At 67.4% G+C, this 82,398-nt stretch carries 71 protein-coding genes (1 of these 71 cut by a window edge); 34 read left to right on the forward strand and 37 right to left on the reverse strand.

Features of this window, described 5'->3' with window-relative positions; all coding sequences use genetic code 11:
• The 3 genes from PEM_RS15580 to PEM_RS15590 all read right to left on the reverse strand — a co-directional run.
• Positions 1–378 carry the 5' portion of a MarR family transcriptional regulator gene (locus PEM_RS15580; RefSeq protein ID WP_005419666.1) on the reverse strand. It extends 123 nt beyond the left edge of the window, so only the first 378 of its 501 coding nucleotides appear in the window; its start codon is at positions 376–378; its stop codon lies beyond the left edge, outside the window.
• Positions 379–449: 71 nt separating this feature from the next.
• A complete protein-coding gene (locus PEM_RS15585) occupies positions 450–1,748 on the reverse strand; it encodes an ATP-binding protein (protein WP_032954575.1) in 1,299 nt (432 codons plus the stop codon).
• Positions 1,749–1,780: 32 nt separating this feature from the next.
• Complete coding sequence (locus PEM_RS15590) at positions 1,781–2,488, reverse strand: response regulator transcription factor (protein ID WP_053496943.1); 708 nt, start codon at positions 2,486–2,488, stop codon at positions 1,781–1,783.
• 106 nt (positions 2,489–2,594) lie between these two features.
• Here PEM_RS15590 and PEM_RS15595 point away from each other — a divergent pair, with 106 nt between their 5' ends.
• Together PEM_RS15595 and PEM_RS15600 are read left to right on the forward strand one after the other, a co-directional pair.
• Positions 2,595–3,518, forward strand: coding sequence for an aspartyl protease family protein (locus PEM_RS15595; RefSeq protein ID WP_111128775.1), 924 nt, complete (start codon positions 2,595–2,597; stop codon positions 3,516–3,518).
• A gap of 68 nt (positions 3,519–3,586) precedes the next feature.
• A complete protein-coding gene (locus PEM_RS15600) occupies positions 3,587–4,747 on the forward strand; it encodes a serine hydrolase domain-containing protein (RefSeq protein ID WP_111128777.1) in 1,161 nt (386 codons plus the stop codon).
• A gap of 71 nt (positions 4,748–4,818) precedes the next feature.
• On the opposite strand, the gene PEM_RS15605 is transcribed toward PEM_RS15600, so the two are convergent.
• The 3 genes from PEM_RS15605 to PEM_RS15615 form a co-directional block, all read right to left on the reverse strand.
• Positions 4,819–5,430, reverse strand: a complete 612-nt coding sequence (locus PEM_RS15605) for a DUF6445 family protein (protein WP_005419673.1) — start codon at positions 5,428–5,430, stop codon at positions 4,819–4,821.
• Between the two features lie 137 nt (positions 5,431–5,567).
• Entirely contained in the window at positions 5,568–7,217 is a 1,650-nt protein-coding gene (gene groL, locus PEM_RS15610; protein ID WP_005411226.1) for a chaperonin GroEL, read from the reverse strand.
• A gap of 80 nt (positions 7,218–7,297) precedes the next feature.
• Positions 7,298–7,585: a co-chaperone GroES gene (locus PEM_RS15615; RefSeq protein WP_005411227.1), complete on the reverse strand. Its 288-nt coding sequence runs from the start codon at positions 7,583–7,585 to the stop codon at positions 7,298–7,300.
• A gap of 312 nt (positions 7,586–7,897) precedes the next feature.
• Between PEM_RS15615 and PEM_RS15620 the strand changes: the two genes are divergently transcribed.
• From PEM_RS15620 to PEM_RS15645, 5 genes are all read left to right on the forward strand, one after another.
• Positions 7,898–9,688, forward strand: coding sequence for an endonuclease (locus PEM_RS15620; RefSeq protein ID WP_111128779.1), 1,791 nt, complete (start codon positions 7,898–7,900; stop codon positions 9,686–9,688).
• A gap of 68 nt (positions 9,689–9,756) precedes the next feature.
• Positions 9,757–10,095 carry a divalent-cation tolerance protein CutA gene (gene cutA, locus PEM_RS15625; protein WP_005419675.1) on the forward strand — a complete coding sequence of 113 codons (339 nt, stop codon included), beginning with the start codon at positions 9,757–9,759 and terminating at the stop codon, positions 10,093–10,095.
• Positions 10,092–12,473: a protein-disulfide reductase DsbD gene (locus tag PEM_RS15630; RefSeq protein WP_111128780.1), complete on the forward strand. Its 2,382-nt coding sequence runs from the start codon at positions 10,092–10,094 to the stop codon at positions 12,471–12,473. The genes cutA and PEM_RS15630 overlap by 4 nt, the downstream gene beginning before the upstream one ends.
• The gene (locus PEM_RS15635; protein ID WP_111128782.1) at positions 12,470–13,033 is read left to right on the forward strand and encodes a TlpA disulfide reductase family protein; all 564 of its coding nucleotides are present in this window, start codon (positions 12,470–12,472) and stop codon (positions 13,031–13,033) included. The genes PEM_RS15630 and PEM_RS15635 overlap by 4 nt, the downstream gene beginning before the upstream one ends.
• A 662-nt stretch (positions 13,034–13,695) precedes the next feature.
• Positions 13,696–16,218, forward strand: a complete 2,523-nt coding sequence (locus tag PEM_RS15645) for a sulfite reductase flavoprotein subunit alpha (protein ID WP_111128785.1) — start codon at positions 13,696–13,698, stop codon at positions 16,216–16,218.
• 92 nt (positions 16,219–16,310) lie between these two features.
• Here the strand turns inward: PEM_RS15645 and PEM_RS15650 are convergent, their stop codons facing one another.
• The gene (locus PEM_RS15650) at positions 16,311–18,851 is read right to left on the reverse strand and encodes a methyl-accepting chemotaxis protein (protein ID WP_119706123.1); all 2,541 of its coding nucleotides are present in this window, start codon (positions 18,849–18,851) and stop codon (positions 16,311–16,313) included.
• Between the two features lie 202 nt (positions 18,852–19,053).
• Between PEM_RS15650 and PEM_RS15655 the strand changes: the two genes are divergently transcribed.
• Positions 19,054–19,893, forward strand: coding sequence for an arylamine N-acetyltransferase (locus tag PEM_RS15655; protein WP_005419680.1), 840 nt, complete (start codon positions 19,054–19,056; stop codon positions 19,891–19,893).
• A gap of 270 nt (positions 19,894–20,163) precedes the next feature.
• Positions 20,164–20,880 (forward strand): ABC transporter substrate-binding protein, encoded by a 717-nt coding sequence (locus tag PEM_RS15665; protein WP_111128667.1) that lies wholly within the window; start codon positions 20,164–20,166, stop codon positions 20,878–20,880.
• Here PEM_RS15665 and PEM_RS15670 read toward each other — a convergent pair.
• Positions 20,864–21,775: a LysR substrate-binding domain-containing protein gene (locus tag PEM_RS15670; protein WP_095378189.1), complete on the reverse strand. Its 912-nt coding sequence runs from the start codon at positions 21,773–21,775 to the stop codon at positions 20,864–20,866. The genes PEM_RS15665 and PEM_RS15670 overlap by 17 nt on opposite strands.
• A gap of 98 nt (positions 21,776–21,873) precedes the next feature.
• On the opposite strand from PEM_RS15670, the gene PEM_RS20340 reads away from it, so the two are divergent.
• On the forward strand, positions 21,874–22,017 hold the full coding sequence (locus PEM_RS20340) for a hypothetical protein (RefSeq protein ID WP_162911598.1): 144 nt from the start codon (positions 21,874–21,876) through the stop codon (positions 22,015–22,017).
• 7 nt (positions 22,018–22,024) lie between these two features.
• On the opposite strand, the gene PEM_RS15675 is transcribed toward PEM_RS20340, so the two are convergent.
• Complete coding sequence (locus PEM_RS15675) at positions 22,025–22,591, reverse strand: GIY-YIG nuclease family protein (protein ID WP_005419685.1); 567 nt, start codon at positions 22,589–22,591, stop codon at positions 22,025–22,027.
• Positions 22,592–22,724: 133 nt separating this feature from the next.
• On the opposite strand from PEM_RS15675, the gene PEM_RS15680 reads away from it, so the two are divergent.
• A complete protein-coding gene (locus PEM_RS15680) occupies positions 22,725–23,507 on the forward strand; it encodes a D-alanyl-D-alanine carboxypeptidase family protein (protein WP_065196838.1) in 783 nt (260 codons plus the stop codon).
• A gap of 13 nt (positions 23,508–23,520) precedes the next feature.
• Here PEM_RS15680 and PEM_RS15685 read toward each other — a convergent pair whose 3' ends face one another.
• Complete coding sequence (locus PEM_RS15685; RefSeq protein WP_032954567.1) at positions 23,521–24,114, reverse strand: TetR/AcrR family transcriptional regulator; 594 nt, start codon at positions 24,112–24,114, stop codon at positions 23,521–23,523.
• Between the two features lie 16 nt (positions 24,115–24,130).
• Positions 24,131–24,727, reverse strand: coding sequence for an NAD(P)H-dependent oxidoreductase (locus PEM_RS15690; protein ID WP_111128639.1), 597 nt, complete (start codon positions 24,725–24,727; stop codon positions 24,131–24,133).
• Positions 24,728–24,852: 125 nt separating this feature from the next.
• Between PEM_RS15690 and PEM_RS15695 the strand changes: the two genes are divergently transcribed.
• On the forward strand, positions 24,853–25,386 hold the full coding sequence (locus PEM_RS15695; RefSeq protein WP_095378193.1) for a hypothetical protein: 534 nt from the start codon (positions 24,853–24,855) through the stop codon (positions 25,384–25,386).
• Positions 25,387–25,419: 33 nt separating this feature from the next.
• Here the strand turns inward: PEM_RS15695 and PEM_RS15700 are convergent, their stop codons facing one another.
• Positions 25,420–26,247, reverse strand: coding sequence for an isocitrate lyase/phosphoenolpyruvate mutase family protein (locus PEM_RS15700; RefSeq protein WP_053498264.1), 828 nt, complete (start codon positions 26,245–26,247; stop codon positions 25,420–25,422).
• Between the two features lie 165 nt (positions 26,248–26,412).
• Between PEM_RS15700 and PEM_RS15705 the strand changes: the two genes are divergently transcribed.
• The 4 genes from PEM_RS15705 to accC all read left to right on the forward strand — a co-directional run bounded on the left by PEM_RS15705 (position 26,413) and on the right by accC (position 29,853).
• Positions 26,413–27,141: a DOPA 4,5-dioxygenase family protein gene (locus tag PEM_RS15705; RefSeq protein WP_053498265.1), complete on the forward strand. Its 729-nt coding sequence runs from the start codon at positions 26,413–26,415 to the stop codon at positions 27,139–27,141.
• Between the two features lie 351 nt (positions 27,142–27,492).
• Positions 27,493–27,936, forward strand: coding sequence for a type II 3-dehydroquinate dehydratase (gene aroQ, locus PEM_RS15710; protein ID WP_005419695.1), 444 nt, complete (start codon positions 27,493–27,495; stop codon positions 27,934–27,936).
• Positions 27,937–27,995: 59 nt separating this feature from the next.
• Positions 27,996–28,475 (forward strand): acetyl-CoA carboxylase biotin carboxyl carrier protein, encoded by a 480-nt coding sequence (accB, locus tag PEM_RS15715; protein WP_111128641.1) that lies wholly within the window; start codon positions 27,996–27,998, stop codon positions 28,473–28,475.
• A gap of 10 nt (positions 28,476–28,485) precedes the next feature.
• Positions 28,486–29,853, forward strand: coding sequence for an acetyl-CoA carboxylase biotin carboxylase subunit (gene accC, locus PEM_RS15720; protein WP_005419697.1), 1,368 nt, complete (start codon positions 28,486–28,488; stop codon positions 29,851–29,853).
• 129 nt (positions 29,854–29,982) lie between these two features.
• Here accC and PEM_RS15725 read toward each other — a convergent pair whose 3' ends face one another.
• Positions 29,983–30,357, reverse strand: coding sequence for a hypothetical protein (locus PEM_RS15725; protein ID WP_069139635.1), 375 nt, complete (start codon positions 30,355–30,357; stop codon positions 29,983–29,985).
• On the reverse strand, positions 30,354–31,319 hold the full coding sequence (locus tag PEM_RS15730; protein WP_065178827.1) for a hypothetical protein: 966 nt from the start codon (positions 31,317–31,319) through the stop codon (positions 30,354–30,356). Before PEM_RS15730 ends, PEM_RS15725 begins: the two co-directional genes overlap by 4 nt.
• A 164-nt stretch (positions 31,320–31,483) precedes the next feature.
• Between PEM_RS15730 and prmA the strand changes: the two genes are divergently transcribed.
• The 3 genes from prmA to fis all read left to right on the forward strand — a co-directional run bounded on the left by prmA (position 31,484) and on the right by fis (position 33,605).
• Positions 31,484–32,404, forward strand: a complete 921-nt coding sequence (gene prmA, locus PEM_RS15735; RefSeq protein WP_111128643.1) for a 50S ribosomal protein L11 methyltransferase — start codon at positions 31,484–31,486, stop codon at positions 32,402–32,404.
• Positions 32,405–32,446: 42 nt separating this feature from the next.
• On the forward strand, positions 32,447–33,214 hold the full coding sequence (locus PEM_RS15740; protein ID WP_069139634.1) for a DUF3426 domain-containing protein: 768 nt from the start codon (positions 32,447–32,449) through the stop codon (positions 33,212–33,214).
• 115 nt (positions 33,215–33,329) lie between these two features.
• On the forward strand, positions 33,330–33,605 hold the full coding sequence (fis, locus tag PEM_RS15745; RefSeq protein WP_005419706.1) for a DNA-binding transcriptional regulator Fis: 276 nt from the start codon (positions 33,330–33,332) through the stop codon (positions 33,603–33,605).
• Between the two features lie 153 nt (positions 33,606–33,758).
• Here the strand turns inward: fis and PEM_RS15750 are convergent, their stop codons facing one another.
• The 6 genes from PEM_RS15750 to PEM_RS15775 are packed head-to-tail and all read right to left on the reverse strand — an operon-like array spanning position 33,759 to position 39,559.
• Positions 33,759–34,754 carry a phosphatidate cytidylyltransferase gene (locus tag PEM_RS15750; protein ID WP_005419709.1) on the reverse strand — a complete coding sequence of 332 codons (996 nt, stop codon included), beginning with the start codon at positions 34,752–34,754 and terminating at the stop codon, positions 33,759–33,761.
• Entirely contained in the window at positions 34,751–35,380 is a 630-nt protein-coding gene (locus PEM_RS15755; RefSeq protein ID WP_072167292.1) for a lysophospholipid acyltransferase family protein, read from the reverse strand. The genes PEM_RS15750 and PEM_RS15755 overlap by 4 nt, the downstream gene beginning before the upstream one ends.
• Before the next feature lie 13 nt (positions 35,381–35,393).
• Positions 35,394–35,831, reverse strand: a complete 438-nt coding sequence (locus PEM_RS15760) for a hypothetical protein (RefSeq protein ID WP_111128645.1) — start codon at positions 35,829–35,831, stop codon at positions 35,394–35,396.
• Positions 35,828–37,156 carry a phosphatase PAP2/dual specificity phosphatase family protein gene (locus PEM_RS15765; protein WP_111128647.1) on the reverse strand — a complete coding sequence of 443 codons (1,329 nt, stop codon included), beginning with the start codon at positions 37,154–37,156 and terminating at the stop codon, positions 35,828–35,830. Before PEM_RS15765 ends, PEM_RS15760 begins: the two co-directional genes overlap by 4 nt.
• Positions 37,156–38,907 carry a bifunctional alpha/beta hydrolase/class I SAM-dependent methyltransferase gene (locus PEM_RS15770; protein WP_111128654.1) on the reverse strand — a complete coding sequence of 584 codons (1,752 nt, stop codon included), beginning with the start codon at positions 38,905–38,907 and terminating at the stop codon, positions 37,156–37,158. The genes PEM_RS15765 and PEM_RS15770 overlap by 1 nt, the downstream gene beginning before the upstream one ends.
• A gap of 34 nt (positions 38,908–38,941) precedes the next feature.
• Complete coding sequence (locus PEM_RS15775; protein ID WP_065178833.1) at positions 38,942–39,559, reverse strand: CDP-alcohol phosphatidyltransferase family protein; 618 nt, start codon at positions 39,557–39,559, stop codon at positions 38,942–38,944.
• Between the two features lie 208 nt (positions 39,560–39,767).
• Between PEM_RS15775 and purH the strand changes: the two genes are divergently transcribed.
• Together purH and purD are read left to right on the forward strand one after the other, a co-directional pair.
• Positions 39,768–41,351, forward strand: a complete 1,584-nt coding sequence (gene purH, locus PEM_RS15780; RefSeq protein WP_111128656.1) for a bifunctional phosphoribosylaminoimidazolecarboxamide formyltransferase/IMP cyclohydrolase — start codon at positions 39,768–39,770, stop codon at positions 41,349–41,351.
• 61 nt (positions 41,352–41,412) lie between these two features.
• A complete protein-coding gene (gene purD, locus PEM_RS15785; protein WP_111128658.1) occupies positions 41,413–42,696 on the forward strand; it encodes a phosphoribosylamine--glycine ligase in 1,284 nt (427 codons plus the stop codon).
• Positions 42,697–42,831: 135 nt separating this feature from the next.
• Here the strand turns inward: purD and rpoH are convergent, their stop codons facing one another.
• The 6 genes from rpoH to rhlB form a co-directional block, all read right to left on the reverse strand.
• Positions 42,832–43,707 carry an RNA polymerase sigma factor RpoH gene (gene rpoH, locus PEM_RS15790; protein ID WP_005411269.1) on the reverse strand — a complete coding sequence of 292 codons (876 nt, stop codon included), beginning with the start codon at positions 43,705–43,707 and terminating at the stop codon, positions 42,832–42,834.
• A 278-nt stretch (positions 43,708–43,985) separates the two neighbouring features.
• Entirely contained in the window at positions 43,986–44,699 is a 714-nt protein-coding gene (gene ung, locus PEM_RS15795) for a uracil-DNA glycosylase (RefSeq protein WP_005419723.1), read from the reverse strand.
• Positions 44,696–45,538: a response regulator gene (locus PEM_RS15800; protein ID WP_005411271.1), complete on the reverse strand. Its 843-nt coding sequence runs from the start codon at positions 45,536–45,538 to the stop codon at positions 44,696–44,698. Before PEM_RS15800 ends, ung begins: the two co-directional genes overlap by 4 nt.
• 7 nt (positions 45,539–45,545) lie before the next feature.
• Complete coding sequence (gene ftsX, locus PEM_RS15805; RefSeq protein WP_111128660.1) at positions 45,546–46,493, reverse strand: permease-like cell division protein FtsX; 948 nt, start codon at positions 46,491–46,493, stop codon at positions 45,546–45,548.
• 3 nt (positions 46,494–46,496) lie between these two features.
• On the reverse strand, positions 46,497–47,183 hold the full coding sequence (ftsE, locus tag PEM_RS15810) for a cell division ATP-binding protein FtsE (RefSeq protein ID WP_005419728.1): 687 nt from the start codon (positions 47,181–47,183) through the stop codon (positions 46,497–46,499).
• A 115-nt stretch (positions 47,184–47,298) separates the two neighbouring features.
• The gene (gene rhlB, locus PEM_RS15815; protein ID WP_065178837.1) at positions 47,299–49,023 is read right to left on the reverse strand and encodes an ATP-dependent RNA helicase RhlB; all 1,725 of its coding nucleotides are present in this window, start codon (positions 49,021–49,023) and stop codon (positions 47,299–47,301) included.
• A gap of 509 nt (positions 49,024–49,532) precedes the next feature.
• Here rhlB and trxA point away from each other — a divergent pair.
• The 3 genes from trxA to PEM_RS15835 all read left to right on the forward strand — a co-directional run bounded on the left by trxA (position 49,533) and on the right by PEM_RS15835 (position 53,635).
• A complete protein-coding gene (gene trxA / locus PEM_RS15825; RefSeq protein ID WP_005411275.1) occupies positions 49,533–49,862 on the forward strand; it encodes a thioredoxin in 330 nt (109 codons plus the stop codon).
• Between the two features lie 228 nt (positions 49,863–50,090).
• Positions 50,091–51,851, forward strand: coding sequence for a transcription termination factor Rho (rho, locus tag PEM_RS15830; protein WP_119706124.1), 1,761 nt, complete (start codon positions 50,091–50,093; stop codon positions 51,849–51,851).
• Positions 51,852–52,060: 209 nt separating this feature from the next.
• Positions 52,061–53,635 (forward strand): sensor domain-containing diguanylate cyclase, encoded by a 1,575-nt coding sequence (locus PEM_RS15835; protein ID WP_005419756.1) that lies wholly within the window; start codon positions 52,061–52,063, stop codon positions 53,633–53,635.
• A gap of 39 nt (positions 53,636–53,674) precedes the next feature.
• Here PEM_RS15835 and PEM_RS15840 read toward each other — a convergent pair whose 3' ends face one another.
• The 11 genes from PEM_RS15840 to PEM_RS15890 all read right to left on the reverse strand — a co-directional run bounded on the left by PEM_RS15840 (position 53,675) and on the right by PEM_RS15890 (position 65,369).
• Positions 53,675–54,577, reverse strand: coding sequence for a TonB-dependent receptor (locus PEM_RS15840; RefSeq protein ID WP_065196831.1), 903 nt, complete (start codon positions 54,575–54,577; stop codon positions 53,675–53,677).
• Between the two features lie 80 nt (positions 54,578–54,657).
• Positions 54,658–56,388 carry a bifunctional isocitrate dehydrogenase kinase/phosphatase gene (gene aceK / locus PEM_RS15845; RefSeq protein ID WP_111128663.1) on the reverse strand — a complete coding sequence of 577 codons (1,731 nt, stop codon included), beginning with the start codon at positions 56,386–56,388 and terminating at the stop codon, positions 54,658–54,660.
• A 146-nt stretch (positions 56,389–56,534) separates the two neighbouring features.
• A complete protein-coding gene (locus PEM_RS15850; RefSeq protein WP_005419760.1) occupies positions 56,535–56,894 on the reverse strand; it encodes a hypothetical protein in 360 nt (119 codons plus the stop codon).
• A gap of 53 nt (positions 56,895–56,947) precedes the next feature.
• Positions 56,948–57,364, reverse strand: coding sequence for a roadblock/LC7 domain-containing protein (locus tag PEM_RS15855; RefSeq protein ID WP_005419762.1), 417 nt, complete (start codon positions 57,362–57,364; stop codon positions 56,948–56,950).
• Positions 57,357–57,905: an ATP/GTP-binding protein gene (locus PEM_RS15860; protein WP_111128664.1), complete on the reverse strand. Its 549-nt coding sequence runs from the start codon at positions 57,903–57,905 to the stop codon at positions 57,357–57,359. Before PEM_RS15860 ends, PEM_RS15855 begins: the two co-directional genes overlap by 8 nt.
• Positions 57,898–58,863 carry a hypothetical protein gene (locus tag PEM_RS15865; protein WP_053498307.1) on the reverse strand — a complete coding sequence of 322 codons (966 nt, stop codon included), beginning with the start codon at positions 58,861–58,863 and terminating at the stop codon, positions 57,898–57,900. The genes PEM_RS15860 and PEM_RS15865 overlap by 8 nt, the downstream gene beginning before the upstream one ends.
• A 308-nt stretch (positions 58,864–59,171) precedes the next feature.
• Positions 59,172–61,394, reverse strand: a complete 2,223-nt coding sequence (locus PEM_RS15870) for an NADP-dependent isocitrate dehydrogenase (RefSeq protein ID WP_111128666.1) — start codon at positions 61,392–61,394, stop codon at positions 59,172–59,174.
• A 315-nt stretch (positions 61,395–61,709) separates the two neighbouring features.
• The gene (locus tag PEM_RS15875; RefSeq protein ID WP_072169182.1) at positions 61,710–62,222 is read right to left on the reverse strand and encodes a hypothetical protein; all 513 of its coding nucleotides are present in this window, start codon (positions 62,220–62,222) and stop codon (positions 61,710–61,712) included.
• A 43-nt stretch (positions 62,223–62,265) separates the two neighbouring features.
• Entirely contained in the window at positions 62,266–62,559 is a 294-nt protein-coding gene (locus tag PEM_RS15880; RefSeq protein ID WP_049410686.1) for a LysM peptidoglycan-binding domain-containing protein, read from the reverse strand.
• A gap of 203 nt (positions 62,560–62,762) precedes the next feature.
• Positions 62,763–63,581, reverse strand: coding sequence for an NADPH-dependent 7-cyano-7-deazaguanine reductase QueF (gene queF / locus PEM_RS15885; protein WP_095378207.1), 819 nt, complete (start codon positions 63,579–63,581; stop codon positions 62,763–62,765).
• A 468-nt stretch (positions 63,582–64,049) separates the two neighbouring features.
• The gene (locus tag PEM_RS15890; protein WP_053500212.1) at positions 64,050–65,369 is read right to left on the reverse strand and encodes a M20 family metallopeptidase; all 1,320 of its coding nucleotides are present in this window, start codon (positions 65,367–65,369) and stop codon (positions 64,050–64,052) included.
• A gap of 186 nt (positions 65,370–65,555) precedes the next feature.
• On the opposite strand from PEM_RS15890, the gene PEM_RS15895 reads away from it, so the two are divergent.
• The 10 genes from PEM_RS15895 to PEM_RS15940 all read left to right on the forward strand — a co-directional run bounded on the left by PEM_RS15895 (position 65,556) and on the right by PEM_RS15940 (position 82,107).
• Positions 65,556–66,800, forward strand: coding sequence for an efflux RND transporter periplasmic adaptor subunit (locus tag PEM_RS15895; RefSeq protein ID WP_111128857.1), 1,245 nt, complete (start codon positions 65,556–65,558; stop codon positions 66,798–66,800).
• A gap of 74 nt (positions 66,801–66,874) precedes the next feature.
• On the forward strand, positions 66,875–70,108 hold the full coding sequence (locus PEM_RS15900) for an efflux RND transporter permease subunit (RefSeq protein ID WP_111174614.1): 3,234 nt from the start codon (positions 66,875–66,877) through the stop codon (positions 70,106–70,108).
• Between the two features lie 31 nt (positions 70,109–70,139).
• The gene (locus PEM_RS15905; protein ID WP_065186763.1) at positions 70,140–73,262 is read left to right on the forward strand and encodes an efflux RND transporter permease subunit; all 3,123 of its coding nucleotides are present in this window, start codon (positions 70,140–70,142) and stop codon (positions 73,260–73,262) included.
• Between the two features lie 282 nt (positions 73,263–73,544).
• Positions 73,545–75,614, forward strand: a complete 2,070-nt coding sequence (locus tag PEM_RS15910; RefSeq protein ID WP_111128861.1) for a TonB-dependent receptor — start codon at positions 73,545–73,547, stop codon at positions 75,612–75,614.
• 95 nt (positions 75,615–75,709) lie between these two features.
• Positions 75,710–77,887, forward strand: coding sequence for a YccS family putative transporter (gene yccS / locus PEM_RS15915; RefSeq protein ID WP_053500204.1), 2,178 nt, complete (start codon positions 75,710–75,712; stop codon positions 77,885–77,887).
• A gap of 138 nt (positions 77,888–78,025) precedes the next feature.
• Positions 78,026–78,820: an SDR family oxidoreductase gene (locus tag PEM_RS15920; RefSeq protein WP_111128862.1), complete on the forward strand. Its 795-nt coding sequence runs from the start codon at positions 78,026–78,028 to the stop codon at positions 78,818–78,820.
• A gap of 98 nt (positions 78,821–78,918) precedes the next feature.
• The gene (locus tag PEM_RS15925) at positions 78,919–80,808 is read left to right on the forward strand and encodes an MFS transporter (protein WP_095378402.1); all 1,890 of its coding nucleotides are present in this window, start codon (positions 78,919–78,921) and stop codon (positions 80,806–80,808) included.
• A gap of 229 nt (positions 80,809–81,037) precedes the next feature.
• Positions 81,038–81,325, forward strand: coding sequence for a CD225/dispanin family protein (locus PEM_RS15930; protein ID WP_005419784.1), 288 nt, complete (start codon positions 81,038–81,040; stop codon positions 81,323–81,325).
• Between the two features lie 34 nt (positions 81,326–81,359).
• Positions 81,360–81,638: a CD225/dispanin family protein gene (locus PEM_RS15935; protein ID WP_005419785.1), complete on the forward strand. Its 279-nt coding sequence runs from the start codon at positions 81,360–81,362 to the stop codon at positions 81,636–81,638.
• A 43-nt stretch (positions 81,639–81,681) separates the two neighbouring features.
• Positions 81,682–82,107 (forward strand): DUF2752 domain-containing protein, encoded by a 426-nt coding sequence (locus PEM_RS15940; protein WP_005419786.1) that lies wholly within the window; start codon positions 81,682–81,684, stop codon positions 82,105–82,107.
• Positions 82,108–82,398 lie beyond the last annotated feature (291 nt).

An 82,398-nucleotide genomic window follows, 5' to 3' on the forward strand; every position in this document is an offset into this window, starting at 1 on the left:
CTCGAACAGCGACTCGGCCAAACGCTTGCCCGGTGCGGTCAACACGATCTGCAGACGACGGCCATCCTCGCCATCGCTGCGACGCTGCAGCAGGCCTTCGCGCTGCAGGCCATCGAGCAGGCCGCTGATGGTGGCCCGGGTCACGCCAGCGCGCTCGGCCAGCGCGTGCGGCGCCAGTGCGCCGCCGGCCCCGTGCAGCAGGAACAGCACGATGAAGCGACCCTCGCTGAGCCCGTGCGGTGCCAACCGTGCAGCGCAGTCGCGATCGATCGACGAGGACAACGAGAGCAGCTGGAAGCACAGGCGCAGCTGCGCGATGTTGGCGTGGCCGCGCCGCTGCGCTTCCTCCAGCAACGCCTGATGCTTGGCTTCGATCATCCTTTATTCACTTTATGATTAGGCACCTAATTATATGGAGGAATAGCCAGTGGAAGCAAATCGGAGTTGACTCAGGAAGTGCGTCCCAGCAGCAGCCGCGCGATCAGTCCCCCGCCCTCGCGGTGCAGCAGCTGGAGTTCGCCCGCGTGGCGCTTTGCCACGTTGGCAGCCACGGCCAGTCCAAGTCCGGCACCCCCGGTGGCGCGGCTACGCGAGCCCTCGCTACGCTGGAACGGTTGCAGCAGGCGTGCGCGATCGATCTCGGCGATGCCAGGGCCGCGGTCCATCACGTCCAGCTGAACCCCGTCACCCGCCATGGCGACCCACAGCTCCACGGCACCCGCGTAGCGCTCGGCGTTGTCGATGAGATTGTCGACCGCGCGCCGGAGCAGTAGCGCATCGCCATGCCACGGCAACGTATCCGGGCCCTGAAGGGAAATGTCGACCCCGCGCAGCAGCGCCGCCTGCACGCACTCCTCCAGCAGCGCTGAAAGATCCAGCATGCGCATCTGCAACGGCTGCAGCTCACCGCGTGCGTAGTCGAGCACCTGCTCGATCATCGTATCCATGCGCTCGATGTCTGCCACCATCCTGGCGGCCTGTGGAGCGGGAGCGAACTCCGCGCGCAGGCGCAGGCCGGTCAGGGGCGTGCGCAGGTCATGCGCCACGGCCGCCAGCATATGCGTCATGTCCCTTGCCTGGGCGCGCAGACGTTCGCGACCGGTGCTGATCGCTGTGGCCAGTACCTGCACTTCGCGTGGACCGTCATCAGGCAATGGCGTTTCAGCCTGCAGGTCGACCCGTGCGCTGGCTTCAGCCAGGCGTCGCAGCGGGCGCCCCAACCGGATCGCCGCCCACGCCGCCAGAGGTGCCAGCAGGATCGCACCGCCCAGCAGGGCGAGCATCACCTGGCGGCGCCAGGCCGCCAGGTCACTGTGGTCGCTGCCGACCACCCGCCATCGGCCATCGGCCTGCCGCATCCCCAGTTCGAATGGCGGCCACTGCATGGCGGTCAGCAACGCGGCCTGCGATTTCAGCACGCCAGCACGAGCGGAGGCGTCCAGTACCGCGCCACCCTCGATGACCTGCACATCGGGCGCCCTGCCCTGCCCCGTCCACACCAGGCGTACATTCCTGGCCGGCAGGTCCATCTGCACCGCCGCCAACTGGGTGAGCCAGTCACTGGCGCTGCCCCGGGGTGGCGCGTCCTGCGTCGACATATGCAATCCCAGTGGCGCCGGCGCCTGTTCCCCACGCAGCACCTGCATCGCATGGTCCAGCCGCATCGGTGGCGGCGCGGGCCGGGGCATCCACCCCACTACCGCAACGCTGACCAGGGTTGCCAGCAGCAGGCTGGCCAAGGCCAGCATCGCGATCCAGCGGGTGGTCGACCACCGGCTGCTCACAACACCCCTACCTCCGCGTTGAAGCGGTACCCTTCACCGCGCAGTGTCTGCACAAGGGCTTCAGCGCCGGACGCGGCCTGCCCGAGCTTGCGGCGCAGGCGGCTGATCGCAAGGTCGACGGCACGGTCCACGCTGTCACTGGCTTCTCCGCGACTCAACTGCAGCAGCTGCTCGCGCGCCAGCACCCGCCCGGGACGTTCAGCCAGTGCCAGCAGCAGGGAGAATTCACCGCGGCTCAGCGCCAGTTCGGCACCATCCGGCGCGAACAGGCGACGCTGGTCAGGCAGCAATCGCCAGCCATCAAACCGCAGCTCGCTGGCCACCTGTGCGCGCAGCTTGTCCTGCCTGCGCAGCAGCGCGCGTACCCGCGCCAACAGCTCGCGCGGGTCAAACGGCTTGGCCAGGTAGTCGTCCGCGCCCATCTCCAGGCCGATCACGCGATCCGGCGCCGCCCCCATCGCCGACAGCATCAGGATCGGGATCGCCCGCGCCTGCAGCCGGCGGCATACCGACAGGCCATCCTCACCAGGCATCATCCAGTCGAGGATGATCAGGTCAGGTCGTTCAACCTGCAGCAACACGTCCAGCGCTGTTGCATCCGCCGCCACACGCACCTGGTAGCCGTGCAGCAGCAGGTGGTCGGCGATGGCGTCACGAATGCTGGCATCGTCATCGACGACGATGACGCGGATGGGAGTGTTCATTGCCCCAGTATCCCGCACCTGTGTATCAGGACGGTATCAATGCCGATATCGCGGTGATACGCCGCTGCGCGCCAATGGTCGCCCACGATCACTGCGGAGTCTCCCCTTGCGCCTGTTCCTGCTGCCCCTGTTCGCCATCCCCTTGCCGGCGCTCGCCTCCGATGCCGCCGAGCACGTCCTGCCGATGTGGATGCAGGGCGGTCATCCGGCAGTGGCCGTCTCGCTGGACGGGCGTTCAGAGCCGCTGCGCTTCGTGGTCGACAGTGCCGCCGGGGCAACCCTGGTCGATGCACGCGTAGTGCGGCGCTACGGTTTGCAGGATGCGGAAGCGGCAGTGTCGCAGGCCCAGGGCGCGAGCGCGAAGGCGGCGCGGTTGCAGCGCATGCGCAGCACAGCGTGGCAGCTGGGCAGCTGGCAATTGAAGGCCAGCGGCATGCAGGTCGACCTGTCATCGCTGGCGAAGGGCGATGATCCGGCCATTGACGGCCTGATCGGCAACGACCTGACCGGGCGCTGGGACACCCGTTGGGACTTCGGCCGCAATCAACTGGCGCTGTGGACACCCGGCGGCTTGGACCTGGAAGGGCCGGGTTGCCAACCCAATGCGCTGCCCGGCCGCGATGACGGCCTGCGCCAGTTCGGCTTCATCACGCTTGCCTTGGGTACGCCCGGCGTGGACGCCATCGCCGTGGTCGACACCGGTGCCGCGCAGACCGTCCTCAACGCCGAAGCAGCCCGCGCACTGGGCCTGCGCACCGACGGCAGCGATGCTCGGGTGCGTGCACGTGAAGAGGGCACCGGGGGGCTGGGTGGCGGTGCACAGGCAACCTGGCTGTACACCCTGCCCGGCATGACCGGCGGCAACTGGCAGCACCCGCCGATGGAGGTCCGGATCAGCGAACTGCCGGTGTTCAGGGCGATCGGCCTGGAGGCGCGACCGGCCTTGATCCTCGGTGCCGACGCGATGCGCGGTGGCCAGGTGGACATCGGTGCGGGTGCCGCGCGGATCTGCCTGCGCCGACCCGGCTGACGTCCGGCGCATGACGGCGGGAGCTGGCAGGCGTAGCATCGCGCCACGTCCCGCCAGGAGTTCCACGCATGCGCCGTGCTGTCCTGCTGTTGCTGACGCTGCTGCCGCCGGCCGCGCTGGCCGCGCCGCCGCTACCCTCGCCCGCGCGCATCGATGCCGAAGCACAGCGGCTGATGCAGGCGGCGCATGCGCGCGGGATGGCGCTGGCGGTGATCGATGGCGGCAAGGTGGTACACGTGGCCGCCTACGGCGAACGCAACGCCGCAGGCGAGCCGCTGCGCACCGATACCGTGATGTACGCCGCCTCGCTGACCAAGATGGCGTTCGGCCACCTGGTCGCACAGCTTGCCCAGGACGCACGGATCGAGCTGGACGCCAGCATCGCTACGGCGCTGGACAAGCCGCTGCCGGACTACCCGCCGGAGCCGAAGAAGTACGCCGACTACAGCGTACTGGCCGATGATGCGCGCTGGCGCCAGCTCACCCCGCGCCTGCTGCTCAACCATTCCAGTGGCTTTGCCAACTTCGGGTTCCTGGAACCCGATGGCCGCCTGAAGTTCCACTTCGATCCGGGCAGTCGTTATGGGTATTCCGGCGAAGGGCTGATCCTGTTGCAGTTCGTGATCGAGCGTGGACGGCTTGGCCAGGACGTGGGTACATTGATGCAGCGGCAGGTATTCGACCGCTTCGGCATGGTCCGCACCAGCATGATGTGGCGTGAGGATTTCGCCGCCAACCTGGCCGATGGCTGGACGGCGGAAGGCACGGCCGAGCCGCACGATGAACGCAGCCGCGTGCGTGCGGCCGGTTCGATGGATACCACCATCGCCGACATGGCGCGCTTCGCTGCCGGCTATGTCCGCGGCGATGGGCTGTCGCCTGCAATGCGCAGGGAACTGGTGCGGCCGCAGCTGCCGATCACCACCGCCAGCCAGTTCCCCACGTTGCAGCCAGAGCTGCCCGTGGCGCAGCAACGCAAGGATCTGGCTGCGGGCCTGGGCGTGGTGACGTTCCGCGGCCCGCAGGGCGCAGGCTTCTACAAGGGTGGCCACGACGATGCGGTCGGCAACACGCTGGTGTGCATCGAACGGTACAGACGCTGCGTGGTGATCCTGGGCAACGATGTACGGGCGGAAGCTGCGTTCCCGGCACTGGTGGCATTCGTACTGGGCGATACCGGCGTGCCGTGGCAGTGGGAGTATGGCGCGGCGAAGGTATTCGTCGAATGAGGGTGCGATGACGCCTGCATGGCGAACGCGGCTGGGAGGGGAGCATCCACGCCATGCGTGGATGGCACTCCTCAGCGCGCCTGCTCGAAGAACATCAGGTACACCAGCCGGCCATTCTCCGGTCGATCACCGAACGCTGGCCCGGCGGTGTGCCAGAACCAGGGCCGCAGCAGCACCAGCCGGTTGAAGCGCATCGGAATGCGCATGGTCATTTCCCACTGGCTGTCGTCGTTGCTGTCGCGCTCGATGATGTCGCGATGCATGTCGCCGCCGTTGGCGTAGCCCAATGCGGCCAGCTCCGCCGCATCCAGGGCCATGCGTTCGGTGCCGGTACGACGGTGGCGGAAGAACTCGGTGCCGCCCTCGCAGTGCTCCGGTGCACTCAGGTAGAGAATGCCCGACCAGTGCGAGTGGTCGGCGTGTACCTTGGCGCGGCCGATGTCGCCGGCAAAGGTAAGGCGGAACTTGCCGTGCGACTGCAGCGGGTTGACCGGCCGCAGCGGTTCGTTGACCAGTCGCGAGACCGCGCCGGACAGTCCATCCAGCTCCAGCCGCTGCTGTGAATTGCGGCCGGGGAATGCGCCCTCCTGGACGGGATAGTCCAGGCCCAGTGCCGCTTGGCGCAACCCCTGCGCATCGGCGGGAGAAAGGAAGTCGTCAACGACGATGAACGAAGTAGGCATGGTTACCGAGCGTAGCGATGCACTGCGGCGACGGCAACCGGGCAACGAAAAACCCCGCCTTGCGGCGGGGTTCTTCCTTACATCACATCGGGAAGGCGTGCCGACCGAGGCCGGCAACGACCGCCGGAGGCGTGGACTTAGAAGTCCATGCCGCCCATGCCGCCCATGCCGCCCATGCCACCAGCGCCGCCCATGGCCGGCTCGTCCTTCTTCGGAGCTTCGGCAACCATGGCTTCGGTGGTGATCATCAGGCCGGCGATCGAGGCCGCGTTCTGCAGGGCCGAACGGGTCACCTTGGTCGGGTCCAGGATGCCGAACTGCAGCATGTCGCCGAACTCGCCGGTGGCCGCGTTGTAGCCGAAGCTGCCGGTGCCTTCCTTGACCTTGTTGATGATGACCGACGGCTCGTCGCCGGCGTTGGCCACGATCTCGCGCAGCGGGGCTTCCATCGCACGCAGGGCAATCTGGATGCCGTGGTTCTGGTCTTCGTTGGCACCCTTCAGGCCGGCCAGCGCGGTGATCGCGCGGACCAGGGCAACGCCGCCGCCCGGGACCACGCCTTCTTCAACGGCTGCACGGGTAGCGTGCAGGGCGTCGTCGACGCGATCCTTCTTTTCCTTCATTTCGATTTCGGTCGAGGCGCCGACCTTGATCACGGCAACACCGCCGGCCAGCTTGGCCACGCGTTCCTGCAGCTTCTCGCGATCGTAATCCGAGGAGGTGTCCTGGATCTGGGTCTTGATCTGCGCCACGCGTGCATCAACGTTGGCCTTGTCGCCGACGCCGTCGATGATGGTGGTGTTCTCCTTGGAGACCTGCACCTTCTTGGCGCGGCCCAGGTCCTTGATGGTGGCCTTTTCCAGCGACAGGCCGACTTCCTCGGAGATCACGGTGCCACCGGTCAGCACGGCCATGTCTTCCAGCATCGCCTTGCGGCGGTCGCCGAAGCCCGGGGCCTTGACGGCCACGACCTTGACGATGCCACGGATGGTGTTGACCACCAGGGTCGCCAGCGCTTCGCCTTCGACTTCTTCAGCGACGATCAGCAGCGGCTTGCCGGCCTTGGCGACGCCTTCCAGCACCGGCAGCAGGTCACGGACGTTGGAGATCTTCTTGTCGTGCAGCAGGATGAACGGATCATCCAGGTCAGCGGTCTGCGACTGCTGGTTGTTGATGAAGTACGGCGACAGGTAGCCGCGGTCGAACTGCATGCCCTTGACCACGTCCAGCTCGTTGTCCAGGCCCGAGCCTTCTTCAACGGTGATGACGCCTTCCTTGCCGACTTCCTTCATCGCGTCAGCAATGATCTGGCCGATCGACTCATCCGAGTTGGCCGAGATGGTACCGACCTGGGCAATCGCCTTGTCGTCGGCGGTCGGCTTGGAGATGTTCTTCAGCTCGGCGACGGCAGCCGAAACGGCCTTGTCGATACCGCGCTTGAGGTCCATCGGGTTCATGCCGGCGGCAACGGCCTTGGCGCCTTCGCGGATCAGGGCCTGGGCCAGCACGGTGGCGGTGGTGGTGCCGTCGCCGGCATCGTCGTTGGTGCGCGACGCAACTTCCTTCACCATCTGCGCGCCCATGTTCTCGAACTTGTCAGCCAGTTCGATTTCCTTGGCGACGGAGACGCCGTCCTTGGTGATGGTCGGGGCGCCGAAGCTCTTTTCCAGCACGACGTTGCGGCCCTTCGGGCCCAGGGTGGCCTTGACAGCATTGGCGAGAACATTGACGCCGCGCACCATGCGCGAACGGGCGTCTTCACCGAAACGAATATCCTTGGCAGCCATTGCATTTACCTCATTGGTAGCGCCGGACGATGCCCGGCGGCTGGGAGTTGGGATCAGGTTGAAACAGGTCGCGCCGAGGCTCAGCCGATGACGGCGAGCACGTCGTCTTCGCGCAGGACCTTGTATTCGACGCCTTCGCTCTTGTACGAGCTGCCGGCGTACTGGCCGTAGATGACCTTGTCGCCGACCTTCAGCGACGGCGCGCGCACGTTGCCGTTGTCCAGCGGCTTGCCCGGGCCGACGGCCACGACCTCACCCTTGGTGGACTTTTCCTTGGCCGAGTCGGGGATGACGATGCCACCGGCGGAGATTTCGTCGGCTTCGATCGGCTTGACCACAACGCGGTCGTGCAGCGGCTTGATGCTCATAGGAGACCTCTTAAGTGATTGATTGGTCTAAAAAAGTCCGGCGATGTTAGCACTCACCCCAGGCGAGTGCCAGAACCGCACGTGAAGAAACCCGACAACGTCGGGAGCAGGGCAGAGATGGAGCCCCGCCGTCCCCTTTCAAGGGCGGAATGAAAAAAATTTTTCCGCCCGCGCGCGTCGGCCAAGGCGTCGGTCCTGGACAATTTCGGTGACAAGCGTCGCACTGTCAGATATCTGACGTTCATTTACGACAAAGTGTCACTGGATCGGCCTTAGGCTCGGTCAGGCATTCCCAATCACAAGGAGTAGTCGATGCGATTGCTGTCCCCGCTTGCCGCCGCCTGCCTGCTGGCGCTGGCCGCCGCGCCGGCCCAGGCCGAGGTCTTCATCAATGAACTGCACTACGACGACAGCACCGCCGCCGGTGACGTCGGCGAAGCGATCGAGGTCGTAGCCACTGCCGGTGAGGACCTGTCCGGCTACCGCCTGTACCTCTACAACGGCAGCAATCCGTCGGCCGCCACCGTCTATGCCAACACCCCGGTCCCGGCCGGCACCGCCGCCGGCTGCGGCAGCGCCAGTATCGCTGTGGTCAACTATCCGACCAACGGCATCCAGAACGGACCGAACGACGGCATCGCGCTGGTCGATGCCAGCGGCAAGGTGGTCCAGTTCCTCAGCTACGAGGGTGCCATCACCGCCTCCGGTGGCCCTGCTGCCGGCATGACCAGCCAGAACATCCCGGTGGCCGAAAGCAACAGCACCGCGCCGGGCACCTCGCTGCAGCTGACCGGCAGCGGCAGCCAGTACGCCCACTTCACCTGGGCCGAATCTGCCGGCCAGACGTTCGGCAGCTGCAACAACGGCCAGACCTTCAGCGGCGGTGGCACGCCAGGCCCCAACACGCCGCCGTCAGTCTCCACCACCACCCCGGCGCAGGGCAGCAGCACCTTCCCCGCTGCCGCCGACCTGGAAGTGGTGTTCAGCGAGACGGTGAACCTGGCCAGTGGCGCCTTCGCCCTGAGCTGCGGCACCTCCGGCAGCGTGCCGCTGACCTTCCCGGCCAGCGGCCGCAGCGTGAAGCTGTCCACCAATACCGCGCTGGTGGCCGGTGAAGCCTGCCGCTTCGACATCCGCGCCGCGCGCATCACCGACCTGCAGGGCGCGCATCCGGCCGCCGACAGCCGCATCGCCTTCACCGTGGCCAGCACCGGCGGCAATCCGGACCCGGGCAACCCGGGCGTGCCGGCCGGCTACTACTCCAGGGTCAACACCAGCAGCCCCAGCCAGCTGCGCTGCTCGCTGCACGCCACCATCAAGGGCCACACCGCCTACCCGTACAGCGGCTCGGGCACCAGCACCTGGACCATCCTGGAAATCGCCGACGAGGATCCGAACAACCCGGACCGCATCCTCGATGCCTACCGCAACCGCAGCTACGCCAAGGTCAGTGATCGTGCGGGCACCGGCAGCGGCCTGACCTACAACCGCGAGCACACCTGGCCGAACTCGCTGGGCTTTGCCACCACCACCGGTGACAAGGGCCTGCCCTACGCGCCGTACACCGACACCCACATGCTGTACCTGACCGACGCGCAGTGGAACGCCGACCGTGGCAACAAGCCGTTCGCCAAGTGCGATGCCAGCTGCGGCGAGCGTGCCACCGAAGCCAACAATGGGCAGGGCGGCGGCAGCGGTGGCTACCCGGGCAATTCCAACTGGGTGCGCACGCCGGACGGCAACACCGGCACCTTCGAGGTGTGGGGCAAGCGCAAGGGCGACATGGCGCGTGCGGTGATGTACATGGCGATCCGCTATGAGGGTGGCAAGGATGCGGCCACCGGCCAGTCCGAGCCGGACCTGGAGCTGACCGACGACCGCAGCAAGATCGTCAAGACCAGCAGTTCGCCGGCCTACATGGGCCTGCTGTCGACGCTGATCGACTGGCACCTGTCCGATCCGCCGGATGATGCCGAGCGTGCCCGCAATGACGTGGTCTACAGCTTCCAGGGCAATCGCAACCCGTTCATCGATCACCCCGAGTGGGCCACCCCGGCCCTGTTCACCTCGGCCAAGCCAGCCACCTGCCAGCTGGCCAACTGACCGCGCAACGCTGCGGTCCACTGCCGCCGCCGGGCCCAGACCCGGCGGCGGCCCTATACTCGACGGTCATGCCGACCGTCGATCCCGTCCTGCTGCTGTTGACCACCTGCCCGGACCGGGCCAGTGCCGAGCGCATCGCGCACGCGCTGGTCGGCGAGCGCCTGGCCGCGTGCGTGACCCGCCTTGATGGCGCGCAGTCCACCTACCGCTGGCAGGGCGAGGTGACCACCGATGCCGAGCTGCAGCTGCTGGTAAAGACCACCGCGAGCCGCGTCGATGACGCAATCGCCCGGATCGTCGAACTGCATCCGTATGAACTCCCGGAGTGCATCGCGGTCGAAACCCGGGCCGGCCTGCCGGCATATCTGGACTGGATCCGGGCACAGACCCGGGAGGACACTGATTGAAGACTCTGTTTGCGCGTGGCGCTGCCTTGTGCGCCCTGTTGTGGCTCTCGCTGCCCGCCTTGGCCCTGGATGAGAAGGACCTGCTGCCGGTGGACCAGGCGTTCGCGCTGACCGCCACTGCCCCCGAACGGGGCCAGGTGCAGCTGCAGTTCAAGATCGCACCGGGCTACTACCTGTATCGCCACCGCACCAGCGTCAAGGCGGATCCGGCCTTCAATGCCGGCACGCTGCAGATGCCCAAGGGTGACAGGCACCACGATGATTTCTTCGGCGAGGTCGAAACCTATCGCGAGCGCCTGCAGGCCACCCTGCCCGGCACGCCGACCGACGCCGCCGGCACCATCAGCCTGGAAGTACGCTACCAGGGCTGCGCCGATGCCGGCGTCTGCTACCCACCGCAGAAGCGCGTGGTGCAGGTCACCCTGCCGGGTGCCGGTGCGGCGGCCGCGGTGCCTGCCGCGCGTACCGGTGCCGCCAGTCCGTTCAACAACCCGCTGGCCGGTGCCGGCAACAGCGGTGGCCTGCGCCTGCCGGGCGCGGCCAACAACAGCCAGGCGCTGCCGCTGCCGTCGGAACAGGCGTTCGGCTTCGATGCCATCGCCAGCGACGGGAACACCCTGCTGCTGCGCTTCAGCCCGGCACCCGGCTACTATCTGTACCGCGACCGCACTTCGCTGAAGCTGGAAGGCAGCGCCGGCGTGCTCGCCGACAAGCCGCGCTGGCCGGCCGCGCAGTCGCATCGCGACGAGCACTTCGGCGATGTCTCGGTGTACTTCAACCAGGTGGAAGTGCCGCTGCCGCTGCGCCGCACTGTTACTGATGCGGTCGACAGCACCCTGGTGGTGACTTTCCAGGGCTGCCAGACCGATGGTATCTGCTACCCGCCGATGACCCGTCGGGTGAAGCTGTCGATTCCGGCCGGCAAGCTCAACGCCGGCGCCGGCCAGGCGCCAGTGCGCGAGGAAGCCGTCAATGCGCTGGGCGCTGCCGGTGCGCCGCGTGAATCCGCCAATGGCGTACCGCTGCGCCTGCTGCCGACCGTACCCAACGACGGCAACGTCGCTCCCGCCGCCAGCGGCAGTGAGGGCGCGCGCAATGAGTTCGCCGCCGATGCGCGCGATGGCAACGCCCTGCGCACGCGTCCTCCGGCGACCACCCCGAACCCGGACCGATCGTTCGTCTGGGTGCTGCTGCTGGCGCTGGCCGGTGGCCTGGTACTGAACCTGATGCCCTGCGTGCTGCCGATCCTGTCGCTGAAGGTGCTGAGCCTGGCGCAGAGCGGCGAGAGCCCCGAGCGCGCGCGCAGCCATGCCCTCTGGTACACGCTGGGCGTGCTGGTCGCGTTCGCGGGGATCGGCGCGCTGATGGTAGGCCTGCGTGCGATCGGCAACGCCGTCGGCATCGGCTTCCAGCTGCAGCACCCGGGCGTGGTGGCGGCGCTGGCCTACATCATGTTCGCGGTGGGCCTGAGCCTGTCCGGCGTATTCACCCTCGGCGGCGGCATCGGCAATCTTGGCCAGTCGCTGGCCAGCCGCAGCGGCCCGGCCGGTGACTTCTTCACCGGTGCGCTGGCCTGCGTGGTCGGCAGTGCCTGCGTCGGCCCGTTCATGGGCGGTGCGATCGCCTACGCCTTCATTGCCCCGCCGCTGAAGGCGATGACCGTGTTCCTGTTCCTTGGCCTGGGCCTGGCGCTGCCGTTCCTGCTGATCGGCTTCGTGCCAGCGCTGGCACGCCGCCTGCCCAAGCCCGGCCCGTGGATGGAAACGCTCAAGCACGTGCTGGCCTTCCCGATGTACGCCACTGCGCTGTGGCTGCTGTGGGTGCTGGGCAAGCAGCGCGGCGTGGACGGCATGGCGCTGGTGCTGGGTGGCCTGCTGCTGTTCGCGTTCGGCCTGTGGCTGTTTGAACGCAACCGCTGGACCGGCTCGCGTGCGGTGACCCTGCTCGGCGTGCTGCTGGCGATCGGTGCGCTGGTTCCGGCCTGGGGCGTGACCCAGCTTGCAGCGCCGGCGAGGGCAGCACAGGCCGCCAGCGACAACGTGGTCGAGTATTCGCCGCAGCTGCTGGACCGCCTGCGCGCCGACAACCGCGTGGTGTTCGTCAACATGACCGCCGACTGGTGCGTGAGCTGCAAGGCCAACGAACGTGCGGTGCTGTCACGGCCGGAGTTCAAGGAACTGCTCAAGCGCACCAATGCGGTGTACATGCGCGGTGACTACACCAACGTCGACCCGCAGATCACCACGTTCCTGGAAGAGCACAAGGCGGTGGGCGTACCACTGTACGTGGTGTACGGCCCCGGCGCGCCGCCGACCGTGCTGCCGACCCTGCTGACCCAGGCGGTGGTCGAGGAAGCGCTGCTGCGCACCGCACGATGAAGTGGCAACGGCCAGCGCTGCTGTGGACAGCGGTGCTGGCCGCCGGCCTCGGCCTGTGGGCCGGGCATCGTCTGTCACCCGGCACATCAGCACCTGCCGCGCCAGCAACGGCTTCCAGGGCGACGGCCGTGAAGCCCACGCTGCAGGTGGGCGATCAGTTGCCCGCGCTGACACTGCCGGACCTGGCGGGTCAGCCATTGGTCCTGCGCGATCACTTCGCCGGCCGGCCGCTGCTGATCAACGTCTGGGCCAGCTGGTGTGCGCCCTGCGTGGAAGAGATGCCCGAACTGGCGCGCTTCGCCGATGCCCAGGGCGACAACGGTGTGCAGGTGCTGGGCCTGGCGCTGGACACCACGGACGACGTGCGCGGTTTCCTGCAGCAGGTGCCGGTGGACTACCCGATCGTGATCGAGACACCGGGCCCGCGCGATGCCAGCGTGCAGCTGGGCAATACACAGGGGCTGCTGCCCTACAGCGTGCTGTTCGATGCGCAGGGGCGGCTGGTGAAGGCAAAGCTGGGACCGTTCGCCCACGGCGAGATCGACAGCTGGGTGAAGTGAGGGTTCGGCAGGGCTGCGCCCTGCACCTGCCGAGGCCACCGCAACGGCCAGAGCCAAAGCGGATTTCCGTGGGATGGCGGGGCGGTGCGGCTGGGCAGGACACGCCGTAAACCCATCCATGGGGGCTCGATGGCGCCATCCATGGCGCCAACGGTCCTGCCCAGCCACACCGCCCCGCCTCCGACAGATTCCGGCGGCTGTTGGGTATGAATCTCCATCGAAATCAAACATTTCGACAATTGAACGAAAAGCATCCACGCATGGCGTGGATCTACGGCAGGTCGCGAGAATCTGTCGAAGGCGGGGTGGGTCCGGTTGAGGAGACGCGAGCCGCATGGGCCCGAGGCATGCCTCGGGCGGGTTGGGCAGGACACCCAACCCCGGTCTTGCCGTGTGCGCAGGACAGCGCAAACGAGCAGGCGGCGACCGAGCTACATGGACGTACTTGCAGCGTCCCTCTCAGCCGGACCCGCCCCGCCAACCCACGGAAAGCCAGCTTTTGAGGTTGACGTTGCTCCGGCTTGCAGCGGGTGCAGGGCTGCAAAGCCCTGCAACAAAACCCTCCTTGACCGTAGCCCGTCCGCCACGGAGAATTCCGCGACTAATTCTCATTTGCTGTTGCGCAGGATGCGGGCGGCAGCCTCCCGGGCCCCTCTCTTTCGATGTTCAAGAACGTCCTGTTCCAACTGCATTGGCTGCTGGGCATTACCGCCGGTGCCATCCTGGCCGTGATGGGCCTCAGCGGCGCCGTGCTGTCCTTCGAGGACGAGCTGCTGCGCGCCGCCAATCCCGGCTTTGCCGAGATCGCCGAGCACCATGCCGACGGACAGCCTCCCCTTGCACTCAGTGAACTGGTGCCGCTGCTCCAGGCCGGCAGCGAACGCCCCCTGCAACGCCTGCGTATCGATGCCACCGGACAGCGGCCGTCGGTCGCGCGCTTTGCCGGCGGCAAGGACCACTGGGTGTACTTCGACCCGTACAGCGGTGAGCGCTTCAGCGCCCTGCGCGGCCAGGCGTTCTTCGACTTCGTCGAGGACCTGCATCGCCACCTTGCTGCGGGCGAACGCGGCAAGTGGATCACCGGCAGCTGTGCCATCGCCCTGCTGTTCTTCACCCTGTCCGGCCTCTACCTGCGCTGGCCACGACGCTGGTGGCACTGGCGCAGCTGGCTGGCAGTGGAGTGGAAACGCAGCGGGCGCGGCTTCCTGTGGAGCCTGCACTCGGTCGTCGGCACCTGGGTGCTGCTGATCTACCTGATGAGTGCGCTGACCGGCCTGTGGTGGTCGTTCGACGGGTATCGAAGCGCGGCCAGCACGCTGCTGGGCGTCCCACCGGCGGCCAAGCACCAGGTTGCCACCGATGCATCGCTGGACCTGCACCGCATTGAAGCCACGCTGTACGCGCTGCCGGGCGTGCGCGCCGGCTTCATTGACCTGCGCCTGCCGGAGAAGCCCGGGCAGGCGCTGAACGTGCGGGTGATGGCCGGTGATCCGTCGCAGCGCGGCGGCCACCACGATCGTGCGCATGACCTGCTGCAGCTCGATCCGGCCAGCGGTGCGGTTCTCGATGCCCGCCCGTACGCACGCCAGGGCGCGGGCGGACAGCTGGCCACCAGCGTGTTCGCGCTGCATTCGGGCAGCTACTTCGGTGTACCCGGGCGCGTGGTGGTGATGCTCAGCAGCCTGGGCATGAGCCTGTTCTTCATCACCGGCTGGATGCTGTACCTGGACCGCCGCCGCAGCCAGCGTGCCGCGCGCGGGCTGCGCCAGGCGCTACCGATGCGGGCCAGCGACGCCGGCAACGCAGCGTGGCTGGTGGTGCATGCCAGCCAGAGCGGACTGGGCGAACAGCTGGCGTGGCGCGCGGCGGCCCAGCTGCAGGCGGCCGGCCATGCGGTGCAGGTGCTGCCGCTGGCGCGCATCGATGCCGCGCTCCTGCTGCGTGCATCGAGCGCGCTGTTCGTGCTGAGCACCTTCGGCGACGGCGAGCCGCCCGACGCCGCACGGCGCGCAGCGCGGCAGTTGCTTGCACAAGCGCTGGACCTTTCGGGCCTGCAGTTCGGCCTGCTCGCGCTGGGTGACCGCCAGTACCCGCACTACTGCGGCTTCGGCCGCCGGGTCGATGGCTGGTTGATCGGAAACGGCGCGCGTGCACTGTTCGAGCGCGTCGACGTCGATGCCGCCTCGGTCCCCGCGCTGCGCCGGTGGCAGCAGGAGCTGGGTGCGCTCACCGGCATCGTCACCGATGACAGCGTGCTGCCTGCGGCTACGCAGATGCATGAGTGGCGCCTGCTCGGCCGCGACCGCCTCAACCCTGGCAGCGTCGGCGGAGCGATCTGGCGTATCCGTCTTGCCGCACCGGCCGACGTGCAGTGGCAGGCCGGTGACATCCTGCACATCGCGCCCCGCCACAATGCGCAGCATGCCGGTGCCGTGTTGAAGGCGCATGGGCTGGATCCGCTGCAGCCCTTGCTGGTCGATGGCCATCCGCGCACGCTGCTGGCGCTGGCCAGCGAACGCGAGCTGCCGGAGGCCGATGCCGCGCTGGCAGTGCAGGATGCCTGCCTGTGGCTGGCCGGGCTGCCGCTGCTGCCCAGCCGCGAGTATTCGATCGCCTCCTGCACGGATGATGGCGTGGTGGAGCTGGTGGTGCGGCTGGTGCATGACGCCTCCGGTCGAGCCGGGCTGGGCTCGGGCTGGCTGTCGTTGCATGCGCCGATCGGTGCCGGCATCGTCGCCCGCGTGCATCGCAACCCCGGTTTCCATCGTGTCATTGGCGCGCCGATGGTGCTGATCGGCAACGGCACCGGCATCGCCGGCCTGCGCAGCCTGTTGCGCGAAGCCGCCCGTGCAGGCGAACACGGGCACTGGCTGTTGTTCGGCGAGCGCCAGCGTGCACACGATTTCCTGTTCGCCGACGAGATCGAAGCGTGGCAGGCCGATGGCCATCTCGCGCGGGTGGACCTGGCGTTCTCGCGCGATGGCGACGGCGGTTATGTGCAGGATCGCCTGCAGGCGGCCACCGGAACGCTGCGCGACTGGATGCGGCGCGGTGCGGTGATCCATGTCTGTGGGTCGTTGCAGGGCATGGCCGAAGGCGTGGATCAGGTGCTGCGAACGGCGCTGGGCGATGAAGCGGTGGAAATGCTGCTGGAAAACGGGCGCTACCGCCGCGACGTGTATTGATTCCTGCCGCCGAACGCTGGTGTGAGCCGAGCATGGGCTCGGCTCTACAGTGTTCCTGCAGCCGATGTAGCGCCGAGCCTACGCTCGGCTGACTAGGCCGCGGCGGCGCGCGCCTGCGGCATCGACTGCAACCGGAACGCGCCCACCGCGTCGGTCAGGGCACGCACCTGGACCTGCATCTGCGCCGTGGAGGCACCGGCCTCTTCCACCAGGCTGGCGTTGCGTTGGGTACTGGCTTCCATCTGCACGATGGTCTGGTTCACCTGTGCGATGCCGGCATGCTGGTCCTGCGACGCACTGCGGATACCCGCCAGCAGCTCGGCCAGCTGCTGCACGCTGCCGACGATCTCGCCCATCGTGGTGCCGGCCTGTTCGGCCTGCTGGTTGCCCTCTCCCACACGCGCCACCGAATCCTCAATCAGGCCCTTGATCTGCTTGGCCGCCTCTGCGCTGCGTTGTGCAAGCAGGCGCACTTCCGCGGCTACCACGGCGAAACTGCGGCCCTGCTCACCGGCACGCGCCGCTTCCACCGCCGCATTCAGCGCGAGGATGTTGGTCTGGAAGGCGATGCCGTCGATCAGCTGGGTAATGTCGCCGATCCGCCGCGATGCCTCGCTGATGCCCTGCATGGTCGCCACCACCTGGCCGACAGCCTCGCCGCCGCGCTGCGCCACTGCAGCCGCACCCTTGACCAGCGCGTCGGCACGGCCTGCGGCATCAGCATTGCGACCGACCGTATCGGTCAGTTCGTGCATGGAAGCGGCGGTCTCTTCCAGGTTGGCGGCCTGCTGCTCGGTGCGCTGAGACAGATCATGATGGCCGGCAACGATCTCGCCAACGCCGGTATCGAGACTGGAGGTGGCGTGCTGGATGCGGGTGACGATGCGGCCCAGCTGCGCGACCGTCGCGTTGGCATCATCGCGCATGCGCGCGAACACGCCCTGCAGCTCACCCTCCATGCGCACGCTGAGGTCACCACGGGCCAGCGCAGCCAGCAATGCCTGCAGGTCGCCGAGGTTGGTTTCAAACGTCGCCAGCAGGCGGTTGATGCTGGTCGACAACGTGCGCACGAAGCCCTGCTTGCCCTCCAGCGCGATGCGACCGTGCAGGTCGCCGTGTGCTGCAGCATCGACCAGGGCAGCGACCTCGGTTTCCAGCAGGGTCTCCAGCGCACGACTGCGCCATTCCACCGCTACGCCGAGGAATTGCCCTTCATCGATGACGGGGTTGGCAATCAGCTGGTAACGCGTGCCGGCATGGCCGATCTCGCGCTCTTCGCGCTGGCGCACGCCGGCCAGGCTGGCCAACGCCGGATGCAGGCGTACCGCGTCGCTGCCCACCAGCGCTTCGTTCCGCAGGTCAAGCAGCTGCAGCAATGCCGGGTTGGCGTAGGCGACCTGCCCTTCCGCATCGATCACCATCAAACCGGTCTGTGCACTGTCCAATGCCTGGCGCACCCGGGTGTTGCCGCGCGCGACGGCACGCTCGGTCTCGATACGCGCGCGCAGGCGCTGCTGCATGTCGACCAGGCGCTGCGCCAGCTGGCCGATCTCGTCGTTGGCGTTGTAGACGCGCAGGGTGGTGTCCAAGCGGTCGTCAGCGATGTCGCTGGCGAAGCGCAGGGTGTCCTGGATCGGCTGGCGCACCGCACGCAGCACCAGGACCAGGCTGGTGATCAGCACGCCGGCCACCAGCAGCAGGGTCAGTGCGAACAGCACGCTCATGGTGCGCGCGCCGGCCTGCTGGCGTGCCTGCGCCCCGGCCAGCGCCGCCACCTGTGCCTGCTGGAATGCGGCCAGCGCAGGCGCTACGCCCGCGGCGGTATCCAGCAGCGACTGCGCTTCCACATCCAGGCCGACGCGGGCCGCGGTATACCCCAGCAATGCGGCCTGATACGCATCCATCCCGGTGCGCAGGGTGACCTGCGCATCCGCGGGCAGGCCCGCCAGCGCGAGATCGAACGGCAGCTTTTCTTCGCTGGCGCGGTCGGCGTGGGTGGAATCACCGTCGAGCAGCAGCAGTGCCTCCTGCCGCCGCATCTTCTGCAGGGACAACACCAGCGCATCCCGCTGCTGCGCATCCACCTGCCCCTGCAGCGTGTGTGCAGCCTGTTGCAGCTGCGCGGCGAGGCCGGCCTCACCACGGCCCATCTCGTCGACCCGTTCGAACAGGGCGGCAACACCCTGCGAGAACGCGTCTGCAGCTTCGGTCAGCGCCTGCAGGGCCTTGCGCCGGCCGGCATCCATCGGCATCGTGCGCAGGGCCTGCAGATCGTCCTGCAGCGCCTTTTGCGTGGCCAGCAGCTGCGCGCGGTCGGCATCATCGAAACTGCGTGCATACTGGATCTGCAGGCGGCGCGCTTCGGCCACCCGCGTGGCCAGGCGCGCGGCCAGATCACTGCCGCGCTGGTAGCTGGCCTGGCTGCGCGCAGCCTGCGTGCTGGCATGCCCGGTCCAGGCATAGGCGGCGGCAATTGCGACCAGTCCCAGGCCACAGACCCACAAGGTCGCCTTGAGCTTGTTGGCTACGCTCAGCCGATGCGGTTGCAGCCACAGCAGCAGGCCGGAAGACGCCGGGCGCAGCGCCGCAAGCCGCGTGCGCAGGGACCGGAGGTGGGGGACAACGGCCGACATGACAGACTCCAGGCAGAAGGACGCACCTTTATCGGCCGGATTCAAGGCAACTTTAGAACTTTCGTCGTCCTGGCCCAGCGGTGACGGGCGGACGCGGCCTTTGTACCGGGTGCAGGCGACGCTGGCGTGACACGACCAGCGCCCTTGACCTCAACCCCGGTTGGGGGAGCACAGTGGACCCCCCCTCCCGCCCGGTGCCGCCATGACGACGCTCGATGTCCCCCGCTACCTGCAGCGCCTGCAGCTGGATGCCCCGCCACCGCTGACGCTGGCCGGGCTGACCCTGCTGCAGCAGCGTCACAACGCAGTGCTGCCGTTCGAGACCCTCAGCTGCCTGCTGCGCGATGCGGTACCGATCGACCTGGACAGCGTGCAGCGCAAGCTGCTCGACGACCGTCGTGGCGGCTACTGCTTCGAACTCAACGGCGGCCTGCTGGCGCTGCTGCAGGCGCTGGGCTTCGATGCACAGCCATTGAGCGCGCGCGTGCTGCTGGCTGCCCAGGACGGCGAACTGACCGCACGGACCCACCTGCTGCTGCGCGTGCAGGTGGACGGCGATGACTGGCTGGTGGATGCCGGTTTCGGCAGCCTGACCCCGACCGTGCCGCTGCGGCTGCATGATCCGCAACCGCAGGCCACGCCGCACGAACGCTATCTGCTGCAGCGGCTGCCCGGCGAGGGGGATTTCGTGCTGTCCGCCGAATCCGCTGACGGCTGGCGGGCGATGTACCGTTTCGACCTGCACGTGCCGGCACCGATCGACAACGTGGTGGGCAACTGGTACGTGTGCACCCATCCCGACTCCAGCTTCCCTGGCCAGCTGCGCGCGTCGCTGACCGGGCCGGACTGGCGACGCACCATCGGCAGCGGCAACTACACCGAGTACCGCCCCGGCCAGGCACCGGACAAGCGTCCGCTGCAGGATGTTGCCGACGTGCGCGACGTGCTGCAGCAAGGCTTCGGCATGCAGCTGCCGGACGACCCGCGGCTCGATCCGGCGATCAACGACTGGCTGCAGCGCTCACGCGCCGCGACCTTGTAGAGCCGAGCCCATGCTCGGCTGAGCTTGGGCGGCTGGGCCAACAGCAGCCGAGCGTGGGCTCGGCCACGCGCCAGTCGCCTGCGTCGACCGGTCCGAAGCGCAGCTCAGCTCCCGCTCGCAGTGCACGCTCCAGGCTCACCTCCAAGTCCATGCCCACACCTGCGGCCTCGTCGGCAAACGGAAGGTAGGCCATCCTGCAGTCGTGCAGCATGACGCCCCTTGCAGGGCAGTGCTGGCATGCTGGGTGCCCCTTTCCTCGCGGAGTCCTGCATGTCCCTGGCCGATCACCAAAGTGCGCTGGCACCGCAGGGTTTCCTGCGCGTGGCGATCAACCTGGGCAACCCGGTGCTGGCGCAGGGCGATGCGCACTCACCGCGCGGACCGTCGGTGGAGCTGGCCACGACATTGGCGCAGCGCCTGGGTGTGCAGGCACGCTTCACCTGTCACGATGCCGCAGCCTCGGTGGTCGCTGCGGCAGGCGAAGACGGCTGGGATCTGGCCTTCCTGGCCATCGATCCGGCACGCGCCGACCGCATCGCCTTCAGTGCTCCGTACGTGGAGATCGAAGGCACCTATCTGGTGCGCGAGGACAGTCCCGCGCAGCAGGTGACCGACCTCGACCGCGAGGGGCTGCGCATCGCGGTGGGCCGCGGTGCAGCCTACGACCTGTTTCTCAGCCGCGAACTGCGCCACGCCACGATCGAACGGGCCGAGACGTCGGCGGCTGCGATCACCCTGTTCGATCTGCAGCGCCTGGATGCCGCCGCCGGCGTGCGCCAGCCGCTGCAAGCATGGGCGCGGGCGCATCCCGGCCACCGCGTGCTGGCCGACCGTTTCACCGCGATCCAGCAGGCGGTGGCGGTGCCGGCATCGCGCCCCGCAGACGCGCTGCAATCGCTGTTCAAGGAAGTGGAGGCGATCAAGGCCGGCTCGCTGCTGGAGGAGGCGTTCGCGCGCGGCGGGCAGGCGGTCACGCTGGTGCGATGAGTGTAGCGTCCGCCATGTGCCGCACGTGTTCGGCAGCCTGCGCGTGCAGCCAGTCGCGGAAGGCAAGAAAGCCGCGGTGGCGGGCCGAACGCTGAGGGTAGACCAGCCAATGCGGCCAGGCGGTTTTCAGGCGCAGGTTGGACAGCGCAACCAGTTGGCCGGAATCCAGCAACAAGCGCGCCCGCGTCACCCGCCCCAGCGCCACGCCCACCCCGTCCAGCGCCGCACGGTGGTGTGCCTCCGAATCATCCAGCACCGCTACGAAGCGCGACGGCGGGGTCTGCCCGCTCAACGCGAACCAGGCCCCCCACGCACCATCGGGGTCCCCCAGCAGTGGCCACTGGTTCAGTGGCACCCGGTCGATCCCTCCCATGCGTTCGATCAGCGCCGGGCTCGCCATCGGCAGCAGCCACTCGTCGAACAGCGGCTCAATCACCAGGCCCGGCCACTGCCCGCTGCCCAGCCGCAGCGCGGCGTCGAACTGGCGCTGCCGCTCGAAATCAATCAGGCGCTCACTCGACTGCAGGTTGATCTCGATCTGTGGGTGCTCAGCCACGAAGTGACCCAAGCGCGGCACCAGCCACGCCGACGCCATCGACGGCACCGCACTGATCGTCAGCACGTGCTCGGCGCGGGCCGCATAGGGCTGGAAAGCTTCGTTGATCGCATCCAGATGCGGGCCGACCTGGTCGAGCAGGCGCTGCCCCTCCAGGGTGAGGGCGACGCCACGCGGTTGGCGGACCAGCAGTGGCTGCCCGAGCCGCTCTTCCAGCTGGCGCATCTGATGGCTGAGCGCACTGACGGTCAGATTCATCGACGCCGCTGCCCGTGACAGGTTGCCCAGCCGCGCGGCGGCCACGAATCCCTGCAGGGCATGAAGGGGCGGACGGGACATCAGGCTTGAATTCCTCTCAAGGCATGCTTGCGGAAATGTCGCTTTTTGCGCTTCCATGCTGCCCGTATCGTGCAATCCACTCAAGTGGAGGCACGCTCATGAACATCTTCGGCAGCCTGTTGTTCCTGCACGGCCATGTGGCCAACGCCGAGCTGGCACGCCAGCTGGCCAGCCCGTCCACCGCCTCCCCTGCGTGCGCGGCGCAACCGGCCGCGCCGGTTCAGCAGCCGAGGACCCGTTGAACGCGGCTCAACCTGTGTACCAGCGTTGGACGTATTCAGGCAGCCAGGGCATTGGATCGATATCCAGTGCCCGGCAACCGTCGAGCGTGTCACGCAGCACGCCCTCACCGGGGCCACCGGGAATCCGCAGGCCTTCTTCTTCCGGAAGCTGCACCACAGCCCAGTCGTGCAGCCGGTCCATGCGCAGGCGCAGCGCCGCCTGCAGCCATGCCTTCAGCGGGTAACAGCGATAGCCTTGTTCACCCAACGCAGCAATTGCCAGCGACAAGGCCTGGTTGGCACCACGTACCCATTCAGTACGCCCCCCAGCCTTGTGCTGGATCGTCATCGGTGCCGGTGCGCGGTGCGCCTTGAACGGCGAACGCAGCTGCAGCTCCAGATCACGTGCATCGCGCTCGCCCTCCGCTTCCACCAGCGCACCGGCATCGAGATCGAAGAACTCGAACCATCGCCGATGCAATGCGCTGATGCGTCCGAGCGGATCACGTGAAAAGCCGATCTTCGCGTAGTCCTCCCACGCACACGGGAAGACGTAGGTGAAGACACGACCGTCGATGCGGATATCCGATTGCATGTGCGCAGGCTGCCTCGACCTCAGCCCGGGCGCAACCGGGCGTTGCCGTGGACGCTGCAGCGCTCCGGCAGTGCGGCTTCGTGCAGCCGGCACGAACTATTCTTGCTGACCGTCGCTGCCATCTCCGCCCGCCATGCCGTCTGCTGCGCCCGCCCCCCTACCGATTTCGTCCATCACCCTGGAAGCGGCAACCTCCGCGGTGATCCACCAGCACAACGCTGAAGCCGCGCGGCAACCGGCATCGCTGACCAAGCTGATGACCGCCTACGCCGCCTATGCGTGCGTCGAAGAGAACGGACGCTCGTGGGACGACCCGGTCACCATCGCCGCCGACGATGTGCATGCCGTGGCCGATGATGAAACGCGCATGGGCCTGGTGCCCGGCGAGACAATCACCCTGGCGCGCCTGCTGGAAGGGTTGATGGTGGTGTCCGGCAATGACGCTGCATTGGCGATCGCGCGCCACCTGGACGGATCGCAGGCCGCATTCCTGGAACGCATGAACCGTCACGCACGCCAGCTCGGGCTGCGCAGCACCTGGTTTGCCAGCGTGTCCGGCATCACCACACCGCACCATGTCTCCAGCGCGCGCGACATGGCGGTGCTGGCCGCCCGCCTGTTGAACGACCATCCGCAGATCCTGGCGATCACCGCGCAGCGCGCGTTCGCCCATGGCAGCTTCAACCGCAGCAACCAGAACGCCCTGCTCGGCGAAGACGGCGTGGACGGCTTGAAGACCGGCTACACCCAGGCCGCAGGCTTCTGCCTGGCCGCCACCGCGTGCCGGCCAGTATCCGGGCGGGACCAGCCGGTACGGCTGATCACCGTGGTGCTGGGCTCTGCAAGCCGCGACGCGCGCGACGCACTGGTGCGCGACCAGCTGGCCGCGGGATTCGCCGCCCTGGCCGGCGGCTGACCGCTCGTGCGGCTCAGCGCCGCTTGACCGTCGCCACGATCAGCCGCTGCAGCTCGGCCACGGCACCGGCCTTGTCCAGCGCGCCGGCAGCCACGCCCTCTGAAAGGGCTTCAGCCGCACCGAGAATGGCCCAGCGCCCCGCCAGCGACACCGTGCCGTCGGCGGCGAACGGACCCAGCCAGACCTGGCAGTTGTCGATGAAATCCTGCTGGTAGCGCCGTCGCACCTCATGCAGTTCCGGCGCCCCCACCAGCGCGGCGAGGATGCCTTGCACTTCACTGCCCTGGCTGAGGACGCAGTCGATGTAGCCGGAGGCGATGGCCGCCGCCCGATCGACCAGTTGCGCCCGGGCGCGGCCGATGCGCTCGTGGAAGACCACGGTCTGGCGTCCGTCATAGTCATCGTAGAGCGCCGCCAGCAAGCCATTGCGGGTCACGAAGTGATCGTAGGCCACAGGCTTGGTCACGCCCGCCGCCTCGGCCAGCCGCCCCAGCGTCAACGCTCCGGTACCTTCTCCGCGGACCAGTGCCCAGGCCACATCCAGCAACTGGCGGGTGCGTTGCTCCCGGGTCATTCGGCGGCGCGTGGGGGTGGCGTTGGCGGGCATCGGCGGAGCACGGCGATCAGCGCATTGGAACACCAATTTTACGGCCGATCGCCAGCGCGGTCTGCAGATGCGCGTCAGCGCCACCGGTATCGGCGTCCAGCAGCAGGTGGGACGACAGCACGCGTGCGCCGCAATAGTCGAAGATGCCCATGTCGATCTGCGTCCTCATTGCCGCGTCGTAGCCACGACGTTCGACCATGGCTGCGTCGGCGCCGCCCAAGCCGACCAGATGCACATTCAGGCGCTGCAGCTTCTTCACCAGCCTGCCCTGCGCATCCTGTGCGTAGGCCCAGTCGTTGGTGAACACACGGTCGATCCAGCCTTTCAGCAGCGCCGGGAACGACCACCAGTACAACGGGAACACCAGCACCAGCGTATCGGTGGCATCCAGCCGCGCGTGCTCGGCAGCGACATCGGCCGGTACCGCGCCGGTGCTGCGGAACAAGGCCTGGTCCTGCGGGTTGAAGCGCGGATCGAAGCCTTCGGCCATCAGGTCGGCATAGGCCACGGTGTTGCCGGTGTCGGCCGCGGCAATGGCATCACCGATGCGACGCGCCATCGCGTGGGTCAGCGAACCGGGCTCAGGGTGGGCGATGACAATGAGGCTGTGCATGGGGATCTCCAGGAATCGATACCTACTAATGGTAAGTAGCGATTCCTGGGAAACCAGCGCCACCGGTGGGACGCTGTTTTCGCGTCCAACGTATAGTGCAACGATGCCCTGTGGGACATCCGGACATGGATCGACGCCTGCCCCTGACGATACTGACGCTGCTGCTGTCGCTGTTGCTGCCATCCGCCTTCGCGGGTGAACTCAGTCCCAGTGACGCGAAGGCCCTGCGCGAAGATGTGCGCGCCCTGATGACTGCCTACGCCCGCGGCGACGCGGACTTCCTCATCGAGCGCACGCATCCCAGCCTCAAGCGGCTGGCCGGCGGCGATGAGGCCTTCCAGGCGATCACCCGCGATGCGTTGAAGAAGCAGCACAGCGGCGGCGTGGTGGTCATCAGCGAAGACGTCGGTGTGCCGACCCGGACCTATGCGGCCGGGGAGGAAGAAGTCTGCTTCGTGCCACGCCAATCCCTGGTACGGGTGCGTGAATCCCCGATGCGCAGCACCACGTTCATGGTGGCCGTGCGCCGCATTGGCGGTTCCGGGTGGACGTATCTGGACGGCACGGGGCTGCAGGACAATCCGCGCCTGCTTCGCCAACTGCTGCCAGCGCTGGAACCCGGCGTGATCCTGCCCAAGCGGGAGATCGAGGCGTTGTAGTCGCCGGCCCTTCCCGTCATGCAGGGCGCGGGGCTACTGGAACAACGCGTTCAAGGCAGCCCCGGACGCCGCCTGCTGCAGGCCATCGAAGCGTCCGTCCTGCACGATCGGCTGGGTCGCCTGCATCAGTCCAGCCCACGCGGCACGCGCCAGCGCACCGCCCAGGCTGACCCGGCGAACGCCAAGTGCGGCGATGTCCTGCAGGCTCAGTGCTGTGGGGCCAGCGACCAGCAGGTTCACCGGCTTCGAGCCCGCGGCGGCGACCACCGCACTGATCTGCTCGCGCGTACTGATGCCCGGTGCGTACAGCACATCGGCTCCGGCCTCGGCGTAGGCACGCAGGCGCCGCAGGGTATCCTGCAGATCCGGTACGCCCACGAAGAAGTTCTCCGCTCGCCCGACCAGCAGCACGTCGCCGCCCGCGCGGTCGATGGCCGCACGCGCCGCGCGCAATCGCTCGACCGCCTGCTCGATGGGCCTCAGTGGTGCATCGGCCAGGCCGCTGGCGTCCTCGATCGACAACGCCGCAATGCCGGTAGCGAGCGCCGCGGCCACCGCCTCCTCCACCGCCTGTGGCGTAGCGCCGAAACCATCACCGAAGTCGGCATTCAACGGCAACGGGGTCGCCGCCGCCATCAGTCGCAGGTGCTCCAGCGTGGCCTGCAGCGATACCGCGCCGTCCGGCCGCCCCTCACTCCAGGCGCAGCCGGCACTGGTCGTGGCCAGGGCCTGGAAGCCCTGCCGCTGCAGATAGCGCGCACTGCCCACGTCCCACGGATTGGGCAGCACGAAGCATCCTGCTGCATGCAACTGGCGGAAGCTGGCGCGCTTGCGCAGGGTGTCGGCATCAGGCGAGGCCATGGCGGGCTCCGGGGCGGCAGACCTGCACCCTAGCCCGCCGTTCGGTCGCGCTCAAGGCGACGAAGGCAGCCGTGCATGAAGTGATGCCGGCTGCTTATTGGACGCCACCGGCAGCCCTGCCCGAGCGTGGACGCCTGCCCCCACAATGCCGCCACGGAGCCCCTCATGCACCCGGACCCGCAGCCCCTCACCGACGCAGGCGACGATGACGCCCACTGGGCCGACCTGCTCTCGCCCACCCGCCGGCGCCTGATCGCGTCGGCCGGCCTGGCCGCCGGCGGCCTGGCCAGCGCGTCCACCGCCACCGCCGCCGCGCGCGTCGGCAGCGCCGTGAACACCACCGAACCCGGGCGACCTGGCTTCCGCGCCATCGTTCCGCCAGCGCCCAAGGGCCGCAGCCCCTGGGGCCAGGCCACGGCCAGCGAACCGACCCCGCGCCCGGCCAGCGTGCGCCCCGGCGAGGCCACGTTGCCCACCGCCCCGCGCGCCTACACCGACATCAAGAGCTACCACGCCCATATCTATTTCGATGAGGACAGCTTCGAGAAGGCAGCCCTGCTGCGGCGCTGGGCCGCCGAGCGCTTCCCGGTGGAGCTGGGCAACTGGAACCTGGAGCCGCGCGGCCCGCACGTCACGCCCTCTTTCTACTTCGGCTTCACCAACGACCTGCTGCCGGTGCTGGTGCCGTGGCTGCAGCTCAACAGCCTGGGGCTGACCATCCTGATCCACCCCAATACCGGCGACGGTCGCGCCGATCACCTGTATTACGCCTTGTGGGTGAACCGCGCGCAGCCGGTGAACGCCTACAACTGGCCGGCGCCACAACCGGGGGAACAGGAGCCGTTGGAGGAGGTATTCCCGAACGTGGTGCCGACGGTGCCGCTGGAAACCTGAGCGGATGTCCGATTGGGGCGCTGGGGGTGTGCAGCGCACCTTGGGCAGCCCCCTCGGTGGCTGCGTAGCTTGCTGCGCACCGCACTTCCTTCATCCACGCATGGCGTGGATCTACCGCATCATGGGCCGTTGCGGCATCGCCCCTCGCCCGGCCCTGCCGTGATCGTCGGCCTATGTGCTCGCATCCACCGCCTGCACGACGTTCAGCGCGCCTTGATCCGGCGTCCGCCATACAGCCACAGGCCCTCCGGCACGTTTCAAACATACGATTGAAACGCTGCAAACTTCGCCGAACTGGACAGCATCCACCGGTTCCGCCAGACTGCCGCCCTTTCCCGTCTTCCGGATCCCATGGCGAAGCTGCTGGTCCTGCACGGCCCCAACCTCAACCTGCTCGGCACCCGCGAGCCGGAGGTGTACGGCCACACCACGCTGGCCGACATCGACCAGGCCCTGGCCGCGCAGGCATCGGCTGCCGGGCACGCCGTGGAGAGCCTGCAGTCCAACGCCGAGCATGTGCTGGTCGACCGCGTGCAGGCTGCGCGCAACGACGGAACCGCTTTCATCCTGATCAACCCCGCCGCCTTCACCCACACCTCGGTGGCCCTGCGCGATGCGCTGGCGGCGGTGGCGGTGCCGTTCATCGAAATCCACCTGTCCAACCCGCATACCCGCGAACCCTTCCGCCAGCACAGCTTCTTCAGCGACAAGGCGGTGGGCGTGGTGTGTGGCTTCGGTGCCGACAGCTACCGCTACGCGATGGACGCGGCGCTGCTGCGCGTATCCGCCACCTGATTGTCGACCCGGGCGCCCACGGCGCTCTCCTCACCTAGATAGAAACCAAAGAGGCCCTCATGGATCTGCGCAAAATCAAGAAGCTGATCGACCTGCTGGAAGAGTCGAACCTGGCTGAAATCGAAATCAAGGAAGGCGAAGAGTCGGTGCGCCTGTCGCGCGCTCCGGTCGCTGGTTATGCCGCACCGGTCGCTGCTCCGGTGTACGCCACCCCGGCGGCGCCGGCGGCGCAGGCCATGCCGATGCAGTCGCCGACCGAAGCGTCCACCGGCGGCACCGCCAAGCCGGGCCCGGCGCTGCCGGAAGGCCACGTGCTGCGCTCGCCGATGGTCGGCACCTTCTATGCCTCGTCCGCCCCGGACAAGCCGGCCTTCGTCACCGTGGGCCAGCAGGTCAAGGAAGGCGAAACCCTGGCCATCATCGAAGCGATGAAGATGTTCAATCCGATCGAAGCCGACACGTCCGGCACCATCGTCGCCATCCTCGGCGAGAACGGCCAGCCGGTGGAGTTCGACCAGCCGCTGTTCGTGATCGGCTGAGGGGCGCGCCATGCTCGACAAAGTCGTCATCGCCAACCGAGGGGAGATCGCGCTGCGCATCCTGCGCGCGTGCCACACCCTCGGCATCCGCACGGTGGCCGTGCACTCCACGGTCGACCGCAACCTCAAGCACGTGGCCATGGCCGACGAGTCGGTCTGCATCGGTCCGGCGCCGTCGCCGCAGAGCTACCTCAACATCCCGGCACTGATCGCCGCTGCTGAAGTCACCGACGCCCAGGCCATCCACCCGGGCTACGGCTTCCTGTCGGAGAACGCCGACTTCGCCGAGCGCGTGGAAGAGTCGGGCTTCATCTTCATCGGCCCCAAGGCTGACACCATCCGCATGATGGGTGACAAGGTCGAAGCCATCCGCGCGATGAAGGCCGCCGGCGTGCCGTGCGTGCCCGGTTCGGGCGGCCCGCTGGGCGATGACATCGTCGCCAACACCAAGATCGCCCGTGAGATCGGTTATCCGGTCATCATCAAGGCGGCCGGCGGTGGCGGTGGCCGTGGCATGCGCGTCGTGCACGCCGAAGCCTCGCTGAAGACCTCGATCGAAACCACCAAGAGCGAGGCCAAGGCCGCGTTCGGCAATGGCGAGGTCTACATGGAGAAGTTCCTGGAGAACCCGCGCCACGTGGAGATCCAGGTGCTGGCCGACGGCCAGGGCAACGCCATCCACCTCGGCGAACGCGATTGCTCGATGCAGCGCCGCCACCAGAAGGTGGTGGAAGAAGCACCGGCACCGGGCATCACCGCCGAACAGCGCGAGCAGATCGGCAAGGTGTGCACCGAAGCCTGCATCCGCATCGGATACCGCGGCGCGGGCACGTTCGAGTTCCTGTACGAGGACGGCCGCTTCTACTTCATCGAAATGAACACCCGCATCCAGGTGGAACATCCGGTCACCGAAATGGTCACCGGCATCGACCTGGTGGCCGAGCAGCTGAAGATCGCCGCTGGCCAGAAGCTGTCGATCAAGCAGAGCGACGTGGTACTGACCGGCCATGCCATCGAGTGCCGCATCAACGCCGAAGATGCTGAGACCTTCGTGCCGAGCCCGGGCACCATCACCGGCTTCCATCCGCCGGGCGGCCCCGGCGTGCGCGTGGATACCCACATCTACAGTGGCTATCGCGTGCCGTCCAACTACGACTCGATGATCGGCAAGCTGATCGTGCACGGCCCGGACCGCGAAACCGCCATCGCCCGCATGCGGGTGGCGCTGAGCGAGATGGTGGTCGATGGCATCAAGACCAACATCGCCCTGCAGCAGCGGATCATGCGCGACAAGGGCTTCCAGGCCGGTGGACAGAACATCCACTACCTGGAAAAGCGCCTTGCCGAACGCAAGAACAAGCCGATCGCGCTGACCTGATCGTCACCCGATGCTGGACATGGAAAGGGCGGGGATATTCCCGCCCTTTTCTGTTTCTGTAGAGCCGAACCCATGCTCGGCTTGCCGCAACGCACAGCCGGGCATGGGCTCGGCTCTACAGTGAGCGCATCAGCGCTTGTCGGCCACGTCGGCCGGAATCTGCGAATTGGCCAGCGGCCGCACGCCATTGGGCGAGGTCGGATCGACGATCACCATGGTCTCGGTCGAGCCATCCGGCCACACTACCTGGAAGGTGCTGCCAGCCGGCAGTGAAGCGAACGGCATGCCGGTCTGCGCGCGATAGACCGCAGCGACCTGGCTGGCGCCGGCGCGGCGCACGTCTTCCTGCGCCTTCACCGTGGTCAGTTCCACCTTCGACAGATGCCGGTACCGATCCTCGTAGGTATCGATCATCAGCAGGCCGACCGCACCGGCAGAGTAGGCCACGAACAGCGCCACCCAGAACCAGAACTTGGCCCCATGCAGGAATCGACGGTAATTCATCGCCCGTCCCTCTTTCCAATCAATCGCTTGATCCATTCCTTCATTTTCCCAGCACCTTGCCGCGATACCGCAGCGTCATACACGAAATCCCGGAAATCCTGCGCTCCATCCTGCGAACAGATCCCTCCGTTCGCACAAAAACTGTTGACCAGCACGCTGTCCGCTCCACACGGTAGACCGAGTTCGCAGGCCGCAAGCCGCCATGCAAGCTCACTGAGCTGTTCGCCCGCCACCAGGCCGTCGAGTGCGCTGTCACCGGCGGCACGCACGCCCATGCCCGGCGCGATCGCCATATAGGCCTCCGGGTCACGCGAAGTGCGCACGCGCTCGACCAGGTCGCGGCGGTACTCGGCACTGTCATGCAACGGCTCACCCTCGGCGAACAACGATGCTTCTGCGGCCAGGTTGCCCTGCGCGGCCGCCTTGCGGCGTTCGGCCAGCACCAGCGCAGCGCCCAGCTTGTCGCCCGGAACGAAGCCGCCACACCGCTGCGCCACGCGCTCGCGGGCCTCGATCATCGCCGGCGCCGCGGTCAGGCCCAACCCGCTCAACACGTTGTTGTCCAAGCGGTAGCCACCCGGATCGAGTGCGTACTGCGCGCAATAGTCGTACACGCGGCTGAGCATCCAGCGCGCTTCATGGTTACCTGTATCGGCCTGCACGCGCAGTCGCTGGGCGTAGGCGTACAGATCGCTGGCGTCTTCGATGTCGGCGCGGAGGTCCAGCGGCAGGCCCGACGGCAGCGTGTTGCCGCGCTCGACGGTGGCCAGCCGGCGCGCCAGGGCTTCCGGCACCACCGGCAACGCCGCTCCGCTGTCGCGGCTGGCCACGACGGTCGGCAGGTCCGGCGACGGTGATGCCACGCCCGCCGCATGGCCGCTGGCCCGGTACCCGGCCACGCCCAGCACGGCCACCGCCGGCAGCACGAGCAACCAGGTTTTCAGGGTCGGGGCGAAGGCCATCGGCGGCGGTGAGCGTTCACGGCGCACAGGAAAGTGACGAGTTTAGCAAGGCCCGGCAGGCCTGTCTGAACTGCCCCCGTTCATCTCAAGGTGGCATCTCAGGCAATACGGAGACGCCCCGATGGTCTAGCATGGCCCCCTTTCCCGTGATTGCCCCCACCGCCATGCCGTTCCTGGAACTGACCCTGCGCTGCACCGAAGCCACCCAGCCCCGCTATGAAAGTGCGCTGGAGGACGTCGGCGCACTGGCCGTGACCCTGCTCGATGCCGAAGCCGACACCAGCAACGAACAGGCCATCCTCGAACCCGGCGTGGGTGAAACGCCGCTGTGGGACACCCTGGTGCTGAGCGCACTGTTCCCCGCCGACAGCAATGCACTGTTGCTGCTGGCCGCGCTGGAATCGTTCGATCCGGAACTGGACTGGAGCAACGGCAGCTTCCGCGCCGTCGAGGATGAAGACTGGGAACGCGCCTGGCTGGACCAGTTCCAGCCGATGGATTTCGGCAGCCGTACCTGGATCGTGCCGTGGAACCATGAACTGCCGGACGCCGCGCAGGCCGCCGATGCCGCCGTGGTGCGGCTGGACCCGGGCCTGGCCTTCGGCTCGGGCACCCACCCGACCACCGCCCTGTGCCTGCGCTGGCTGGACCAGCTGGCCGTGGACGGCCAGTTGCAGGGCCAGCGCGTGCTCGACTTCGGCTGCGGCTCGGGCATCCTCGCCCTGGCCGCGCTGAAGCTCGGTGCCGCCGAAGCGATCGGCGTGGACAACGATCCACAGGCACTGGTCGCCACCGCCGACAATGCCGAGCGCAACGGCGAGCAGGCGCGCATGCACGTGTACCTGCCGCAGGACGAACCGGTCGCCACCTACCCGATCGTGGTCGCCAACATCCTTGCCTCGGCACTGGACGCGTTGGCCGAGCTGCTGGCCGCGCGCGTCGCTGCCGGCGGCCGCATCGCCCTGTCCGGCATCCTGCATGGCCAGGAAGGCGAACTGCTGCAGCGCTACGCCGCGTGGTTCGACGACCTGCAGGCGACCCAGGATGGCGACTGGATGCGCATCACCGGCATACGCCGCGCCTGATCGTGATTGAATGACCGCTGGATCCGAGCCCGCACCCTGAGCATGTCCGAGCCGAACCCGCCGCGCCGCCCGTTGGCCACGTTCCTGCGCCCCGCGTCGGAAGGCGAGGCTGCACCTGCGACCGATTCACGCACGCCCGACCCGGCGATGGATGACATCCCGCCAGCCCAAGCCCGCGCCCCCCTCGAAGCGGCGCTGCCACCGATGGCGGAAACGCGACAGTGCGATGACATCGTCAACCCCGACGAAGCGGCCGTGATCGAACCCGTCCTTGCCGCTCCGGCCCCGCAGGCCGTGGCCGGAGATGCACCCAGTTTCCTGGGCACCTCGCGGCCACGCGCACTGCCGACGCCACGCTGGCACTGGGGGCTGGTCGCCGGACTGGCACTGCTGCTGGTCCTGCAGAGCGTTCTGGCCGATCGTGCGCGACTGGCCGCCGACGCCGGCAACCGCGCCTGGCTGGGCGCACTGTGCGGCGTATTGCGCTGCAGCCTGCCGGCCTGGCATGAACCCACTGCGTTCACCATGACCAGCCGCGAGATCCGCCCCGTGCCGGGCCAGGCCGGCGTACTGCAGGTGCAGGCCAGCATCCGCAACGATGCGCGCTGGGCACAGGCCTGGCCGGATCTGCGCCTGTCCCTGTCCGATGCCGATGGCCGGGTGATCGGCAGCGGCGTGTTCGCACCGGCGCAGTACCTCGGCGAGAACCCCGGCGCGGCCGTGCTGGAACCTGGCCAGAGTGCACGCATTGCGTTCCGCGTGCAGGAACCCGCCGCATCCACCGTCGCATTCACCTTCGACTTCCTCTGAGCAGGATAGAGGCGACCAGCCGTGGCAGGTCGGGCACGCTCGCGCTAGACTGGCCGCCACCACCTCGTCCGGCCGCGCGCTCCGCGCGCACGGGCCAACCGAATCGGGAACCCCCTTGAACGCTGTCCTCTCTCGTCCTGACAACAGTCGTGGCGCACCCCGGCCACCGCTGCGTGAACACGTCGCCCAGTCCGTGCGCCGCTACCTGCGTGACCTTGATGGCTGCGACGCGGACGATGTCTACGAGATCGTGCTGCGCGAGATGGAAATCCCGCTGTTCGTGGAAGTGCTCAACCACTGCGAAGGCAACCAGAGCCGCGCCGCGGCGATGCTGGGCATCCACCGCGCCACCCTGCGCAAGAAGCTGAAGGAATACGGCATCAGCGCGTAAGCGCGCGTGGGTAGTGCCGGCCGCTGGCCGGCAACCCCATGAACGATGGCAAGACCGGTGGATCCACGCCATGCGTGGATGGAAGCCCGGCAAAGTCAACCGCCCCCGCCCGTCAGTAGATCCACGCCATGCGTGGATGAAGGCCCGGAAGGATCACCCGCCCCCGCCCGCCTTCCAGTAATACCGCACCACATGGAAGAACACCGGCGCGGCGAAGCACACCGAATCCAGCCGGTCGAGCATGCCGCCATGGCCCTCGATCATGTGGCCCCAGTCCTTGATGCCACGGTCGCGCTTGATCGCCGACATCACCAGCCCTCCCCAGAACCCCATCAGGTTGATCAGCAGCGACAGGCCGAACGCCTGCAACGGCGTGAACGGGGTGATCCACCACAGTGCCGCACCCAGCGCACTGGCACTCAGCACGCCGCCCACGAAGCCCTCCACCGTCTTCGACGGCGACAGCTTCGGCGCGACCAGGTGCCTGCCCAGCAGCTTGCCCCAGATGTACTGCAGCACGTCCGAGGACTGCACCACGATCACCAGGAAGGCGAACAGCAGCACGTTGCGCGACGGGTCATGGCCAGGCACGTGCAGGTTCAGCAGCAGCGGCACGTGCGAGATGCAGAACACGCAGATCATCAGCCCCCACTGCACCTTCGCGGTGCGCTCCAGGTAGTGCGTGGTGTCACCACCGATGGTGGACAGGATCGGCAGGAACAGGAACGCGTAGACCGGAATCAGCAGCGTGTACATGCCGTACCAGTCGATCCACACCAGGTAGTACTGCCACGGCAGCACGATGTAGAACGCGGCCAGCAGCGCGTAGTAGTCGCCCGAGCGGGTCGGTGCCAGAGTGATGAACTCGCGCAGCGCGAACAGCGAGATGATCGCAAACAGTACGATCACCCCCGCGCGACCGAAGAACAGCGCCAGCCCGACCACGATCGCCATCACCCACCAGGCGCGGATGCGCGACACCAGGTTGGCGATCACTGCACTGGGCTGCCCACGCTGCCGCCAGCGCAGGGTCTCGGCCACCAGCGTGGCCAGCACCAGCACCGCGCCGACGCCGGCAAACAGCAGGCCGGTCTGCTGGCCCACGCTGCGCGCGGCCAGGTCACCGGACACGTCCATCAGATAGCTCATGCGCGCCCTCCATTCGGCGCCAGGTCCAGCAGCGCCTGCCGGCTGCGGGCCAGGAATGCGGCCTTGTCCTCGTCGGCCTGCAGCCGCAGCGGCGTGCCGAACGTAGCCGTGCACAGCAGCGGCAGCGGCAGGAACCGGCCCTTCGGCATCACCCGCTTCAGGTTGTCGATCCACACCGGCACGAACTCCAGCTCCGGCCGTTGCCGCGCCAGGTGGTAGATGCCGCTCTTGAACGGCAGCAGCGGCTCATCGCCCACATTGCGCGTGCCTTCCGGGAACAGGATCAGCGAGCACTCTTCGTCGACCGCATCGCGCAGCACCTGCAACGGGTCCTGCTGGCGATGCCCGGCCTCACGCTCTACCAGTACACCGTTGAATACCGCATCGATCAGGTAGCGGCGCAGGCGGTCGCGCTGCCAGTATTCGGCGGCGGCCACCGGGCGTACCTGTCGCCGCAGCGCGGGCGGCATCGACGACCAGATCAGCACGAAGTCACCATGGCTGGCGTGGTTGCCGTAGTACACGCGGCGCTCGCTGGACGGCGCACAGCCGATCCACAGCGCACGGGCGCCGGTCACCACGTGGATCGCGCCACTGCAGGCGCGTGCAATCAGTTCGGCGAACATCGGCCCCTCCCGTTCACGTCTGCGGCCACACTACGGCCAGTACCAGTAGTGCGGCCTGCACTGCCGTCAGCAGGTACTGGCGCAGCAGCAGCCGGCGCATGCCGGCCCAACGCACGTCCCAGCCGCGCAGCGGCGCATCGGCCGGTGTGCGGCGCAGGCCACTGTCCTGCAGCAGCTGGTCGGTACGGCGTGCAGCGGCTTCGCCTTCCAGGCCTTCATCGCGCAACAGCTGCAGCAGGCTCGCGTCCAGCCCGACCCGCCATGCATGGTAGGCCTGCATGAGCCCAGCGCCCACACTGAGCAGCAACAGCCCGGCGGCGATCATCGCCAACCCCGCTTCGATGCCCAGCAGCAGCAGCGCCACCAGCAGCAGCCCCAGCGACAGCAGCGCGGGCCAGCGTCCCTGGCGCAGCAGCAACTGCATGGTCGCCAGATCGGGAACGGCACTCATGCGCGCCCTCCAGCCGCTGCGGTGATGGCTTGGAGATGCTCCGGGCCCAGCACGATGCCGGGGCGTGCCGCACGCACGATGGCGACCGCCGCCTCGACTTCCGCGGCACGGCCCGTGCGCAGCAGCCACGTCGCCACGCTGGCGGCACTGCGTGAGTAACCCAATGCGCAGCACACCAGCAGCGGCCCCTGTACCCGCAGCCGTTCGATGGCCTCGGCCGCCTCGCGCAACTGGTGCGGCGTGGGCACCACCAGATCCAGCATCGGCACGCTGCCATACGCCGCGCCCGGCGCGCGGCAGGACAGCTCGGCGCAGGCATCGACCACGCCCACCAAAGGTGCCGGCAGTACCGTGCAGGGAATCCGGCCCAGCCACACGCCGTCCAGCACCGGCACCGGCTGCGGCGCACGCCGTGTCCACAGCCGCGAGTTGACCCAGGCGGCGCCCAGGTACGGTGCCAGCAGCCAGCGTGCCGCCATGGTCAGGCGACCATCGGCGCGCTTCTGGAACACCGCCGTGCCCAGCCCGGCATACGCCAGCGCCACCAGCAGCAGCGACACCACCGGCCACAGCAGCCACAACGCCGTACCCCGCAGCAGGACCACCGGCACCAGCAGCACAGCGGCCGCCAGCAGGTACAGCGCAACCAATCGCCACCGCTTGGCATGCCGCGCGATGCGCCAGGCCCGCAGCGGTGGCGTGCCCTGCTCCGGCCACAACCACACGCACAGCCAACCGGCCAGCAGGCCGGTCGGGATATCGATGAAATGGTGCTGGAACGTGGTCAGCACCGAGACGCCGATCAGCAGCGCCCACATATGCAGCACCCAGCGCCAGGCACCGTGCAGGTACTGCGCGAATTTCACCCACAGCACGATCAGCAGCACGATGTGCAGCGATGGCGCCTGGTTGAACGGCTTGTCGAAGCCCAGCAGCACATCGAACAGCCAGCCGAACACGCCGCCGATCTCCGGCCGCTCGAAGCTGAAGCGCAGCGGCCACAGCAGGAAGCAGCTCACTGCGATCAGCTGTGCACTGAACAGCCGCAGTGCGTGCCTGTCCAGTTCGAGGCGCTGACGGCACAGGAAGAACGAGACCGCGTAGAACAGGTCGATCGACCAGTACGGCACGATCGTCCATGGCATGAACGGAATCTGCGTTTCCCAGCCGAACGCCATCACCGGCAGTTCGGCGTGGCGGCCGGCCATCCAGTTGGCGAAGCCGTAGCTGGCAAAGAAGAACGGGCCCAGCAGGGCCAGCCACAGCAGCGCGCGCCGCCAGGGGCGCCCCGCCGTGGCAAGCGGAGTTGCAGCCAGCGTCGCCATCACGCGGTCCGGCGTGCCAGCGACACAGTGAAGATGCCGAAGTCATCGATGCGCTGCGCCACTTTCTCGAACCCGGCCAGGCGCACCAGTTCATCCATTTCCTGCTGGGTGCGGCGGCGCATCACCCAAGCAGCGCCACCACGATGACTGGTCAGCGCGCGGGCGATGAACTCCAGCTGCGGGTGCCAGGGCTGGCCGGTGTAGGCCAGGTAGCCACCCATCGGCACCGTTGCGGCGATGCCCTGCAGCGAGCGCAGCACGGCGTCGTTGTCGGGGAACAGTTCGTACAGGCCCGATACCACCGCCAGCGTCGGCGCCGGATCGACCTGCGCCAGCTGCACCGGATCGAACGCATCGCCCTGTTCGAAACGGGCGATGTCGGACGCACCGAGGCGCTCGATCAACGCTTGGCCCTGGGTCACGTTCAGACCGCTGAAGTCGCGCAGTACGATGCGCTCGGCGCGTTGTTCGCCCTGGCCCAGCGCTTCCAGTACATAACGGCCATGGCCAGCGGCCACGTCCAGCACGCGCACCGGCATGCCCTGCCCGCGCAGGCGTTGGGCGGCATCGCGCAGCAGTTCCTGCAGGTGCCGACCGCGAATGCGGATGCCGCGCCAGCCGATCGCATCCAGGTAGTTGCGGTCGACCAGGCGCCCCAACGGGCCCTTGCCACGTGCTTCGTCGCGATAGATGTAGTCCAGCGTGCTGCCCGAATCGAAACCGGTCTGCAGGCCCAGTGCAATGCCTTCGGACAGTCTGCCGCCAAAGCGCAGGCCACCGCGCACCACGCGCCAGCGCAGGTCGGCCAGGCTGTTGCGCTCGGGCGGCCAGGCCAGGATTTCAGACTCCTCAAATGTCGGCCCATGGCGGTGCGCATCGCGACGCGACAGCTCGCGCAACGGCTCGGCGAAACGCGCCTGGATGAAGCTGCGGATGCGCGCCAGTGCCGGTGCCCGATCACGCTCGCCCAGCGTGTCGTGGAAGAAGCCCGGCAGATGCACGCGCTCCTTGATCGGGCTGGACAGGCGTTCGTAGAAGCGGTCCTGCGGGCCACGGTGCACGACGAAGTCCGAGCCGGACACCAGCAGCTGCACCGGCACGCTGATCGCCTGCGCATCGGCGACGATGCGATCGGCCGCCTCGTACAGGCCCAGCAGCACCCGCACCGAGATTGGCCGGGTGATCAGTGGATCGGTGCGGTAGCTTTCCACCCGCGCCGGATCGTGGGTCAACCATTGCGGCTTGACGTAGCTGTTGACGAAGAAGTTGCCGCGCAGCTTCTGCATCAATGCCAGGCCCGGGCGTGCGAACGGCACGTACAGCTTCACCTTGAACGCCGGGGAGGCCATCACCAGCGCGCGCAGGCGTGGCGCGTAGTCGTGCACCCAGGTGGCGGCGACCACGGCACCCACGCTCTGCGCGATCACCACGATGTCTTCCACCGCGATCCCATGCTCGGCGCCGATGTGGGCGATGAAGCTGTCCAGGTCGCGCACCAGCGCCGGAAAGCCCGGTGCATCGCCACGCGCGCCCGGCGAACGGCCATTGCCGCGCGCATCCCAGGCGAAGAAGGCGGTGTCAGGCAGGTCCAGCTCATCGACCAGGTGGGTGACCCGGCCGGAGTGTTCATGGCCGCGGTGCAGCAGCACGATGGCCTTGGTGGCCGGCGCTGCGGTGGTGCCCGCCCAGTACCGGTAGAACAGCGGTACCTGGTCGAAGCTGTGGAATTCCCGTTCCTGCGCCTGACGCATGCAATCTCCTGATTGTCTTTTTCTATCTGCTTGATTAATTTGGCGAAACTGCGGTTTCCCGCAGTCCGCGACGGACCCGGTTGATCATCGTCAGCACGCACAGCACCGCCATGGCCGCGGCCACGCCCGTGACCGTCAACGCGCCAACCCACTCAAACGCCAGCAGCAGGCCCAGCGCACCGATCACGAAGGCGCGGTCGCTCTTGCCCATCGGGCCGTCATAGCGGCGGCTGGCGCCGACCATCAGCCCCAGCACGCCAGCGTATTCGCTCAGCGCCGCGGTCCAGGCCAGCAGCCACAGCGGCTCCGGGCGCACGCCCGGCACGCTGAGCAGGCTCAGGTACAGCGCCGCATCGGCGATCACATCGCACAATTCGTTCAGATAGGCACCCAGCCGCGACTGCTGGCCGAATTCGCGGGCCAGCATGCCGTCCACCGCGTTGAGCGCCATGCGCAGCAGCATCCACAGCGGCAGCAGCAGGTACAGCCATGGCTGAGCCGGCGCGCAGCACCAGACGGCGCCGGCCACCAGCAGCGAAACCACGGCAGCGGCCACGGTCACCGCATTGGCGGTGATCCCCATGCGGTACAGGCCGCGTACGGCCGGACGCAGGAGGTCCTGAAAACGTCCTTTCAATGCATAGATCGACACGATCCGAACCCGCTGATCCTTGGCAGTTCCCGCACAGCCTACCCGATTGGGGCAGCGTGCCCCATGGAATTGATTGCGGACCGCCCCCGACCAGACGGTGCTGAAGGCGGCCACAGGCCATCGGTGCGGGTTGATTGCCACCACCAGCGCCCGCCACCGGCCGCCACCGCCTACAATATCGGCCCCGCTCCGCTGCCGATTCTGTCCCATGACTGCTGATCTGTTGCCCGTCCGCCGGGCCCTCCTCTCCGTTTCCGACAAGACCGGTCTGGTCGAGCTGGCCACTGCGCTGGCGGCACGCGGCGTGGAGCTGCTGTCCACCGGCGGCACCGCCAAGGCGATCCGCGAGGCGGGCCTGGCAGTGAAGGACGTGGCCGAGGTCACCGGTTTCCCGGAAATGATGGACGGCCGGGTCAAGACCCTGCACCCGATGGTGCACGGCGGCCTGCTGGGCCGCTCCGGCCTGGATGACGCGGTGATGGCCGAGCACGGCATCGGCGCCATCGACCTGCTGGTGCTGAACCTGTACCCGTTCGAATCGGTCACCGCCAAGGCCGACTGCACCCTGGCCGACGCGGTCGAGAACATCGACATCGGCGGCCCGGCCATGCTGCGTTCGGCGGCCAAGAACTTCGCCCGCGTGGCAGTGGCCACCGACCCGTCGCAGTACCCCGAGCTGCTGGCCTCGCTGGAGGCCAACAACGGCCAGCTGACGGCTGCCACCCGCTTCGCGTTCTCGGTGGCCGCGTTCAACCGCGTCGCCCAGTACGATGCGGCGATCAGCAACTACCTGTCAGCGGTCACCGCCACCGACGCCGCCGTGCCGGCCCGTGCCGAATACCCGGCGCAGATGAACTCCACCTTCGTGAAGGTGATGGACCTGCGCTACGGCGAGAACCCGCACCAGAGCGGCGCGTTCTACCGCGACCTGTACCCGGTGCCGGGCACGCTGGCCACCTTCCAGCAGCTGCAGGGCAAAGAGCTGAGCTACAACAACCTGGCCGATGCCGATGCGGCGTGGGAATGCGTGCGCCAGTTCGATGCGCCAGCCTGCGTCATCGTCAAGCACGCCAACCCGTGCGGCGTGGCCGTCGGCGCCGGCAACGGCGATGCCTACGAGCTGGCCTACGCCACCGACCCGACCAGCGCCTTCGGCGGCATCATCGCCTTCAACAAGCCGCTGGACGCCGCCACCGCCAAGGTGATCCTGGACCGCCAGTTCGTGGAAGTGCTGATTGCCCCGGACTACGAGCCGGCCGCGCTGGAATACGCGCAGAAGAAGGCCAACGTACGCGTGCTGCGCATCCCGCATGGCGACGGCCTGAACAACTTCGACAGCAAGCGCGTCGGCTCGGGCCTGCTGCTGCAGTCGTCGGACAACCGCGGCATGACCCGCGACGAGCTGAAGGTCGTCAGCAAGCTGGCGCCGACCGACAAGCAGTTCAGCGACCTGCTGTTTGCCTGGAAGGTGGCCAAGTTCGTGAAGTCCAACGCGATCGTCTATGCCAAGGACAACCGCACCATCGGTGTCGGCGCCGGCCAGATGAGCCGCGTGTACTCGGCCCGCATCGCCGGCATCAAGGCCGCCGACGCGAACCTGGTGGTCGAGGGTTCGGTGATGGCCTCCGATGCGTTCTTCCCGTTCCGCGACGGCATCGATGCCGCCGCTGCCGCCGGCATCAAGGCGGTCATCCAGCCGGGCGGTTCGATGCGCGATTCCGAAGTGATCGCCGCCGCCGACGAACATGGCCTGGCCATGGTGTTCACCGGCGTGCGCCACTTCCGCCACTGATCCGCATCACCAAGCCGGGCCCTGCCCGGCTTTTCTTTTCCGTATCCGAGAACCCTGTCCCATGAAGATCCTCGTCATCGGCTCCGGCGGCCGCGAACACGCCCTGGCATGGAAGCTGGCCCAGTCCTCCCGTGTCACCGACGTGATCGTGGCGCCCGGCAACGCCGGTACCGCCAGCGAAGACAAGTGCCGCAACGTGGCGGTGAAGGTGACCGATATCGACGGCCTGCTGGCGCTGGCCCAGGCTGAAGGCGTGGCGTTGACCGTGGTCGGCCCGGAAGTACCGCTGGTGGCCGGCGTGGTCGACCGCTTCCGCGCCGCCGGCCTGCGCATCTTCGGGCCGACCGCCGCCGCCGCGCAGCTGGAAGGCAGCAAGGCCTACGCCAAGGACTTCCTGGCCCGCCACAACATCCCCACCGCGTTCTATGCCGTGCACACCGACGTGGACGCTGCCCTGGCCTACATCCGCGAGAAGGGCGCACCGATCGTGGTCAAGGCCGATGGCCTGGCCGCCGGCAAGGGCGTGATCGTCGCAATGACGTTGGCCGAAGCCGAAGACGCAGTGCGTGACATGCTCTCCGGCAACGCGTTCGGCGATGCCGGCGCCCGCGTGGTGATCGAGGAATTCCTCGATGGCGAGGAAGCCAGCTTCATTTCGATGGTGGACGGCGTGCATGCGCTGCCGATGGCCACCTCGCAGGACCACAAGCGCGTCGGCGACGGCGACACCGGCCCCAACACGGGTGGCATGGGCGCGTACTCGCCGGCCCCGGTGGTCACCCCGGAGGTGCATGCACGCGTGATGCGCGAAGTGGTGAACCCGACCGTGCAGGGCATGATCGCCGACGGCATCCCGTTCACCGGTTTCCTCTACGCCGGCCTGATGATCGATGCCAGCGGCGCGCCGAAGGTAATTGAATTCAACGTGCGCTTCGGCGATCCGGAAACCCAGCCGGTGATGCTGCGCCTGCAGTCGGACCTGGTCGAGCTGGTGGAAGCGGCCATCGACGGCCGGCTGGAACAGGTGGAAGCGCACTGGGACCCGCGCCCGTCGCTGGGCGTAGTGGTGGCCGCCCAGCCGTATCCGGAATCGCCGATCACCGGTGATGTGATTTCCGGCCTCGGCGACGTGCCGGCCAGCGCCAAGGTGTTCCATGCCGGTACGGCATTGGATGCGCAGGGCCAGGTGGTCAGTGCCGGCGGGCGCGTGCTGTGCGTGGCCGCACTGGGCGACAGCGTGCGTGATGCGCAGACGAAGGCCTATGCCGGCGTCGCCAAGGTGAGCTGGGCCAACGCGTTCCACCGCACCGACATCGGCTGGCGCGCGATCGCACGCGAGGGCTGAGGCCGCGCCGCAGCCACGCATGGCGTGGCTCTACTGACACTGGGTAGATCCACGCCATGCGTGGATGAGAACGCCGCAAAAAACAAAAAGGCCCGGCAATGCCGGGCCTTTTCCTGGCTTCAACGCCATCCCGCCTTATGCGGTGAACAGCGCCTTCATCTTCTTCAGCGCGTTCGCCTCGACCTGGCGGATGCGCTCGGCCGACACGCCGTACTCGTCGGCCAGCTCCTGCAGCGTCACCTTGCTGTCGGCATCCAGCCAGCGACGACGGATGATGTCGCGCGAACGCGCATCCAGTTCGGCCAGGCCTTCGCGCAGCAGCTGCATCTGGTTGTCTTCGCTGTCCTCGCGCTCGTAGGCCATCGACGGGTCTTCGTCATCGGCAACCAGGAACGCAGCCGGCGACGGCGGGGCGTGCTCGTTGTCCTCGTCGGTCGGCGCATCGAAACCGATATCGCGACCGGACAGGCGCGACTCCATTTCCATGACCTCGCGCTCGGACACGTTCAGGTCCTTGGCCACCGCGCTGACTTCAGCCGCGTTCATCCAGCCCAGGCGCGTCTTCGACTTGCGCAGGTTGAAGAACAGCTTGCGCTGCGCCTTGGTGGTGGCGACCTTCACGATGCGCCAGTTCTTCAGGATGAACTCGTGCATTTCGGCACGGATCCAGTGCACGGCGAAGGAGACCAGGCGCACGCCCATGTCCGGGTCGAAGCGCTTGACCGCCTTCATCAGGCCGATGTTGCCTTCCTGGATCAGGTCGCCCAGCGCGAGGCCGTAGCCGTTGTAGCCGCGGGCCACGTGCACCACGAAGCGCAGGTGCGAATGCACCAGCTCGCGGGCGGCGTCCAGATCGTTGCCGTCGCGGAAGCGACGGGCCAGGTCCTGTTCGTCATCGACCGACAGCACCGGGATCTGGTGCACGGCACCGATGTAGGCGTCCAGCGAACCGAGCGCACTGGGAATCGGGAGATTGTTTGCCACAAGGGCAGTAGAGGTGTTCTGGCTCATAGGCACCCATCTTAGCAGTCCGGGATTTGGACTGCTAAAGGAGGAAAAAGTTCCAGCATCCTATTGATGCAACACTGGTCCCAAACAGAGCCCTACCGTAGCGCGATTTGATGACAGTGGCGAGCATGCTTTTCGGGATTCACAATCCCTTGGAATTCAAGCAATTACCTGGCAGAAACCGGCCGATTTCAGTCAAGCGGAGCTGAACGGGCCGTTCTGCAGACCCATTCAGGCCCGGAGACGTTGCCCGGTGTTCAGGCCCAGCAGCCCGACGGTGCTCAGAGCGCCGAACGCGGCGGCAGCGACCAGTCGATCGGGGCCTGGCCGCGGCGCTGCAGGTACTCGTTGGCCATCGAGAAATGCCGGCAGCCGAGGAAGCCACGATGGGCCGACAGCGGCGACGGGTGCGGCGACTTCAGCACGCGATGGCGACGGGTGTCGATGACCTTGCCCTTCTGCTGCGCATAGGCGCCCCACAGCATGAACACCAGGCCTTCGCGTTCGCGGTTGAGCACATCCACCACGTGATCGGTGAAGCCCTCCCAGCCACGTCCCTGGTGGGCACCAGCCTTGCCCTCTTCCACCGTCAGCACGGCATTGAGCAGCAGCACCCCACGTTGCGCCCACGGAATCAGGCAGCCGTGGTCCGGGCGCGGGATGCCGAGATCGCTCTCGATCTCCTTGTAGATGTTCAGCAGCGACGGCGGCACCGGCACGCCCGGCGGCACCGAGAAACTCAGGCCATGCGCCTGGCCGCGGCCGTGATACGGGTCCTGCCCGAGGATCACCACCTTCACCTGCTCGAACGGCGTGGCGTCGAACGCGGCGAAGATCTGCGGGCCGGGCGGGAACACCGCCGCGCCACTGGCCTTGCGCTGGCGCAGGAAGCTGGACAGCTCGCGCATCTGCGGCTGCAGCAGGTAATCGCCGACATGCTGCTTCCAGCTCGGTTCCAGCTGGATCGTCGGGGTGTCGGCTACTTCATCCATCATCGAATCAGGGGTCCATCGTTCAATCGGGCCAGGCGCAGCTGGAACAGCACCTTGGTGACCAGCAGCCGCTCTTCGATCGGCTTGAGCACCAGGTCATTGGCACCGGACTGCAGCAGCCCGGTCTGGTTGTGCGGGTTGCCGTCACCGGTCATCACCAGCACCGGCAGGCGGCGCTTGCCGTAACCGAAGTCCACGCGCACGCGCTGCACCACGTCGCGCCCGCTCAGTTCGCCCTTCAGGGTGACATCGGTCAGCACCAGGTCGATGCGGTGGCGGCTGCGGCCCAGCGACTCGGCAGTGAGCAGGGTGAATGCCTCTTCGGCGCTGACCACGTGCAGTACGTTCAGCTGCTGCCGCTCAAGCATGCGCTTGGTGGCCTCGGCCACCACGCGGCTGTCCTCGATGTAGAGGATGGTGGCGCCGGGGATGGTCTGCGGCTGCACATAGCCACGGATGAAGGTCGCCAGTGCCTCATGGCCCAGCGCCTTGTCGAAATAGTCGGTGACGTACTCGGTGAAGCGACGCTGCTCCAGGTGCTGCTGGGCATCGCCGGACACAACGATCACCGGCACATAGGCCTGGCCGGCGGCTTCGCGCACCATCCGCGCCAGCGCCAGGCCGTCGCCATCGCGCAGGGTCAGCGAGGTCGTCACCAGGTCCACCGGGCCTTGCGCCAGCGCCTGCTGCGCATCCTCGATGCTGTCGCAGCCGATCACCTCCACGCCCGGCAGGTCACGCTGCAGGACATCGGCGATCAGCTTGCGGACCAGCTTCGAACCATCGACCACCATCACCCGCGTCGCGGGCCCTTCAAGGTGCTTCAGCGCTTGCGGTTGCATGCCGGTCTCAGGTGTCGGTCGGGCGGGTCTGGCGGAGGAAGTGGCCGGTCACCAGCCAGGCGCCCAGCCAGCCCAGCAGCAGCGTGCCGACCAGGACCAGGCCGCCGTGCAGCAGGTCCAGGCCATGCAGCACGAACGGGCTGCCGTAGCTGCGCGAGAGTTCGGCCAGCGGCACGCGCAGGGCGGCACCGGCGGCGGCGATCAGGGCCAGCGCTACTGCGCCGGCGCCCAGCCCGTACCACGCGCCCAGGTACAGGAACGGGCGGCGGATGAAGCCATCGCTCGCGCCGAGCAGCTGCAGCACGCCGATCTCTTCGCGACGGGCCTGGATGTCAAGGCGCACCGTGTTGCCGACCACCAGCGCGGCGCCCACGCCGAGCAGCACCGACAGCACCTGCACCAGACGTGCACCGAACGCCAGCCAGGCGTCCAGGCGCTGGCGCCACAGCGCATCGTGCTGCACCAGATCGGCCTCGGGCAGGCTTTCCAGCGCGCGTGCCAGGCGTGCGTCGTCCTTGCCCTGGCCCGGGGTGATCACCAGCAGCGAGGGCAACGGATTGTCGTTGAGCGCATCGATCGCCTCACCGAGGCCGGCATCGCGCAGTTCCTGCAGGCCCTGCTCGGGTGTGCGCACATTCACTTCGGCCACGTCATCGCGGTCGCGCAGCTGGCCGGCCAGGCGAAGCGCACCGGGACCATCGATGTTGCCCTTCAGGAACACGTTGATGTCGCGCGACTGCTGCACGCTGCCGGCGAACTGCTTGAGGTTGTCCAGCGCGATCGACAGCCCCAGCGGCAACGCCAGGGCCAGCGCCATGACCATCACGGTCAGCAGGGTCGCCCACGGCTTGCGGCAGGCGCGGCCCAGGCTGAACACCACGCTGTGCACGTGGTGCTGGAACCAGACGCCCACGCGCGACGGGGCGGCGGCTTCGCTGTTTTCGTTCTTCGCCATCGGTTACTCCGCCAGGTCCTGCGGCGAGATGTCATCCACCAGCCGGCCGTGGTCGAGGATCAATACGCGCTTGCGCATGCGGCGCAGCAGCGGCAGGTCGTGGCTGACCACCAGCACGCTGGTGCCGCGCGAGGGCAGCTCGGCGAACAGGGCCATGATCTCCGCTGCCAGGGTCGGGTCGAGATTGCCGGTCGGCTCATCGGCCACCAGCAGCTTGGGCTCGCCGACGATGGCACGGGCGATGCCGACGCGCTGCTGCTCGCCGGCCGACAACTGCGAGGGCAGTGCCTTCTCACGATGGCCCAGGCCCATGCGCTCGAGCACTGAACGCACGCGCTTGTTGATGTCGCCACGGCGGGTACCACGCAGGATCAGCGGCAGCGCCACGTTCTCGGCAATCGAGCGGTCCATCAGCAGGCGGTGGTCCTGGTAGACCGCCCCCACCGCGCGTCGGTGGCGCGGCACGTCGCCGCCGCGCACCTTCAGCAGGTTGCGCTCGTCGAACACCACCGCGCCACGGCTGGGCCGCTCGTCGAGGTGGATCAACTTGAGCAGCGTACTTTTGCCCGCACCGGAATGGCCGGTGACGAACAGCATCTCGCCCGGCGCGACCTCGAAGCTGACATCGGTCAGTGCCTCGTGGCCACCGGCGTACTGTTTGCTGACATTGTCGAAGCGCAGGACACTCATGCCCCGATTATGCAGGACCGGCGCGACGGCGTGGAGATGGTCACGGGATCGGTAGTGCCGGCCGCTGGCCGGCACGCCCATGAAGCCACCCGACCAACGGTCGGGTGCTACAGGATCAGTTGCCCGACAGCATCCGGCGGATCTTGCGGCCGATGCGGGTCAGGAACGAATCGCCGGTATCGGCGGCGGTACGCACCGGCTTGGCCACCACCTGCACCGGGGTCACCGGGCTCGCGCCGTTGCCGGCGTTGGCCTGCACGCCCTCGGCACCCTCGACCGGACGGCCATGGCGACGACGACGGCGCTTGCGCGGCTTGTGCTCACCATCCACGGCACCTTCCGGTGCGCCTTCGGCGCGCGGCGGGCGCGGCGGACGCGGGGCCGTGGCGGCGGCGCCTTCAGCACCGGCGACCGGGGCGGCAGCGCCCTGCTCGCCTTCCACGCGCGGCTTGCGCGGGCCGCGCGAACGGCGTTCGCCGCTGCGCTCGCCGTCACGGCCACCACGACCACCACCACTGCCGGAACGACCGCCACTGCGGCCACCACCCCGACGCTCTTCCTCGGCGGCGCGGGCTTCGCGCGCTTCACGGAAGATCTGGCCGACGCTTTCGTTGTCCTCGCCTTCCTCGCCTGCAGCCGGGGCCGGGCGTTCCGGGCGCGGCAGCGGCGTCAGCAGTTCCTTGGTGACCGGCTCGGAGGGAATCTTCTGCTCGATGTAGGCCTCGATGTCCGGCAGGCCCATCGCGTAGCGTTCGCAGGCGAAGCTGATCGCATCACCCTCTTCGCCCAGGCGCGCGGTACGGCCGATGCGGTGCACGTAGTCTTCGGCATCGAACGGCAGGTCGTAGTTGTAGACGTACTTGATGCCGTCGATGTGCAGGCCGCGCGCGGCGACGTCGGTGGCCACCAGGATTTCCAGCTGGCCCTTCTGGAAGCGGTTGAGCAGGCTCTCGCGCTTCTTCTGCGGCACGTCGCCGGACAGCACGCCGACGCGATAGCCGGCCTTTTCCAGCGAGCGGGCAACGCGCTCGACGAACACCTTGGTGTTGACGAACACCATGGTCCGTGCGCCTTCGCTGCGCGACAGCAGGCCCAGCAGCAGCGGGATCTTCTCGTCGTCGGCCGGGAAGTAGATGCGCTGGCGCACGCGGGCAGCGGTGATGGTCTCGGCTTCGACCACCAGCTTCTGCGGCTCGTTCATGTGCTCGTAGGCCAGCTCCAGCACGCGATGGCTGAGGGTGGCGCTGAACAGCAGGGTCTGGCGGATGGTGCGTTCCGGCATGCGGCGCAGCAGGAAGCGGATGTCCTTGATGAAGCCCAGATCGAACATGCGGTCGGCTTCGTCGAGCACGCAGATCTCGCAGGCATGCAGCGAAACCACCTTGTGCTGCTTGACGTAGTCGATCAGGCGGCCCGGGGTGGCGATGATCACGTCCACACCCTGCTGCAGCAGCTCGCGCTGCTTGTCGTAATCCACGCCACCGTAGACCAGCGCGAAACGCAGGCCCAGGTCGGAACCGAACTTCACCGCATCCTTGTGGATCTGGATGGCCAGTTCGCGGGTCGGGGCGAGGATCAGGGCGCGGGGGTCTTCCGGCTTGCGGTCGGCCAGCGCCGGACGGGTCAGCAGGCGGTTCACGACAGCGACCAGGAAGGCCAGGGTCTTGCCGGTACCGGTCTGGGCCTGGCCGGCAACATCACCACCGGGCAGCGCGACCGGCAGGGTCAGCGCCTGGATCGGGGTGCAGCGGGTGAATCCGGCTCCTTCAAGGCCGGCCTGCAGGGCCGGATGCAGCTCGAAGGAGGAAAAGGTCAAATCGGTCAGCGGTTTGTCGCTCATGAGTCCGTCTTGGTATGGCCGCCGGCCCTTGGGGCGGCTGGCACTTCAGCGTCTAGGGGAACCGTCGCAAACTGCGGCCCCTGCGGCGGGTTGGCAGGCCGGGACCCCTCGGTCCGTGCGCCGCACAATGTCCCAGTTTAACGCACTCGGGCAGGCAAACCGGAATGCGGTGTCTCACGGCACCCGGAGACGCCACCTTCACCCAGCCACACTGGACTTGAACGGCCCGGTCTGGGGCGCTGGTGTCGCGCACTGCCAGCCCCATGTACAGGAGGACAGTGAAATCCGACACATACCGGGCATCGAAGCGATCACGATACGCTGGGTTCCAGACGGCGCCTGTCCCTGCCCCGCGATAGGGGTACACTGCCGGCCGTGAGCGTCCAGGCATCCCGCCGAACGCACCGCGGCAGTGCGCCGCGAGGCAACGACGAGGGTCGCGCCACCGGGCAAGGCCCAGTTCACCCACCTCCGGCATGGCCGGGTGCAATCCAAGACGAGAAACCAAGATGAGCGACAAGGTTGTACATGTCGGCGACGCCGACTTTGATAGCGCAGTGCTGAATTCCAAGGAACCGGTGCTGGTCGATTTCTGGGCCGAGTGGTGTGGCCCCTGCAAGATGATCGCCCCGGCGCTGGACGAGCTGGCCGATGCCTACCAGGGCCGCGCCAAGATCGCCAAGGTCAACGTTGACCACAACCGTGCGCTGGCCGCGAAGTACCACGTGCGTTCGATTCCGTACCTGGTCGTGTTCAAGGATGGCGAAAAGGTCGGCGAGCAGATCGGTGCAGTGGGCAAGGCCCAGCTGGCCGGCCTGCTGGACAAGGCCCTGGCCTGATCCTGCCGGTCTCCGGCAGCCGCCGAGCGCGGCTGCCGGCGGGCGCACCACGCCCATGATGAATGCTGTTCCCGGCGACCCTTGCATGGCGCCGCAGGCCGATGATAGTGTCGGCATATCCGGCCGCGTTCGCGTGCCGCACCCTCTGGACGCAGTTTCTTCCAGACCCATTCCCAACGTTCGCCGCCCCAGCCGGGCGCTCGCACCGTCAAGCGAGGAATAACGCTCTTGTCCGATAACACTTCCGAAACCGGCAGCGCTGATGCGCCCGCCGAAAAGCGCGTGCGCAAGCCCCGCGTGAGCAAGGCCGCCGCCCCGGCAGCCGCAGAAACCAGCGCCGCTCCGGCGCAGCCGACCCTGCCGCTGGCCGCCGCGCCCGAAGCACCGGCGCCGGCCGCAGCACCTGCGCCGAGCGCGCCCGCCGCCGAGGCCCCTGCCAGCAGTGGCGGTGGCGAGGGTAGCGAGGGCCGCGAATCCGGCCAGCCGCGGCAGCAGAATCACCAGGGGGGTGGCCAGAACCAGGGCCAGAACCCGTACAACCAGAACGGCCAGCAGGGCCAGGGGCAAGGTCAGGGCAACCGACGCGACCGCTTCCGCAACCGCCGCGACCGTGACCGTGACCGTGACCGCAACAATCGCTTCCGCGACGACGGCATGTCCAATGACGGCGGCGAACAGCAGCCGTTCGTGCCGCGCCCGCACGCCAACGTGCCCGAGGGCTTCCCGGTCTACTCGCTGAGCGACCTCAAGCGCATGCCGGCACAGAAGCTGCTGGAAATCGCCGAGCAGCTGCAGATCTCCGAAGGCGTGGCCCGTGCCCGCAAGCAGGACGTGATCTTCGCCCTGCTGAAGGTGCTGACCCGCCACGGTGACGGCGTCGCCGCCGATGGTGTGCTGGAAATCCTGCCGGATGGCTTCGGTTTCCTGCGCGCTGCCGAAGCCAGCTATCTGGCCGGCCCGGACGACACCTACATCTCGCCCAGCCAGATCCGCCGCTTCAACCTGCGCACCGGCGACCACATCTCCGGCCGCATCCGCTTCCCGAAGGACGGCGAGCGCTACTTCGCGCTGAACATCGTCGACACCATCAACGGCGAGCCGATCGAAGCGTCGAAGAACAAGGTGCTGTTCGAGAACCTGACCGCACTGTTCCCGCGCCGCCGCTTCACCCTTGAGCGTGGCAACGGTTCGTCGGAAGACATCACCGGCCGCATCCTCGATCTGATGGCGCCGCAGGGCAAGGGCCAGCGCTCGCTCATCGTGTCGCAGCCGAAGGCCGGCAAGACGATGATGATGCAGCAGGTCGCCACCGCCATCACCACCAACCATCCGGACGTGCACCTGATCGTGCTGCTGATCGACGAGCGCCCGGAAGAAGTGACCGAAATGCAGCGCACCGTGCGCGGCGAGGTCATCAGCTCGACCTTCGACGAGCCGGCCGCGCGCCACGTGCAGGTGGCCGAAATGGTCATCGAGCGCGCCAAGCGCCTGGTCGAGCACAAGAAGGATGTGGTGATCCTGCTCGACTCGATCACCCGCCTGGCCCGCGCCTACAACAACGTGGTGCCGAGCTCGGGCAAGGTGCTGACCGGTGGTGTGGACGCCAACGCCCTGCACCGCCCGAAGCGCTTCTTCGGTGCCGCGCGCAACGTGGAAGAAGGCGGCAGCCTGACCATCATCGCCACCGCGCTGGTCGACACCGGCTCGAAGATGGACGAGGTGATCTACGAAGAGTTCAAGGGCACCGGCAACAGCGAAGTGCACCTGAGCCGTCGTATCGCTGAAAAGCGCGTGTTCCCGGCCATCGACATCAACCGTTCCGGTACCCGCCGCGAAGACCTGCTGATCGAACCGGAACTGCTGCAGAAGATCTGGATCCTGCGCAAGCTGCTGCATCCGATGGACGAAATGGCCGCGATGGAATTCCTGCTGGACAAGATGAAGAACACCAAGTCCAACGACGAGTTCTTCGGTTCGATGAAGCGCTGATCCACGCCATTGCATTGAAGAGAACCTGCCGCCCGCTGCGGCAGGTTTTTTTTCGCCTGCAGGGCGACCTGTTTCACTTTGCCGCCGCTGACTTTTGGCGATAATTCGCCCCATACCCTGCCCGGCCCCAAGGGCGTGGCCACCGATTCCCGCTGTCGCCCCTTCCGGAGAACCGGTCGGGTCCAGCCTCCTGCCGGATCCGTCGACGCATGCGAACGCTGTCCCCCCGCCTCAATCTGGGCAAGCTGATCCTCGCCCTGGCCCTGCTCAGCGCCATCATCGCCCTGGCCAATACCCTGCTGGCCAGTTACCGCGTGCAGCGCGACCAGTTGGTCGGCAACACGCTGGAGGCCAACCGCGTCTATGCCACCAAGCTGGCCGAGACCACCCAGAATTTCCTGCTGGCCGCGCAGCAGGAGCTGGCCTACGCCGCCACCCGGCTCGGCCAGAATGATCTCGATCCGGCACAGGCCCAGGATGAAGCCAGCCGACTGCAGCTGCAGACCAACAGCTTCAACTCCTCGCTGGTGGTCGACGCCGACGGCCTGGTGATCGCCACATCGCCGCAGACCCTGCAGCTGCAGGGCGAGATCCTTCACAGTGCCGGCAACAACGCCGCACTGGCCGCGCGCCAGCCGATGATCAGCGATCCCTACCAGTCGACCACCGGCAAGCTGCTGGTCTCGCTGTCGCACCCGATCTTCGATCGCCAGGGCCGCTATCGCGGCTACGTCAGCGGCACCCTCTACCTGCGCCAGCGCAGTGCGCTGCACACGCTGCTGGGCAAGCACTACTACCGCGACGGCTCGTACCTGTACGTGGTGGACCGCAATGGCCGCCTGCTGTACCACGCCGATGGCAAGCGGGTCGGCGACTACGTGGTCGGCAACCCGGCGGTGAAGGCAGTCGTGCGCGGTGAACGCGGTGCGCAGCAGGTCCGCAACAACCTGGGCGTGTCGATGCTGGCCGGCTATGCACCGGTGCCGGCCACCGGCTGGGGCATCATCGCCCAGCGGCCGACCGAGGCCACGCTGCAGCCATTGTCACGGTTGATGACCGCGGTGATCTGGAATGCGATCCCGCTCGGCCTGCTGTCACTGCTGGTCACCTGGTGGTTCGCCCGTCGCATCTCGATGCCGCTGTGGCAGCTGGCGCGAAACGTGCAGGGTGGCGAGGACACCGGCAACGCGATCAGCCACGTCAGCGGCATCCGCGCCTGGTACTTCGAGGTGGCCCAGCTCAAGCAGGCCGTGCTGCACAGCTTCAACGCGCTGCAGGACCGCATCGGCACGCTCAGCCGCGCCAACCGTACCGATCCGCTGACCGGCCTGCTCAATCGCCGCGGCCTGCAGCAGGCGCTGGATGCGCTGCAGGTGCAGGGCATTCCGTTCGCGATCCTGGCGCTGGACATCGATCGCTTCAAATCGATCAACGACAGCCATGGCCATGACGTCGGCGACGCGGCCATCGTCCATATCGCCGACCAGATGCGCCGCTACTCGCGCGACAGCGACATCCTCTGCCGTGCCGGCGGCGAGGAATTCCTGCTGCTGTTGCCGGGCATCAGCACCGACTCTGCGCGCCAGGCCGGCGAGCGCCTGCGCCAGCACATCGCCGATCATCCGTTCGAGCCGGTCGGCACCATCACCGTGTCACTGGGCGTGGCCCACTTCCCCAGCTTCCACGTCGATGCCGAGCAGGCACTGCGGCTGGCCGACAAGGCCCTGTACATGGCCAAGGAACAGGGCCGCAACCGGGTGGTGGTCTACCCGTACGCGGACTGAAAAGCGGCCGGCCTGGCCGACCGCTTCAGCGCGCCGGGCTCAGCGCTGCGCCAACGGTGTCAGCAGGCGCAGGCCGCGCTGGGTGCCATCGACCATGTACACGCCCCCGGCAGGCAGCAGATCACTGCCCACCTGTTCGACGGCATCCGGCTTGCGCCACGGTGCGGCCTGGCGCGGGCCGGGGATGTAGGCACGCCAGCGGCCATAGCGCTCCGGCTGGGCATTGCCGTTGCTGCCGGTGTCGCTGTTCAGGGCGAAGTTCACCGGCACGCGTACGGTCCAGAAGTCGCGCGTGCTGTTCTCGCCGGTCGTGGGCGGGACGAAGGTCCACTTGCGCGCGCCGCTGATGCTGGCCTTGGCGAGCAGGTCGCGCATCTTGGCCAGGGTCCGCTCCGGCGCGACCACGGTCATGTTCACCTGTTCGGCAATGACGTCGGCCACGGTCCCGTCGCGGGCCACTTTGACCAGCAGCAGCACATCACCCTGCCCGCCACTGCGGAAGACATCCTCGGGGTAGCGCGGTGGCGGCATGTTCTTCCGGGTCACCGAATCGGTAGCCTTCGGGTCATACTCACTGAAGTCGACACTGGTCATGCTGACCTGGTAGCTGCCGTCGTCCTGCTGCTTGCCACGCAGGCGCACCCGCAGTGGTGCGTGGACCGCCACCGGCTTGCCATCGCGCAGCGTCGGCTCGAACTGCCATCCACGGATGGTGCCCTCCACGAACGATGCAATACCCGGTGCGAGCATCGCCTGCTGGTCCAGGACCAGCGCGCTGACCGAGCCGTCGGCCGCCACATCGATACTGCCCGACAGCGCCATGCTCATCTCGGCGGTGGCGCGCACGGCGCGCGCGTTCTGGGCGACGGCCTCGGATGGCAGCAGCGGGGCACCTGCGGAGAACGCCAGGGCCAGCGCAAGGAACAGGGGGGAACGCATCATTGCCGGATCCGTGGTGATGAAGTGAGCACCGAGCGTACCGCAGTCCTGACCGGACCGGCACGTGCTTCACGCCACGCCGTTCAGGCCAGGCGATGGGCCGCCGCGTAGGGCGGCGTATCCGGATAGTTCCCCTCGGCGAAGCGCGCCTGCAGGTCCTGCCACCACGCCGGATCGAACAGGTGCCGGTAGTGCTCCCTCACCGCCGCCAGTTCGCTGGCGGGCAGGCCCATGAACGGGCCGAAGCGCTCGGGAAACACGTCGCGTGGACCGACATGGAACCAGGGTTCATCGGCCATGGCTTCCTCCGGCGTACGCGGCTGCGGCCATGCGCGGAACACGCAGTCGCTGACCAGGCACAGCTCGTCGTAGTCGTAGAACACGGCCCGGCCATGCCGCGATACGCCGAAGTTCTTCGGCAGCATGTCGCCGGGGAAGATGTTGTTGCGCGCCATGTCGGTGATCGCCTGCGCATAGTCGAGTACCGCTGCGCGCACCGCCTCGCCACCCTGCTCGCGCAGGTACAGGTTCAATGGCCGGAAACGGCGCTGCACGTAGCACAGTGCGACTTCCACATGGTTGCCATCGACCCGCACGGTCTGCGCGCATTGCTGCAGCAACTCCTCCAGCAAGGCCGGTGCGAAGCGATCGCGCGGGAAGCGCAGGTGGCGATACGGCTGCGCATCGAGCAGGCGGCCGACACGGTCGAGGTTGAACACCAGCGCGTACTTCTCTTCCACCTGCCGCCGCGACATCGCCTTGGGCCAGGTGAAGCGGTCGCGGATCAGCTTGAACACCAGCGGATAGCTGGGCAGGGTGAACACCGCCATGACCATGCCCGGCGTGCCTTCGGCGGGCACCAGCCGCTCCTGCGGATGTTCGTTGAAGTGGCGGAAGAAGGTGCGGTAGCGCTCGGTCTTGCCTTGCTTGGCACGGCCCAGCACGGTGTAGATCTCATCGATGGGCTTGCCCGGCAGCAGGCTGCGCAGGAACACCACCGCATCGCCCACCGTGGCAAGGTCGGCCTGGAAATAACTGCGAGACACGCCGAACAGATGGGCGACGTCGCGGCGCCGGGTCAGCACCGCGTCGGCACGCAGTCCACGCTCATCGTTGACCAGTGCGATCACGCAGGGTGAGAAGCGGTGCTCGCCGAACACGCGGCCCACCAGATAGGCGCGGCGCTCGCGATAGAACACGGTGTCGAGCAGCTCGATGCTGCGCACCGGCGTATCGCCCCAGTGGGCCAGATCGTCCTGCAGGCGCACGGCGATGGCCGCCGCGCAGCGCAGCTGGTGCGCATACGGAATGTCGAAGCGGTAATCGGCCAACACGCGCTGCAGGGCCTCCACCGGCCGCGTGGGTGAAACCGCGTAGGTATGCCGCGCAACCGGATGGGTGATCGCATCGGACGGCTCGACGTCAAAGGCGATGAACTCCAGCGCCGGGTCCACGCCACGGGTGGAAAACAGGCGCCGCGACAGCGTGTTGTAGAAGGTCTTGTACAGTTCGGCATCGATCAGCCCCCGCAGCAATGCGCTGTAGCGTGCATGCACCTGCAGCCACAATGCGCGCTCCCCGATTGCTTCGCCGGCAAGGCGCCGCAGTGCATCCATCTGTTCGGCTATGCACAGGTCGTACAGCGCGATGCGCTCGACTGCATCCTGGCGCGCAGCCGCCCAGTCGCGCTGCTCGAAACGCTGCCGCGCACGAGCGGTGATCGCCGCAAAGCGGGCGTGGTACTGCTCGAAGCCAGCGTGGATGGCGCCAGCGATGCGCGACGCCAGCTCGGCATCGATATCAGGCTCGGACATGCAGGACTCAGCCGGGAGGACCGGCTTCACCATACGCTGGCGTGTGCAATGGCGTCGAGTGCGAAGGTAGTGCCGGCCGCTGGCCGGCAGCACCTGGACCGTCGATGGATCGATGCAGACGCCGGCCAGCGGCCGGCACTACCGGCTCAGATCGCCAGTTCGGCCTCCACGTCCTGCACCTTGCGTCGGGCCAGTGCAAGGTTGGACTTGGTCCGGTCCAGCACGATGTAGAAGAACAGTCCCTTCTTCTTCGCGACCGGTCGCATGATGTGGTACGCCTTGCCCAGTGAGATCAGGATATCCTCGATGCTGTCATTGAGGTTCAACGAGGCGGCGGTCTTCATCTTGGCCCGGATCACTTCGGTGTTGCCGGCAGCGGCCACCTCCATGTCCATGCCGGCACCGGCTTCGCCCAGCAGCATGCCGCTTTCGTAGTCGACCAGCGCCACTGCCTGCGCGCCGTCGATGCCCATCAGTGCGTTCAACGATTCATTCAATCCAGCCACGTCGCACCCCTTGTCGATGTTGGTTCGAGCCCCTCGTTCCCCTGCGGCCGGGCTCACGATCCGCCGAGTTCGGCCAGGATCGCCTGGCCACATTCCCTGCTCTGCCACAGCACCTGCCCGATCACGCTGCGCTGGTCGCAGGCCGCCATCAGCAGCAGCGGCGCACGCCCTTCGGCCTGGATTGCCAGCATCAGCACCTTCCCGCCCATCGCTTCCAGCATCAGCGTCTGCAGATCGCCCAGCACCAGTTCGCGCCCCACCGCTGCGGCCAACGCCAGCATCGCGCTGGTCATCGCCGCCAGCCGTTCGCCGCGCCCTTCGGCACCGGCGCTGACCAGGGCAAAACCATCGACGCTGGCCAGCACCACCGTGCGGACGCCTTCCACCCGCTGCTGCAGGTCCTGCAGCAGCGGCTGCAGGCGCTCACGCTGGCCCGCATCGGGCAGTACCGCCATCTGCCCGTCACCCATACGCGGCCACCAATGCGTGCGCTTCCATTTCGCTCATCAGTACATCCATCAGCAGCAGTCCCTGTTCGCGGTCACGGGCATCGACGGCCAGCAACGGCAGCGGCTGGTCGTCGAGGCAGGCGTGCGTGGCCCAGTCATCCAGCGCCGCCTGTGGGGCCTGGTCCAGGTGGGTGACGGCCACGACCAGTGCCAGGGATGATGCGAACGGCTGCAGCACCTGCAGGTAGTCCTGCAGCTCGCTGGCAATGCCGGCGCGACGTGCATCCAGCAACAGCACCGCGCCCCGTGCACCCTGTAGCAGGATCGGCCACAGGAAATCGAAACGCTGCTGGCCGGGCGTTCCGTACAGACGCAGGCGTTCTCCGTTGGGCAGGCCGATGTCCGCATAGTCCAGCGCGACGGTGGTGGAGGCCTTGTCGGCCCCGAAACGATCACTGTTGGCCACATCAGTATCGATCACTGCGCCCGCAGCAATGCTGCGCACCAGCGTCGACTTTCCGCTGCCCATGCCGCCCAGCACCACCACCTTGTGCTCACGCATTGCGCTCACTCCCGCGCAGATGCCGCCACAGGCGGGCAAGCAATCCGTTGTCGGTGCGGGTGCCACCGGTCGCCATCATCGCCGCCGCGGGGGCGGCCTGCAGCTGCGCGTAGCCACACAGGTAGGCCGCGTGGATGAAATCGCGAACGGCCGCCGCCGGCAGCTCAAGCAGCATCGCGCATTCTTCAACCGTACAGGCGCGCTTGAGCAGCAACGAGCACAGGCGGAAACCATCGTGGTCGTGCCCCAGTACGCGGAAATCCGGCCAGCGCAGCAGCTTCACCGAAGCGCCGCGCAGGCGTTCGTCCAATGCCTGCCAGTGGCGGCTGCGTTGCGCCCATTGCCACAACAGCGGCCGCAGCGGCTGGCGTGGTCGCTCACCAGCCAGCGCCTGCAGGCGCGCTGGCGTCAGTGCATCCAGCTGCAGGCGTTCGAAAGCATCGGCCAGGCGCTCCACCAGCGCGCTCGCGGGTTCCTGCAACAGCACGGCCTGGTCGTGCTCCAGATCCATCAACAGCAAAGGTTCGCCCGCATCACTCAACAGTGCCTGGCCATGGCGCAGCGGCAACCGCTCGCGCAGCAGGCGGGTGATGGCGTGTGCGCCATCGGCCAGACGTATCAGTGCGGGTGCGGGCATGGCCAGGGGCTCCGGTGCCAACTGCATGCGACGCAGCGCGCGGCCGATGGCACCGTCGTCGAGCACATCCTGCTGTCCGTCGCCGTCGCGCAGTTGGCCGCCGTTGTCCTCTATCCAGCATTGCAGGCGCGGTCGTTGCTGGCGCATGCGCTGGGCCGCGTTGCGCAGTGCCGGGGTATCGCGGATGACCAGCAGGTCGCAGTCGTCCAGGTCCTGGCTGCGGCGGACCTGGCCGTCCGGCAGTGCCGACGCCAGGCGCAGCCGTTGCAGCAGGGCCTGCTCGCCCTGGATGTCGGTTCCCACTACCAGCACGCGTGCCATCTGTGTTCCCCGAGCGACCACCTCCCCGGTGGTCTCGCGTCGCCAAGGCTAGGGCATCGCCAGCGGCAGCCGTCGTGATCAACTGCTCAGATCGGGAGCGGTTGCAGGCGGTGTCCGATCGGTTCTGCGACGGCTATCGCGGGCAAGTTTCATGCCCCGTTGACGGCATTCCGACAGCCGACGGAAGTCACGGTTTAATCGCCTGGGGTCAGATCACTTTTGCGTGGCAAAAGGGATCTGACCCCAGAGCCAAAAAAGAAACCCGCGCCGAAGCGCGGGTTCCGGGGTCACGGCCGAACGGCGACGGATCAGCCGCGCAGCAGCTCCAGCGCGGCGTTGAAGGTCGCGCTCGGGCGCATCGCCTTGCTGGCCTTGGCCACGTCCGGACGGTAGTAGCCGCCGATGTCCACGGCCTTGCCCTGCACTGCGATCAGCTCGTCGACGATCTTCTGCTCGTTGTCGGTCAGTGCCTTGGCCAGCGGGGCGAAGCGTGCCTTCAGCGCGGCATCCTCGTCCTGCGCGGCCAGGGCCTGCGCCCAGTACAGGGCGATGTAGAAGTGGCTGCCACGGTTGTCGATGCCGCCGAGCTTGCGCGACGGCGACTTGTCGTTGTCCAGGAACTGGCCGTTGGCTTCGTCCAGCGCCTTGGCCAGCACGCGGGCGGCGGCGTTGTCATAGCGGTTGCCCAGGTGTTCCAGCGACGCAGCCAGGGCCAGGAACTCGCCCAGCGAATCCCAGCGCAGGTAGTCCTCTTCGACGAACTGCTGCACGTGCTTCGGGGCCGAACCACCGGCGCCGGTCTCGAACAGGCCACCACCGGCCATCAGCGGCACGATCGACAGCATCTTGGCGCTGGTGCCCAGCTCCATGATCGGGAACAGATCGGTCAGGTAGTCGCGCAGCACGTTGCCGGTCACCGAGATGGTGTCCTCGCCCTTGCGGATGCGGTCCAGCGAGAACGCGGTGGCTTCCACCGGCGGCAGGATGCGGATGTCCAGGCCGTTGGTGTCGTGGTCCTTCAGATACTGCTCGACCTTGGCGATGACCTGCGCGTCGTGGGCGCGGGCGGCATCCAGCCAGAACACGGCCGGGGTGCTGCTCAGGCGGGCACGCTCGACGGCCAGCTTGACCCAGTCCTGGATCGGCGCGTCCTTGGTCTGGCACATGCGCCAGATGTCACCGGCCTCCACGGCGTGCTCGAACACCACGGTGCCGGCATCGTCGGTGACCTTGACCACGCCATCGGCAGCGATCTGGAAGGTCTTGTCGTGCGAGCCGTACTCCTCGGCCTTCTGTGCCATCAGGCCGACGTTGGGCACCGAACCCATGGTGGCCGGGTCGAAGGCGCCGTGCGCCTTGCAGTCGTCGATGACGGCCTGGTACACGCCGGCGTAGCAGCGGTCCGGAATGACCGCCTTGGTGTCCTGCAGCTTGCCTTCGGCGTTCCACATCTTGCCGGAGTCGCGGATCATCGCCGGCATCGAGGCGTCGACGATGACGTCGCTCGGCACGTGCAGGTTGGTGATGCCCTTGTCCGAGTTGACCATGGCCACGCCCGGGCGCTGTGCGTACTCGGCAGCCAGGTCGGCTTCGATCGCAGCACGGGTGGCTTCCGGCAGCGACGGCAGGCGCGCAGCCAGGTCACCGATGCCGTTGTTGGCGTCGAAACCGGCCTGCTTGAGCACGTCGGCGTGCTTGGCCAGCACGTCCTTGTAGAACTCATTGACCGCCACGCCGAACATGATCGGGTCGGAGACCTTCATCATGGTCGCCTTCAGGTGCAGCGAGAACAGCACGCCCTGGGCCTTGGCATCGGCGATCTGCTCACCGAGGAACGCGGCCAGCGCCTTGCGGCTCATCACGGCGGCGTCGACGATCTCGCCGGCCTTGACCGCGGTCTTTTCCTTCAGCACGACGGTGCTGCCGTCGTTGCCATGGAAGGTGATCTTCAGCGAACCGGCGTTGCCCAGGGTGGCCGACTTCTCGCTGCCGTAGAAATCACCGGCGGCCATGTGCGCGACGTGCGACTTCGAATCGGCCGACCAGGCGCCCATGCGGTGCGGGTGCTTACGCGCGTAGTTCTTCACCGACAGCGGTGCACGGCGGTCGGAGTTGCCTTCGCGCAGCACCGGGTTCACCGCGCTGCCCTTGACCTTGTCGTAGCGCGCCTTGTAGTCGCGCTGCTGGTCGTCGGCCGGGGTTTCCGGGTAATCCGGCAGCGGATAGCCCTGGTCCTGCAGTTCCTTGATGGCCGCCTTCAGCTGCGGCACCGAGGCGGAGATGTTCGGCAGCTTGATGATGTTGGCGTCCGGGGTGGTCGCCAGCTGGCCCAGCTCGGCCAGGTCGTCGCTGACCTTCTGCGCGTCGGACAGCAGTTCCGGGAACTGCGACAGGATGCGGCCGGACAGCGAGATGTCACGGGTTTCCACCACGATGCCGGCAGTGGCGGTGTAGGCGTCAACGATCGGCAGCAGCGACTGGGTGGCCAGGAACGGGGCTTCGTCGGTCAGCGTGTAGAGAATCTTGGACATGGGGGACTTGGACTCTGTAGCAATGCTCAGGGGAAGGCCGGCGCCAGCGCCGGGCCACGTGCAACCGTGTCGCGCGCGGGGTTGGCCCCCGCGCTTTCCCCCGTCGCCGTCAGGGTGGGCGCGCGGCGGGGAAACCCCTGCATTGTCGCGTTTTCAGCCGCGCGGGGCAAAGCCACGCCATACGCGGCGGTACTGCATGCCGGCAACGCTGTGATCCATCGACGCCTGGATGAAGCCGACCATCATCCAACAAAAAAGGACGCAGCCTCGCGGCTGCGTCCATCGTGAGCCCTGCCGGGAGAGAGTCGGCTGGACTTACTTGACCTCGAACTCCTGCGGCGTTCCGGCCGCCTTGCCATCGACGGTGACTTCGGCGCGGTACTTGCCGGCCGGCCAGCCCTTTGCATTCTTGAACGTGACGTTGGTGGTTTCCGCACCGCTGGTGTTCAGCGTGGCATTCTGTTCGCCGGCCACCTGGCCGTCCTGGTAGGTCAGCTTCGCGCCCACGGCGACGTTGTTGGCAGCACCGTCGGTCTTGACCGAGACGATGATGTCGTCCTTCGGCGCGAACAAAGCCGTCGTCGCAACCGACTTGTCGGCGGCTGCGGTCTTGCCGACCGTGACCGACGAGACGCTGACAGCAGCGGCTTCGGCCATCGGCGGCGGCGCGCCGGTCATCGGGGCCGGTGCTGCCGGTTCGGCCGGAGCAGTCGCTGCCGGAGCGGCATTGTTGTCGGTCGACTCTTCTTTCTTCTTGCAACCGACCAGGGCGACGCTGCCCAGCAGGGCGGCGATCAGGGCGGTCTGGAGCGGGGTGGTCTTGATCATTCGGGGTTCCTCCCAGGGATTGTCGGACGGCGTTCTGGCCGGCTTACTTCGGCGGCAGTTTCAGGGTCTGGCCCGGGAAGATCTTGTCCGGGTCATCAAGCACATCGCGGTTGGCTTCGAAGATCTTCTTCCAGGCATTGGCGTCGCCCAGATGCTGCTTGGCGATCTTCGACAGCGAGTCACCCTTCTGCACGGTATAGGTGCCGCCGCTGACAACGTCTGCGGTGCTGTCCACCGAAGCGCTGACGCCGGAGAAGTCCGCCTTCGGTGCCTGTTCGGCGGTACTGTCGACGCTGCTGCTGACGCCGGAGAAATCGGCTTTCTTCTCGGTACTCATCCACAACTCCCGTCTGCATGACTACGTGATTGGCACGGTGCCATGGCGGTTGTTAAATGGGGATGGTGCAGATGTGAAGCCGCCCCCGGGGGCGGCTGAACAATCGGGAGAGACGGTGTCCGGTCGTGCCGGCCGCTGGCCGGCTTTCCCTTGCCCTGGACGCGGGTTCCTTGCGGTTGCCGGCCAGCGACCGGCACTACCGGTTACTGCCGCAGTTCGCGGTAGGTCGCAGCCGGGGCGGTGATGCCGGGGCTGGCGCGCCAGGGGTTGATGTCCAGGCCACCACGGCGGGTATAGCGGGCCTCCACTTCCAGCCATTGTGGCTGGCAGCGCGCAGATACCTCGCTGAAGATCCGCTCAACGCACTGCTCGTGGAACTCGGCGTGTTCACGGTAGCTGACCAAGTAGCGCAGCAGGCCCGCGCGATCGATCTTCGGCCCGCGGTAACGCAGGCTGACCGTGGCCCAGTCCGGCTGGCCGGTGACCGGGCAGTTGGACTTCAGCAGCGACGAGACCAGGGTCTCTTCCACCACCTCACCCGCATCGGCGGCGAGGAAGTCCGCCTGCGGCGGGCCGTAGCAGTCGATCTCCAGTTCCAGCCCGTCGATGGACTCGCCGAGCGGCGTCTCGCGCAGGCCTGGCAGGCCGAACTCGACCTGGACCGGCACACCGGCGCAGGCCGACAGATCCGCCACCAGGCGCGCGCGCAGTGCCTCGGCGCTGTCGATGCGGGTGCTGTTGAGGGAGTTGAGGTACAGCTTGAACGACTTCGATTCGATCAGCCGCGGCGAGGTGCATGGCACCTGCACCGTGGCGACGGCGACCTGCGGCTTGCCACGCGGGTCGAGCCAGCTCAGCTCGAAGGCGTGCCAGCGGTCGTGGCCGACGAACGGCAGCGCGGCCTCATCGAGGCCGATCTCGGCGCGGGCGCCGCTGCGGGGGATGGGGAACAGCAGGCCGGGATCGTACTGCGACGGGTAACTGACCTCGCGACCGAGGCTGGAATCCTGTGGGGTGTTCATGGAGGTCATTGTATCGCGCGGAGGGCGGGCCTTCGGCCGGGCCGGCCAACGGCGGAGCCCCTCCGTGGTGGGGTGTTGGGTCGTCGAAAGCCTGGATTCCCGGGAGTGGGCCGGGCGGATGGGGCTGGCGGGGACGCCGTGAATCCGTCCTTGGAGGCTTAGCCGCGCCAGCCCCACCCGCCCGGCCCCCCGACACATTTCTGCCGCCGATCCACCACGGGAAAGATCAGAAAATCAAAATCCGATCCTTCGGACATTTTCGATGTCTGCCATCCACGCATGGCGTGGATCTACCGGCAAGCCACGGGATCGGGTCTGGAGGAAAGCCCCCTGAGTCAGGGGGCGGCCGCGAAGCGGCAGGGGTCTGGAAGCTGGTAAGGGGGGCCCACCGTTCGCGCAGCGAACTGTGGGAGCGACAGCGCGCATGCGATGTCGCGTACCCAGGGCTGCAAGCCCTGCCGGTAACCCTTACCCCGCCGGAGTACCGGCACCGTGCAGGTAATCCAGGCTCACCTGCAGCAACGCCCTCAATCCCACATCCAGCGCCTTCTCATCCAGCAGGAACTTCGGCGAATGGTTGGCCGGCGCCGTCGCCGGGTCGATGCCCACGCTGGTGGAGCCGACGAAGAAGAACATGCCCGGCACTTCCTTCGCGTACAGCGAGAAATCCTCCGCGCCCATCTGCAGCGGCGGCTCGTACACGTTGTCCTTGCCCACCACCGCCTGCAGGCTCGGCAGCATCTTCGCGGTCAGCGCCGGGTCGTTCACCGTGGCTGGGTTGCCCTCCGACTCGTAGATGTCGGTCACCGCCTTCGCACCGTGCGCGGCGGCCGTGTGCTCGGCCACGTTGCGCAGGTCGGCAAAGATCTGCTGGCGCATGCCTTCGTCAAAGGTGCGGATGGTGCCGACCATCTCCACTTCATCGGGAATGATGTTGTAGCGGATGCCGCCGTTGATCGCGCCGAAGGTCAGCACCGCCGGTTGCTTGGACAGGTTGGCGCGGCGGCTGACGATGGTCTGCGCGGTGCCGACCAGATCGGCGGTGGCGACGATCGGGTCAACACCGTTCCACGGTGCCGAGCCATGCGTCTGGCGACCGATCACCTTGATCCCGAAGCGATCAGAGGCAGCCATCAATGGGCCGCCGCGCACCGCGATCTGGCCGGCCTGCACGCTGGAGAACACATGCAGGCCGAACACTGCCTCCGGCTTGAAGTCGGCAAACAGCCCTTCCTTCAGCATCAGTGCGGCACCGCCCTCTTCCGGCGGCGGCGCGCCTTCCTCGGCCGGCTGGAAGATCAGCATCACCTGGCCCGGCAGGTCCTTCTTCATTGATACCAGCGCTTCGGCCACGCCGAGCAGGGTGGCGGTATGCGCGTCGTGGCCACAGGCATGCATCACGCCCACGGTCTGCCCGCGGTACTGGTCGGTGGCCTTGGAGGCGAACGGCAGGCCTGTCTGCTCGGTCACCGGCAACGCGTCCATGTCCGCGCGCAACGCGATCTTCGGGCCTGGCTTGCCGCCTTCGATGATCGCCACCACGCCGTGGTGGGCGATGCCGGTCTTCGGCTTCAGGCCCATCGCACGCAGGCGCTTGGCGACCTCGGCCGAGGTGCGCGCCTCGCGGTTGGACAGCTCCGGGTGCTGGTGGAAATCACGGCGCCATTCGACCACCTGGGCCTGCAGCCGCTGCGCGGCGGCGGTCACTTCCGGGCGTTGCCCGTCCTGGGCATGGGCAAGCGCCGGCAGGGCCAGCAGCAGGGCGGACAGCAGCAGCGAACGGCGCATCGCAATCTCCACAGCAAGAGGGTTCCAGCTGAATGTAGGGCAACACCGGCGCCACGGGAACCTCCGGCGCCGCATCCGGTCTTAGCGCCCGTCCCATCCGTCATGCAGGAAACGTGATGTGGCACAGGTATGCTTTGCGCATTGTCCCGGCGTCCCGTCCGGTCCAGCCCTCTCGGAGTCCTCGTAATGTCACGTGTTTGGAAGATCGTGCTGCTGGTCGTGGCGATCCTGGTGCTGGCCGTGGTCGGCCTGCGCGTCATCGGCGGGGGCAAGGACAAGGCTGGAAAACCTGCTGCGGGCGCGCGCCAGGGCGGCGAAGATCCGAATGCCGGTCCAGTGCCGGTGACCGTGGTGGAGGCCACGCGCCAGGACGTGCCGGTGTATGCCAGCGCGCTGGGTACGGTGACCGCGATGAACACCGTCACTGTCAGCCCGCAGGTCGGCGGCCAGCTGATGAGCCTGAATTTCCGTGAAGGCCAGGAAGTGAAGCAGGGTGATGTGCTGGCGGTGATCGATCCGCGCACCGCCCAGGCCAGCTACGACCAGGCCGCGGCAGCCAAGCGCCAGAACGAGGCCCTGCTGGCCACCGCGCGCTCCAACTACCAGCGCTCGAACGCGCCGGAGTATCGCCAGTACGTCGCCAAGACCGATCTGGATACACAGCGAAACCAAGTGGCACAGTACGAAAGCGCCGTGGCCGCCAACGAGGCCAGCATGCGCTCGGCGCAGGTGCAGCTGCAGTACACCCGGGTCACCGCGCCGATCTCAGGCATCGCCGGCATCCGTGCGGTCGACGCCGGCAACGTGGTCAGCGCCGGTACCGCGCTGGTCACGCTGACCCAGATCCATCCGATCCACGTGCTGTTCAACCTGCCCGAGCGCCAGCTCGGCGATGTGCGCCAGGCACAGGCCGCCGGCACGGTACCGGTGGCGGCGCTGGACCGCGCCGATTCGCACGTGCTGTCCGGCGACGGCAAGCTCGATGTGGTCGACAACCTGATCAGTGCCGACAGCGGCACGTTCAAGGCGCGCGCCGTATTCGACAACACCGACAACGGCCTGTGGCCGGGCCAGTTTGTCAACGTGCGCATGCAGCTGCGCACCATCGGCGGCGGCGTGGTCATTCCGACCCAGGCGGTGCTGCGTGGCCCGGACGGCGAGTACGTCTACATCGTGCAGGGCGACAACACGGTAAAGATGCAGACTGTGCGCAGCGGCGTGGAAGTGGGCGACAGCCAGGTGCAGATCGCCGAAGGCCTCAAGGGTGGCGAGCGGGTGGTCAGCGAAGGCCAGTTCCGCCTGAAGCCGGGCAGCAAGGTCACCGCGCTGAAGCCGGGCGAGACCCCGGCCGCGCCGACCGAGGCCGAGCTGAAGGCGGCCGAACAGAAGAACGCGGGCGGCGGTGGCCGTCGCGGTGGTGGCCCGCGCTGAGCGCAGGCCACGGTTCTCCCTCGCGCCGGCGGACCTGCCGGCGCCGACATTGAAGTGCCAGCAAGGATCAGTCCGTGGGCTTTTCGACGATCTTCATCCGCCGCCCGATCGCTACCTCGCTGTTGATGGCGGGCCTGTTGCTGCTGGGCATCCTCGGTTACCGCAAGCTGCCGGTGTCGGCGCTGCCGGAAATCGATGCGCCCAGCCTTGTGGTCACCACCCAGTACCCCGGTGCGAACGCCACCACCATGGCCTCGCTGGTCACCACCCCGCTGGAGCGCCAGTTCGGGCAGATTTCCGGGCTGGAGCTGATGACGTCGGACTCGTCGGCCGGGTTGTCGACGATCATCCTGCAGTTCTCGATGGACCGCGACATCGACATCGCCGCGCAGGACGTGCAGGCGGCGATCCGTCAAGCCACCCTGCCCTCATCGCTGCCCTACCAGCCGGTCTACAACCGGGTGAATCCGGCCGACGCGGCCATCGTCACCCTGAAGCTGACCTCTGACACGCGCCCGCTGCGCGACGTCAACAATTACGCCGATTCCATCCTGGCCCAGCGCCTGTCGCAGGTGCAGGGCGTGGGCCTGGTCTCGATCGCCGGCAATGTGCGCCCGGCCGTGCGCATCCAGGTCAATCCGGCGCAGCTGTCGAACATGGGGCTGACCCTGGAACAGCTGCGCAGCGCGCTGACCCAGGCCAACGTCAACGCGCCGAAGGGCTCGTTGAACGGCAAGACCCAGTCCTACAGCATCGGCACCAACGACCAGCTGGCCAGCGCCGCCGAGTACCGCGACACCATCATCAGCTACAAGAACGGCCGCCCGGTGCGGCTGTCGGACGTGGCCGAGGTGATCGATGGCGTGGAGAACGACCAGTTGGCCGCCTGGGCCGATGGCAAGCCGGCGGTGCTGCTGGAAGTGCGCCGCCAGCCGGGCGCCAACATCGTGCAGACCGTCGAGCGCATCCGCGCGATCCTGCCGCAGCTGCAGGGCGTGCTGCCGGCCGACGTGCACCTGGAAATCTTCAACGATCGCACCGAGACCATCCGCGCCTCGGTGCATGAGGTGCAGTTCACCCTGATCCTCACCATCGGCCTGGTGGTGGCGGTGATCTTCGTGTTCCTGCGCCGCCTGTGGGCCACGATCATCCCGTCGGTGGCAGTACCGCTCTCGCTGGCCGGTACCTTCGCGGTGATGGCCTTCGCCGGCATGTCGCTGGACAACCTCTCGCTGATGGCGCTGGTGGTGGCCACCGGCTTCGTGGTCGACGATGCAATCGTGATGATCGAGAACATCGTGCGCTACATCGAGCAGGGCAAGAGTGGCAAGGAAGCGGCCGAGATCGGCGCACGCCAGATCGGCTTCACCGTGCTGTCGCTGACGGCCTCGCTGGTGGCGGTGTTCCTGCCGCTGCTGCTGATGCCCGGCGTCACCGGCCGCCTGTTCCACGAGTTCGCGTGGGTGCTGAGCATCGCCGTGGTGCTGTCGATGCTGATCTCGCTGACGCTGACCCCGATGATGTGCGCCTACCTGCTCAAGCCCGATGCCCTGCCCGAGGGCGAGGACGCGCATGAGCGCGCGGCGGCGGCCGGCAAGCAGAACCTGTGGACGCGCACCGTCGGCCTCTACGAGCACAGCCTGGACTGGGTGCTTGGCCACCAGCGGCTGACCCTGGCCGTGGCCGGTGGCGCGCTGGTGCTGACCGTGCTGCTGTACGTGCTGATTCCCAAGGGCCTGCTGCCCGAACAGGACACCGGCCTGATCACCGGCGTGGTGCAGGCCGACCAGAACATCGCCTTCCCGCAGATGGAGCAGCGCACCAGGCAGGTGGCCGAAGCGCTGCGCCAGGATCCGGACGTGACCGGCGTGTCGGCCTTCATCGGCGCCGGCAGCATGAACCCCACCCTCAACCAGGGCCAGCTGTCGATCGTGCTGAAGGAGCGCAGCCAGCGCGACGGCCTGGATGAGATCCTGCCGCGCCTGCAGAAGGCAGTGGCCGGCATTCCGGGCGTGGCGCTGTACCTGAAGCCGGTGCAGGACGTAACCCTGGATACCCGCGTGGCCGCCACCGAGTACCAGTACTCGCTGTCGGACGTGGATTCGGCGACGGTGGCGACCCAGGCCACGCGCCTGACCGAAGCGCTGCGCAAGCGCCCGGAACTGGCCGACGTCGACAACAACCTGTCCAACCAGGGCCGCGCCCTGGAGCTGAACATCGACCGCGACAAGGCCAGCGTGCTGGGCGTGCCGATGCAGACCATCGACGACACGCTCTACGATGCGTTCGGCCAGCGCCAGATCTCGACCATCTTCACCGAGCTCAACCAGTATCGTGTGGTGCTGGAAGTGGCACCGGAGTTCCGCACCAGCACCGCGCTGATGGAACAGCTGGCGGTCGCCTCCAACGGCGCCGGCGCATTGACCGGCACCAATGCCACCAGCTTCGGCCAGGTCACCTCCTCCAACTCGTCCACCGCCACCGGCATCGGCGCGCAGAACACCGGCATCACCGTCGGCGCCGGCAACATCATCCCGCTGTCGGCGCTGGCCGAAGGCAAGGTCAGCAGCGCCCCGCTGGTGGTCAGCCACCAGCAGCAGCTGCCGGCGGTGACCGTGTCGTTCAACGTGGCGCCGGGCTATTCGCTGTCCGAAGCGGTGCGTGCGATCCAGGAGACCAAGGACAGCCTGGACATGCCGGCACACCTGCATGCCGAATTCATCGGCAAGGCCGCTGAATTCACCGGCAGCCAGACCGATGTGGTGTGGCTGCTGCTGGCCTCGCTGGTGGTGATCTACATCGTGCTGGGCGTGCTCTACGAGAGCTACATCCACCCGATCACGATCATCTCCACGCTGCCACCGGCCGGTGTCGGCGCGCTGCTGGCGCTGATGCTGTGCGGGCTGAGCCTGTCGGTGGATGGCATCGTCGGCATCGTGCTGCTGATCGGCATCGTCAAGAAGAACGGCATCATGATGGTCGACTTCGCGATCGAGGCGCGCCGCGCCGGCGCCAACGCGCACGAAGCGATCCGCCGCGCCTGCCTGCTGCGCTTCCGCCCGATCATGATGACCACCGCCGCGGCCATGCTCGGCGCACTGCCGCTGGCGCTGGGCACCGGCATCGGTTCGGAGCTGCGCCGCCCGCTGGGTATCGCCATCGTCGGTGGCCTGCTGCTGTCGCAGCTGGTGACGCTGTACACCACGCCGGTGATCTACCTGTACATGGAGCGCTTCTCCGAGTGGCTGGCGCGCCGCCGCGAACAGCGTGCGCTGCGCGAGGGTTCGCTGCAGGAGCCGCAGGCATGATCCACGCCCCGCTGCCGTGGGCGGCCGCACGATGAACCTGTCCGGCCCCTTCATCCGCCGCCCGATCGGCACCGCGCTGCTGGCCATCGGCTTGTTCATGGTCGGCCTGATCTGCTACCTGCGCCTGGGCGTATCGGCGCTGCCGAACATCGAGATCCCCGTGATCTTCGTGCATGCCAGCCAGTCCGGCGCCGACGCGGCGACCATGGCCTCCACGGTCACCGCGCCGCTGGAACGCCATCTCGGCCAGCTGCCAGGCATCGATCGCATGCGATCGTCGAGCTCGGAAGGCAGCTCGCTGGTGTTCATGATCTTCCAGAGCGGCCACAACATCGATTCGGCCGCGTTGGACGTACAGACCGCGATCAACTCGGCACAGGCCGACCTGCCTTCGGGCATGGGCTCGCCGATGTACCAGAAGGCGAACCCGAACGACGACCCGGTGATCGCCATCGCGTTGACCTCGCAGACGCAGTCGGCCGACGAGCTCTACAACGTGGCCGACTCGCTGCTGGCGCAGCGCATCCGCCAGATCAGCGGCGTCGCCTCGGTCGACATCGCTGGCGCGTCGACGCCAGCGGTACGCGTGGACGTCAACCTGCGCCTGATGAACGCGCTGGGCCTGACCGCCGATGACCTGCGCAACGCGGTGCGCGCGGCCAACGTGACCTCGCCCACCGGCTTCCTCAGCGATGGCAACACCACCACGGCGATCATCGCCAACGACTCGGTGGCACGCGCCGCCGACTTCGCCGACCTGGTGGTCAAGACCCAGGGCGACGGCCGGGTGATCCGCCTGAAGGACATCGCCAACGTCTACGACGGCCAGCAGGATGCCTACCAGGCGGCGTGGTTCGACCACAAGCCGGCGGTGGTGATGTACGTGTTCACCCGCGCCGGCGCCAACATCGTGGAGACCGTGGATCGGGTCAAGGCGCAGATCCCCACCCTGCGCGACTACCTGCAGCCGGGCACCACGATGACGCCGTACTTCGACCGTACGCCGACCATCCGTTCGTCGCTGCATGAAGTGCAGGTCACCCTGCTGATCAGCCTGGCGATGGTGGTGCTGACCATGGCGCTGTTCCTGCGCCGGCTGGCCCCCACCCTGATCGCGGCGGTGACCGTGCCGCTGTCGCTGGCCGGCGCCGCGCTGGTGATGTACGTGATGGGCTTCACCCTGAACAACCTGAGCCTGCTGGCGCTGGTGATCGCGATCGGCTTCGTGGTCGACGATGCGATCGTGGTGATCGAGAACATCATGCGCCACCTCGACGAAGGCATGCCGCGCATGCAGGCGGCGTTGACCGGTGCGCGCGAGATCGGCTTCACCATCGTCTCGATCACCGCCTCGCTGGTGGCGGTGTTCATCCCGCTGCTGTTCGCCAGTGGCATGATGGGCGCGTTCTTCCGCGAGTTCACCGTCACCCTGGTGGCGGCCATCGTGGTTTCGATGATCGTCTCGCTGACGTTGACCCCGGCGCTGTGCAGCCGCTTCCTCAGCGCGCACGACCACAGCGCGCCGCCGTCGCGTTTCGGCCGCTGGCTGGATGCCGGCCACGAGCGGATGCTGCGCATCTACACCGTGTTCCTCGATTTCTCGCTGCGCCACGCGCTGCTGCTGTCGCTGACGCCACTGATCCTGATCGGCGTCACCATCTTCCTGTTCGGCGCGGTGAAGAAGGGCGCGTTCCCGCCGCAGGACACCGGCCTGATCTGGGGCCGCGCCAACTCCAGTGCCACCGTGTCGTTCGAGGACATGGTCGCGCGCCAGCGCCGCATCACCGACATGCTGATGGCCGACCCGGCGGTGAAGACGGTGGGTGTACGCCTGGGCAGCGGCCGCCAGGGCTCCAGTGCACAGTTCAACATCGAGCTGAAATCACGCAGCGACGGCCGCCGCGAAACCACCGCGCATGCGTTGGCGCGCCTCAGCGCCAAGGCCGATCGCTATCCCGACCTGCAGCTGCGCCTGCGCGCGATCCAGGACCTGCCCAGCAACGATGGCGGCGGTTCCAGCCAGGGCGCGCAGTACCGCATCTCGCTGCAGGGCAACGACCTGGCCGCACTGCAGGAATGGCTGCCCAAGCTGCAGGCGGAACTGAAGAAGAACCCGAAGCTGCGCGACGTCGGCACCGACGTGGACAATGCCGGCCTGCGCCAGAACATCCAGATCGACCGCGCAAAGGCCGCGCGCCTGGGCATCACAGTGGGCGCCATCGACGGCGCGCTGTATGGTGCGTTCGGCCAGCGCCAGATCTCTACCATCTATTCGGACATCAACCAGTACAGCGTCGTGGTCAATGCCCTGCCCTCGCAGACCGCCACCCCGGCGGCGCTGGATGAGGTGTACGTGCGTGCGCGCAACGGCGACATGGTGCCGATCACCGCGGTGGCCACGCAGATGCCTGGCCTGGCCCCATCGCAGATCACCCACGAGAACCAGTACACGACGATGGACCTCAGCTACAACCTGGCTCCCAACGTGAGCATGGGCGAGGCCAAGGCGATCATCGACGCGACCGTGGCCGGCATGCGCATGCCCGGCGACATCCGCCTGGCCGACGATGCGGGCTTCGGCTTCAACTCCGATCCCAGCGACATGCTGATCCTGGTGTTCGCCGCAATCCTGACCGTGTACCTGGTACTGGGCATGCTCTACGAGAGCCTGATCCATCCGGTCACCATCCTGTCCACGCTGCCGGCGGCGGGTGTCGGTGCGCTGCTGGCCCTGTTCGGCACCAACACCGAGCTGTCGGTGATCTCGATGATCGCGCTGGTGCTGCTGATCGGCATCGTCAAGAAGAACGCGATCATGATGATCGACTTCGCACTGGTGGCGCAGCGCGAGCATGGGCTGGCGCCGCGCGATGCCGCACGCGAGGCCAGCATCGTGCGCTTCCGCCCGATCATGATGACCACGATGGTCGCGATCCTGGCCGCAGTACCGCTGGCGATCGGCCTGGGTGAAGGGTCCGAGCTGCGCCGCCCGCTGGGCATCGCGATGATCGGCGGCCTGCTGTTCTCGCAGAGCCTGACCCTGCTCAGTACGCCGGCACTGTACGTGATCTTCTCCTGCCTGGCCGAGCGCTGGCGCGCCCGTCGCGCGCGCAGGCGCGAAGCGAAGCTGCTCAAGCGCGCGCAGCGGGCGTAGTAGAGCCCATCCACGCATGGCGTGGATCTAGTTCTCGATACTGCGAATCTGCCGGCCAGCGGCCGGCACTACCACCGGCGCGGAGGGTGGGTGCGGACCGTTGGCACGCCTCCCGGTTTGACGTGCTGTAACGAAAAGAGAACAATTCCCCTCCAGCCATGGTCCTGCGCCCCTTCGCGGCGCCCCGCTGCCCTCTCCGGCAAGCCTGCGTGATCCCAGCCATCGACCTTTCCCCCCATGCGGGCGGATGGCGCGTGGCCGTTCGCCGAGGATGACTGAACCATGCTCCTGCACCCACTCTGCCGCCCGGCCCTGCTTGCCGTTTCCCTGTCACTGGCCTGTGCCGCGCATGCCCAGTCCGTACCCGAGCGCACCAATCGGAACCGCAGTGCCACCGATCTGGATGCGGTGAAGGTCACAGCCGAACGCACCCACGCCGATACCGGCGCCCTTGGTGATCGCGTGCTGCGTGATACCCCGTTCGCGATCACCGCCGTGGGCCGCGAGCAGATCGAGCAGCGCCAAGTGGTCTCGCTGGGCGAAGCGTTTCTGCTCGACCCTTCGGTCACCACCCAGGTCAGCGCCTATGCCAGTGGCTGGAGTTCGCCGATCCGCAACCGTGGCATCGACCTGAACTTCGACAGCTATCGCGTCAATGGCCTGCAGGTTTCCTCGTGGGGTACCGAGTGGCCGCTGGAAGTGATGGAACAGGTCGATCTGCTGAAAGGCCCGGGTGGATTCCTTTATGGTTTCGGTGCCCCCGGTGGCATCGTCAACTACATCACCAAGAAGCCGACCGATACGCCCACCTTCTCCGCCCAGCTGGGCTGGCGCGAGCAGGGCATCGTCAGTGCCGGGATGGACGTCGGCGGCCGCTTCGGCAACGAGCAGATGTTCGGTTATCGCTTCAATGCTTTCGAGGAAAAGGGTGAGACCTTCAATGGTGGCCACGTCGATCGCAAGGTGGGCGCACTGTCGCTGGACGCGCGCCTGAGCGACGCACTGATCTGGACCTTCGACGGCGTGTTCCAGTCACGCGACCTGCGCGAGGAATCGCCGCAGTACTACTTCCGCGGACTGACCTCGTTGCCGCGACCGATCGCCGGGAATACCGGCAACAGTGTCTCCGGCACCTACTACGACACTCGTTCCAGCCTGTTGTCGACCCGCTTGGACTGGCAGATCAACAGCGACTGGAAAACCAGCCTGAGTTACGGCGTCACCACCTCGTGGAATGACGTCAACAAGATCTTCGCCTACCTCGATTCGCCCAATGGCGACTATGACGTCAACGTCTATGAACTGGGTGGCAAGAGCGAGTGGAGGCTGGCCCAGGCGATGCTGCAGGGCAGCTTCCGCACCGGTCCGCTGCAGCATCAGGTGGTGGCAGGCATCAGTCACCAGACCGGGCTGGGCTGGGACCGTCCCTACGAATGGAGCCTGATCGGCCGCGCCAACCTGTACCAGCGCCATGACATCCGCCATGACGCCGTCGGTTCACGGATGATGACCCGTGGCGACGAGACCGTGCAGCAGGCCGTGTTCGCAAGCGATACCGTCGATCTCGGCAGCGGATGGTCGGTGCTGGCGGGCTGGCGCTACAACGATTACGAGACCAAGGGTCGCTACCACACCTATCCGGTCACACCGACCTATGCCGTGATGTTCAAGCCCAGCGAGGCGGTCACCCTCTACGCCAGCTACATCGAATCGCTGGAAGCGGGCAGCCGCGTAGGCAACAACTACGTCAACGCCGGTGAAGTGCTCGACCCGACCCTCAGCAAGCAGTATGAGATCGGCGCGAAGGCCGAGGCCGCGCGCTGGAACGCGAACGTGGCGGCGTTCCGGCTGGAACGTGGCGCCAACATCGATGAACTCACACCGGCCGGCAAGCGCCTGGTGCAGGACGGCATCACGCTGTACGAAGGCATCGAGGCCAGTGCCGACCTGCACCTCAGCGATGTCCTCACGGTTGGCGGAGGCGTCACCTGGCTGGACCCGACCTACGACAGGCTGTCCCCGGCCAGCGCTGCACAGGAGGGCAACCGTACCGCCGGTGCGGCGCGCTGGAGCGGGGTCGTGCACGCCACCTACCAGCTGCCGTGGGTGGATGGCCTGGAAACATACGCCGCGGTGCGCTACTACGGCGATGTCTGGTACGACGCCGACAACACCCTGAAGCTGCCCGATTACACGCTGGTCAATGCAGGCATCGGCTACCGCCTGCTCGCCTCCGGTCATCCGCTGACCGTGCGCGCCAGCGTCGAGAACCTGGCCAACCGGAAGTACTGGTCCAACGCCGGCACAGGCCTGCCACGCACGTTCGCTGTGAGCGTGCGGTTCGACATGTAGGGCCCGGCAGCACCGTGGGTGCGGACCGTTGGTCCGCACTCCATATTTCACGCGCAGCCCGCAATAATGGTGGAAGACCCTTCCACCGAGCCTGCATGTCCGCCCGCCAATCCCGCCTCAGCCGACTGTGGGCCCACGAAAAGGCCAGCTACGGCCTGCGCGTGTTCATCGCGCTGACCGCGGCCGTGGCCGTGTGCTGGCAGTTCGAGGCGCTGACCGCCCTGCCCGGCGTGTTCCTCGGCATCATCGCAAGCGCCATCGCAGAAACCGACGACAACTGGTGGGGCCGGACCAAGGCCGTGGTGTTGTCCCTGTTGTGCTTCTGCATTGCGGCGGCTTCGGTGATCTGGCTGTTCCCGTGGCCGTGGATCTTCATCGGCGCGCTGGCACTGTCCACCTTCGGCCTGACCCTGCTTGGCGCGCTCGGCGAGCGCTACGCATCCATTGCCCAGGCCACGGTGACGCTGGCGATCTACACGATGATCGGCCTGGAGCAACATGGTGCCAGCGACCTGCACAGCGCACTGGAAGCGGTCAGCCATCTGCTGGCCGGTGCGGTCTGGTACGGGCTGTTGTCGATCCTGTGGGCCGCGTTGTTCGCCAACCGGCCGGTGCGCGAACGCGTGGCGCGGCTGTACCTTGAGCTGGGCCGCTACCTGCAGCTGAAGGCTGCGCTGTTCGAGCCGGTGCGCGAAGCCGACCTGCAACGTCGCCAGCTCGACCTGGCCGAACAGAACCGCCGTGTGGTGGGTGCACTGAACGAGGCCAAGACAGCGATCCTGGCCCGCTTCGGCCGCTCCGGCCGGCCCGGGGTGAACTCCGGCCTGTACCTGCGCCTGTACTACATGGCGCAGGATTTCCACGAGCGCGCCAGTTCCTCGCACTACCCGTATGGCGCGCTGGTGGACGCCTTCTTCCACAGCGATGTGCTTTACCGCTGCCAGCGCCTGCTCGACCTGCAGGGCCAGGCCTGTGCCCGCCTGGGCGAGGCGATCCGGCTGCGTCGTCCGTTCGTATACGGTGAAAGCAACCAGCAGGCCGGGCGCGACCTGGCAGACGCGCTGGCCTACCTGCGTGACCAGCAGCGCCCGCAGTGGCAGCGCCTGCTCGGCTCGCTGGACCTGCTGGTTCACAACCTGCGCAGCATCGAGCGCCGCCTGCTGGATGCCGAACGTTCCGAAGCCAGCCTGGACAACGTCGACACCCGCCTGCGCGACAGCAACCCGCATACCCTGCGCGAGATGGGCGTGCGCATCCGCCAGCAGTTCACGCCCGGCTCGGTTCTGTTCCGCCATGGCCTGCGCATGGCACTGGCGCTGATCGCCGGCTTTGCAGCGATCCGGCTGTTCAATGCGCAGAACGGTTCATGGGTGCTGCTGACCATCGTGTTCGTGTGCCGGCCCAACTTCGGCGCCACCCGCCAGCGCCTGGCACAGCGCATCGTCGGCACCGTCGCCGGACTGGTGCTGACCTGGGCACTGCTGCAGCTGTTCCCGCAGCTGCACGTGCAGTTGCTGATCGCCCTGCTCTCTGCGCTGCTGTTCTTCTTCACCCGCACCGACCGCTACCTGGTGGCATCAGCCGCGATCACCGTGATGGCACTGACCTGCTTCAACCTGATCGGTGATGGCTTCGTGCTGATCGTACCGCGCATGGTCGATACGCTGCTGGGCTGCGCGATCGCAGCAGCGGCAGCATTCCTGATCCTGCCTGACTGGCAGGGCCGGCAGCTGCATCTCGTCCTGGCACGCGTGCTGGACACTGCGGCTCGCTACCTGGATTCGGTGCTGGGCCAGTACCGCAGCGGCATGCGCGACGACCTGGCCTACCGCATCGCCCGCCGCGACATGCACAACGCCGACGCCGCGCTGTCCACCGCACTGTCGAACATGCTGCGCGAACCCGGCCACGTGCGCCGCAACCTGGATGCCGGCTTCCGCTTCCTGGCGCTGTCCAACACGCTGCTGGGGCATCTGTCGGCGCTGGGTGCGCACCGCGACCAGGTGGACAGCTACGCTGGCGATCCACTGGCGCTGGCCGCGGGCGATCGCGTGCGCAAGGCACTTCAGCAGCTGGCGACGGCGCTGACCGCGCGGCAACCGGTCGCGGACGATGACAACGACGCCGACCGCGCGGTGGCCGCCGAGCTGGAGCAGATCGACGAGGCGATGCCGCCGAAACTGCAGTTGATCCGTACCCAGATGGCGCTGGTACTGCGCATGCTGCCGAAGGTGCGTGCCGCGGCCAATGAGGCGGTGACCAACCTGACCTGATCCGTCATCGCTGCGGGCATCCCATCCACGCAGGGCGTGGATCTGCTGCGCCGCGTGCAACGGCGCGCTGCCCCTGGCGATGCAGTTCGATCACGCCGCCACGCGGATGCTGGGCAGCTCCCGCCCCGGATCATCACCATGAAAATCGAACTCAGCGGCCGCACCGCGCTGGTGACCGCCTCCACCGCCGGCATCGGCCTGGCCATCGCCCAGGGCCTGGCCAGCGCTGGTGCGCGGGTCGTTCTCAATGGCCGCAGCACCAACAGCGTCGAGCGCGCCCGCCAGCATCTGCTCGCGGCCGTCCCGGGAGCCGACGTATTCGGTGTCGCCGCCGACCTCTCCGATGCGGCCGGTGTCGATATGCTGCTGGCTGGGCTGCCGAAGATCGACATCCTGGTCAACAACGCCGGCATCTTCGGCCCGCAGGACTTCTTCCAGACCGATGACGCCACCTGGGAGCGCTACTGGCAGACCAACGTGATGTCCGGCGTACGCCTGTCGCGTGCGCTGCTGCCAGCGATGGTCGATGCCGGCTGGGGCCGCGTGCTGTTCATCTCGTCCGAATCGGCGCGCAACATTCCGTCCGATATGATCCATTACGGGGTCAGCAAGACCGCGCAGCTGTCACTGTCACGCGGCCTGGCCAAGCGCGTGGCCGGCAGTGGCGTCACCGTCAACGCAGTGCTGCCTGGCCCGACCCTGTCCGATGGCTTCGCCGCGATGTTCGAGGATGAACGCCAGCGCAGCGGCAAGCCGCTGGAACAGATCGGCCGCGAGTTCGTGATGGCGCACCGGCCGTCTTCGGTGATCCAGCGCACCGCTACGGTCGAGGAAGTGGCCAACATGGTGGTGTACCTGGCGTCGCCGCAGGCTTCGGCCACGTCCGGTGCGGCACTGCGCGTGGACGGCGGCGTGGTCGACGATATCGTCTGAGGGTGCTGGCAGGTGTGCGGACCAGCGGTCCGCACCCACAGGTCCGCACCCACAGCGGATGGGCAGGAATGCTAGGCTGCGCCGGTCAAGGAGGCTCCATGTCCGGTCACAACCAATTCGCCCTGCTGCGCCAGCGCCGTTTCCTGCCGTTCTTCGTCGTACAGGCGCTCGGTGCGTTCAACGACAACGTGTACCGGCAGGCGATCATCAGCATGTTGCTGTTCATGGCCGTGCCGGAGGAAGAACTGGGGTTGTACGCCACCCTGGCACCGGCCATCTTCATCCTGCCGTATTTCCTGTTCTCGGCGCTGGCCGGGCAGATCGCCGACAAACTGGAAAAATCGCGGCTGATCGTGATCACCACCACCATGGAGATCGTGATCATGTCGCTGGCGGCCACCGGCTTCCTCACCCAGAGCCTGCCGGTGCTGCTGGTCGCGCTGTTCTGTACCGGCATGCAGTCCACCCTGTTCGGCCCGGTGAAGTATTCGGTGCTGCCGTCGGTGCTCAGGCCCGAGGAACTGACCGGCGGCAACGGCCTGGTCGAGATGGGCACTTCAATGTCGATTCTCTCCGGCATGATCGTTGGCGGCCTGGTGTTCACCGTGGCCGGCAGCCACGGTACGGTGGTGGCTGCGTGCGCGATCATCGCCCTGGCGATCTGCGGCAACATCGCCGCGCGCCTGATTCCCAGGGTCGATGCAGGCGACCCGACCCTGAAGATCAACTGGAACCCGTTGCCGGAATCGCTGGCGGTACTGCGCATGGCGCGCCAGCAGAAGGCCGTGCGCAACTCGATCCTGGGCGTGTCCTGGTTCTGGTTCGTTGGCACCGTGCTGACCTCGCAGCTACCGGCCTACGCGGTGACCAACCTGGGCGGCGAGCCGACCCTGTACATCTTTGCGCTGGCCCTGTTCTCGGTCGGCACCGGCGTCGGCTCGCTGCTGTGCGAGAAGCTGTCGGCACGCACGGTGGAAATCGGCCTGGTGCCGCTGGGTGCGTTCGGCATGACCGCGTTCCTGCTGGACCTGTACTTCGCCCGCAGCGGCGAAGCGGCCGTGCACGGGCTGACCATTGGTCCGTTCCTGCAGCAGCCCGGCAGCATCCGCATCGTCATCGACCTGATCGGCATCGGCCTGTTCACCGGCATCTTCGTGGTGCCGCTGTTCGCGCTGATCCAGAGCCGCACGCCGAAGGCGCAGATGTCGCGCGTGTTCGCCGCACTGAACATCCAGAACTCGGGCTTCATCGTCGCTGCGGCGTTGCTGTCGCTGGCCGCGCACACGCTGCTGCACTGGACCATTCCGCAGCAGTTCCTGGCGCTGGCCATCGCCAACGCGCTGGTGGCGATCTACATCTTCACCATCGTCCCTGAATTCCTGATGCGCTTCCTCAGCTGGCTGATGGTGCGCACCCTGTACCGGCTGCGCCCGCACGGCATCGAGGCCAACGTGCCGGACGAAGGCGCCGCGCTGCTGGTCTGCAACCACGTCAGCTACATGGACGCGCTGATCCTGTCGGCGACGATTCCGCGTCCGGTGCGCTTCGTCATGTACTACAGGATCTTCAACATCCCGGTAATGCGCTGGATCTTCCGGACCGCCAAGGCAATCCCGATCGCCGGTGCGCGCGAAGACCCGGCACTGATGCAGCGGGCGTTCGACGAGATCGACGCTGCGCTGGCCGAAGGCGAACTGGTCTGCATCTTCCCCGAGGGTGCGCTGACCCGCGACGGCGAGATGGCGCCGTTCAAGTCCGGCGTCGAGAAGATCCTCGAGCGGCGGCCGGTGCCGGTGGTGCCGATGGCACTGCGCGGCATGTGGTCGAGCATGTGGAGTCGCCGCGACAGCCGCCTCGGCCGCATGCGGGTGCCGCGCCGTTTCCGCGCCACGGTCGAGGTGGTGGCGGCACCGGCCGTTGATGGCCACGCCACCCGCGCCCCGGTGCTGGAGGCGCAGGTGCGGGCCCTGCGTGGCGATCACGCCTGATCGGCCCGGCGGCCGTCGGTAGCGCTTCCAGGCGATAGCCCTAATCCCCGGAATGACGGCCTCTGTCTCATGACAGAGGCCCGTCAAATAGCGCCCAGTCAAGGGCCATACACGCCACCATCTGACTGTAAACGCATACATGCAGCGCAGGTTGAGGTAGATTACGCACCCACAGGGGGGAGGTTCGGCCAATGCACCAAGGCCGGCCACCAAGGAATGGAGTCTTGCTTTGAATCAACCGCCACCGCTCAGCCGTCCCGTCTACATCCCCAACCATCTGGTCTGGGCGATCCTGACGACGCTGTTCTGCTGCCTGCCGTTGGGCGTGGTGTCGATCGTCTATGCCTCCCAGGTCGATGGCCGCCGCGCGGCCGGCGACCTGCCGGGGGCCTACAGCGCGTCGCGCAAGGCGGGCTGGTGGGCGGTGGCTTCGGCCGTGGCCCTGCCGGTCCTGTTGCTGTTGTGGTTCGGGCTGTTCGGCGGCTTGGCCGTACTGGGCGCTCTTTCCGACCAATGATTCACCACCACCACCCATCAAGGAGCTTGAACCCGTGAATACCGCCACTCCGCAGGTCCCGAACAATCTGGTCTGGGCCATCCTGAGCACCCTGTTCTGCTGCCTGCCGGCCGGCATCGTGTCGATCGTCTACGCCGCCCAGGTCAACGGCAAGCTGGCCGCTGGCGACATCGCCGGTGCCCAGGAATCCTCGGCCAAGGCCAAGAAGTGGGCCATCTGGTCGGCCATTGCCGCCGTCGTGGTCGGCGTGCTGTACGGCATCCTGATCGTCGCTCTCGGCGGCATGGGTGCGATGAGCAACAGCGGCTACTGATCCGCGTGGACGGATCCGGCGCCTGCGCCGGATCCGTTGCTGCATGTCCGCACTGCCCACCCGATCCCGACTGGCCCGCTGGGCACCGCTGCTGGCCGCCACCGGCCTGGCCGCCGGTGCCGCGCTGGTGCTGCGCAACGTCAATCCGTATGTCGCCGGCAATCCCTTGCCGAGCTGCCCGCTGTACGCGCTGACCGGCCTGTACTGCCCGGGCTGTGGCAGCACCCGCTGCCTGTATTCGCTGGTCCATTTCGACCTGCCCGGCGCGATGGCGATGAACCCGCTGCTGGTCATCAGCCTGCCCTTCCTGCTGCTGATGCTGCTGAACGTCGCCGGCATCCGTCCGCGCCTGCTGGACCCGCTGATGCGGGTGCTGGCCAATCCCACGTTCTGGCTCTGGGTACTGCCTGGGTATGCGCTGCTGCGTAACCTGCCGTGGGCACCGTTCACGGCGCTGGCACCGGTCTAGTTTCCAGCCAACGGCGCAGCCCCTTGTGGTGGGCGGCGTTTGTCGGTCATGGGATTGGCCGGGCGGGTGGACTGCGCAGGGGGCGCTGCAAGTACGTCCATGTAAGCTCGGTCGCCGCATCCATGCGGCTCACGCCCCTGCGCAGCCCACCCGCCCGGCCACGGACAGTTTCCGTGTGCGTCCACCACGGAAAAGAAAGAGAAGATCAAAAGCGGAAGCGGATCGCTTCGCTCTGCATCCACGCATGGCGTGGATCTACCGTGTCGACCAAGGTCGACACCTACCAACAGC

Source organism: Stenotrophomonas sp. Pemsol, assembly GCF_003586545.1.
Taxonomy (GTDB): Bacteria; Pseudomonadota; Gammaproteobacteria; order Xanthomonadales; family Xanthomonadaceae; genus Stenotrophomonas; species Stenotrophomonas sepilia.

Coding starts and splice junctions, on each gene's coding strand:
- PEM_RS15585 (WP_032954575.1), bottom strand. CDS start 1,748: ATGCTGGCCTTGGCCAGCCTGCTGCTGGCAACCCTGGTCAGCGTTGCG.
- PEM_RS15860 (WP_111128664.1), bottom strand. CDS start 57,905: ATGCGTGAGCACAAGGTGGTGGTGCTGGGCGGCATGGGCAGCGGAAAG.
- PEM_RS15690 (WP_111128639.1), bottom strand. CDS start 24,727: ATGCACAGCCTCATTGTCATCGCCCACCCTGAGCCCGGTTCGCTGACC.
- prmA (WP_111128643.1), top strand. CDS start 31,484: ATGCCGTTCCTGGAACTGACCCTGCGCTGCACCGAAGCCACCCAGCCC.
- PEM_RS15920 (WP_111128862.1), top strand. CDS start 78,026: ATGAAAATCGAACTCAGCGGCCGCACCGCGCTGGTGACCGCCTCCACC.
- PEM_RS15695 (WP_095378193.1), top strand. CDS start 24,853: ATGGATCGACGCCTGCCCCTGACGATACTGACGCTGCTGCTGTCGCTG.
- aceK (WP_111128663.1), bottom strand. CDS start 56,388: ATGTCCGAGCCTGATATCGATGCCGAGCTGGCGTCGCGCATCGCTGGC.
- groL (WP_005411226.1), bottom strand. CDS start 7,217: ATGGCTGCCAAGGATATTCGTTTCGGTGAAGACGCCCGTTCGCGCATG.
- PEM_RS15700 (WP_053498264.1), bottom strand. CDS start 26,247: ATGGCCTCGCCTGATGCCGACACCCTGCGCAAGCGCGCCAGCTTCCGC.
- PEM_RS15645 (WP_111128785.1), top strand. CDS start 13,696: ATGTTCAAGAACGTCCTGTTCCAACTGCATTGGCTGCTGGGCATTACC.
- PEM_RS15685 (WP_032954567.1), bottom strand. CDS start 24,114: ATGCCCGCCAACGCCACCCCCACGCGCCGCCGAATGACCCGGGAGCAA.
- PEM_RS15615 (WP_005411227.1), bottom strand. CDS start 7,585: ATGAGCATCAAGCCGCTGCACGACCGCGTTGTGGTCAAGCCGATCGAA.
- purD (WP_111128658.1), top strand. CDS start 41,413: ATGAAGATCCTCGTCATCGGCTCCGGCGGCCGCGAACACGCCCTGGCA.
- PEM_RS15605 (WP_005419673.1), bottom strand. CDS start 5,430: ATGCCTACTTCGTTCATCGTCGTTGACGACTTCCTTTCTCCCGCCGAT.
- PEM_RS15725 (WP_069139635.1), bottom strand. CDS start 30,357: ATGAATTACCGTCGATTCCTGCATGGGGCCAAGTTCTGGTTCTGGGTG.
- ftsX (WP_111128660.1), bottom strand. CDS start 46,493: ATGGCGAAGAACGAAAACAGCGAAGCCGCCGCCCCGTCGCGCGTGGGC.
- accC (WP_005419697.1), top strand. CDS start 28,486: ATGCTCGACAAAGTCGTCATCGCCAACCGAGGGGAGATCGCGCTGCGC.
- PEM_RS15740 (WP_069139634.1), top strand. CDS start 32,447: ATGTCCGAGCCGAACCCGCCGCGCCGCCCGTTGGCCACGTTCCTGCGC.
- PEM_RS15760 (WP_111128645.1), bottom strand. CDS start 35,831: ATGAGTGCCGTTCCCGATCTGGCGACCATGCAGTTGCTGCTGCGCCAG.
- PEM_RS15765 (WP_111128647.1), bottom strand. CDS start 37,156: ATGGCGACGCTGGCTGCAACTCCGCTTGCCACGGCGGGGCGCCCCTGG.
- PEM_RS15590 (WP_053496943.1), bottom strand. CDS start 2,488: ATGAACACTCCCATCCGCGTCATCGTCGTCGATGACGATGCCAGCATT.
- PEM_RS15650 (WP_119706123.1), bottom strand. CDS start 18,851: ATGTCGGCCGTTGTCCCCCACCTCCGGTCCCTGCGCACGCGGCTTGCG.
- PEM_RS15800 (WP_005411271.1), bottom strand. CDS start 45,538: ATGCAACCGCAAGCGCTGAAGCACCTTGAAGGGCCCGCGACGCGGGTG.
- PEM_RS15840 (WP_065196831.1), bottom strand. CDS start 54,577: ATGATGCGTTCCCCCCTGTTCCTTGCGCTGGCCCTGGCGTTCTCCGCA.
- accB (WP_111128641.1), top strand. CDS start 27,996: ATGGATCTGCGCAAAATCAAGAAGCTGATCGACCTGCTGGAAGAGTCG.
- PEM_RS15880 (WP_049410686.1), bottom strand. CDS start 62,559: ATGAGTACCGAGAAGAAAGCCGATTTCTCCGGCGTCAGCAGCAGCGTC.
- PEM_RS15755 (WP_072167292.1), bottom strand. CDS start 35,380: ATGTTCGCCGAACTGATTGCACGCGCCTGCAGTGGCGCGATCCACGTG.
- aroQ (WP_005419695.1), top strand. CDS start 27,493: ATGGCGAAGCTGCTGGTCCTGCACGGCCCCAACCTCAACCTGCTCGGC.
- PEM_RS15910 (WP_111128861.1), top strand. CDS start 73,545: ATGCTCCTGCACCCACTCTGCCGCCCGGCCCTGCTTGCCGTTTCCCTG.
- PEM_RS15895 (WP_111128857.1), top strand. CDS start 65,556: ATGTCACGTGTTTGGAAGATCGTGCTGCTGGTCGTGGCGATCCTGGTG.
- PEM_RS15730 (WP_065178827.1), bottom strand. CDS start 31,319: ATGGCCTTCGCCCCGACCCTGAAAACCTGGTTGCTCGTGCTGCCGGCG.
- PEM_RS15635 (WP_111128782.1), top strand. CDS start 12,470: ATGAAGTGGCAACGGCCAGCGCTGCTGTGGACAGCGGTGCTGGCCGCC.
- PEM_RS15655 (WP_005419680.1), top strand. CDS start 19,054: ATGACGACGCTCGATGTCCCCCGCTACCTGCAGCGCCTGCAGCTGGAT.
- cutA (WP_005419675.1), top strand. CDS start 9,757: ATGCCGACCGTCGATCCCGTCCTGCTGCTGTTGACCACCTGCCCGGAC.
- PEM_RS15835 (WP_005419756.1), top strand. CDS start 52,061: ATGCGAACGCTGTCCCCCCGCCTCAATCTGGGCAAGCTGATCCTCGCC.
- PEM_RS15875 (WP_072169182.1), bottom strand. CDS start 62,222: ATGATCAAGACCACCCCGCTCCAGACCGCCCTGATCGCCGCCCTGCTG.
- PEM_RS15680 (WP_065196838.1), top strand. CDS start 22,725: ATGCCGTCTGCTGCGCCCGCCCCCCTACCGATTTCGTCCATCACCCTG.
- PEM_RS15750 (WP_005419709.1), bottom strand. CDS start 34,754: ATGAGCTATCTGATGGACGTGTCCGGTGACCTGGCCGCGCGCAGCGTG.
- PEM_RS15855 (WP_005419762.1), bottom strand. CDS start 57,364: ATGGGTGACGGGCAGATGGCGGTACTGCCCGATGCGGGCCAGCGTGAG.
- queF (WP_095378207.1), bottom strand. CDS start 63,581: ATGAACACCCCACAGGATTCCAGCCTCGGTCGCGAGGTCAGTTACCCG.
- PEM_RS15675 (WP_005419685.1), bottom strand. CDS start 22,591: ATGCAATCGGATATCCGCATCGACGGTCGTGTCTTCACCTACGTCTTC.
- PEM_RS15865 (WP_053498307.1), bottom strand. CDS start 58,863: ATGGCACGCGTGCTGGTAGTGGGAACCGACATCCAGGGCGAGCAGGCC.
- rpoH (WP_005411269.1), bottom strand. CDS start 43,707: ATGAGCCAGAACACCTCTACTGCCCTTGTGGCAAACAATCTCCCGATT.
- PEM_RS15620 (WP_111128779.1), top strand. CDS start 7,898: ATGCGATTGCTGTCCCCGCTTGCCGCCGCCTGCCTGCTGGCGCTGGCC.
- PEM_RS15940 (WP_005419786.1), top strand. CDS start 81,682: ATGTCCGCACTGCCCACCCGATCCCGACTGGCCCGCTGGGCACCGCTG.
- rhlB (WP_065178837.1), bottom strand. CDS start 49,023: ATGAGCGACAAACCGCTGACCGATTTGACCTTTTCCTCCTTCGAGCTG.
- purH (WP_111128656.1), top strand. CDS start 39,768: ATGACTGCTGATCTGTTGCCCGTCCGCCGGGCCCTCCTCTCCGTTTCC.
- PEM_RS20340 (WP_162911598.1), top strand. CDS start 21,874: ATGAACATCTTCGGCAGCCTGTTGTTCCTGCACGGCCATGTGGCCAAC.
- trxA (WP_005411275.1), top strand. CDS start 49,533: ATGAGCGACAAGGTTGTACATGTCGGCGACGCCGACTTTGATAGCGCA.
- ftsE (WP_005419728.1), bottom strand. CDS start 47,183: ATGAGTGTCCTGCGCTTCGACAATGTCAGCAAACAGTACGCCGGTGGC.
- PEM_RS15705 (WP_053498265.1), top strand. CDS start 26,413: ATGCACCCGGACCCGCAGCCCCTCACCGACGCAGGCGACGATGACGCC.
- ung (WP_005419723.1), bottom strand. CDS start 44,699: ATGATGGATGAAGTAGCCGACACCCCGACGATCCAGCTGGAACCGAGC.
- PEM_RS15870 (WP_111128666.1), bottom strand. CDS start 61,394: ATGTCCAAGATTCTCTACACGCTGACCGACGAAGCCCCGTTCCTGGCC.
- PEM_RS15905 (WP_065186763.1), top strand. CDS start 70,140: ATGAACCTGTCCGGCCCCTTCATCCGCCGCCCGATCGGCACCGCGCTG.
- PEM_RS15890 (WP_053500212.1), bottom strand. CDS start 65,369: ATGCGCCGTTCGCTGCTGCTGTCCGCCCTGCTGCTGGCCCTGCCGGCG.
- PEM_RS15665 (WP_111128667.1), top strand. CDS start 20,164: ATGTCCCTGGCCGATCACCAAAGTGCGCTGGCACCGCAGGGTTTCCTG.
- yccS (WP_053500204.1), top strand. CDS start 75,710: ATGTCCGCCCGCCAATCCCGCCTCAGCCGACTGTGGGCCCACGAAAAG.
- PEM_RS15670 (WP_095378189.1), bottom strand. CDS start 21,775: ATGTCCCGTCCGCCCCTTCATGCCCTGCAGGGATTCGTGGCCGCCGCG.
- PEM_RS15600 (WP_111128777.1), top strand. CDS start 3,587: ATGCGCCGTGCTGTCCTGCTGTTGCTGACGCTGCTGCCGCCGGCCGCG.
- PEM_RS15770 (WP_111128654.1), bottom strand. CDS start 38,907: ATGCGTCAGGCGCAGGAACGGGAATTCCACAGCTTCGACCAGGTACCG.
- PEM_RS15925 (WP_095378402.1), top strand. CDS start 78,919: ATGTCCGGTCACAACCAATTCGCCCTGCTGCGCCAGCGCCGTTTCCTG.